General features: G+C 69.9%; 95 protein-coding genes, 1 tRNA gene and 3 pseudogenes (2 of these 99 running past the window's edge). 56 read left to right on the top strand and 43 right to left on the bottom strand.

Annotated features, from left to right (window positions below):
- The 3 genes in view from OG507_RS09980 to OG507_RS09970 are tightly spaced (at most 23 nt apart) and all read left to right on the top strand, a layout consistent with a single transcriptional unit that may run on beyond the window.
- A protein-coding gene (locus tag OG507_RS09980) for a PDR/VanB family oxidoreductase (RefSeq protein ID WP_327366801.1) crosses the window boundary here: on the top strand, window positions 1–934 show its 3' portion. 29 nt of this gene lie to the left of the window's left edge; the window shows 934 of its 963 coding nt (coding positions 30–963); the start codon falls outside the window, past its left edge; it ends in the stop codon at window positions 932–934.
- Window positions 935–957: 23 nt separating this feature from the next.
- Window positions 958–1,179, top strand: coding sequence for a recombinase-like helix-turn-helix domain-containing protein (locus tag OG507_RS09975; RefSeq protein ID WP_327366800.1), 222 nt, complete (start codon window positions 958–960; stop codon window positions 1,177–1,179).
- Between the two features lie 7 nt (window positions 1,180–1,186).
- On the top strand, window positions 1,187–2,254 hold the full coding sequence (locus OG507_RS09970) for an aromatic ring-hydroxylating dioxygenase subunit alpha (protein WP_327366799.1): 1,068 nt from the start codon (window positions 1,187–1,189) through the stop codon (window positions 2,252–2,254).
- A 94-nt stretch (window positions 2,255–2,348) separates the two neighbouring features.
- Here OG507_RS09970 and OG507_RS09965 read toward each other — a convergent pair whose 3' ends face one another.
- Window positions 2,349–2,885 (bottom strand): MarR family winged helix-turn-helix transcriptional regulator, encoded by a 537-nt coding sequence (locus OG507_RS09965; RefSeq protein WP_327366798.1) that lies wholly within the window; start codon window positions 2,883–2,885, stop codon window positions 2,349–2,351.
- A 153-nt stretch (window positions 2,886–3,038) separates the two neighbouring features.
- On the opposite strand from OG507_RS09965, the gene pepN reads away from it, so the two are divergent.
- From pepN to OG507_RS09950, 3 genes are all read left to right on the top strand, one after another.
- Entirely contained in the window at window positions 3,039–5,543 is a 2,505-nt protein-coding gene (gene pepN / locus OG507_RS09960) for an aminopeptidase N (protein ID WP_327366797.1), read from the top strand.
- A 243-nt stretch (window positions 5,544–5,786) separates the two neighbouring features.
- Window positions 5,787–7,184, top strand: a complete 1,398-nt coding sequence (locus OG507_RS09955; RefSeq protein ID WP_327366796.1) for a pyridoxal phosphate-dependent decarboxylase family protein — start codon at window positions 5,787–5,789, stop codon at window positions 7,182–7,184.
- A complete protein-coding gene (locus OG507_RS09950) occupies window positions 7,181–8,599 on the top strand; it encodes a lysine N(6)-hydroxylase/L-ornithine N(5)-oxygenase family protein (protein WP_327366795.1) in 1,419 nt (472 codons plus the stop codon). The genes OG507_RS09955 and OG507_RS09950 overlap by 4 nt, the downstream gene beginning before the upstream one ends.
- A 70-nt stretch (window positions 8,600–8,669) precedes the next feature.
- Here the strand turns inward: OG507_RS09950 and OG507_RS09945 are convergent, their stop codons facing one another.
- Window positions 8,670–10,481, bottom strand: a complete 1,812-nt coding sequence (locus OG507_RS09945; protein ID WP_327366793.1) for a bifunctional metallophosphatase/5'-nucleotidase — start codon at window positions 10,479–10,481, stop codon at window positions 8,670–8,672.
- Window positions 10,482–10,632: 151 nt separating this feature from the next.
- Here OG507_RS09945 and OG507_RS09940 point away from each other — a divergent pair, with 151 nt between their 5' ends.
- Window positions 10,633–11,337 (top strand): SIMPL domain-containing protein, encoded by a 705-nt coding sequence (locus OG507_RS09940; protein WP_327366792.1) that lies wholly within the window; start codon window positions 10,633–10,635, stop codon window positions 11,335–11,337.
- A 125-nt stretch (window positions 11,338–11,462) separates the two neighbouring features.
- Window positions 11,463–12,896: a pyruvate kinase gene (pyk, locus tag OG507_RS09935; protein ID WP_327366791.1), complete on the top strand. Its 1,434-nt coding sequence runs from the start codon at window positions 11,463–11,465 to the stop codon at window positions 12,894–12,896.
- Between the two features lie 8 nt (window positions 12,897–12,904).
- Here the strand turns inward: pyk and OG507_RS09930 are convergent, their stop codons facing one another.
- A complete protein-coding gene (locus OG507_RS09930) occupies window positions 12,905–13,681 on the bottom strand; it encodes a transcriptional regulator (RefSeq protein WP_327366790.1) in 777 nt (258 codons plus the stop codon).
- Between the two features lie 109 nt (window positions 13,682–13,790).
- A tRNA-Leu gene (locus tag OG507_RS09925) sits at window positions 13,791–13,865 on the bottom strand.
- 97 nt (window positions 13,866–13,962) lie between these two features.
- Here OG507_RS09925 and OG507_RS09920 point away from each other — a divergent pair.
- Window positions 13,963–14,625, top strand: coding sequence for an ANTAR domain-containing response regulator (locus OG507_RS09920; protein WP_327366789.1), 663 nt, complete (start codon window positions 13,963–13,965; stop codon window positions 14,623–14,625).
- Between the two features lie 87 nt (window positions 14,626–14,712).
- On the opposite strand, the gene OG507_RS09915 is transcribed toward OG507_RS09920, so the two are convergent.
- From OG507_RS09915 to OG507_RS09885, 7 genes are all read right to left on the bottom strand, one after another.
- Window positions 14,713–15,429 (bottom strand): ABC transporter ATP-binding protein, encoded by a 717-nt coding sequence (locus tag OG507_RS09915; protein ID WP_327366788.1) that lies wholly within the window; start codon window positions 15,427–15,429, stop codon window positions 14,713–14,715.
- The gene (locus OG507_RS09910; protein WP_327371919.1) at window positions 15,426–16,346 is read right to left on the bottom strand and encodes an ABC transporter ATP-binding protein; all 921 of its coding nucleotides are present in this window, start codon (window positions 16,344–16,346) and stop codon (window positions 15,426–15,428) included. The genes OG507_RS09915 and OG507_RS09910 overlap by 4 nt, the downstream gene beginning before the upstream one ends.
- A gap of 5 nt (window positions 16,347–16,351) precedes the next feature.
- Window positions 16,352–18,136, bottom strand: a complete 1,785-nt coding sequence (locus tag OG507_RS09905; protein ID WP_327366787.1) for a branched-chain amino acid ABC transporter permease — start codon at window positions 18,134–18,136, stop codon at window positions 16,352–16,354.
- 5 nt (window positions 18,137–18,141) lie between these two features.
- The gene (locus tag OG507_RS09900; protein ID WP_327366786.1) at window positions 18,142–19,071 is read right to left on the bottom strand and encodes a branched-chain amino acid ABC transporter permease; all 930 of its coding nucleotides are present in this window, start codon (window positions 19,069–19,071) and stop codon (window positions 18,142–18,144) included.
- A 104-nt stretch (window positions 19,072–19,175) separates the two neighbouring features.
- A complete protein-coding gene (locus tag OG507_RS09895) occupies window positions 19,176–20,384 on the bottom strand; it encodes a branched-chain amino acid ABC transporter substrate-binding protein (protein ID WP_327371918.1) in 1,209 nt (402 codons plus the stop codon).
- 655 nt (window positions 20,385–21,039) lie between these two features.
- Complete coding sequence (locus OG507_RS09890) at window positions 21,040–21,510, bottom strand: PaaI family thioesterase (protein ID WP_327366785.1); 471 nt, start codon at window positions 21,508–21,510, stop codon at window positions 21,040–21,042.
- Between the two features lie 101 nt (window positions 21,511–21,611).
- Window positions 21,612–23,918 (bottom strand): FdhF/YdeP family oxidoreductase, encoded by a 2,307-nt coding sequence (locus tag OG507_RS09885; protein ID WP_327366784.1) that lies wholly within the window; start codon window positions 23,916–23,918, stop codon window positions 21,612–21,614.
- A 158-nt stretch (window positions 23,919–24,076) separates the two neighbouring features.
- Between OG507_RS09885 and polA the strand changes: the two genes are divergently transcribed.
- Complete coding sequence (gene polA / locus OG507_RS09880; protein ID WP_327366783.1) at window positions 24,077–26,788, top strand: DNA polymerase I; 2,712 nt, start codon at window positions 24,077–24,079, stop codon at window positions 26,786–26,788.
- Between the two features lie 42 nt (window positions 26,789–26,830).
- Here the strand turns inward: polA and OG507_RS09875 are convergent, their stop codons facing one another.
- Window positions 26,831–27,688: a DUF4184 family protein gene (locus OG507_RS09875; protein WP_327366782.1), complete on the bottom strand. Its 858-nt coding sequence runs from the start codon at window positions 27,686–27,688 to the stop codon at window positions 26,831–26,833.
- A 186-nt stretch (window positions 27,689–27,874) separates the two neighbouring features.
- Between OG507_RS09875 and OG507_RS09870 the strand changes: the two genes are divergently transcribed.
- The 3 genes from OG507_RS09870 (at window position 27,875) to OG507_RS09860 (ending at window position 30,884) form a co-directional block, all read left to right on the top strand.
- Window positions 27,875–29,548: a lytic transglycosylase domain-containing protein gene (locus OG507_RS09870; RefSeq protein ID WP_327366781.1), complete on the top strand. Its 1,674-nt coding sequence runs from the start codon at window positions 27,875–27,877 to the stop codon at window positions 29,546–29,548.
- Window positions 29,549–29,690: 142 nt separating this feature from the next.
- Window positions 29,691–29,828, top strand: coding sequence for an SPW_0924 family protein (locus OG507_RS09865; RefSeq protein ID WP_327366780.1), 138 nt, complete (start codon window positions 29,691–29,693; stop codon window positions 29,826–29,828).
- A gap of 45 nt (window positions 29,829–29,873) precedes the next feature.
- On the top strand, window positions 29,874–30,884 hold the full coding sequence (locus OG507_RS09860) for a DUF3068 domain-containing protein (protein WP_327366778.1): 1,011 nt from the start codon (window positions 29,874–29,876) through the stop codon (window positions 30,882–30,884).
- On the opposite strand, the gene hrpB is transcribed toward OG507_RS09860, so the two are convergent.
- The gene (gene hrpB / locus OG507_RS09855) at window positions 30,871–33,369 is read right to left on the bottom strand and encodes an ATP-dependent helicase HrpB (RefSeq protein WP_327366777.1); all 2,499 of its coding nucleotides are present in this window, start codon (window positions 33,367–33,369) and stop codon (window positions 30,871–30,873) included. The two genes, OG507_RS09860 and hrpB, sit on opposite strands and share 14 nt — an antisense overlap.
- 48 nt (window positions 33,370–33,417) lie before the next feature.
- Entirely contained in the window at window positions 33,418–34,230 is an 813-nt protein-coding gene (locus tag OG507_RS09850; protein WP_327366776.1) for a class I SAM-dependent methyltransferase, read from the bottom strand.
- A gap of 399 nt (window positions 34,231–34,629) precedes the next feature.
- Here OG507_RS09850 and rpsA point away from each other — a divergent pair, with 399 nt between their 5' ends.
- Entirely contained in the window at window positions 34,630–36,144 is a 1,515-nt protein-coding gene (rpsA, locus tag OG507_RS09845; RefSeq protein ID WP_327366775.1) for a 30S ribosomal protein S1, read from the top strand.
- A gap of 95 nt (window positions 36,145–36,239) precedes the next feature.
- Here the strand turns inward: rpsA and OG507_RS09840 are convergent, their stop codons facing one another.
- A complete protein-coding gene (locus OG507_RS09840) occupies window positions 36,240–37,202 on the bottom strand; it encodes a right-handed parallel beta-helix repeat-containing protein (protein ID WP_327366774.1) in 963 nt (320 codons plus the stop codon).
- Window positions 37,203–37,539: 337 nt separating this feature from the next.
- Between OG507_RS09840 and OG507_RS09835 the strand changes: the two genes are divergently transcribed.
- The 4 genes from OG507_RS09835 to OG507_RS09820 all read left to right on the top strand — a co-directional run bounded on the left by OG507_RS09835 (window position 37,540) and on the right by OG507_RS09820 (window position 41,192).
- Window positions 37,540–39,063 (top strand): flavin monoamine oxidase family protein, encoded by a 1,524-nt coding sequence (locus OG507_RS09835; RefSeq protein WP_442811095.1) that lies wholly within the window; start codon window positions 37,540–37,542, stop codon window positions 39,061–39,063.
- A 96-nt stretch (window positions 39,064–39,159) separates the two neighbouring features.
- The gene (locus OG507_RS09830) at window positions 39,160–40,098 is read left to right on the top strand and encodes a PAC2 family protein (RefSeq protein WP_327366772.1); all 939 of its coding nucleotides are present in this window, start codon (window positions 39,160–39,162) and stop codon (window positions 40,096–40,098) included.
- A 54-nt stretch (window positions 40,099–40,152) separates the two neighbouring features.
- The gene (gene coaE, locus OG507_RS09825; protein WP_327366771.1) at window positions 40,153–40,755 is read left to right on the top strand and encodes a dephospho-CoA kinase; all 603 of its coding nucleotides are present in this window, start codon (window positions 40,153–40,155) and stop codon (window positions 40,753–40,755) included.
- Between the two features lie 68 nt (window positions 40,756–40,823).
- Entirely contained in the window at window positions 40,824–41,192 is a 369-nt protein-coding gene (locus OG507_RS09820; protein ID WP_327366770.1) for a tetratricopeptide repeat protein, read from the top strand.
- 45 nt (window positions 41,193–41,237) lie between these two features.
- Here the strand turns inward: OG507_RS09820 and OG507_RS09815 are convergent, their stop codons facing one another.
- Entirely contained in the window at window positions 41,238–41,516 is a 279-nt protein-coding gene (locus tag OG507_RS09815; protein ID WP_327366769.1) for a DUF6343 family protein, read from the bottom strand.
- A 136-nt stretch (window positions 41,517–41,652) separates the two neighbouring features.
- Here OG507_RS09815 and OG507_RS09810 point away from each other — a divergent pair, with 136 nt between their 5' ends.
- Window positions 41,653–42,714, top strand: a complete 1,062-nt coding sequence (locus OG507_RS09810) for an ADP-ribosylglycohydrolase family protein (RefSeq protein ID WP_327371917.1) — start codon at window positions 41,653–41,655, stop codon at window positions 42,712–42,714.
- A gap of 96 nt (window positions 42,715–42,810) precedes the next feature.
- Here OG507_RS09810 and OG507_RS09805 read toward each other — a convergent pair whose 3' ends face one another.
- The gene (locus OG507_RS09805) at window positions 42,811–43,158 is read right to left on the bottom strand and encodes a hypothetical protein (protein WP_327366768.1); all 348 of its coding nucleotides are present in this window, start codon (window positions 43,156–43,158) and stop codon (window positions 42,811–42,813) included.
- A gap of 236 nt (window positions 43,159–43,394) precedes the next feature.
- On the opposite strand from OG507_RS09805, the gene OG507_RS09800 reads away from it, so the two are divergent.
- From OG507_RS09800 to OG507_RS09790, 3 genes are all read left to right on the top strand, one after another.
- Window positions 43,395–44,378, top strand: coding sequence for a slipin family protein (locus tag OG507_RS09800; RefSeq protein ID WP_327366767.1), 984 nt, complete (start codon window positions 43,395–43,397; stop codon window positions 44,376–44,378).
- Between the two features lie 152 nt (window positions 44,379–44,530).
- Window positions 44,531–47,485 carry a DEAD/DEAH box helicase gene (locus tag OG507_RS09795; protein WP_327366766.1) on the top strand — a complete coding sequence of 985 codons (2,955 nt, stop codon included), beginning with the start codon at window positions 44,531–44,533 and terminating at the stop codon, window positions 47,483–47,485.
- A complete protein-coding gene (locus tag OG507_RS09790; RefSeq protein ID WP_327366765.1) occupies window positions 47,482–48,810 on the top strand; it encodes an SWIM zinc finger family protein in 1,329 nt (442 codons plus the stop codon). Before OG507_RS09795 ends, OG507_RS09790 begins: the two co-directional genes overlap by 4 nt.
- A gap of 25 nt (window positions 48,811–48,835) precedes the next feature.
- Here OG507_RS09790 and OG507_RS09785 read toward each other — a convergent pair whose 3' ends face one another.
- Together OG507_RS09785 and OG507_RS09780 are read right to left on the bottom strand one after the other, a co-directional pair.
- Window positions 48,836–49,144, bottom strand: a complete 309-nt coding sequence (locus OG507_RS09785; protein ID WP_327366764.1) for a hypothetical protein — start codon at window positions 49,142–49,144, stop codon at window positions 48,836–48,838.
- An 85-nt stretch (window positions 49,145–49,229) separates the two neighbouring features.
- Entirely contained in the window at window positions 49,230–49,652 is a 423-nt protein-coding gene (locus OG507_RS09780) for a DUF3574 domain-containing protein (RefSeq protein ID WP_327371916.1), read from the bottom strand.
- Window positions 49,653–49,964: 312 nt separating this feature from the next.
- Between OG507_RS09780 and OG507_RS09775 the strand changes: the two genes are divergently transcribed.
- Together OG507_RS09775 and OG507_RS09770 are read left to right on the top strand one after the other, a co-directional pair.
- Window positions 49,965–50,696, top strand: coding sequence for a DUF7873 family protein (locus OG507_RS09775; protein ID WP_327366763.1), 732 nt, complete (start codon window positions 49,965–49,967; stop codon window positions 50,694–50,696).
- 31 nt (window positions 50,697–50,727) lie between these two features.
- A pseudogene (locus OG507_RS09770) lies at window positions 50,728–50,813 on the top strand.
- Between the two features lie 317 nt (window positions 50,814–51,130).
- On the opposite strand, the gene OG507_RS09765 reads toward OG507_RS09770, so the two are convergent.
- Entirely contained in the window at window positions 51,131–51,748 is a 618-nt protein-coding gene (locus tag OG507_RS09765) for a peptidase (RefSeq protein WP_327371915.1), read from the bottom strand.
- Between the two features lie 13 nt (window positions 51,749–51,761).
- Window positions 51,762–52,973, bottom strand: coding sequence for a pyridoxal phosphate-dependent aminotransferase (locus OG507_RS09760; RefSeq protein ID WP_327366761.1), 1,212 nt, complete (start codon window positions 52,971–52,973; stop codon window positions 51,762–51,764).
- An 86-nt stretch (window positions 52,974–53,059) separates the two neighbouring features.
- Between OG507_RS09760 and OG507_RS09755 the strand changes: the two genes are divergently transcribed.
- The 3 genes from OG507_RS09755 (at window position 53,060) to OG507_RS09745 (ending at window position 55,060) form a co-directional block, all read left to right on the top strand.
- The gene (locus tag OG507_RS09755; protein WP_327366760.1) at window positions 53,060–53,728 is read left to right on the top strand and encodes a helix-turn-helix domain-containing protein; all 669 of its coding nucleotides are present in this window, start codon (window positions 53,060–53,062) and stop codon (window positions 53,726–53,728) included.
- A gap of 101 nt (window positions 53,729–53,829) precedes the next feature.
- Window positions 53,830–54,336, top strand: a complete 507-nt coding sequence (locus tag OG507_RS09750) for a cupin domain-containing protein (RefSeq protein ID WP_327366759.1) — start codon at window positions 53,830–53,832, stop codon at window positions 54,334–54,336.
- A gap of 73 nt (window positions 54,337–54,409) precedes the next feature.
- Entirely contained in the window at window positions 54,410–55,060 is a 651-nt protein-coding gene (locus tag OG507_RS09745) for a uridine kinase (protein WP_327366758.1), read from the top strand.
- 40 nt (window positions 55,061–55,100) lie between these two features.
- Here the strand turns inward: OG507_RS09745 and OG507_RS09740 are convergent, their stop codons facing one another.
- Both OG507_RS09740 and OG507_RS09735 read right to left on the bottom strand, forming a co-directional pair.
- Window positions 55,101–56,018: a carbohydrate kinase family protein gene (locus tag OG507_RS09740; RefSeq protein WP_327366757.1), complete on the bottom strand. Its 918-nt coding sequence runs from the start codon at window positions 56,016–56,018 to the stop codon at window positions 55,101–55,103.
- Window positions 56,015–57,025 carry a pseudouridine-5'-phosphate glycosidase gene (locus OG507_RS09735; protein WP_327366756.1) on the bottom strand — a complete coding sequence of 337 codons (1,011 nt, stop codon included), beginning with the start codon at window positions 57,023–57,025 and terminating at the stop codon, window positions 56,015–56,017. The genes OG507_RS09740 and OG507_RS09735 overlap by 4 nt, the downstream gene beginning before the upstream one ends.
- Before the next feature lie 132 nt (window positions 57,026–57,157).
- Between OG507_RS09735 and OG507_RS09730 the strand changes: the two genes are divergently transcribed.
- Entirely contained in the window at window positions 57,158–57,520 is a 363-nt protein-coding gene (locus OG507_RS09730) for a cupin domain-containing protein (RefSeq protein WP_327366755.1), read from the top strand.
- A 31-nt stretch (window positions 57,521–57,551) separates the two neighbouring features.
- Here the strand turns inward: OG507_RS09730 and OG507_RS09725 are convergent, their stop codons facing one another.
- From OG507_RS09725 to OG507_RS09715, 3 genes are all read right to left on the bottom strand, one after another.
- Complete coding sequence (locus OG507_RS09725; protein WP_327366754.1) at window positions 57,552–58,865, bottom strand: MFS transporter; 1,314 nt, start codon at window positions 58,863–58,865, stop codon at window positions 57,552–57,554.
- 82 nt (window positions 58,866–58,947) lie between these two features.
- Window positions 58,948–59,490: a methylated-DNA--[protein]-cysteine S-methyltransferase gene (locus OG507_RS09720; RefSeq protein ID WP_327366753.1), complete on the bottom strand. Its 543-nt coding sequence runs from the start codon at window positions 59,488–59,490 to the stop codon at window positions 58,948–58,950.
- Window positions 59,491–59,524: 34 nt separating this feature from the next.
- Window positions 59,525–60,475, bottom strand: a complete 951-nt coding sequence (locus OG507_RS09715) for a glycerophosphodiester phosphodiesterase (RefSeq protein ID WP_327366752.1) — start codon at window positions 60,473–60,475, stop codon at window positions 59,525–59,527.
- 215 nt (window positions 60,476–60,690) lie between these two features.
- On the opposite strand from OG507_RS09715, the gene OG507_RS09710 reads away from it, so the two are divergent.
- From OG507_RS09710 to OG507_RS09690, 5 genes are all read left to right on the top strand, one after another.
- Complete coding sequence (locus OG507_RS09710; protein ID WP_327366751.1) at window positions 60,691–61,578, top strand: MHYT domain-containing protein; 888 nt, start codon at window positions 60,691–60,693, stop codon at window positions 61,576–61,578.
- Window positions 61,579–61,640: 62 nt separating this feature from the next.
- The gene (uvrB, locus tag OG507_RS09705; RefSeq protein WP_327366750.1) at window positions 61,641–63,761 is read left to right on the top strand and encodes an excinuclease ABC subunit UvrB; all 2,121 of its coding nucleotides are present in this window, start codon (window positions 61,641–61,643) and stop codon (window positions 63,759–63,761) included.
- Between the two features lie 130 nt (window positions 63,762–63,891).
- Window positions 63,892–64,470 carry a TerD family protein gene (locus tag OG507_RS09700; protein ID WP_104789925.1) on the top strand — a complete coding sequence of 193 codons (579 nt, stop codon included), beginning with the start codon at window positions 63,892–63,894 and terminating at the stop codon, window positions 64,468–64,470.
- A gap of 118 nt (window positions 64,471–64,588) precedes the next feature.
- Window positions 64,589–66,541 (top strand): TerD family protein, encoded by a 1,953-nt coding sequence (locus tag OG507_RS09695; protein ID WP_327366749.1) that lies wholly within the window; start codon window positions 64,589–64,591, stop codon window positions 66,539–66,541.
- Window positions 66,542–66,807: 266 nt separating this feature from the next.
- Window positions 66,808–67,818: a TerC family protein gene (locus tag OG507_RS09690; RefSeq protein WP_327366748.1), complete on the top strand. Its 1,011-nt coding sequence runs from the start codon at window positions 66,808–66,810 to the stop codon at window positions 67,816–67,818.
- A 105-nt stretch (window positions 67,819–67,923) separates the two neighbouring features.
- Here OG507_RS09690 and OG507_RS09685 read toward each other — a convergent pair whose 3' ends face one another.
- Together OG507_RS09685 and OG507_RS09680 are read right to left on the bottom strand one after the other, a co-directional pair.
- On the bottom strand, window positions 67,924–68,580 hold the full coding sequence (locus tag OG507_RS09685; protein WP_327366747.1) for an MBL fold metallo-hydrolase: 657 nt from the start codon (window positions 68,578–68,580) through the stop codon (window positions 67,924–67,926).
- Between the two features lie 154 nt (window positions 68,581–68,734).
- Window positions 68,735–69,424 (bottom strand): maleylpyruvate isomerase family mycothiol-dependent enzyme, encoded by a 690-nt coding sequence (locus tag OG507_RS09680; RefSeq protein WP_327366746.1) that lies wholly within the window; start codon window positions 69,422–69,424, stop codon window positions 68,735–68,737.
- 176 nt (window positions 69,425–69,600) lie between these two features.
- Between OG507_RS09680 and uvrA the strand changes: the two genes are divergently transcribed.
- Complete coding sequence (gene uvrA, locus OG507_RS09675; protein ID WP_327366745.1) at window positions 69,601–72,630, top strand: excinuclease ABC subunit UvrA; 3,030 nt, start codon at window positions 69,601–69,603, stop codon at window positions 72,628–72,630.
- A 349-nt stretch (window positions 72,631–72,979) separates the two neighbouring features.
- Window positions 72,980–73,408: a Rieske (2Fe-2S) protein gene (locus tag OG507_RS09670; protein WP_327366744.1), complete on the top strand. Its 429-nt coding sequence runs from the start codon at window positions 72,980–72,982 to the stop codon at window positions 73,406–73,408.
- Window positions 73,409–73,427: 19 nt separating this feature from the next.
- Here the strand turns inward: OG507_RS09670 and OG507_RS09665 are convergent.
- Window positions 73,428–74,034 (bottom strand): annotated as a pseudogene (locus tag OG507_RS09665) (hypothetical protein); the annotation flags it as partial.
- A 33-nt stretch (window positions 74,035–74,067) separates the two neighbouring features.
- On the opposite strand from OG507_RS09665, the pseudogene OG507_RS09660 reads away from it, so the two are divergent.
- Window positions 74,068–74,424: pseudogene (locus OG507_RS09660) on the top strand (papain-like cysteine protease family protein); the annotation flags it as partial.
- A 251-nt stretch (window positions 74,425–74,675) separates the two neighbouring features.
- On the opposite strand, the gene OG507_RS09655 reads toward OG507_RS09660, so the two are convergent.
- Window positions 74,676–74,852 carry a hypothetical protein gene (locus OG507_RS09655; protein WP_327366743.1) on the bottom strand — a complete coding sequence of 59 codons (177 nt, stop codon included), beginning with the start codon at window positions 74,850–74,852 and terminating at the stop codon, window positions 74,676–74,678.
- A 140-nt stretch (window positions 74,853–74,992) separates the two neighbouring features.
- Between OG507_RS09655 and uvrC the strand changes: the two genes are divergently transcribed.
- The 12 genes from uvrC (at window position 74,993) to OG507_RS09595 (ending at window position 88,084) form a co-directional block, all read left to right on the top strand.
- On the top strand, window positions 74,993–77,032 hold the full coding sequence (uvrC, locus tag OG507_RS09650) for an excinuclease ABC subunit UvrC (protein WP_327366742.1): 2,040 nt from the start codon (window positions 74,993–74,995) through the stop codon (window positions 77,030–77,032).
- The gene (gene rapZ / locus OG507_RS09645; protein WP_327366741.1) at window positions 77,029–78,015 is read left to right on the top strand and encodes an RNase adapter RapZ; all 987 of its coding nucleotides are present in this window, start codon (window positions 77,029–77,031) and stop codon (window positions 78,013–78,015) included. The genes uvrC and rapZ overlap by 4 nt, the downstream gene beginning before the upstream one ends.
- Window positions 78,012–79,046 (top strand): gluconeogenesis factor YvcK family protein, encoded by a 1,035-nt coding sequence (locus OG507_RS09640; RefSeq protein ID WP_327366740.1) that lies wholly within the window; start codon window positions 78,012–78,014, stop codon window positions 79,044–79,046. The genes rapZ and OG507_RS09640 overlap by 4 nt, the downstream gene beginning before the upstream one ends.
- Entirely contained in the window at window positions 79,037–80,026 is a 990-nt protein-coding gene (gene whiA, locus OG507_RS09635) for a DNA-binding protein WhiA (protein ID WP_030919772.1), read from the top strand. Before OG507_RS09640 ends, whiA begins: the two co-directional genes overlap by 10 nt.
- A 320-nt stretch (window positions 80,027–80,346) precedes the next feature.
- Window positions 80,347–81,354, top strand: coding sequence for a type I glyceraldehyde-3-phosphate dehydrogenase (gene gap / locus OG507_RS09630; protein WP_327366739.1), 1,008 nt, complete (start codon window positions 80,347–80,349; stop codon window positions 81,352–81,354).
- Window positions 81,355–81,463: 109 nt separating this feature from the next.
- Window positions 81,464–82,675 (top strand): phosphoglycerate kinase, encoded by a 1,212-nt coding sequence (locus tag OG507_RS09625; RefSeq protein WP_327366738.1) that lies wholly within the window; start codon window positions 81,464–81,466, stop codon window positions 82,673–82,675.
- A 6-nt stretch (window positions 82,676–82,681) separates the two neighbouring features.
- A complete protein-coding gene (gene tpiA, locus OG507_RS09620) occupies window positions 82,682–83,458 on the top strand; it encodes a triose-phosphate isomerase (protein ID WP_327366737.1) in 777 nt (258 codons plus the stop codon).
- Between the two features lie 114 nt (window positions 83,459–83,572).
- Complete coding sequence (gene secG, locus OG507_RS09615; protein WP_266736497.1) at window positions 83,573–83,809, top strand: preprotein translocase subunit SecG; 237 nt, start codon at window positions 83,573–83,575, stop codon at window positions 83,807–83,809.
- A gap of 109 nt (window positions 83,810–83,918) precedes the next feature.
- Complete coding sequence (locus OG507_RS09610) at window positions 83,919–84,254, top strand: RNA polymerase-binding protein RbpA (protein ID WP_072483070.1); 336 nt, start codon at window positions 83,919–83,921, stop codon at window positions 84,252–84,254.
- 152 nt (window positions 84,255–84,406) lie between these two features.
- Complete coding sequence (pgi, locus tag OG507_RS09605; RefSeq protein ID WP_327366736.1) at window positions 84,407–86,059, top strand: glucose-6-phosphate isomerase; 1,653 nt, start codon at window positions 84,407–84,409, stop codon at window positions 86,057–86,059.
- A 4-nt stretch (window positions 86,060–86,063) separates the two neighbouring features.
- Window positions 86,064–86,567 carry a PH domain-containing protein gene (locus tag OG507_RS09600; protein WP_327366735.1) on the top strand — a complete coding sequence of 168 codons (504 nt, stop codon included), beginning with the start codon at window positions 86,064–86,066 and terminating at the stop codon, window positions 86,565–86,567.
- Window positions 86,564–88,084, top strand: a complete 1,521-nt coding sequence (locus OG507_RS09595) for a PH domain-containing protein (RefSeq protein ID WP_327366734.1) — start codon at window positions 86,564–86,566, stop codon at window positions 88,082–88,084. The genes OG507_RS09600 and OG507_RS09595 overlap by 4 nt, the downstream gene beginning before the upstream one ends.
- Before the next feature lie 15 nt (window positions 88,085–88,099).
- On the opposite strand, the gene OG507_RS09590 is transcribed toward OG507_RS09595, so the two are convergent.
- From OG507_RS09590 to tkt, 6 genes are all read right to left on the bottom strand, one after another.
- Complete coding sequence (locus tag OG507_RS09590) at window positions 88,100–88,459, bottom strand: VOC family protein (RefSeq protein ID WP_327366733.1); 360 nt, start codon at window positions 88,457–88,459, stop codon at window positions 88,100–88,102.
- Between the two features lie 78 nt (window positions 88,460–88,537).
- On the bottom strand, window positions 88,538–89,320 hold the full coding sequence (gene pgl / locus OG507_RS09585) for a 6-phosphogluconolactonase (protein ID WP_327366732.1): 783 nt from the start codon (window positions 89,318–89,320) through the stop codon (window positions 88,538–88,540).
- Window positions 89,317–90,348, bottom strand: coding sequence for a glucose-6-phosphate dehydrogenase assembly protein OpcA (gene opcA / locus OG507_RS09580; RefSeq protein ID WP_327366731.1), 1,032 nt, complete (start codon window positions 90,346–90,348; stop codon window positions 89,317–89,319). Before opcA ends, pgl begins: the two co-directional genes overlap by 4 nt.
- Window positions 90,345–91,877: a glucose-6-phosphate dehydrogenase gene (gene zwf / locus OG507_RS09575; RefSeq protein WP_327366730.1), complete on the bottom strand. Its 1,533-nt coding sequence runs from the start codon at window positions 91,875–91,877 to the stop codon at window positions 90,345–90,347. The genes opcA and zwf overlap by 4 nt, the downstream gene beginning before the upstream one ends.
- A 5-nt stretch (window positions 91,878–91,882) precedes the next feature.
- Complete coding sequence (gene tal, locus OG507_RS09570) at window positions 91,883–93,001, bottom strand: transaldolase (RefSeq protein ID WP_327366729.1); 1,119 nt, start codon at window positions 92,999–93,001, stop codon at window positions 91,883–91,885.
- Between the two features lie 34 nt (window positions 93,002–93,035).
- Window positions 93,036–95,123, bottom strand: a complete 2,088-nt coding sequence (tkt, locus tag OG507_RS09565) for a transketolase (protein ID WP_327366728.1) — start codon at window positions 95,121–95,123, stop codon at window positions 93,036–93,038.
- 474 nt (window positions 95,124–95,597) lie between these two features.
- Here tkt and OG507_RS09560 point away from each other — a divergent pair, with 474 nt between their 5' ends.
- Entirely contained in the window at window positions 95,598–96,551 is a 954-nt protein-coding gene (locus OG507_RS09560; RefSeq protein WP_327366727.1) for a heme o synthase, read from the top strand.
- A 98-nt stretch (window positions 96,552–96,649) separates the two neighbouring features.
- Complete coding sequence (locus tag OG507_RS09555; protein WP_327366726.1) at window positions 96,650–97,006, top strand: hypothetical protein; 357 nt, start codon at window positions 96,650–96,652, stop codon at window positions 97,004–97,006.
- 92 nt (window positions 97,007–97,098) lie between these two features.
- On the opposite strand, the gene OG507_RS09550 is transcribed toward OG507_RS09555, so the two are convergent.
- The 7 genes from OG507_RS09550 to OG507_RS09520 all read right to left on the bottom strand — a co-directional run bounded on the left by OG507_RS09550 (window position 97,099) and on the right by OG507_RS09520 (window position 107,208).
- Window positions 97,099–98,319 (bottom strand): SGNH/GDSL hydrolase family protein, encoded by a 1,221-nt coding sequence (locus tag OG507_RS09550; protein ID WP_327366725.1) that lies wholly within the window; start codon window positions 98,317–98,319, stop codon window positions 97,099–97,101.
- Window positions 98,316–100,742 carry a glycosyl hydrolase family 95 catalytic domain-containing protein gene (locus OG507_RS09545; protein WP_327366724.1) on the bottom strand — a complete coding sequence of 809 codons (2,427 nt, stop codon included), beginning with the start codon at window positions 100,740–100,742 and terminating at the stop codon, window positions 98,316–98,318. Before OG507_RS09545 ends, OG507_RS09550 begins: the two co-directional genes overlap by 4 nt.
- A gap of 134 nt (window positions 100,743–100,876) precedes the next feature.
- The gene (locus tag OG507_RS09540; RefSeq protein WP_327366723.1) at window positions 100,877–102,712 is read right to left on the bottom strand and encodes an alpha-galactosidase D; all 1,836 of its coding nucleotides are present in this window, start codon (window positions 102,710–102,712) and stop codon (window positions 100,877–100,879) included.
- Window positions 102,713–102,796: 84 nt separating this feature from the next.
- Window positions 102,797–103,720 (bottom strand): carbohydrate ABC transporter permease, encoded by a 924-nt coding sequence (locus tag OG507_RS09535; protein ID WP_327366722.1) that lies wholly within the window; start codon window positions 103,718–103,720, stop codon window positions 102,797–102,799.
- Window positions 103,717–104,691, bottom strand: a complete 975-nt coding sequence (locus OG507_RS09530) for a carbohydrate ABC transporter permease (RefSeq protein WP_327366721.1) — start codon at window positions 104,689–104,691, stop codon at window positions 103,717–103,719. Before OG507_RS09530 ends, OG507_RS09535 begins: the two co-directional genes overlap by 4 nt.
- 21 nt (window positions 104,692–104,712) lie before the next feature.
- The gene (locus OG507_RS09525; protein WP_327366720.1) at window positions 104,713–106,023 is read right to left on the bottom strand and encodes an ABC transporter substrate-binding protein; all 1,311 of its coding nucleotides are present in this window, start codon (window positions 106,021–106,023) and stop codon (window positions 104,713–104,715) included.
- Between the two features lie 9 nt (window positions 106,024–106,032).
- Window positions 106,033–107,208, bottom strand: a complete 1,176-nt coding sequence (locus OG507_RS09520; protein WP_327366719.1) for an ROK family transcriptional regulator — start codon at window positions 107,206–107,208, stop codon at window positions 106,033–106,035.
- Between the two features lie 178 nt (window positions 107,209–107,386).
- Between OG507_RS09520 and OG507_RS09515 the strand changes: the two genes are divergently transcribed.
- From OG507_RS09515 to OG507_RS09490, 6 genes are all read left to right on the top strand, one after another.
- On the top strand, window positions 107,387–109,510 hold the full coding sequence (locus tag OG507_RS09515) for an alpha-galactosidase (RefSeq protein ID WP_327366718.1): 2,124 nt from the start codon (window positions 107,387–107,389) through the stop codon (window positions 109,508–109,510).
- A 155-nt stretch (window positions 109,511–109,665) separates the two neighbouring features.
- Window positions 109,666–111,777 (top strand): glycoside hydrolase family 27 protein, encoded by a 2,112-nt coding sequence (locus OG507_RS09510; RefSeq protein WP_327366717.1) that lies wholly within the window; start codon window positions 109,666–109,668, stop codon window positions 111,775–111,777.
- Window positions 111,778–111,935: 158 nt separating this feature from the next.
- On the top strand, window positions 111,936–113,225 hold the full coding sequence (locus OG507_RS09505; RefSeq protein ID WP_327366716.1) for an ABC transporter substrate-binding protein: 1,290 nt from the start codon (window positions 111,936–111,938) through the stop codon (window positions 113,223–113,225).
- A gap of 1 nt (window position 113,226) precedes the next feature.
- On the top strand, window positions 113,227–114,165 hold the full coding sequence (locus OG507_RS09500) for a carbohydrate ABC transporter permease (protein ID WP_327366715.1): 939 nt from the start codon (window positions 113,227–113,229) through the stop codon (window positions 114,163–114,165).
- Window positions 114,162–115,055 carry a carbohydrate ABC transporter permease gene (locus OG507_RS09495; RefSeq protein WP_327366714.1) on the top strand — a complete coding sequence of 298 codons (894 nt, stop codon included), beginning with the start codon at window positions 114,162–114,164 and terminating at the stop codon, window positions 115,053–115,055. Before OG507_RS09500 ends, OG507_RS09495 begins: the two co-directional genes overlap by 4 nt.
- A protein-coding gene (locus OG507_RS09490; RefSeq protein WP_327366713.1) for an alpha-galactosidase crosses the window boundary here: on the top strand, window positions 115,052–115,343 show its start. It continues 1,823 nt past the right edge of the window; 292 of the gene's 2,115 nt are visible here — the first part of the coding sequence; its start codon is at window positions 115,052–115,054; the stop codon falls past the right edge of the window. The genes OG507_RS09495 and OG507_RS09490 overlap by 4 nt, the downstream gene beginning before the upstream one ends.

Raw genomic sequence — 115,343 nt, 5'->3', positions numbered from 1 at the left:
CCTGCTCGTCCACCGCATGACCTGGGAGGCCGACGGTGTACTCGGCGTCGAACTCACCCACCCGGACGGAGTCCCGCTGCCCGCCTGGCAGCCCGGCGCCCACATCGACGTTCACGTCGGCGGGCACATCCGGCAGTACTCCCTGTGCTCCGACCCGGCCGACACCACCCGCTGGCGCATCGGCGTCCTCAGAGAACCCGCGTCCCGCGGCGGCTCCGCCCACATCCACACCCAGCTGCGGCCCGGCCGGCTCCTCCATGTGCAGGGCCCCCGCAACCACTTCGAGCTGGACGCCGGCCGCGACGCCGAGGCCTACCTCTTCATCGCGGGCGGCATCGGCATCACCCCGCTCCTCGCCATGGCCCGCGAGGCATCCCGCACCCGCACCCCCTGGCGGCTCGTCCACGGCGGCCGCAGCCGTACCTCGATGGCCTTCGGTACGGAACTCACCGCACTGGCCGAACTCCCCGGCGGATCGGTCGAATTCGTACCCCAGGACGAGTGCGGACACATCGACCTCGACGTCCTCCTCGGCGAGCTGCCCGCCGGCACCCAGGTGTACTGCTGCGGCCCCGAACCCCTGCTCGCCGCCGTCGAGGAACGCTGCCCGGCCGCCCGTACGGAACGCTTCGCAGCCCCCGCGACGCCGCAGCGCGACGGCGAGGACACCGCGTTCGACGTCCTCTGCTCCCGCGCCGGGCGCACCGTCGAGGTCGGCCCCGAAAGCTCCGTACTCGACGCACTGGAGGGCGCCGGGATCACTGTGCCCTCCTCCTGCCGCGACGGGATCTGCGGCACCTGCGAGACCAAGGTCCTCGAAGGCACCCCCGACCACCGGGACTTCCTGCTCTCCGAGGGCGAGAAGGCGGCGGGCGCCTCGATGATGCTCTGCGTCTCCCGCTCCCACACCCCGCGACTCGTCCTCGATCTGTGAACCGCCCTCCGAAGGGAGCCGACATGACAACCCCGCAGTACCTCAACCCCCACCAGGCACGCAGCGCCGAGCCGACCCCGTACGAGAAGAAGCTCGCCGCGGTGATCGAGGAGGTCTTCGGCACCGGCACCCACGACCTGCCCGGCCTCGTCGCCGGACTCAACGCCCGCGACCTGCCCGCCCCCGACGGCAGCCGGTGGACCGAGGACACCTTCCGCAGCGAGATGCGACGACTGGGAGCGTGAGACGACCATGACCACCGACACCGCCGTACACACGGGCGAAACGGCCCGCCCCTCCGAAGTCGCCCGCCCCGGCAACCGCACCGCCGACCGGCTCTTCGCCACCGGCATCCGCAACCAGTGGTACGCCGTCTGCCCCGCCGAGGCCGTCCCCGCGGGCGGCATGAAACGGCTCACCCTCCTCGGCGAGGAGTGGCTGCTCTTCCGCCGCGCCGACGGCACCCTGCACATGCTGGAGGACCGCTGCCCGCACCGCGGCGCCCGCCTCTCGCTCGGCAAGCACCTGGGCGACCGCATCGCCTGCTGGTACCACGGCGTCCAGGTCGACGGCACCGGAACGGTCGCCGCCGTCCCCGGACTCCCCGGCTGCAACCTCGAAGGCAAACAGCTCGTCGCCGCCCCCCACGTCATCGAGACCGGCGGTGCGGTCCTCGCCTACTTCGGCGACGACGAACACCCCGAACCGGCCCCCCTCGTCCTGCCCGAACAGCTCACCGACCCCGACGTCGCCACCTTCCTCTGCTACGCCGAGTGGAACGTCAACTGGCGCTACGCCGTGGAGAACCTGCTCGACCCGATGCACGGCTCGTTCCTGCACCGCGACTCGCACAGCATGTCCGAGGGGCAGACCACCGCCCGCTTCCGCATCCGGGAGACCGAGCGAGGCTTCTTCTTCGAGAAGACCGACCAGAGCGGCGTCAACTTCGACTGGGTCGAGCTCTGCCGCACCGGCGTCGACTGGGTCGACCTCACCATCCCGTACCCGCCCACCGCGGGCCCCGGCGGCCCGTTCGGCATCGTGGGCATGGCCACCCCCATCGACGAGGAGCGCTGCGCCGTCTTCTTCTGGCGCTACCGGCGGGTGACGGACTGGCAGCGCGACACCTGGCGCTTCCTGTACCGGACCGTGCTGGAGGACCGGCACTGGGAGGTGCTCGAACAGGACCGCGTCATGCTGGAGGAACTGCGCACCGACGCCGACCAGGCGGAGAACCTGTACCAGCACGACCTGGGCGTGGTCCGCGTACGCCGCATGTACCGCACGGAGGCGGAAGCACAGGCCGACGCGACGGGCTGAACCCGCGACGTCCTCAACGGCCGGACGGGCCCGGTCTTCCGCCCGTCCGGTCTTCCTCCGCCCGGTCTTCCGCCCGTCCGGCAAGCAGCGACGACTACGCGTCGTCCTCCGCCGCCAGCACCGACCGTTCCAGCTTCTCCAGCAGCCGCGCCAGCTGCCGGCACTCCGCGGGAGTCAGCCCCGCCAGCATCCGCCGCTCGTTGTCCAGGTGCTCCGCGAACAGCTCGTCGATCGTCGACAGGCCCTCGTCCGTGAGCCGCGAGTGCACCACCCGGCGGTCCTGAGGATCACGCTCGCGCAGGATCAGCCCGTCCTTCTCCAGACGGTCGATCCGCAGCGTGACCCCCGCCGAACTGATCAATCCGGAATCGGCCAGCTCGCCCGCCGTGCGACGAAACGGCGCCCCCGCCCTGCGCAGTGCCGTCAGCACATCGAACCCGGCCATCGACAGGCCCTTGCGCTCCACCGGCCGGGAGATCGCCGCGCTGTACCGCAGGAACGCCCGGTGCAGCCGGCCGAACACCTCCAGCGGAGCCGGATCCAGATCCGGCCGCTCCCGCCGCCAGTCCTCGACGATCGACGCCACCGCGTCCCGCCGCGTCGCGGAAGCGGAATCCGCCTTCTTCGCCATTCCGGGCACCCCTCCGTGCAGCAACACAATGGGTGAGAATCTTAGCCCTCAAAGGCCCCACCGAACCGTCCCCCCAAAACCCTCCGCAAGCCTGCGATCAGCCCTGGGAGAACCCGACTGCGTGCCGCCCGCGCCGTACGGCAGCATGGGTGCATGTCCGTACTGACGCGCGACGAAGCGCAGACCCGAGCCCAGTTCCTCGACGTACACCGGTACACGATCGACCTCGATCTGACCGGAGGGGAGGAGACCTTCGACTCCCGCACCGTCATCCAGTTCACCGCAGCCGCGGCCGGAGACACGTTCGTCGAACTCAAGCCGGCCGCTCTGCGCTCGATCAGCCTCGACGGACAGCCCCTCGACCCCGCGGACCTCACCGAGAACCGCTTCCCGCTCGCCGCCCTCACCGCCGGCGCACACGAACTGCGCGTCGACGCCGCCATGCGCTACTCCCGCACCGGCGAGGGCATGCACCGCTTCACCGACCCGACCGACGGCGAGACGTACCTCTACACCCAGCTGTTCATGGAGGACGTCCAGCGCGTCTTCGCCGCGTTCGACCAGCCCGACCTCAAGTCGGTCTTCGAGCTCACCGTCACCGCCCCCGAAGGCTGGACCGTCCTCGGCAACGGCATCGCCGAGCACCGGGGCGACGGCCGGTGGACCCTGGCCGCCACCCCGCTCATCTCCACCTACCTCGTCGCCGTCGCCGCGGGCCCCTGGCACTCCGTGACCACCGAGCACGCCGGACTGCCCTTCGGCATCCACTGCCGCCGCTCCCTGGCCCCGTACCTCGACACGGACGCCGACGAGATCCTCGACATCACCCGGGCCTGCTTCGACCGCTTCCACGAGAAGTTCGACGAGCCCTACCCCTTCGACTCCTACGACCAGGCCTTCGTCCCCGAGTTCAACGCGGGCGCCATGGAGAACCCCGGACTCGTCACCTTCCGCGACGAGTTCATCTACCGCTCCGCCGTCACCGACACCGAGCGCCAGACCCGCGGCATGGTGATCGCCCACGAGATGGCCCACATGTGGTTCGGCGACCTCGTCACCCTCGCCTGGTGGGACGACATCTGGCTCAACGAGTCCTTCGCCGAGTACATGGGCTACCAGACCCTCGCCGAGGCCACCCGCTTCACCGACACCTGGGTCGACTTCGGCGTCGCCCGCAAGGGCTGGGGATACGACGCCGACCAGCGCCCTTCCACGCACCCCGTCGCCCCCGACCCGGCCGCCGTCCCCGACACCGCGTCCGCGATGCTCAACTTCGACGGCATCTCCTACGCCAAGGGCGCGTCCGCCCTGCGCCAGCTCGTCGCCTGGCTCGGCGAGAAGGACTTCCTGGCCGGGATCAACACCCACTTCGCCCGCCACAAGTTCGCCAACGCCACCCTCGCCGACTTCATCGACAACCTCGCATCGGCCACCGACCGCGACGTCCACGCCTGGGCCGACGCCTGGCTGCGCACCACCGGAGTCGACACCCTCACCCCCCGGGTCGAGGAATCCGACGGTACGTGGTCCCTCACCGTCGACCACAAGGGCAGCCGCCCCCACCGCATCGCCGTCGGCACCTACGACCACGCCCCGGACGCCCACCTGGGCCCCGACCGACTCGTCCTGCGCGACCGGTTCGAGATCGACGTCCCCCACAACGGCACGGCCGAGGCACTGTCCGGCCGCCGCCCCGCCCTCGTCGTCCTCAACGACGGCGACCTCAGCTACGCCAAGGTCCGCCTCGACGCGAAGTCCTGGGAAACCGTCGTACGCGACCTGTCCGGCATCCCCGACGCACTGACCCGCGCGGTCGTCTGGAACACCGCACGCGACATGGTCCGCGACGGCGAACTCGCCCCCACCACCTACCTCGAAGCGGCCCGCGCACACCTCCCGCACGAGACCGACCTCGCGCTCGCCCAGGGCGTGCTCGCCTTCGCCGACGCCCACGTCGCCGGCCGATACCTCGCCCCCGAGGACCGCCCCGCCGCGCTCGCCACCCTCACCTCCCTGTGCCGCGACCTCATCCGCCGCACCGAGGACGGACGCAACCCCGGCCTGCGCCTCGTCGCCGTACGCCACCTCATCGACGCAGCCACCCAGCCCGACACCATCCAGGACTGGCTCACCAACGGCACCGTCCCCGGCGGACCCGAGCTCGACCCGGAGCTGCGCTGGCGCATCCTCACCCGCCTCGCCGTCCTCGGCGCCACCGACGAGGCAGCGATCGCCGCCGAACTCGAACAGGACCCCAGCGCCACCGGGCAGGAGGGCGCCGCCCGCTGCCGGGCCGCCCTCCCCACCCCCGAGGCCAAGGCCGCCGCCTGGCACGCCCTGTTCAACGACGACAAGCTCTCCAACTACCTCTTCACCGCCACCGCCCAGGGCTTCTGGCAGCCCGAACAGGCCGATCTCGTACGGGAGTACGTGCCCCGCTTCTACCCCGAGGCGACCCGGCTCGCCGCCCGCCGCGGCCCCGCCATCGCCGAGGCCGCCGGCCGATACGCCTTCCCCGCCCACGCCGTCGACGCCGACAGCCTCCACCTCGGCGAACAGGCCCTGAACGACAAGGACCTCATCCCGGCCCTGCGCCGCAAGCTGATCGACCAGATCGACGACCTGCGCCGCGCGCTGGCCGTGCGCGTTGCCCACTGACCCACAACCGCCCACAACTCAATACCGGCACCACCCGTGCCCGGCGCCACTCCCCTCACACGGGGAGACGCCGGGCACACCCCTGTCCGGCGCCACCCCCATACCACCGAAACCCCTGGTAACGGCCACCCTTCCTTCCCGTGTCCCCCTTTCGAGTTCAGATCACCGGGCTCTGCGGCCGCGCCCACGAAAACCCGGACAAGCTGGCATGTCCACCCATGTGCACCCGAAGGGCCCGCCACCATGCCCACCCCGCCCCTCGCCGGATCGACCACGGGCCCCGCCGCCCTGCGCCCCCTCATCGACACCGTCCTCACCGCACTCCAGGACGGCGCCCACCGGCGCGACGGCCCCCTCCCCGCGGGCGGACCCGACGCCGTCACCCCCCGCATGCGCACCGCCACCCACCCCGTCATCCCCGACCACGGCACCGGCCCCCACGACGCCCTGCGCACCCTCGTCACCGCCCTCGCCGAAGGCGCCGCGGACCCCGCGCACCCGCTCTGCGCGGCCCATCTGCACACCCCGCCCCTCGCCCTCGCCGCCGCCGCGGACCTCGCCGCCTGCGCCCTCAACCCCTCCATGGACTCCTGGGACCAGGCCCCCGCGGCCTCCGCCCTCGAAGCCGACATCACCGCCGCACTCGCCACCGAGGTCTACCCCCACCAGCCCTCACCCGACGCACTCGTCACCACCGGCGGAACCGAAGCCAACCAGCTCGCCCTGCTGCTCGCCCGGGAACGCCACGGCCCCGTACAGACCATCTGCGCAGCCAACGCCCACCACAGCATCACCCGCGCGGCCTGGCTCCTCGGCCTCCCCGAACCCGTCGTCATCCCCGCCCCCGCAGGCGTCATGGACCTCGCCGCACTCGACGAAGCCCTCACCGAACTCCACCGCCCCCTGTTCGTCACCGCCACCGCGGGCACCACCGACACCGGGCAGATCGACCCGCTCGCCGACATCGCCGAGCTCTGCGCCACCCACGGCGCCGAACTCCACATCGACGCGGCCTACGGCGGCCCCCTCCTCTTCAGCCCCACCCACCGGGGCAAGGTCCACGGCCTCGACCGCGCCCAGAGCGTCACCCTCGACCTGCACAAACTCGGCTGGCAACCCGCATCCGCAGGCATCCTCGCCGTCCCCGACCGCAGCCACCTCGACGTACTCCACCACCGCGCCTCCTACCTCAACGCCGACGACGACACCGAAGCAGGCCTCCCCGACCTCCTCGGCCGCTCCCTGCGCACCACCCGCCGGCCCGACGCCCTCAAGATCGCCGTCACCCTCAAGGCCCTCGGCCGCACCGGACTCGCCGACCTCGTCGACCGCACCGTCGCCACCGCCCACCACCTCGCCGACCTCATCGTCAAGACCCCCGCCCTCGACCTCTACGACCGCCCCACCATCAGCACCGTCCTCTTCCGCCCCACCGACGCCGACGACCACACCGTCGCCACCATCCGCCGCACCCTCCTCACCCGCGGCCACGCCGTACTCGGCCGCGCCCACGCCGACGACCGCCTCTGGCTCAAAGCCACCCTCCTCAACCCCCACACCACCCCCGAAGACCTGCGCACACTCCTCGACCTCGTCAACCACCTCGCCCACGACCTCGCGGAAGGCAGCACCCCCCGATGACCGACCTGCCCACCCCCGAGACCGACCAGCCACACGACCTCGTCGGCATCGGCATCGGCCCCTTCAACCTCTCCCTCGCCGCCCTCGCCCACGGCACCCCGGGCAGCCCCCGGCCCCTCGCCGCGGCCTTCTACGAACAGCGCCCCGCCTTCCACTGGCACCCCGGCCTCCTCATCGACGGCTCCAGCCTCCAGGTCCCCTTCCTCGCCGACCTCGTCACCCTCGCCGACCCCGCGAGCCCCTGGACCTTCCTCAGCTACCTGCGCAGCCGCGAGCGGCTCTTCCCCTTCTACTTCGCCGAGCGCTTCCACATCCAGCGCGCCGAATACGACGCCTACTGCCGCTGGGTCAGCGACCAGCTCCCCGGCCTCCACTTCAGCCACCAGGTCGACGCGGTGCGCTGGAACAACGAACGAGCCCTCTTCGAAGTCGACTTCACCCAGGTCGACAGCGACGGCGAAGCCGAAGCACTCGGCCGCGCCCACGCCCGCCACATCGCCCTCGGAATCGGCACCGAGCCCTACGTCCCCGAACCCCTCAGGCCACTCGCCGAAGCCGAATCCGTCCCCGTCATCCACTCAGCCGACTACCTCCAGCACCGGGAAAGACTCCTCGACGCCGAACACATCACCGTCATCGGATCGGGACAGTCCGGCGCCGAGATCTTCCTCGACCTCCTGCGCGCCCGCCCCGCTGGCCGCGAGAAGCTCCACTGGCTCGCCCGCACCCAGGCCTTCGCACCCATGGAGTACTCCAAACTCGGTCTGGAACACTTCACCCCCGACTACAGCCGCTACTTCCACGCCCTGCCCGAATCCGTACGCGACGAACTCGTCCCCCACCAGTGGCAGCTCCACAAAGGCATCGACGCCGACACCATCGCCACCATCCACGACGAGCTCTACCGCCGCACCCTCCACGGCGGCTGGCCCGACGCCACCCTCACCCCCGGCGTCTGGGTACGCACCGCCGGACGCGTCGCCAACACCCGCGTCGAACTCCACCTCGAACACACCCAGCAGAACACCCGCTCCCGCCTCACCACCGACGCAGTCGTCCTCGCCACCGGCTACCGCGAACGCTCCCTCGACCGCATCCTCACCGGACTCGACCCCTACATGCGCCGCGACGCCTCCGCGCGCCCCCGCATCGACGACCGCTTCCGCCTCGTCCTCGATCCCACAGTCACCGGCCACGTCTACGTACAGAACGCCGAACGCCACACCCACGGCGTCGGCGCCCCCGACCTCGGACTCGCCGCCTGGCGCAGCGCCACCATCCTCAACGACCTCACCGGCACCAACCCCTACCCCCTCCCCTCACGCACCGCCTTCACCACCTTCGGCCTCACCCCCCAGGCCCATGCCGTCCCCACCCGGAACCCCGACCTCATCCCCCTCGTCCAGGGCAACTGACACCCGCCCCGCACGACAGAAGGCGGCCGCACCTCCACACGGAGAGGACGGCCGCCGACAAAACCACTGCCTAGAACACCGGCGTACCGTCCCGCGTCAGACGCCAGTCCACCGAGGCGAACTGCGTACCGTCCACCGAACCCTTCGCCTGCACCCAGCCGATGATCGTGTTCCGGATCTCCTCCGAGTTCGCCCACAGCTGCTTGGCACCCGGCACGTGCGGGAAATTGCCACCGCCGCTCGCCCGGTAGTTGTTCACCGCCAGCACGAACTGCGCGGCCGGATCGATCGGCTTGCCCTCGAACGACAGATTCACGATCCGCGAACCGTTCGGCTTCGCGATGTCGATGTCGTACGTCAGACCCGACACCGCGTCGTAGTTGTAGTCCGGAGTGTTGTCCGCGTTCGTCAGCTTCGCCGGGTCCACCGGAGCACCGGCCGCCGTCTGCACGTAGTACCGGGCCGAGAACTCCAGATAGTCCTTGATCTGCGCACCGGTCAGCAGCCGCGCCTCAAGGGTGTTCTCGAACGGGTACAGACCCGCCGCGTCCTTGATCGTCACATTCCCGGCCGGGATCTGCGCCGTACGCGAGAAACAGGACGCCTGCGAGAGCACGGGAAGCGCCGCGTACTCGCCGCCCGCCAGCGCCGCCTTCACCGTCTCCGCCTGGACGACATTGATCAGATCGATGATCGGCTCGTCCTTCCAGGCCGCCTCCGCCGTCGTCATCGCCGCCGTCGACGTGCCGATAACCTGGTTGACGTAGGCCACGACCTTCTTGTGCTCGTCCACGAGCAGCCCCGTGATCTTCGGGTCCTCGGCCACGGTGTTGGAGTTCAGCACCCGCGAACCCGCCTTCTCCACCACCCAGCGGCCCTTCTCCCACACCAGGTCGAAGTCGAACAGCGTCAGCCGCTGCCCCCACTTCAACGGCTCGGAGAGCACCACCTGCTTGCCGGTCTGCTTGTTCTCCACGAAGTACTCGGGGATCTCCAGATGCGCGTGCCCGACCAGGATCGCGTCGATACCCGGCACCTGCTCGGCCACCAGACCGGCCGCGTTCTCGACGTACGGGATCTGGTCACCGTACGAGGACGTCCCGCTGTTGCCCGAGTGCGCCGAGACGATCACGACATCCGCACCCATGGAACGCAGCCGCGGCACGAACTTCGCCGCCTGCTCCTCCAGACCCGGGAACACCATCTTCCCGCTGACGTTCGCCTTGTCCCAGATGGCGATGCCCGGGTTGGTCAGCCCCAGGATCGCGACCTTCACATCCCGGCCGTGCGGGGTGCGCATCTTCTTGATGACGTAGGGGGCGAAGGCCGGCCGCAGCGTCTTCGCGTCCAGCGCGTTCGCACCCAGCAGCGGGAAGTCGCACTGCTCCTCGAACTTCCGCAGCACCGGGATGCCGTAGTTGAACTCGTGGTTGCCGAGAGCCGCGGCGTCGTAGCCGATCGCGTTCATCGCCTGCGCCATCGGGTGCACCGGGCCGCGCTTCGCCGTGATCGGGTCGATCTTGGCGTAGTAGTACGACAACTGGGTGCCCTGGATGGTGTCACCCGCGTCGATCATCAGGGTGTTGTGGCGGCCCTTCTCCCGGCGCACCTGGTCCACCAGGGTGGAGATCTTCGCCAGACCGACGTCGTTGTGGGCCTTGTCGTCGAACTCCTTGTCCGTGAAGTAGTCCCAGTTGAAGACGTTCCCGTGCAGATCGGTGGTGCCCATCACGGTGAACGAGTACCGCTTGGGCGGACGCCCGTGGCCGTGCCCATGGCCATGACCGTGTGCGGCGGCAGGCACGGCGGAGCCACCCGCGATCGCCACACCGGCGCCGGCGGCCGCCGACGTGCCCAGGAACGTCCTACGGTTCAGCGGCATTTCGTCTCCCACATCTCAGTTCTCGTACAGCTCAGTTCTCGCAGTACACAACGCGCGTAGATAATGACCCAGGAGCCGCATCCGGCAACACCCCTTGCGGGTTTCGATCTGATGACCACCCGTTGTCGTACCCGGATGCGAGAGTGGGCGCATGACCGACACCCCGCCGCCCTACGGCACCCCCGACCACCCCCGAGTCGCCGTCCGGGGCGAGGCCCGCCTCGAAGTCGACCCCGAGACGGCACAGATCGGCATCACCGTCAGCGCCCGCGGAAAAGACCGCCGCTCCGCTATCGAGGACCTCACCCGACGCAACAACCACGTCCTCGAACTCGCACGGTTCTACGGACAAGCGGTCGAAAAACTCGAAACCGGCGCATTCTCCATCACCCCCGAGCTCACCCAGCACGGCCGCGACGAAAAGATCCGCGCCTACCACGGACGCGTCCATGTCACAGCCGTACTCAACGACTTCACCGCACTGGGCGAATTCACCACCCGTGTCGCCGACCTCGAAATGACACGGGTGAACGGCCCCTGGTGGAGCCTGCGCCCCGACTCACCCGCCCATGCGAACGCCCGTCGTCAGGCCGTACGCGAAGCCGTCCAGCGCGCCCGCGAATACGCCGACGCCCTCGGCGCCCACCTCACCGCCCTGGTCGAACTGGCCGACCTCGGCGCGGAGAACACCGCCCCGGCCATACCCATGCCCGTCGCACCCGGAGGCGTCCGCGGCCGCGCGGCCTACGGCGGGGCGGCGGCCGAACCAGCCCCGGCCCTCGATCTCGAACCACAACGCCAGACGGTCCACGCCCAGGTGAACGCCCGCTTCACCATGTCACCGCCAAAACTATAAAGAGAATGCTCATCCGAGCGCCCCCGCGCACAATTCAACACTTGTCAATAACCCTTCACCCAAAGGTTGTTGGGTCGCCATGCGGCGCCAAATAACTACCCGTAGGTAAGGTCTAGGCTCGAACCATGCGCCGAGCGAAAATCGTTTGTACCCTGGGCCCCGCCACCGACTCGTACGAGCAGATCAAGGCATTGGTCGAGGCGGGAATGGACATCGCCCGCCTCAACCTCAGCCACGGCACCTACGCCGAGCACGAAGAGCGATACCACCGTGTACGCAAGGCTTCCGACGAGAGCGGACGCAGCGTCGGGATCCTCGCCGACCTTCAAGGCCCGAAGATCCGCCTCGGACGCTTCCGCGAAGGCCCCGTACTCCTTGAACGCGGCGACAGCTTCACCATCACCGTCGAGCCGATGGAGGGCGACCGCCACACCTGCGGCACCACCTACGACGGCCTCGCCACCGACGTCACCACCGGCGAACGCATCCTCGTCGACGACGGCCGCGTCACCCTCGAAGTCACCGAGGTGGACGGCCCCCGCGTGCACACCACCGTCATCGAGGGCGGCATGGTCTCCGACCACAAGGGCCTCAACCTCCCCGGCGTCGCCGTCTCCGTCCCCGCGCTCTCCGAGAAGGACATCGAGGACCTCCGCTGGGCCCTGCGCACCGGCGCCGACGTCATCGCCCTCTCCTTCGTACGCAGCGGCCGCGACATCGAGGACGTCCACCGCATCATGGACGAGGAGGGCCGCCGCCTCCCCGTGATCGCCAAGGTGGAGAAGCCCCAGGCCGTCGAGAACATCGACGGCATCGTCGCCGCCTTCGACGGCATCATGGTCGCCCGCGGCGACCTCGGCGTCGAAATGCCCCTGGAACAGGTGCCGATCGTCCAGAAGCGCGCGATCAAGCTGGCCAAGCGCAACGCCAAGCCGGTCATCGTCGCCACCCAGATGCTCGACTCGATGATCGACAACTCCCGCCCCACCCGCGCCGAGGCCTCCGACGTCGCCAACGCGGTCATCGACGGCACGGACGCGGTGATGCTCTCCGGCGAGACCAGCGTGGGCAAGTACCCCGTCGAGACGGTCCGCACGATGTCCCGCATCGTCGAAGCCGCCGAGGAGGACATCCTCGCCAAGGGCCTCCCGCCCCTGACCGACCGCAACAAGCCCCGCACCCAGGGCGGCGCGGTGGCCCGCGCGGCGGCCGAGATGGGCGACTTCCTGGGCGCCAAGTTCCTGGTCGCCTTCACCCAGAGCGGCGACACGGTCAGGCGCCTGTCCCGCTACCGCTCACCCATCCCGCTCCTGGCCTTCACCCCTGACCCGGCCACCCGCTCCCAGCTGAACCTGACCTGGGGCGTCGAGACCTTCCTCGGCCCGCACGTGGAGTCGACGGACGCGATGGTGGCCCAGGTCGACGAGGAACTGCTGAAGATCGGCCGCTGCGAGAGGGGCGACGTCGTGGTCATCACCGCCGGCTCCCCGCCCGGCGTCGCAGGTTCGACGAACCTGGTCCGGGTGCATCACATCGGTGAGGACGACAGTCTCAAGTAGGACGGTCGTCAGTACTTCGGCCCGACGTGGGCGTCCATGAGTGCGACGGACGCCCGTCGGGCGACGGAGATGTTGAACGGATCGCTGCCGCGAGCGAGCGTCGTCCACTGGACTCCGACGGCGGTGAGGGTGTCGCTGAACAGCTTGCGGATGTCGTCCGACTTGTTGGTGAAGAAGTACCGGGGGTACTCGTAGCGCTTTCGTTCGCCGCCGACGAGCTTCGTGGTCCAGTTGATGATCCGGCATCCGTCGGAGTGGATCAGACCACGGATGAATTCCCACGGGTGTGCGTCCACGATCTTCTGTTGCCAGGGCTCCAGGGCGATCCGGCGGTCGTGCTTCTTGCCGGGGCCGTGCTGGGGGAAGAAGCAAGGCCAGTGTTTGCTGTAGCAGGTCACGTTCTGGCAGCCCTGCCGCTGAACCCGGAACACTTTGTTGCCAGGACGCGCGAGCTGCATGGCTTCGGCGCAGGCGTCGATGAGGCCGGGCCAGGCATCGGCGCAGGCAATACGCAGGAAGTACACGCCCCTTCTTGCATAGGTGATGCAGCCGTCACCGAGATAGAGGCCGAGTAAATAGGCGTACGCGGCGGGGTCTTCGGGATCGCTCGGCAGGCCGTCGCATCTTGGGCAGGCTGCAGCGCGGTTCCGGCCGAGGGGTTCTATTCGTGTTTGCCACGAACGGATGGCAGCCCGGGAGATGCCGGTCTGCTTGCTTACGGAGTTCTGGCTGAAGCCTTGGGCGATGAGATCCAGAGCGCGCTTGCGCGTATCAAGGTCGTACACAAGGCCGAGCCTGTCTGGATCTTGATGGCCTTGAGTTGGAATAGATCAGCATTCACACGTTCACGTGAATTACTGATATTCCTACGCGATCTTGGAATTGAAGGAAAAGTGCCCCGAGTCGGACTCGAACCGACACTGTATGGGTTTTGAATCCATTGCCTGCTGCCAATTGGGCTACCGGGGCTCACAGAATCGAAGGTTCCCTTCGACCCCCTGCGCGACCACCATACCGCAGGTGGGTAGGCTCAAGGGAGCTGTACCTGCCCTGAACAAGGAGCCCCGTGACCACGCCCGAGTCGCCCCAGCCCGCCGCCGACGACGACAACAAGTCGCACGTTCCGCCGCTGACGACCCGTGTCGTCATCGCCGAGGACGAGGCGCTCATCCGGCTCGATCTCAAAGAGATGCTGGAGGAAGAGGGCTACGCGGTCGTCGGTGAGGCCGGGGATGGCCAGAAGGCCGTCGAGCTCGCCCGGGAGCACCGGCCGGACCTGGTCATTCTCGATGTGAAGATGCCGGTCCTCGACGGGATCTCCGCCGCGGAGAAGATCGCCGAGGAGTCCATCGCGCCGGTCCTGATGCTCACCGCGTTCTCGCAGCGCGACCTCGTCGAGCGGGCGCGGGACGCCGGGGCGATGGCGTACCTCGTGAAGCCGTTCAGCAAGAGCGATGTGGTGCCGGCCATCGAGATGGCGGTGTCGCGGTTCGCGGAGCTGAAGGCGCTGGAGACCGAGGTCGCGGACCTCGCGCAGCGGCTGGAGACGCGGAAGCTGGTGGACCGCGCGAAGAGCATTCTGCAGACGGATTACGGTCTGTCGGAGCCGGCCGCCTTCCGGTGGATCCAGAAGACGTCGATGGACCGCCGGCTGTCCATGCAGCAGCTGGCCGAGGCGTTGATCGAGGACGCCGAGGAGAAGAAGAAGGCGGCGAAGGACGGCGAGTAGCCGCGTAGGTACTTGCGGGACGTACGCGAGAGGCCCGCACCCCGATCGATCCGGGGTGCGGGCCTCTCGCGTACGTACGGGAGGGGTTCAGTCCTCGCCGAGGTAGGCCTTGCGGACGGACTCGTCGTGCAGGAGGTCCGCGCCGGTGCCGGAGAGGACGATCTTGCCGACCTCCATGACGTGGCCGTGGTCCGCGAGGGAGAGCGCGGCCTGGGCGTTCTGCTCGACGAGCAGGATGGTGGTGCCCTGGGCCTTGAGTTCGACGATGGTCTCCATGATCTTCTGCATCATGATCGGAGAGAGGCCCATGGAGGGCTCGTCGAGCATCAGGAGCTTGGGCTGGGACATGAGGGCCCTGCCCATGGCGAGCATCTGCTGCTCGCCGCCCGAGAGGGTTCCCGCGGCCTGCTTGCGGCGTTCCCCGAGGATGGGGAAGAGGTCGTAGGCGCGCTGGATGTCCTTCTCGATGCCCGCCTTGTCGTTGCGGAGGTAGGCGCCGAGGAGGAGGTTCTCGGTGATCGTCAGCCGGGGGAAGATGTGGCGTCCCTCGGGGGAGTGGGCCAGGCCCAGGGAGACGATCTTGTGGGCGGGGATGTTGGTGAGTGGTTTGCCCTCGAAGAGGATCTGGCCGCCGATGGGCTTGAGGAGGCCGGAGAGGGTGCGCAGGGTGGTGGTCTTGCCCGCGCCGTTGGTGCCGATCAGGGTGACGACCTGACCGGCTTCGACGGTGAAGGAGATGCCCTTGACGGCTTCGATCTTGCCGTAGGCGACGCGGAGGTCTTCGACCTGGAGCAGTGCGGTCATCGGGTGCCCTCCTCTTCGGTGCGGGTGGTGCCGGCGTCGGTGTCGTCGGCCACGGCTTCTGCCTCTGCGGCTTCGGCGTGTGCTTCGGCCTCCGCTGCTTCGACCTCGGCGACTTCTTCGGCGCCGGGGGCGCCTTCGAAGGGGGTGCCGAGGTAGGCGGCGACGACGCGTTCGTCGCTCTGGACGACGTCCGAGGTGCCTTCGACGAGCTTCTCGCCCTGGACGAGTACGGAGACGCGGTCGCAGAGGTTGAAGATGAACCGCATGTCGTGCTCGATGACGAGGACGGCGATGCCCTGGTCCCGGATGGCGAAGATGAGTTCTTCGGTGACGCGGGTTTCCTGCGGGTTCATGCCGGCGGTGGGCTCGTCGAGGAGCAGGAGTCCGGGGTCGCTGGCGAGGGCGCGGGCGATTTCCAGCTTGCGCTGGTCTCCGTAGGGGAGGTTGCGCGCGAGGTGTTCGGCCTTGTCCTGGAGGCCGATGAACTCCAGGAGTTCCATTGCTCGTTCGCGGCTGGCGTTCTCGGCCTTGGTGAAGCCGGGGAGCCGCAGGAGGGCGGACCAGAGGCCTTCCTTGGTCCTGGTGTGGCGTCCGACGAGGACGTTCTCCAGGACGGACATGTTGGCGAAGAGCCGGATGTTCTGGAAGGTGCGGGCGATGCCTGCCTGGGTGACGAGGTGGGGCTTGGGCGGCAGGACGGTGCCCTTGTAGCTGACCTTGCCCTCGGTGGGGACGTACAGGCCGGTGAGGCAGTTGAAGAAGGTGGTCTTTCCGGCGCCGTTGGGGCCGATGAGACCGACGATCTCGCCCGCGTTGACGGTGAGGTCGACGTTGCGTACGGCGGTGAGGCCGCCGAAGCGCATGGTCACGCCGCTCGCGTCCAGGACGGTGGTGGCGGTCTTCGTGGTGGTGGTCATGGTGCTCACGCCCCCGCCTTGGCGATGCCGGCGCCGGTGTCTTCGGACTGCCGTGGTTCCGGTACGTCGATGGGGTCGTTCTCGTGGAATTCGAGCTGCTTCCTGCGGTCGGCGACCAGGCCTTCGGGGCGGAAGCGCATCAGGAGGATGAGCGCGATGCCGAAGAGGAAGAGCTGGTAGTCCTGCATGAACTGCAGCTTGGCCGGGATGAGGTAGAGCAGCGCGGCGCCGACGAAGGGTCCGCTGAGGGTTCCCATGCCGCCGAGGATCACGGCGGCGAGGAGGAACGCGGAGTTCGGGGGCACGGAGCCGGCGAACTGGTACTGCTCGGGCGTCACGGTGTAGTTGACGTGCGCCTGGACGGTACCGGCGAGACCGGCGAGGGTGGCGCCGAGGGCGAAGGCCAGCAGCTTGAGCCGGAAGGCGTTGATGCCCATGGCGGTGGCTGCGGTCTCGTCCTCGCGGATGGCGACCCAGGCGCGGCCGATGCGGGAGTCCCCGGAGCGGCGGAAGACCAGGACGACGACGGCGGTGACGACCAGCATCAGCAGGTAGTAGTTGGCCGGCCTGCTGAGGGTGAAGGGGCCGATGTCGTGGCTGAGTCCGAAGTCGATCCCGAAGAGGTTGAGGTCCGGGATGCTGGGGATGCCCTGGGAGCCGTTGGTGAGGTCGGGTCCGCTGTTGCCGTTGAGGTTGTTGACGGTGACGCGGAAGATCTCACCGAAGCCGAGGGTGACGATGGCGAGGTAGTCGCCGCGCAGTCGCAGGGTCGGGGCGCCGATGAGGACGCCGAAGATCAGTGAGACCGCGGCTCCGGTGAGGACGGCGGCCCAGAAGGGGAAGTGGACGCCGATCGCGGAGAGTGGTGCGCCGGAGACGAGGGCCGCGGTGTAGGCGCCCACGCCGAGGAATGCGACGTACCCGAGGTCGAGGAGGCCGGCGAGGCCGACGACGACGTTCAGGCCGAGTGCCACCGTGGCGAAGATGAGGATGTTCGCGCCGATGAGGGCGTATTCCGCGGTGTCCTGGGTGAAGGGGAAACAGAAGGCAGCGACCAGGGCTGCGGCGAGGGTGACGTTGCGGTGCTTCGTGGTCAGCGCGGTGATGCGGGAGATGAGTCCCGCACGGGTGAGTGCGGTGAAGGCGAAGGCCGCGGTGATGAGGAAGCCGATGAACTGCTCGGAGTCCTCGGTGGGGATGTCGATCCCGTAGGTGAAGACGTACAGCGCGGCGCCGAAGGACGCGGCGATGATGAGGATCTCGCCCCAGGCCGGGAGGGTTTTGGCCCGGGTGGCCGAGGGTGCGGCGAGGCTGTTGCGGAAGCGCTGCCAGGCGCTGGCCCCGGCTTCGCCGTGGGGGAGCGGTTCGTCGCTGGGGAGTCCGAGGGCGGCGAGGGTGGCGACGAGTGCGCCGATGCCGCTGACCCAGGCTCCGGGTTCGAGGTTGACCGCGCCGCCGAGCTCGTAGGAGATCGCGCCCATGGCGTAGCCCGTGGTGCCGAGGGTGCCGAGGGCGAGGAGCCGGACGGGGCTGTTGGTGCCGCCGGGGGTGAGCCAGCGCAGTCCTCGGATGCCGTATCCGCAGAGTGCGAAGACGAGGGTGAGGACGGCGCCGGTGAGGGTGAGGATCTGGAGGCCACCGGGGTAGCCGGTGACGGTGAGGTCGCCGGGGAAGTCGGTGGTCCAGGTCCAGGGGAGGAAGGTACCGGCGAGCGCGATGGCGGCGCCTGCGGCGGTGGCGAGGCGGGCGACCGGTGCGGGCAGCGGGATGAGGGTGTTCTGGGTGGTCATCCGTATCACGCCCGATCCGCGACGCGTTCGCCGAGCAGGCCCTGGGGCCGCAGCAGCAGGACGACGATGAGGAGGACGAAGGCCCATACGTCCTTCCAGGCACCGCCGCCGAAGAGGTCCATGCCGGGGACGTCGCTCATGTAGCCGGTGGCGAGCGATTCGGCGACACCGAGCACGACTCCGCCGAGCATGGCGCCGTAGATGTTGCCGATGCCGCCGAGTACGGCTGCGGTGAAGGCCTTGAGGCCCATGATGAAGCCCATTTTGAAGCCGATCTGGCCGTTCTTGAGCCCGTAGGCGACGGCGGCGACGGCTGCGAACGCGGCACCGATGGCGAAGGCCATCACGATGATGCGGTCGGTGTTGATGCCCATGAGCTTGGCGGTGTCGGGGTCCTGCGAGGTCGCCTGCATGCCGCGGCCGGAGCGGGTCTTGGAGACGAAGAGCCCGAGGGCGAGCATGCAGACGGGTGCGGCGATGAGGACGAAGAGGTCACCGCGTTGGATGCTGGCGCCGAAGATGTCGAACGATTCGCCCTTGAACTGGGGGAAGGGCCGGTCCTTCGTGGCGTTGGGGTACCACTTCCAGATGGCCTGCTGAAGTGCGAGGGAGAGTCCGATCGCGGTGATCAGCGGGGCGAGTCTGGGGGCGGTGCGCAGGGGCCGGTAGGCGAAGCGTTCGGCCGCGACGCTGACGGCGACGGAACATATGACGCCGCCGATGATCATGAGGGGGACGATTGCGAGGAGGTTGGAGCCGGCCGGCATCCAGAGGTACACGGTGAGAGCTCCGAAGCCTCCGATCATGAAGATCTCGCCGTGGGCGAAGTTGATGAGCTGGATGATTCCGTAGACCATCGTGTAACCGATCGCGATGAGACCGTACATCGCGCCGAGGATGAGTCCATTGGCCAGCTGTTGCGGCAGTTCGTTCACCGCAGGGCCTCCGTGGAGTGGTTCGGATATGGCACCGCGCGGGAGCGCTGGTAGCGCTCCCGCGCGGCCTGGTGTCAGTCAGTGTGCGTCCGGGAGGGCACGGGTCAGGGCTTGTACGCCTCGCTGAGCTTGGACGTCCACTTGCCACCGTCGACCTGGTAGGCGGTCATCATGGTGTTGGTGGTGTCGCCGTACGCGTCGAAGGAGACGGGGCCGGTGACGCCGTCGAAGCTGACCTTGCTCATGGCCTCGAGGACCTTGGCGCGGGCGTCGTCGGGGACCTTGCCGTCATTGGCGGCGACGACGGCCTTGACGGCCTCGATGATCGCCCAGGTGGCGTCGTAGGTGCCGCCGCCGTAGGCCTCGTAGGCGTCCTTGTATCCGGCCGTCTTGTAGTCCGCGATGAACTTCTTGGCCGAGTCCAGCTCCTCGACGGGCTTGCCGACGGAGGTGGCGATGTCGCCCTGGGCCTTCTTGTTGAGCTTGATGAAGTCGGCGCTGTACATGCCGTCGCCGCCCATGAGCGGGATCTGGACGCTGTCCTTGAGCTGCTGGCTCAGGGGCGCGCCGGCGGGGTACTCACCGCCGTAGTAGACGGCCTTGGCGCCGGACTTCTTGACCTTGGTGACGACGGCGTTGAAGTCACGGTCGTCGGGGTTGACGTGGTCGGCGCCGACGATCTTGCCGCCGAGCTGGGTGAACGTCGCCTTGAAGGAGGCGGCGAGGCCGGCTCCGTAGGGCTTCTGGTCGTCGATCAGGTAGACGTTCTTGACCTTGGCGTCGTTGAAGAGGTACTTCGCCGCGAAGGCACCCTGGATCTGGTCCGTGGTGGCGGTGCGGAAGTACGTCTTGTACGGGCGCTGCTTGTCGCCGGTCTTCCAGTTGTTGCCCTGGGTCAGCTCCGTGCCGGTGTTGGCGGGGGAGACCTGGGTGAGGCTGGCGTCGTCGAGCGGCTTCTGCATCGACTGGGCGACGCCGGAGTTCAGGGGGCCGACAACGCCGAGGACGCCCTTGTTGTCGATGAACTTGGTGGCGTTCTGCTGGCCGACGGAGGGCTGGGCCTGGTCGTCGAGGGGCTGGAGCTCGAACGTGACCCCGGGGACGGTCTTGTTCTTGTTCGCCGTCTTGATGGCGAGGTCGGCGGAGTTCTTGATGCCGAGACCAAGGGCGGAGAGGTCGCCCGTCAGGGGTGCGTCGAGACCGATCACGACGGTCTGGGTGTCGCCGCTGCTGCTGTTTTTGCTGTCGTCGCGCGACCCGCAGGCGGTGAGAGTCAGCGCTCCTGTTGTGAGCACTGTGGTGAGGATGAGCAAAGAACGGTGTCGCACGAAAGGTCCTTTCCCTGGCGCGGCCTCCTCTGCTGAGGTGCCGTGTCGTTCGCCGGGCCGTACTGGTTGGTACAGGGCCGTGCAGCAGACGCGCCCGGCGGCGCGGTGACTGGCGGTGACTCTAGGCGCAGGTATGGGGGTCCGGGATGGGTCCGCCCCAGGATGTGACTTTCTTGTTATGCCCTTGAGCAAGGTTTGAGGTGGCTGTGCGGACATGTACGGCTATTTGCCGGTCGGCGAAGTGACCGCATGCTGAGAACGTGCAGCTCTGCTAAGGGGCTTGAGCCGATCTTGGTGCTGTCGCGCGACGAGGGGCGCGAGGGCTCGACGAACCGCCCGGTGTCTGCGGGACCGGGTTCGGAGTGCTGCGTGAAGGCGTTCGCATATTGCGTGCTTGTTACGCAGTGTTACATCGGGGTCGATGTGGCGACGCGGTGTTGTGGGCGCCGGATGCGGGCCTGATGTGGCCGGAGTGCTGAGTGGGCCACACAACGGACCGCGCGGTCAAGGGTATTGGCCGGTTCGGTTGTTCAAAAGTGCCCTGGATGCGGGTGGTTGTGGGCGGTAATGACACTGCCCGGCCGGATTGCGGTCCGGCCGGGCAGGGGCGTCGAGGGGGTGTGCGGTGTGTGCCGGTGGGTCAGGCGGCGCCGGTCTGCGGGGCGTCGCGGAGCAGGCAGGTGAGGCGGGCGGTGCAGACCCGCTTGTCCTGTTCGTCGGTGATGACGATCTCGTACGTGGCGGTGGAACGGCCGCGGTGTACGGGGGTGGCGACGCCCGTGACGAGTCCGTTACGTACCCCTCGGTGATGGGTGCAGTTCAGGTCGACACCGACGGCGAGCTTGGTGGCGCCGCCGTGGAGCATGGTGCCGACCGAGCCGAGGGTCTCGGCGAGGACGGCGGAGGCGCCGCCGTGGAGCAGTCCGTAGGGCTGGGTGTTGCCCTCGACGGGCATGGTGCCGACGACGCGGTCCGCGGAGGCTTCGACGATCGTGACGCCCATGCGCTCGCCGAGGTGGCCGGCGGAGAAGAGTGCGGGCAGATCGACGCCGAGTGCGGCGTACTCGTCGATGATCTCCTGGGGGAACTTGGGTGCGGTGTGCTCGCCCATGGGGTCCGGCTCCGATCGTCTGCGGTGGTTCATAGCTTTATTGCTGTGTGCATCGTTCTTATCAGACGACTGAGCGAACGCTTAGTGGGTATCGGTAAGGATCATCGCTGAATGCTCTGTCCCCGGACGTTCCGTCCCTGGATGTTCTCGAAGCGGACGACGACGGACTTGCTGGCGGGGGTGTTGCTGGTGTCTGCGGTGGAGCCGAGGGGGACCAGCACATTGGTCTCCGGGTAATAGGCGGCGGCGCAGCCCCGGGCCGTCGGATAGTGCACGACGCGGAAGCCGGGGGCGCGGCGCTCCACGCCGTCCTTCCATTCGCTGACGAGGTCGGTGTACGCGCCGTCGGCCAGGCCGAGGGTGCGGGCGTCGTCGGGGTTGACCAGGACGACGCGGCGGCCGCCCTTGATGCCCCGGTAGCGGTCGTCGAGGCCGTAGATCGTGGTGTTGTACTGGTCGTGCGAGCGCAGGGTCTGCAACAGCAGCCTGCCTTCGGGGAGTTCGGGATACTCGACGGGCGCGGCGGTGAAGTTGGCCCGGCCGGTCGCGGTGGGGAAGCGGCGCTCGTCGCGCGGGGCGTGCGGGAGGGTGAAGCCGCCGGGGCGTGCGACGCGGGCGTTGAAGTCCTCGAAGCCGGGGACGACGCGCGAGATCCGGTCGCGGATCGTCGCGTAGTCCTTCTCGAAATCCTCCCAGGGGGTGGCCGATCCGGGGCCGAGGACGGCGCGGGCGAGGCGGGCGATGATGGCCGGCTCGGAGAGCAGATGGGGGCTTGCCGGGGTGAGGTTGCCGCGCGAGGCGTGGACCATGCTCATGGAGTCCTCGACGGTGACGAACTGCTTGCCGCCCGCCTGGACGTCCTTGTCGGTACGGCCCAGCGTCGGCAGGATCAGCGCGCGGGTGCCGGTCACGGCGTGCGAGCGGTTGAGCTTGGTGGAGACGTGGACGGTGAGGCGGGCGCGGCGCATCGCGGCCTCGGTGACCTCCGTGTCGGGGGTGGCCGCGACGAAGTTGCCGCCCATGGCGAAGAAGACCTTGGCGTCGCCGTCGCGCAGCGCCTGGATGGAGCGGACCACGTCGTAGCCGTGGTGGCGCGGTGAGGTGATCGAGAATTCCTTGTCGAGCGCGTCGAGGAACGCGGGCGCGGGCCGCTCGAAGATGCCCATGGTGCGGTCGCCCTGGACGTTGGAGTGGCCGCGGACGGGACAGACCCCGGCGCCGGGGCGGCCGATGTTGCCGCGCAGCAGAAGGAAGTTGACGACTTCGCGGATGGTCGGCACGGAGTGCTTGTGCTGGGTGAGGCCCATCGCCCAGCACACGATGGTGCGCTTCGAGGCGAGGACCATCGCGAGGGCCTCTTCGATGGCGCCGCGGTCGAGGCCGGTCGCGGTGAGGGTCTGCTCCCAGTCGGCTTCGCGGGCCGCGGCCGCGAACTCCTCGTAACCATGGGTGTGCTCCCGTACGAAGGTCTCGTCGACGGCGCCCTCGGTCTCAAGGATCATCTTGTTGAGCAGCCGGAAGAGGGCCTGGTCGCCGCCGATACGGATCTGCAGGAAGAGGTCGCCCAGCGCGGCGCCCCTGATCATGCCGAGCGGGGTCTGCGGGTTCTTGAACCGCTCCAGACCGGCCTCGGGCAGCGGATTCACCGAAATGATCTTCGCGCCCGCGGACTTGGCCTTCTCCAGGGCGGAGAGCATCCGGGGATGGTTCGTGCCGGGGTTCTGACCGGCGACGATGATCAGGTCCGCCCGGTGGAGGTCCTCCAGCGAGACGCTGCCCTTGCCGATGCCGATGGTCTCCGTCAGCGCCGAGCCGGAGGACTCGTGGCACATGTTGGAGCAGTCGGGGAGGTTGTTCGTGCCGAACTCGCGGGCGAACAGCTGGAGCAGGAACGCCGCCTCGTTGCTGGTGCGCCCCGAGGTGTAGAAGAGGGCCTCGTCGGGGGAGGAGAGCGCGCCGAGCTCCTCGGCGATGATGCCGAAGGCCCGCTCCCAGGTCACCGCCTCGTACCGCTCGGCGCCCTCGGGGAGGTACATCGGCTGGGTGATCCGCCCCTGCTGGCCCAGCCAGTACCCGCTGCGCGAGGCGAGGTCGGCGACCGGGTGCGCGGCGAAGAAATCGGGGGTGACACGGCGCAGCGTCGCCTCCTCGGCGACGGCCTTGGCGCCGTTCTCGCAGAACTCCGCCGTGTGCCGCTCCTCGCCCTCGGGCCAGGCGCAGCCGGGGCAGTCGAATCCGTCCTTCTGGTTGACCCTGAGCAGAGTCTGCGCGGTGCGCCGCACGCCCATCTGCTGGCGGGCGATGAGCAGGCTGTGCGCGACGGCCGGCAGTCCGGCGGCGGCGTGCTGCGCAGGCTCGACCCGCGGTGCGTCCTGGACCGGGTCACCTGTGGGCGGCTTCGTGGCCATGTCGCGCTCCCCTTTGAGCAACTGCGGACCGTGCGGTGCGCCGGACGCAGTGAATGCGGTACGTGTTCCTCCTTCGATCCTGTCACGGGGCACCGACAGAGCGTCGGGCGAGTGATGTCCGGTCGGGATTGTCAGTGGTCCGTGGCAGGATCGGGGGCGTGGCTGAGACGGCATCGAAGAAGACGGCAGACAACCGACCGCGCCTGCTCCTGATGGACGGGCACTCCCTGGCGTACCGGGCGTTCTTTGCGCTGCCTGCGGAGAATTTCACGACAGGCTCGGGTCAGCCGACGAACGCGGTGTACGGCTTCGCGTCGATGCTGGCGAACACGCTGCGTGACGAGGCGCCGACGCATTTCGCGGTGGCGTTCGACGTCTCCCGCAAGACCTGGCGCTCGGAGGAGTTCCCGGAGTACAAGGCGAACCGCTCGAAGACCCCCGACGAGTTCAGGGGCCAGGTCGAGCTGATCGGCGAGCTGCTCGACGCGATGCACGCCAACCGTTTCGCGGTCGACGGTTTCGAGGCGGACGACGTCATCGCCACGCTGGCCACGCAGGCGGAGGCGGCGGGCTTCGAGGTGCTGATCGTCACCGGCGACCGGGATTCGTTCCAGCTGATCACGGACAACGTCACCGTGCTGTACCCCACCAAGGGCGTCTCGGAGCTGACGCGCTTCACCCCGGCGAAGGTCGAGGAGAAGTACGGGCTCACGCCGCAGCAGTACCCGGATTTCGCGGCGCTGCGCGGTGACCCGTCGGACAACCTTCCGGGCATCCCCGGTGTCGGTGAGAAGACCGCCGCGAAGTGGATCAACCAGTTCGGCTCGTTCGACGAGCTGGTGGAGCGCGCCGAGGAGGTCAAGGGCAAGGCCGGGCAGAATTTCCGGGACCACCTGGACGCGGTGCGGCTCAACCGCAGGCTGACCGAGATGGTCCGTGACGTGGAGCTGCCGAAGACCCCGCAGGACCTGGAGCGCGCGCCGTACGACCGCACCGCGGTGACGGGCGTGCTGGACGTCCTGGAGATCCGTAACCCCAGCCTGCGCGAGCGGCTGCTGGCCGTCGACCCGGGCGCGGCCGAGGACGAGACCCCGGCGCCCGCCGCGGGCATCGAGCTGGACGGTGCGGTGCTGGGCGCGGGCGAGCTGGCGCCCTGGCTCGCCGAGCACGGCGGACAGCCGCTCGGCGTCGCCACCGTCGACACCTGGACGGTGGGCACCGGCACGGTCACCGAGATCGCGCTCGCCGCGGCCGGCGGGGCCGCGGCCTGGTTCGACCCCGCGGAGCTCGACGAGGGCGACGATCAGGCCTTCGCCGCCTGGATCGCCGACGCACGGCGGCCGAAGGTCATGCACAACGCCAAGAGCGCCATGCGGGTCTTCCCCGAGCACGGCTGGCAGGTCGACGGCGTCACGATGGACACCGCGCTGGCCGCCTATCTGGTCAAGCCCGGCCGCCGCTCCTTCGCGCTGGACGCCCTGTCCGTGGAGTACCTCGGCCGGGAGCTGGCCCCCGCGGCGGCGTCCGACGGACAGCTGGCCTTCGGCGCGGACGACCAGGCCGAGGCCGACGCCCTGATGACACAGGCCCGCGCGGTCCTCGACCTGGGTGACGCGTTCACCACCCGGCTCAAGGAGGTCGGCGCGGCCGAGCTGCTGCACGGCATGGAGCTGCCGACGTCCGCTCTGCTGGCCCGTCTGGAGCGGCACGGCATCGCCGCCGACCGGGCCCATCTGGAGGGCATGGAGCAGCAGTTCGCCGGTGCGGTGCAGCAGGCCGTGAAGGAGGCGCACGCCTCGGTGGGCCGCGAGTTCAACCTCGGCTCGCCCAAGCAGCTCCAGGAAGTCCTCTTCGGCGAGCTGGGCCTGCCCAAGACGAAGAAGACGAAGACCGGATACACGACGGACGCCGACGCCCTGGCCTGGCTCGCCGCGCAGACCGAGCACGAGCTGCCGGTCATCATGCTGCGCCACCGTGAGCAGGCGAAGCTGCGGGTCACGGTCGAGGGCCTGATCAAGACGATCGCGGCGGACGGCCGTATCCACACCACGTTCAACCAGACGGTGGCGGCGACGGGCCGGCTCTCCTCCACCGACCCCAACCTGCAGAACATCCCCGTCCGTACGGACGAGGGCCGGGCCATCCGCCGGGGCTTCGTCGTCGGCGAGGGCTTCGAAACGCTGATGACGGCCGACTACAGCCAGATCGAACTGCGCGTGATGGCCCACCTCTCCGAGGACGCGGGCCTGATCGAGGCGTTCACCTCCGGCGAGGACCTGCACACCACGGTCGCCTCACAGGTCTTCGGCGTCGACAAGTCGGCCGTCGACCCGGAGATGCGCCGCAAGATCAAGGCCATGAGCTACGGACTCGCCTACGGGCTCTCCGCGTTCGGCCTCTCCCAGCAGCTGAACATCGAGGCGGGCGAGGCGCGCGGCCTGATGGACACCTACTTCGAGCGGTTCGGCGGAGTGCGTGACTATCTGCACCGCGTGGTGGAGGAGGCCAGGGCAACCGGCTACACGGAGACGGTCTTCGGCCGCCGCCGCTACCTCCCCGACCTCAACAGCGACAACCGCCAGCGCCGTGAGATGGCCGAGCGGATGGCGCTCAACGCCCCGATCCAGGGCACCGCGGCGGACATCGTCAAGGTCGCCATGCTCCAGGTCGACCGGGCGCTGACCGCGGCAGGGCTGAAGTCTCGGATGCTGCTCCAGGTCCATGACGAAATCGTCCTGGAGATCGCCGCGGGCGAGCGGGCCCAGGTGGAGGAGATCCTGCGCCACGAGATGTCCACGGCCGTGCAGTTGCGCGCCCCGCTGGATGTCTCGGTGGGCGTCGGCACGGACTGGGAGTCCGCGGCGCACTGACGCGGCGGCGCGCCGGACGGGCGGGGCGAAGGGTGCGGTTGTTCAGACCCCCGGGCGCATCAGGTCCGTCCGGCGACCGGGGGGCGCGGATACGCGCGGCCGCCGCAGCCGCATCCACACCCCGTACAGCACCAGGCCCACCGCCAGCCCCGCCCCGGCGCCGAAGCAGGCGGTCGGGATGATGTCCAGCGGGGTGTCGATGTGCCCGAAGTACGCATACCAGCGCGCGCACCGGTGTACGACGCCGAGCAGTACGCAGACGCTCAGCAGCGCCCCCGCCGACCACCGCTCCCGACGTCCCAGCACCGGCACGGACGGCGGGACCGGGCGGGCGCCGGTCCGCCGCAGCCCCGAGGCCGTGAACCAGGCGAGCACGGCCAGCGCCACCGCCGAACTCCCGTACTGCACGAGCTGGAACACGGGAAATCCGCCGACGCTCCCGTCGAGCACCGGCAGCAGGCGCACACCCCACCGGTCGTGATGGGTGAAGGCGTCCCAGACGACATGGGTGGCGGCCCCGATGACCGCCGACAGCACGAACCACCCACCGTCCCGCACTCCCCGTGCCTCCCGGCCGGATGCGCGCCGCTGCCCCCGTACGAACGCGTGCACCCGTCCCTGCCAGGCCGTCGGCAGCAGTGCCACCAAGGGTTCGCGCAGCAGCAGCCACAGCGCCACCACGGCCGCGGTGATCAGCACATCGACGGTGAACACGCCCCACACCGAGTGGGTGACCTGCCCGAACTCCATGGCGCCCGGGATCGCGGTGTCCGCGTAGTACGTCATGTCGGGGGCGAACGAACCCGCGACGAGGGCCGAGGCGAGGAGCGGGCCGCGCGCCGTTCCGTCGCGCCGCATCCCCGGCAGCACGGCCGCGGCATGACTGAGTGTGAACGGCATGGCGGCAAGTATGCGCGAGCCGCCGTCGCCCGCCCGACAACTGCCGTACAACTTGCTGTCCGGAACGTGAAAAACAGGTAAGAACCGGTCAATGCGCGGTGTCCTGGCGGCGCAAGTTGCCGTAGGGTCGCCTGAGTCCTGGCGCTGGGGAGCGCGGACAGCCGTCGAAGGGGAGGGGCCAGAGGTATGGCAGCGCAATTCGGTCGCCGGCTTCGCAAGGGGGCGACCACCACCGCTGTGGCCGCCGTAGCCGTGGCGGCGCTCTCCGCCTCGGGGGCCCCTGGCGCAACGCTGCTTCACGACAGCGGAGACGAGCAGTCCGCCGGAACGACACCGCCGCCCGACGACAGCGCGGCCACCGGCAACTCGCCGTACTACACGGACCTGCCTCCGCTGGTCACGCCCAACAAGCCGGGAACGTCCACGAATCTGCCCGTCACAGGCAGCACGGAATCCGGCATACCTGCTTCGGTCCTGGCCGCGTACAAGAAGGCCGAGCAGACCATCGCGGGCAGCGACGCCGCCTGCCGGCTGCCGTGGCAACTGCTCGCCGCGATCGGCAAGGTGGAGTCCGGCCAGGCCCGCGGCGGCCGGGTCGACGCGAACGGCACCACGTTCTCCCCGATCCTCGGCCCGGTCCTCAACGGCCAGGGCTTCGCCATGATCAAGGACACCGACAACGGGGCGTACGACGGGGACTCGACGCACGACCGGGCCGTCGGCCCGATGCAGTTCATCCCGTCCACCTGGGCGACCTGGGGCCAGGACGGCAACGACGACGGCCGCAAGGACCCCAACAACATCTACGACGCGGCGCTCGCCGCGGGACGCTATCTCTGCGCCGGCTCCCGCGATCTGTCCATAGCCGCGGATCTCGACCGGGCGGTCCTGAGCTACAACCACTCGGACGTCTACCTCGGTACGGTCCGCTCCTGGTTCGACTACTACAAGCGCGGCACCCACGAGATCCCCGACGGCACCGGTGTGGTCCCGCCCGACCTCAGCGGCGGTACGAACCCGAGCCCCAGCAGCCCGAGCCCGAGCCCGTCCCCCTCGCCGTCCGCACCCGCCAAGCCCGGGACCGACCCGAAGCCGAGCCCGGAGCCCTCGAAGCCCGGCGACGGCTCGACCAGTCCGACCCCACCCACCCGCCCGCCGTCCCAGGTCCTCGCGGGTGTCGAGAACGCCGGCACCGGCACGCTGACCGCCATGGCGGGCGACGCCTTCACCGAGCCGGTCAAGGTGCGGGCCAAAAACAAGCTCGGCGGCCCGCTCGCAAGGGTGTCCGTGACCTTCACCATCGCCGGTGACACGGACGCCACCTTCGACGGCGGGAAGAACGCGGTCACCCTTCTCACCGGAGCCGACGGCACGGTCACCGCCCCGGTGCTGCGGGCGGGCGAGAAGACCGGGAAGTTCACGGTGCGGGCCTTCGCCACCGGCCGCTCGCTGCCCGCCCTCACCTACACCGCGACCGTCACCGCCCGGCAGGCCGACGCGATCTCCAGGACCGACAGCACGGCGCTGACCGCCGCGCCCGGCGCCGAGTTCGCCGACACCGCCGAGTTCAAGGCCACCTACAAGGACGCGGTCGCCGACGGTGTCGCCGTCACAGCGACCATGATCACCGACGCCGCGGAGCCGTCCGAGAACGACAAGGGTCCGTACTTCAAGGACGCGGACGGCAAGACGGTCCGTACCCTCACGGACCTCAGGACCGACGCCGACGGCATCCTGAAGCTCCCGAAGATCTACGCCGACGACACCGTCGGCACGTACAAGCTGCGCCTCACCACCGAGGGCGGCGCCACGATCGTCATCGAGCTCAAGATCGAGGCCCCCGAGGCCCCCGCCGCCTGACCCCGCCCGTCGCACGTCACGACAGCCCCTCCGCCACCACCCGGCAGAGGGGCTGTCCTACGTGTTCTCATCTCGCCCCCGCATTGCTACGGTGCCCCAACCCTGACGACCCATCAGATCGATGCTCTCCGGGAGGACCGGCATGCGTGCTCTCGTCGCCGCCGCCATCGGGCTGGCCGCAGCCCTCGCGCTCGTCCTCACCATCACCGCCATAGGAGCCCCGCCCGGAGAGACCTCGCCCGAACCCCTGCTGACCACCGTCCCGGGCCCCAAGAACTGACCGAAGGAAGACAAGCCGCAGAAGCTGAGGGAGGGCACCACCACCATGCGCCGCCGAGCCAGCCTCGTACTCCTGGCCTTCGCCGTCTTCTTCGCCGCCATGTCGCCCCTGGTGCGCTGGTACGTCTTCCCGAGGCTGGCGAAGATACCGCCCAGCCAGTACCAGGAGACGGTCCTGGAAGCGAAGCCCGCCACCCTCCTCGACTACAACGACGGCATGAAGGTCAAGCAGGTCCCCAAGGTCACCATCGTGCAGACCCTCAAGGGCAACGTGGAGGAGTCCGAGAAGATCGAGCGCAGCGCGGGCCGCGACGTCGTCGTCTGGGACGGCCTCAGCTATGTCGTCGACCCGAACGGCAAGATGGTCTCCCAGATCCCCGAGCGCTACATCTTCGACGCACACAGCCAGGCCCCCGTCCACGCCACCGGCGAAATGGTCGACGGCGACCCGGTCAGGCGCGAGGGCATCGAGTTCAAGTGGCCCTTCCTCACCCAGAAGCGCGACTACGAGTACTTCGACGCCCAGACCCGTACGAGCTCGCCCATCCACTACAGGGGCACCCGCACCTTCCACGGCATGGACGTCTACTACTTCGAGCAGACCATCCCCTGGACCAAGGTCCCGATGCCGAAGAAGATGCCCATCGAGGGCGTCACCGCGGAACAGGTCGCCAAGACGGGCATGACCCGCTGGTACACCACCAAGCGGATGTTCTGGGTCGACCCGGTCACCGGAGCGCCCGTCAACGGCGAGGAGATCCACAAGGAGGAGCTGCGCAACGCCAAGGCGATGGGCATGTCCCAGGACACCGTCACCGCCTTCGCCGGGCATGTGAAGATGCGCGAGGACTACGTCGACTCGATCGTCGCCCTGGTCAAGTCCCAGCGCACGCCGGTCCTGCTGCTCACCTCGTACCTGCCCTGGGGCTTCGCCGGCCTCGGCGCCGCACTGCTCACCCTCGCCCTGTGGCTGGAGGCCCGCTCCCGGCGCCCGGAGGGCGACCTGCCCGACGGCGCACCGGCACCCGCCCCGGACCCGGAACCTACTCCCGCCTGAGCCGCGCCTTCGTGAACCGGGTCGCCTCCACCGTCGTCGGGTCCTGCGGCCACGGATGCTTCGGATAGCGGCCGCGCAGCTCCGCCCGCACGGCCCGGTAGCCGTCCCGCCAGAACGACGCCAGATCCGCGGTCACCGCCGCGGGACGGCCCGCGGGGGAGAGGAGATGGACCAGCACCGGCACCCCGGCCACCCGCGGCGTCTCCCGCAGACCGAACAGCTCCTGGAGCTTCACCGCGAGCACGGGCTGCGCCCCGCCGTACTCCACCCTGATACGGGAGCCGCTCGGCACCTCGATCCGCTCCGGCGCCAGCTCGTCCAGTCGCACCGCCTCACCGGTCGCCCACGGCAGCAGCCGCCGCAGCGCCTGCCCGGCGTCGATCCGCGCCAGGTCCGAGCGCCGCCGGGCCCGCGACAGCTCGGGCTCCAGCCACTGATCGGTACGGTCCAGCAGCGCCCCGCCCGACACATCCGGCCAGGGCGCCCCCAGCTCCCGGTGCAAAAAGGCGAGCCGCTCCCGCAGCTGCTCGGTCTCACGCGTCCAGCGCAACAGCCCGAGCCCCTCGCGCCGCAGCCCCTCGACCAGCGCCTCGCGCACCAGTGCGGGCGCCGGCTGCTTCAACGGGCGCACCGACAGCTCGACGGCACCCAGCCGCTCCACCCGGCGGGCCACCACATCGCCATCGGCCCAGCGGACCTCCTCGCCCGCGAACCGAAGATGCCCGGCGGCCGTCCGCGCCGTGTCCTCGTCGATGACGGCGGCCAGCCGGACCCGTGCCGACGCCGCGTGCGCGGGCCGGTCCGCGACCGCGACCGCCAGCCACGGCGCACTGGGCAGCCCCGACCCGTCCCGCAACTGCGCGCCCGTCCCCGACGCCATCAGGAACGCCCCCTCGCCCCGCGCCCGAGCCACCCGCTCCGGGAACGCCAGCGCGGCCACCAGACCGACGGCGGCGTCGTCCGGTCCCGAACCCCCGTCCACATCCTTGACCGACGAGGACAGCCGCCGGACCTCCTGCCGCCACCGCGCCGCATACCCGTCCCCGCCCCGCCGGGCGGTACGCAGCGCGGCCGCCAGATCGTCCCCGTACTCCCGCGGCGGCTCCTCGCTCAGCAGCGCCACCACCTCGGCCGCCCGCCGCCCGCCAACCTCGGCGGCGCCGTCCAGCAGGGCCCGCGCCAGACGCGGATGCAGGCCGAGCCGGGACATCCGTACGCCCCGGTCGGTCACCCGCCCGTCCGCGTCCACCGCACCGATGGCGCCCAGCACCTCGCGCGCCGCGCCCATCGCACCCGCGGGCGGCGGATCGAGCAGCGCCAGACGCGACGCGCCCGGATCGCCCCAGCACGCCGCCTGCAACGCGAACGCCGCGAGATCCGCGACCTTGATCTCCGGGGACGGGAACCGCGCGAGCCGCCCGTCCTCCGCCTGCTCCCAGCACCGGTACACCGCCCCCGGCGCCTCACGCCCGGCCCGCCCCGCCCGCTGCCTCCCCGCCGCCTGCGAGGCCCGTACCGTCGTCAGCGCGCTCAGCCCCCGCGCATGGTCGGTACGCGGCTCCCTGGCCAGCCCCGAGTCGACCACGACCCGCACCCCCGGCACCGTCAGGGAAGACTCCGCCACCGAGGTCGCAAGCACCACCCGCCGGCCCTCCGACGAACCCGCCAGCACCGCGTCCTGCACCGCCGCCGGAGCCCGCCCGTGCACCTGGAGCACCTCGGCGCCCACCCCCGCCAGCTGCCCCGCCACCCGCCCGATCTCGCCGACACCCGGCAGGAAACACAGCACATCGCCGTCCCGTTCGGCCAGCGCCCGGCGCACCGTCGAGGCGACATGCGTCAGCAGCGCCGGATCGACCCTCATCCCGTGTGGTGGCCGCACCGGCCCGGCGGGCGGCGCCCAGACCACCTCCACCGGATGCGAAACACCCTGCGCCTCGATCACCGGGGCATCGCCCAGCAGCCGCGCCCAGCCCTCCGCGTCCGTCGTCGCGGACGCCGCGACCAGCCGCAGATCGGGCCGGATCGCCTCCCGCACATCAAGAAGGAACGCGGCGACCGTGTCCGCGTCCAGATGCCGCTCGTGGCACTCGTCGATGATCACCGCATCGACCCCGGCCAGCTCCTGGTCGCGCTGCAGCCGCTGGAGCAGCACCCCGGTGGTCACGACCTCCAACACGGTGTCGCGTCCCACCACCCGCTCCCCGCGGACCGTGAACCCCACGCGCCCGCCGGGCCGCTCCCCGATGAGCCACGCCATCCGCCGCGCCGCCGCCCGCGCAGCGATCCGCCGCGGCTCGGCCACCACCACCCTGCGCACCGGGCCGCCGCCGGTCAGACCGGCCAGGACCAGCGGTACGAGGGTCGTCTTGCCGGTGCCGGGCGGCGCGCACAGCACCGCGACACCGCGTTCGTCGAGCGCCCGCTCCAGGGCGGGCACGGCGGTGCGTACGGGCAACTGCTCCAGGGCATCGGTACGGATCACGCTCCCAGTCTCGTACGACCGGCGCCCGGTCCCGTACGGCGGGAGCGCTCAGTCCCGTACGCAGACGAAGATCGCCGTCCCCGGGATCAGATTCCCGCGCAGCGGGGACCAGCCGCCCCACTCCTGGTGGTTCCAGGCGGGCCATTCCGGTTCGACGAGGTCGACCAGCCGGAATCCGCCGGCCACCACGTCCCGTACCCGGTCGCCCAGCGTCCGGTGGTGCTCGACGTACACGGCGTTGCCCCGCTCGTCCTGCTCGACATAGGGGGTGCGGTCGAAGTACGAGGCCGCCACCGAAAGCCCCTCGGGCCCCGGCTCGTCCGGGAAGGCCCAGCGCACCGGATGCGTCACGGAGAAGACCCAGCGGCCCCCGGGGCGCAGCACCCGGTGCACCTCGCGGAACACCTGCACGGGATCGGCGACGAACGGCACCGCGCCGTAGGCGGAGCACGCCAGGTCGAAGGAGTCGTCCAGGAACGGCAGCGCCCCGGCGTCCGCCTCCACCAGCGGCACCTCGTCGCCGATCCGCAGCGCGTGCTGCAGCTGCCGGTGCGAGAGGTCCAGGGCCACCGGGCGGGCGCCCCGGGCGGCCAGCCAGCGCGAGCACTGCGCGGCGCCCGCACCGATCTCCAGGATGTCCAGGCCCTTCAGCGACCCGGCGGGGCCGAGCAGACCGGCCTCGGCTTCGTCGAGCCCCTCCGGACCCCAGACGAAACGGTCGTCGCCGAGGAAGGCGCCGTGGTCGCTCTGGTACTCGTCGGCGTTCCGGTCCCACCAGCCGCGACTGGCCCGGCTGCTCTCGGTCTCCGACGCGCTGCGGCGCGTCGCTTCGGGTTCGGCCGCGTAGATCTCTTGGCTCATCGTGTCCGTCGTTGTAGTTTGCCTTCACCCCGCGGCGCGCGGTGCGCACCCAGGGGTACCTGTGAGTACGGCTACGTACCCACAGTTTGTCTCCCGGGGCCGATGTGGCCTCGGAGAACACGAATTGTGCCGGATATGGGCCGTTGTGCCCCCGGTGTAGGCCTTCGCGCATTGACCGTGCCCGGCTGCCCCCGTATGCTACAAGTTGCGCTGCGAGCCTGCGCGCCTCAGACCTAGCAGGCCGCGCTCGCGTCTGTATGCATGTCCCCTCGGTTCACGAGGCGCCTCCCGCCCAGCGGGTCGGGTGCTTCCCGGGCTGTCCGGCTTCTGCAGAGGCGATACGGGCTCCCGGCGTAGCAGTACCTACGACTCACTGTCCGTACCGGAGCCCTTTCCCACATGACGAGCAGCACCGAGACCACCGCCACCACCCCGCAGGTAGCGGTCAACGACATCGGTAACGAGGAAGCCTTCCTCGCCGCGATCGACGAGACGATCAAGTACTTCAACGACGGCGACATCGTCGACGGCGTCATCGTGAAGGTCGACCGGGACGAGGTCCTGCTCGACATCGGTTACAAGACCGAAGGCGTCATCCCTTCCCGCGAGCTTTCGATCAAGCACGACGTCGACCCCAATGAGGTCGTCAAGGTCGGCGACGAGATCGAGGCCCTGGTTCTCCAGAAGGAGGACAAGGAAGGCCGCCTCATCCTGTCCAAGAAGCGCGCTCAGTACGAGCGTGCCTGGGGCACGATCGAGAAGATCAAGGAAGAGGACGGGATCGTCACCGGCACCGTCATCGAGGTGGTCAAGGGTGGTCTCATCCTCGACATCGGCCTCCGTGGCTTCCTGCCGGCCTCCCTCGTCGAGATGCGCCGTGTCCGCGACCTCCAGCCCTACGTGGGCAAGGAGCTCGAGGCCAAGATCATCGAGCTGGACAAGAACCGCAACAACGTGGTCCTGTCCCGCCGTGCCTGGCTGGAGCAGACCCAGAGCGAGGTCCGTCAGACCTTCCTCACGACCCTGCAGAAGGGCCAGGTCCGCTCCGGCGTCGTTTCCTCGATCGTCAACTTCGGTGCGTTCGTGGACCTCGGCGGCGTCGACGGTCTCGTGCACGTCTCCGAGCTGTCCTGGAAGCACATCGACCACCCGTCCGAGGTTGTCGAGGTCGGCCAGGAGGTCACCGTCGAGGTTCTCGACGTCGACATGGACCGCGAGCGCGTCTCGCTGTCGCTCAAGGCGACGCAGGAAGACCCGTGGCAGCAGTTCGCCCGTACGCACCAGATCGGGCAGGTCGTTCCCGGTAAGGTCACCAAGCTCGTTCCGTTCGGTGCGTTCGTGCGCGTCGACGAGGGTATCGAGGGTCTGGTCCACATCTCCGAGCTGGCCGAGCGCCACGTGGAGATCCCGGAGCAGGTCGTCCAGGTCAACGACGAGATCTTCGTCAAGGTCATCGACATCGACCTCGAGCGTCGTCGCATCAGCCTCTCGCTGAAGCAGGCCAACGAGTCCTTCGGTGCCGACCCGGCGTCGGTCGAGTTCGACCCGACCCTGTACGGCATGGCCGCGTCCTACGACGACCAGGGCAACTACATCTACCCCGAGGGCTTCGACCCCGAGACCAACGACTGGCTCGAGGGTTACGAGACCCAGCGCGAGGCGTGGGAGACGCAGTACGCCGAGGCGCAGCAGCGCTTCGAGCAGCACCAGGCCCAGGTCATCAAGTCCCGCGAGGCCGACGAGGCCGCTGCTGCCGAGGGCGCTGCCGCCCCGGCCGGTGGCACCCCGGCTGCCTCCGGCGGCACCGGTGGCGGCGGTTCGTACTCCTCGGAGTCCGCGGACAACTCCGGCGCCCTGGCGTCGGACGAGGCCCTGGCTGCCCTGCGCGAGAAGCTGGCGGGCGGCCAGAGCTGAAGCTCTGCCCCTCCGGCCGCTGACCGACTGCGGTAAGTGACGAGTGAGGCCCGTTCCCTCCGGGGAGCGGGCCTCACTCGTATTCTGCGGCGCGGTTACGGCGTGACGGCGATATTGGTGAGGCCCTTGCCGCCGGTCACCGTGTTGCTGCTGTAGACGGTGGTCGGACAGCTCGCGCTGTAGTTGGTGACGTTGAACGCGATCTGCTTGTCTCCCGTGGAGCCGGACAGGTCCGAGGTGTTGTCGCGGAAGACGGTGCCGCAGCCCCAGCCGCTCTGCTGGGTGTGGGTCTCGTAGCCGTTGTTGGTCGTACGGGAGCCCCTGTTGCCCTCGACCAGGACGTCATTGCCCTTCACGTCGACCCAGGAGTCGTCGTAGTTGGCGCCGGTCAGCCCGCTGCCGTCGAAGGTGTTGCCGATGATCCGCGCCCCGGTGGTGCCCTCCTTGATGTCGACGTTCTCGCCGCCGACCCCCGGTCCGATCGTGTTGTTCAGGATCTGGGCCTGGTCGCTCCGGTCGCTGAGATCGCCCGCCGTGCCGACGTAGACGCCCTCGCCCATGCCGCGTCCGTCGTGCCCGGTGTCGTAGATCCGCGAGTTCTTGATGACGCCGTTCGCGCTGGACTTACGGAAGTGCACACCCTCCATGTCCAGGTCGTGCACGGTCACCGAGTCGATGACGACGCCGTTGGCGGTGTCGGCCATGATGCCCTTCTGGCCGCCGGTGATGGTGATGCCCCGGACGGTCCAGTAGGAGGCGCCGTTGAGGTGCAGTCCATAGCCTCCGCCGGCCGTGAGGATCGCCCCGGCGGAGCCGGTGAGGGTGATCCGGGCGGAGGCGACGGCGGGGACGGTCGCCTTGAAGTTGCCGGTGTAGGTGCCGTCGGCGAGGTGGATCGTGTCGCCGGGGGCCACGGCGGTGAGGGCGGCCTTGAGCTGGGCGGCGGTGCTCACCTCGATGACCGCTGCCGCGTCCGCGCTGGTGGCGGAGGCGAGGGCGAGGCCGCCGGTGGCGAGCGCGGTGGCCAGCAGGGCGGGGAGCGGCGTGCGGGTGCGCATGGGGGTTCCTTCCCGTCGAAGAAGTCTGCAAGTTCCGTCATGTGAACGTGGGACGGGTCTCTGAACATGCTGCCCAGTGACGGTAGGGGTGGGGCGTGTTCGCGTCAAGGTCTGGACCATTGTTCGCGACGGCGGCGAACGACGTGAACAGAGGGAAACGTGTGGGATACACGAGTAACTGACGGCGCGTAACAAGCGCTTGCCATGATCCGGGCAACCTCAAGATCCGAAGGGGAGCCGGGACATGACACACACTTCGCACAACTCGCCCGTGGTGCCGGGCGCGAGCCGCCGCACATTTCTGCGCAACGTCGGGATCACGGGTGGCGCGGGCGCGATGTTCGCGACCATGGGGGCGCTCGGTTTCGCCCCCACGGCCCAGGCGGCAAGCCGGGAACCCGCCTTCCACGCGCCCAGCAAGGGCGACTTCACGCTGAAGGGGAAGGCTGCGGCGAAGGTCGTGATCGTCGGCGGCGGAATCGCCGGACTCGCCGCCGCGTACGAGCTGGGCAAGGCGGGCTACGACTGTACGGTCCTGGAGGCGCGAGGCCGTACCGGCGGCCGCAACTTCACCGTACGCGGTGGTGACTCCACCACCGACATCTACGGGAACCACCAGACCGCCCGGTTCAGCGACGGCCAGTACATGAACGCCGGACCTGGCCGGATTCCGCAGTGGATGGTCACCCTCGACTACTGCCGCGAACTCGACGTCCCCATCGAGGTGTTCACCAATGTGAATGCCAACGCCTATATATACAACGAGAAGGCGGGCATGAAGGCCCCGGTGCGCTACCGCACCGCCAAGGCCGACGTGTACGGCTATGTCGCCGAGCTCCTCTCCAAGGCCACCGACAGGGGCGCACTGGACCGTCAGATCACCGTGGAGGACCAGGAGCGGCTCCTGGAGTTCCTCAAGGACTTCGGTGACATCGGTGACACGCTCGACTACACCGGCAGCCCCCGGCGCGGTTACCGCATCGACCCCGCGGCCGCAGGCACCCCCGGCGAGGTGCTCGGCTCCGTACCCTCCGCCTCCGAGGTCTTCGCCAGCGGCGTCGGACGCTACTTCGCCTTCGAGTTCGAGTACGACCAGGCGATGCTGATGTTCCAGCCGGTCGGCGGCATGGACCGGATACCCGCCGCGCTGACCCGGGCGATAGGCGAGCGCAGGATCCGCACCGGTGCGGCAGTCACCGAGATCACCGACACGGCCCACGGCGTCACCGTCACCTACACCCAGTCGGGCCGCACCCGCAGCATCGAGGCGGACTACTGCATCGCCGCGCTGCCGCCCAACATCCTGGCCAAGACCGCCCACAACCTCGGCCCGGCCGTCCAGAGCGCACTGGAGGCCTGCAAGCCGTCCTCGGCCGGCAAGATCGGGCTGGAGTACAAGAGCCGCTGGTGGGAGAGCGACCAGCAGATCTACGGCGGCATCACGGAGACGGACATGGACCTGTCCCACATCTGGTACCCGTCCTACGGCCACCAGGGCAGGCGCGGCACCATCATCGGGTACTACAACACCGGCTCCAACGCCGACGCGTACGCCGCTCTCACCCCGCGCGAGCGGGAGGCGCGGGCCATCGCCCAGGGCGTGAAGATCCACGGCGACAAGTACCGTACGGAACTGGCCACCTCGTTCTCCCACCACTGGCGGCAGACCCCGTACCTGGAGGCCTCCTGGCACTCCCTGTCGGGAGGCCCCGACGCACCGGTCTTCGCACCGCTCAACCAGGCCGCCGGACGCGTCTACTTCGCCGGTGACTACCTGAGCTACGCGGACGCCTGGCAGCACGGCGCGTTCACCTCCGCGCGGAAGGCGGTGACGGCGCTGCACACCCGCGTTCTCGCATAATTTCCGGCATGAAACGCCGGTTGAAGGGGCACGGTCCGGGAATGCCCGTGCCCCGCCGGGCGTTCTTCTCCAAGAACACGAGGAGGAGCGGTAACCGTGCCTGATCCGCAGAGTTTGTACGAATGGGAGCCGAAGGGACTGGCCGTCGTCGACATGGCGCTCGCCCAGGAGTCGGCCGGCCTGGTCATGCTCTACCACTTCGACGGATACATCGACGCGGGTGAGACGGGTGAGCAGATCGTCGACGGCCTGCTCGAAACGCTGCCGCACCAGATCGTCGCCCGCTTCGACCACGACCGGCTCGTCGACTACCGCGCACGGCGCCCGCTGCTCACCTTCCGGCGCGACCGCTGGGCGTCCTACGAGACCCCGACGATCGACGTACGGGTCGTCCAGGACGCCACCGGAGCGCCCTTCCTGCTGCTGTCCGGGCCCGAGCCGGATGTGGAGTGGGAGCGCTTCGCCGCCGCCGTCGAGCAGATCGTCGAGCGCCTCGGCGTCCGCCTCGCGGTGAACTTCCACGGCATTCCGATGGGCGTCCCGCATACCCGCCCCGTCGGCATCACCCCGCACGGCAACCGCACGGACCTCATGCCCGGCCACCGCAGCCCCTTCGACGAGGCGCAGGTGCCCGGCTCCGCCGAGGCCCTGGTGGAGTACCGGCTGATGGAAGCCGGACACGACGTCCTCGGTGTCGCCGCCCATGTGCCGCACTACGTCGCCCGCTCCGCCTACCCGGACGCGGCGCTCACGGCCCTGGAGTCGATCACGGCGGCGACCGGCCTCGTCCTGCCGACCGTCGCCCACACGCTGCGCACGGAGGCCCACCGCACCCAGACGGAGATCGACCGGCAGATCGACCAGGGGGACGAGGAGCTCGTCTCGCTCGTCGAGGGCCTTGAGCACCAGTACGACGCGGTCGCGGGCGCCGAGACCCGCGGCAACCTGGTCGCCGAGCCCGTCGACCTGCCGTCCGCCGACGAGATCGGCCTCGAATTCGAGCGGTTCCTCGCCGAGCGCGAGGGAGACGCCTGACCGGCCGCCCCGCTCCCCCTCGTACTCAGCGGGCCCGGCAGTAGGCTTCGCGGCATGCTGAAAGTGGGCCTGACCGGTGGGATCGGCGCCGGCAAGAGTGAAGTGTCACGGCTGCTCGTCGGATACGGAGCGGTCCTGATCGACGCGGACCGGATCGCCCGGGAGGTCGTCGAGCCGGGAACCCCCGGGCTCGCGGCCGTCGTCGACGCGTTCGGCGACGGCATCCTCACCGCCGAGGGCACCCTGGACCGGCCGAAACTCGGCTCGATCGTCTTCTCCGACGCCGACCGGCTGGCCGCGCTCAACGCCATCGTCCACCCGCTGGTCGGCGCCCGCTCCGCCGAACTGGAGCGGGCCGCGGGCCTCGACTCGGTCGTCGTCCACGACGTCCCCCTCCTCACCGAGAACGGCCTCGCCCCGCTCTACGACCTGGTCGTCGTCGTGGACGCCAGTCCCGAGACCCAGCTCGACCGGCTCGTACGGCTGCGCGGCATGACCGAGTCCGAGGCCCGCGCCCGGATGGCCGCGCAGGCCACCCGGGAGGCGCGGCGTGCCGTCGCCGATGTGATCGTCGACAACGACGGACCGCTGGAGGACCTGGAGCCGCAGGTCCGCAAGGTCTGGGCGGCGCTGACCGAGCGGGCCGCGGCCGGCTGATCACCGCGCCGGAATACCCGGCCCGGGCCGGATGTTGAGAACCCGGTAGCGAAGGGAAGGATGCGATCGTGCCCGAGAGGACCCCGGAAACCAACGTCATCGACTTCCGCGCGGCCGAACACCTGCTGGCGGCCCGCGACCCCCGGGGTGCGGTCAAGCTCCTGGACTCGGTGATCGCGGCCCATCCGGAGAACACGGCCGCCCGGCTGCTGCGGGCGCGTGCCTTCTTCGCCGCCGCCCAACTGCGCCCCGCCGAGCTCGAATTCGAACTCGTCCTGGAGCGCGAGCCGGACAACGCCTTCGCGCACTTCGCGCTCGCCCGCACCTTCCAGCGCTCCGGCCGCACGGACCGGGCGGCCCGCCACTTCCGGCTGGCCGCCGCACTCGACCCGAATCCGGAGTACCTGAAGGCGGCCCGCTTCCGTACGGAGAGCTGACCGCTGCGTGCGGCGGACGTACACCCACCGCCGGGCCCGCTGGTGTCAGTGCCCGTACCGGCCGCGTCCGCCGTGGTCGGGTTCGTACGGGGGGATATTGCGGCCCGGCTGGTAGTGCGGGCCCTGGCGGATGTGGTGGACGATCACCGCGATGTCCACAAGGACCAGCAGAAGCAGCAGACCGCAGGCGGCGGCCCACCCCGGGCGGTCGGTCAGCGTGAAGGCCGCCAGGCCGAATACGGTCCAGGCCAGCCCCCATAGACTCAGGCAGAGCCGCAGCCGCAGAGGACTGCGGGCAGTCGTCGGTTCATTACCGGTACGCATGGCGATCGCCTCTCCTACCAGGATGGACCCGCGACGGCGTTTGTGAGACATGTCGACGTCGGATCGAGGGGATCGTGCGTGAACGGCACATCGTGGGGGGGACCGTACCGGCCGCAGGGCGAGGGTCCGGGGCTGTCTGCTGGGCGGGGCTACAGGCGACGCCCTGGGGAACCCGGTGGAGTTCCTTTCGCTCGCCGGTATCCGCCGCGCACACGGTGAACACGGTGTGCAGGGACTCCTCGCGGACGACGAGGGCGTCGTCGGACGGGTCACGGACGACACGCAGATGACCCTGTTCACGGCCGAAGGCCTGATCAGGGCCCACTCCCGGGCGATGTCGAAGGGCATCGGCGGCGCCGAGACCGGGATCGTGCGGAACGCCTATCTGCGCTGGCTCGACACCCAGAACCACCCCGCTCCGCCGGCCCGCGGCGGTGACAGCCCGGTGCGTACCGGCTGGCTCAGGCAGCAGCCCTGGCTGTATGCGCGCCGGGCGCCAGGCAACGCCTGTCTGACGGGGCTCGCGACCGGCCACGTCCCCGAACCGAAGGACCGGCTCGGTGAGCCCGGGCCCGTCAACACCGGGTCCAAGGGGTGCGGCACGGTGATGCGGTCCGCCCCCTTCGGACTGGTGGGGGAGAACGCCGAGGTGGGCTTCCGGCTCGCCTACTGGTGCGCGCAGATCACCCACGGCCATCCGACCGGTGCGTACGCGGCCGGCGCGTTCGCCGCGATCGTCGCCCATCTCCTGGAGGGCGACTCGATGGCGGGCGCGGTGCTGCGGGCCATGGAGCTGTTGCACCGCCACCCGGGGCACGAGGAGACGACGGCGGCACTGCGCGCCGCCGTCGACCTGGCGGCCGAAGGCGAACCGACCGTCGAGAAGGTGGAGACACTGGGCGCGGGCTGGGTGGCGGAGGAGGCCCTGGCCATCGCCGTGTACGCCGCCTTGGTGCTGCCGGGCGCCCACCAGGTGGCCCAGGCGCTGCTGCTCTCGGTCAACCACTCGGGCGACAGCGACTCCACCGGTGCGATCTGCGGCAATCTGGTCGGGGCGCGCCACGGGGACGTACACCTTCCGCCGTCCTGGCTGGTGGCGACCGAGGGACGAGCGGTGATCACCGAGGTGGCCGACGATCTGTGCGTGGAGTTCGAGCACGCGGTCATGTGGCCGGCCGACCGCTACCCGGAGTACTGACGGAACGACGTACGGCGGTACGGGTCACGGCGGCAGTGCCCGCACGGGCGGGCACTGTGCGCATACGGTGGTGGCCACGGCCCGGTGTGGGGCCGGTCAGTGGATGGTGCTGAAGCTGCGCCACGGCAGCGCGCCGGCCCCGTTGACGTCGCTGAGCGTGGTCGCGAGGTATGTCGTACCCGGACCGGTGCAGTTGGGCGTGCGATACAGGACGATGTCGACCAGGGTGCCGTTTCTGACTGCCTTGGCACCCGCGGGAGCGAGCCGGTGACAGCCCTTCACCGAAGGACTGTTCACCATGATCACGGCGTCCCGCTCGGTCGTGTAGGTGACCGGCCCGACCGCGGAACGGCCGAGGCCGGAGCAGCCTGCGACGGTGAGGGTCAGCAGCGCGGTACCGGCTGCGATGCCGAGACGGCGGCGTCGGTGATCGATCACGGGCATGGGCGGGTCCTCGTCTGTTTCGTCCGGCTCAACTGTCAGCACGTTCTCCGGAGAACGTGCTGACGCTGGTCACCTTGCCCGCTTCCCCGAGGCCCGGCATCCGGTGCGCGGCCGACCGGGCGGCAGCAGTACCCGGCGGATATCGACCGATGTTCATATCGGTTGATACTGGGCATACCGTGGTAATAGCGATTAATTCCCGCTTTTCAGATGTTTCCGGCGTTCAGGGGGTCGTCATGGTCCAGGAGCTCGTCATCGCGATAGTGGGCGCGGCCTCGGTGGGTGGGCTGTACATGGCGGCGGCGGCCAAGGTCGTCAAGCAGTACGAGCGGGGCGTCGTGCTGAGGCTCGGCAGGCTCCGCGACGACGTGCGGGGGCCCGGATTCACCATGGTGGTGCCCGGCATCGAGCGGTTGCGCAAGGTCAATATGCAGATCGTGACGATGCCGGTGCCGGCGCAGGACGGGATCACCCGGGACAACGTGACGGTGCGGGTGGACGCGGTCATCTACTTCAAGGTGGTCGACGCGGCGAGCGCCGTGATCCAGGTCGAGGACTACCGGTTCGCGGTGTCGCAGATGGCACAGACCTCGCTGCGGTCGATCATCGGCAAAAGCGATCTGGACGATCTGCTGTCCAACCGCGAGAAGCTGAACCAGGGCCTTGAGCTGATGATCGACAGCCCGGCGGTCGGGTGGGGCGTGCAGATCGACCGGGTGGAGATCAAGGACGTCTCGCTGCCGGAGACGATGAAGCGCTCCATGGCCCGTCAGGCGGAGGCCGACCGTGAGCGGCGGGCCCGGGTCATCAACGCGGACGCCGAGCTTCAGGCTTCGAAGAAACTCGCCGAGGCGGCGAAGGAGATGTCCTCCCAGCCGGCCGCGCTCCAGCTGCGCCTGCTGCAGACGGTGGTGGCGGTGGCGGCCGAGAAGAACTCCACGCTGGTGCTGCCGTTCCCGGTGGAGCTGCTCCGCTTCCTGGAACGGGCGCAGCAGCCCACGCAGCAGCCGGTGCAGCAACAGATGCTGGAGCCGGAGCAGTCGGCACAGGCGCAGGCACAGGCACAGACACAGCGCCCCGCGCAGCCGCAGCGCCCCGCGCAGGCACGGCCGCCGCAGCCACCGCCGTCCGTGGCGCCCGCTCCTGCTCCCGCTCCCGCTGCTTCCGAGGTGACCGCGTCCGCGCAGTCCTCTCGTTCGAAGCCACTCGCCAGGCACTGAGCCGGGCGGACCGCCCCGTCAGCCGTCCATCAACGCATCTGACCTGCTGGAATGCGGGTGCGTGACCGGTTGTCGGACCCCCCGCCTAGACTCGCAGGAGTCAGAAGGATCGAGACGATCAAGAGGGATCAGGGCGGGAGGGGAGGGGACCGATGACCACGGCACAAGACTGGCTGGACGCGTCCGCCGCCCGCCTTCTGAGCTGTGCCGCTGTCTTTCTGCCCGCATCGCTGCCGAGGGACGGACGGGTCGCCTTCTGGGATCCCGAGGGCGGCCCCCTCCCGGAGCCGCCGGGTGACTCCGCGGAATCCGAGGAGCACGCGGCACCCGCCGCGACCGCCGCGGAGATCGCCGTCGTCCGCCCGCACGGGCAGCAGGACGGCGTCCGTCGGCGTTCGGCACCCGCCGTCCTGCTGCCCGTGGCCGATGCCCTGCCACTGCTGGCCCGCGCCCGGCATCAGCACTCCGCCCATCCCGCCACCCGCTGCTGGGGCGCCGCCGCACTCCAGGCGCTCAACCTCGTGGCGCGCGGCAGACTGCTCCCCGGCCTGACGGGCGACGACCGGGACGCCTGGCGGGCCGGACCGCGCGATGCCGAGGACATCGCCCACCTCCGGGCGATCGCCGCCGCCATGCCGGTCGAGGGGTACGCGGTCCCGCTCCCGGACCGCACACCGCTCCAGGTCCCCGACCCGGAGTGGCTGCTCGGGGCGTTCCTCGATGCGGTCGCCGACACCCTGCCCCGTACACCGGCCGCGGTGTACGCGATGGGGGCGCCCTTCGCGGCCCGTGAGGCCCAGCATCTGCCCGGGGCCCGTGACTGGGCCGTCGAGGTCGCGGCCGGTCTCGACGCGGGCGTACGGGTGTCGCTGCGCCTCGACCTGTCGGCGTACGAACTCTTCGACACGGCAGATATGTACGACGGCCCGGACGACACCGACGACACCGACGACACCGGCGTCTCCGGTGCGGCCACGGAAGCCCGTTCCGGCGCCGCGCGGCATGCCGCCGCTGCCATCACCCAGGTGCACAGCCTGGCCGACCCGACCTATGTCGTCGATGCCGCCGCGCTCTGGAACGGCGGGGCGGGAGAGCCGTTCGGCCCGCGGGCCAGGATCGACGCCGTGCTCGCACTGCGCCGCGCCGCCCGGGTCTGGGCACCGCTTGAGCGGTTGCTGGACCAGCCGGTGCCCGATGTGCTCGCGCTCGAAGAGGACGAGCTGTACGAGCTGCTGAGCGACGCCGGAGCCCGGCTGGCGGCGGCCGGAGTGAGCGTCCACTGGCCCAGGGAGCTCGCCCGCTCCCTCACCGCCTCCGCCGTCGTGCGGCCCGCACCCGGCTCGGCCACCGACGGCACCTCGTTCTTCGACGCCGAGCAGCTCTTCTCCTTCAACTGGCAGCTGTCGCTGGGCGACGAGCGGCTCACCGAGGCGGAGATGGACGTTCTCGCGGAGGCCCACCGGCCGGTGGTGCGGCTGCGGGACCAGTGGGTCGTCGTCGATCCCGCGCTCGTGCGCAAGGCGCGCAAGCGGGAGCTCGGCCTGCTCGATCCGGTCGACGCCCTCGCCGTCGCGCTGACCGGCAGCGCCGAGGTCGACGGCGAACAGGTCGAAGCGGTGCCTGTCGGAGCCCTGGCCGCGCTCCGTACCCGCATCACCGACGACACCACCACCATCGCCCCGCCGCCGGGCCTCGACGCCACGCTCCGCGACTACCAACTGCGCGGCCTCGCCTGGCTGGACCGGATGACCTCCCTCGGCCTCGGCGGCTGCCTCGCCGACGACATGGGCCTGGGCAAGACGATCACCCTGATCGCCCTCCATCTGCACCGCGCCCACTCCGCGCCCACCCTGGTGGTCTGTCCCGCCTCCCTCCTGGGTAACTGGCACCGGGAGATCAACCGCTTCGCTCCCGGAGTCCCCGTGCGCCGCTTCCACGGCGCCGACCGCACGCTCGCCGAGCCCGACGGCGGTTTCGTCCTCACCACGTACGGCACGATGCGTTCGAGCGCGGCGCAACTCGCCGACCACAGCTGGGGACTGGTCGTCGCCGACGAGGCCCAGCACGTGAAGAACCCGCACTCCTCCACGGCGAAGGCGCTACGCACCATCCCGGCCCCCGCGAGAGTCGCCCTCACCGGCACCCCCGTGGAGAACAACCTCTCCGAGCTGTGGGCCCTGCTCGACTGGACCACTCCCGGACTGCTCGGCCCGCTCAAGGCGTTCCGGGCCCGGCACGCCCGGATCGTCGAGAACACCGGGACGGCCGCCGGGCTCGCCAACGACGAAGCGGTCGAACGGCTCTCCCGGCTGGTCCGGCCCTTCCTCCTGCGCCGCAAGAAGTCCGACCCGGGCATCGCCCCCGAGCTGCCGCCCAAGACGGAGACCGATCACCCCGTCTTCCTCACCCGCGAACAGGCAACGCTCTACGAGGCGGCCGTCCGCGAGACGATGGCGTTCATCGAGGCCTCGGAAGGCATCGCCCGCCGCGGTCTGATCATGAAGCTGCTGGCCTCGCTCAAGCAGATCTGCAACCACCCCGCGCAGTACTTGAAGGAGGAGCCGACCCGTCTCGTCGGCCGTTCGGGAAAGCTCGCCCTGCTCGACGAACTCCTCGACACGATCCTCGCCGAGGACGGCTCCGTCCTCATCTTCACCCAGTACGTGACGATGGCCCGGCTCCTCTCCGCCCACCTCGCCTCGCGCGCCATTCCCTCCCAACTCCTGCACGGCGGTACGCCGGTGGCCGAGCGGGAAAGGATGGTGGACCGCTTCCAGTCCGGCGAGGTCCCGGTCTTCCTGCTCTCCCTCAAGGCGGCGGGCACCGGACTGAACCTCACCAGAGCCGCCCATGTCATCCACTACGACCGCTGGTGGAACCCGGCCGTCGAGGAACAGGCCACGGACCGGGCGTACCGCATCGGCCAGACGCAACCCGTGCAGGTCCACCGGCTGATCGCGGAAGGCACGGTCGAGGACCGGATCGCCGAGCTGCTGCGGGCCAAGCAGGTGCTGGCCGACGCGGTCCTCGGCGCCGGTGAGACCGCGCTGACCGAGCTCAGCGACCGCGACCTGGCCGATCTCGTCTCGCTCCGGAGGCCGTCATGAGCTCCCGGCCCCGTTCGTACGCCGCCCGCCCCGAACCGCGCCCCGTCGCCCGCTCACGCCCCGGCCCCGACGATCTGCGCCGCACCTTCGAGGCCGTGCCGCCCCGCACGTCCGACGGCGACGAACCCTTTGCGGACAGCTGGTGGGGCCGGGCCTGGGTGGCCGCCCTGGAGTCCCTGTCGATGGACGAGGGACGACTCTCCCGCGGCCGTGCGTACGCCGACAGCGGGAAGGTCGCAGCGATCACCGTCACGCCCGGACGGGTCGTCGCCTACGTCCACGGCAGCCGCCCCCGCCCCTACCGCGCCGAGCTGCGTCTGCGCTCGCTCACCGACGCCGACTGGGACACCTTCCTCGGAGCGGTCGCCGCCCGCCCCGGCCACCTCGCCGCGCTGCTCGCCAAGGAGATGCCGCACTCGCTGGTCGACACGGCGGCCGGGGCCGGTATCGCACTGCTGCCCGCCGCGGGCGACCTCGACCCCGGCTGCTCCTGCCCCGACCACGGCTGGCCCTGCAAGCATGTGGCCGCCCTCTGCTACCAGATGGCCCGGCTCCTGGACGCCGATCCGTTCGTTCTGCTGCTGCTGCGCGGCCGGGGCGAGCGCGAACTCCTCGAAGAGCTGGGCCGCCGCAACGCCGCGCACTCCGCCCGGGAGCGCCCCACGGCCCCCGCCACCCCTTCCGTACCGGCCCGCGACGCGCTGGCCGACCGCTACCTCCCGCCGCTACCCGCCCCGCTCCCGGTCCTGCCGCGTCCCGGGCAGCCACCCTCGTACCCCGGCCTGCCCGGTGCCCGGGACCCGCTCGCCCTCGACCACCTCGCCACGGACGCGGCGGCCCGCGCGCACACGCTCCTCACCACCGGCCTCGATCCGCTCGCCGGCCTCACTCCCTGGCAGGACGCCGTGCGACTGGCCGCGTCCCGCCCCACCGCCGGACTCACCGCGACCACCCGAGCCCTCTACCGCGAACTGGCGTATGCCACCGGCCGCACCCCCACCGACCTGGCCCGCGCCGTCGCGGCCTGGCGTCAGGGCGGTGCCGAGGGGCTGGCCGTCCTCGAAACGCCCTGGGACCCTCCGGCCGGTCCCTTCGACCGGGCCCGCCCCGCGCTCGCCGCCGCCGACTTCCCCCGCTTCCACCCCTGGCACAACCACCTCACGCACCCCGGCGGCACGCTCCAGCTCCGCTTCGGCCACGACGGCCGTTGGTACGGCTACGAATCCGAGCCGGGCGAGGACGACTGGTGGCCCAGGGCCACCCCCGACACCGACCCGGTGGGCACGCTCATGGAACTCACGCTCATGGAACTCGGCGAAGGCTGACCCCCGACCCCCGCACCTCGGCCGCTCAACTCCGCAGAATGACAAAAATTCCGATCAGCAGCACGAGGACGATCGGCAGCACGATCAGCCGCGCCTTGCGGAACGACTCGTTCTCCTGCTGGGACAGTCCACGGTCGGCGCCGTGTGCCGACGCCAGATGTTCCCCGGCCATGTCGATGATCTTCTCCATGGTCAGGAGCGACGGCGACCAGCCGCAGTGCGCACAGACGAGGAAGTCGCGGTAGGGGTCGTAACGGAAGTCCCGCTCCATATGGACGGTGAACACCTCGCCGTCCGGCGTCATGGCTGTGAAGCTGCGTATCGGCGCACCCATCTGGACCGCTCCCTGTTCCGCGCATGTGCCGGGTAGCGTTACCCGGCCGCGGCACAGTACCCGACCACCGCCACCATCCGCCGCGTCAGAAGTCGGCGGTCGTGCGCTCCTCGACCCGCGCCACCGAGTCCTGGGCGTACTCCTTCTCGTAGGCGTTCCGGATCCGCTCGATCTGGGCGTCGCGCACGCGTGCCTCGGACGCCGGGTAGAGCAGGGTCAGTTCGTAACTGCGCTCCCGCTCGATCACCCCGTGGGAATCCCGCCACTGTCCCCGGCCGTCCTGGATGGTCAGCCCGTTGGGGAAGCGCGGCGTGACCTCCTCGTCGACGAACGCCAGGAATTGTTGATCGGTCACATCCGGTCCGCCGTCGGGACGCTCGGTTCCGAAGTACAGCCGGGTCTCGATATAGGCCTTCCCGCGTACGGCAGCGGCCGGTTGCGAGGCGGAGGAGGCCTCGTCGCCGAGAGTGGCGTACGCGACGGGTGTGCCCACGGCCAGTACGGCCAGGGCGGCGGCGGTCGCGGTGAGTACGGTGTGCTGCTTGGGGCCGCTGAGGCCCTTGACGCTGGTGAAATGGGGGAAGCGAGGCACGGCGGGGACCTTCGTTCGGAGCGTGCACGGGCGGGGTCTGCGGCGCGAATGCGCGCGGCCCACTGTGGCAAGCGGCCCCGGCCGGAGGCCGGCAGGACATGGACGCACCCGCCGGTAACCACCCGTACGGGTCGGCCTACGCGCCCGCCCGAAACCGCGGCGCCCGGTGCGGCCGGCGCCGCGAAAACCCCTGGTTCCGGGCGACTCGGCGCTGCTAGCTTCCTCGATGTGGCGAAACTCAATCAGATCATCGCAGTGGAGAAGGGCGTCAAGTCCAAGGCTCACCAGGACCTGACGGCGGCGCATCACGGCCTCCAGAAGACCGGCCTGCTGGCCGGGATCTCCCGGACGTATCAGCCGAAGGACGAGGAGGGTGAGCAGCTGCCGCCCGAGTCGACCCTGGTGCAGATCAAGGCCGAGGACGTGCTGCGGGAGACCGCGACGACCCTGACCCGGCTCTTCGATGTGACCGCCACGAAGGACTGGGCGAACTGTTCGGCCCGCGCGGACGTGAAGGTCGAAGGTCGTGTGCTCGTGAGCGAGGTGCCGGTGTCGTATCTGCTCTTCCTGGAGAAGCAGTTGACGGACATCAATACCTTTGTCCGCAAGCTTCCGGTGCTCGATGCCTCCGAGGCCTGGTCCCAGGACCCGTCGACGGACTCCTGGAAGACCGAGCCGGTGAGGACCCTTCGTACGAAGAAGGTGCCTCGCAACCATGTGAAGGCGGAGGCCACCGAGAAGCACCCGGCACAGGTCGAGGTGTACTACGAGGACATCCCGATCGGGTACTGGACGACCGTGAAGTTCTCCGGGGCCCTCCCCGCCCGGCGGGTCAATGAACTGCTGGACCGGGTGGAGAAGCTTCAGCAGGCCGTGAAGTTCGCCCGCGAGGAGGCCAACGGCGTGGATGTCACCGACCAGCGGGTGGGTGATGCGGTATTCGGCTACCTCTTCGGGTAGCCGACCATGGATTCCCCGGCCGTCCATTACGGCCGGGGTGCGCGAGGAGCGCAAGCTGAAACTGAAGCTTGTCGTGACGACGCGGTTCCGGTGGAGGTTCGAGTCCTCCCCCCGGCATTCGGTGCGTTCCCGCACTCGGACGGGCCGGGGTGGCCCAACTGGCAGAGGCAGACCGCGATCAATCTCAGACTCTTGCTCCAGACTCAGCATTCGCCACCGATCGCCGAATCAATCGGGCCCGTGCCCATGGGCGTCGAGATGCCGGTTCGACTCCGGCCCGCAGAGCTTCGATCTGCGGTCGTCTAAAGGCAGGACGCGACGACATAAACCTGACACGGACCCTTAAAAGTGTCGGCGTGCCGAATGGGTGGCATCTACAGGGCTCGGGGGCCGGCTACGCCCCCGGGCCCGCTCCCGTTTTCCGGTGCGGCCTGTCACGTACCCGCGGGCAGTGACACCCCGCGTCCCGCGAAGAAGCGCTCGAAGTCGGCGAGGGGAAGATCCGCGGCGCGCGTTCCGGGTGTCGTGCCGGACGGGTTGTGGAAGTGGACGCCGGTGCCGTCGCCGGTGCGGGACGTCAGCAGCACCAGGTGCCCGCCGCGCCCCGGGGCGGGTCGCTGCGGATGGCGGATGCCGTAGTGCACCGAGGCCATGACCGTCCGGCCGCCGTCCAGCAGGCCGAGGATCTCCCGCGACGTGAGCCGGGGGTGGACCGTGGCGTCCAGGCCGTGGACCTCGCGTACGTACTCCGCGAAGGGAGCGTAGATCAGGCCGCGGATCACCCCGCCCGAGTCCTGCGTGTACGCGCCGTACTTGAGCGCCCCGTCGCGCAGCGTGAACAGGGGCGGGGCCCCGGGGCCGAGCGCCATGCGCAGGCAGGTCATACCGCACAGATGACCTGACCAGCGCGCGTACTCGGCCGGTGACTCCGCCCCCGAATCCGCCCAGGCCGGGTCGGTGGCCGGATCGAGTCCGCCCTCCACGATCGGGCCGACGAGCTCGAACGAGGCGAACTGGGTGTGAACGGGAACGCGGCAGGCGGGGCAGGTCACCAAAGGCATCCGATCACTGGCGGTATCCGGTCAGGAAGCGGCCGATGCGGCTGATCGCCGCGTCGAGATCGTCAGCGTACGGGAGCGTCAGGATCCGGAAGTGGTCGGGACGCGGCCAGTTGAAGCCGCTGCCCTGCACGACCTGGATCTTCTCCCGCAGCAGCAGATCCAGGACGAACTTCTCGTCGTCGACGATCCGGTGCACCTTCGGGTCGATGCGCGGGAACGCGTACAGCGCGCCCTTCGGCTTCACGCACGACACCCCCGGGATCTCGTTCAGCTTCTCCCAGGCACGGTTGCGCTGCTCGTACAGCCTGCCGCCGGGCACGACCAGTTCCCGGATCGACTGCCGGCCGCCGAGCGCCGCCTGAATGGCGTACTGCGCGGGCGCGTTGGGGCACAGGCGCATGGAGGCGAGCGTGGTCAGCCCCTCCAGATAGTTACGGGCGTGCTGCTGCGGGCCGGAGATCACCATCCAGCCGGAGCGGAAGCCCGCCACGCGGTACGTCTTCGACAGGCCGCTGAAGGTGAGGCAGAACAGGTCGGGGGCGAGGGACGCCACGCTGTGGTGCTCGGCGTCGTCGTAGAGGATCTGGTCGTAGATCTCGTCGGCGAACACCAGCAGGCCGTGCCTGCGCGCCAGATCGAGGATGCCTTCGAGGACCTCGCGCGGATAGACGGCGCCGGTCGGGTTGTTCGGGTTGATGATCACGACGGCCTTGGTGCGGTCGGTGATCTTCGACGCCATGTCGGCGAGGTCCGGGTTCCAGTCCGAGGCCTCGTCGCAGGTGTAGTGCACGGCCCTGCCGCCCGCGAGCGTCACCACCGCGGTCCACAGCGGATAGTCGGGGGACGGGATGAGCACCTCGTCACCGTCCTCCAGCAGCGCCTGGACGGCCATGGAGATCAGCTCGGACACGCCGTTGCCGAGGAAGATGTCATCGACGCCGACATCCGTCAGCCCCATCGCCTGGTAGCGCTGCGCCACCGCGCGGCGCGCGGACAGGATGCCTCGCGAATCGGTGTAGCCGTGGGCCTGCGGAAGCATCCGGATCATGTCCTGGACGATCTCCTCCGGCGCCTCGAAGCCGAAGAGCGCGGGGTTGCCCGTGTTGAGCCGGAGCACGCTGTGACCCGCCTCCTCCAGGGCGTTGGCGTGCTCGATGACCGGGCCCCGGATCTCGTAACAGACCTCGTCGAGCTTGCTGGACTGCCTGAACTCCATGCGGTGGCCTCCCCGACCCGATTGCGATACTTGGTTTTACCAAGCTCGGGCTTGGAAAGTCCAACAACATGTCTAGACTGCGTCGCATGCCACGTCAGCAACAGTCCGCAACACGCCCGGTCCGCCGCCGGAGTTACGACCAGTTCTGCGCCACCGCGCGCTCCCTCGATTCGGTGGGCGACCGGTGGACCCTGCTGATAGTCCGCGAACTGCTGGCGGGTCCTCGCCGCTACACCGATCTCCACGCCGACCTGCCGGGCGTCAGTACGGACGTCCTCGCCTCCCGGCTCAAGGACATGGAGCAGAGCGGCCTGGTCACCCGCCGCCGTCTCCCGCCGCCCGCCGCGGCCTCGGTGTACGAACTGACGGAGCGCGGCCACGGACTGCTGCCCGTGCTCGCCGCGCTCGCCGAGTGGGGCGCGCCCGCGCTCACCGAGCGGCGGCCCACCGACGCGGTGCGGGCACACTGGTTCGCGCTCCCGCTGCTGCGCGCGCTGGACGGGCTGACCCATGCGGGAGTCGTCGAAGTCCATCTGGACGAGGGCGAGTTCCATGTGCGCGCGGGTGGTACGACAGCCGGTGCGGCTGTGTACGGGGAGGGGCCCGTCGCACGCGCGGATGCCCGTATTGCACTCGACGTCGAGGTCTGTCTGGCGCTCGGGCAGGGTGAGTTGACGCTCGCCGAGGCAGTCGAGGACGGGCGTATCGAGGTGTCGGGCGACGGGCCGCTCGCCGCCGAACTCCGCGGCGAGTGACCCACTGGATCGGGAGGGTTGTGCGCATCGGCTCATGGGTAGCGTGGGGGCATTTGGGATGCCTGGGACGCAACCGGGACGCTGAGGCGGAGGAGTCGCACATGGGATTCGGCGGACAACAGGGGAGCCGGGAGCGGCGGATACGGCAGGGGCGTCTCGCCAAGGCCCTGGTCATAGGCGGCTGCGTGGCCGCGCTCGGCTTCGTGCCGTCGGCGGCCATCGCCACACCCGGCAGCGGTGTCAGCGGCACGGTGGTCGCGACGGGCACATCGGTGGGGAAGCTGAAGGTGAAGACGCCGAACGGCCGCACCGATGTGACCTTCCGGACCATCACCGTCGAGCCGGGCGGCTCCACCGGCTGGCACACCCACAGCGGTCAGCTGATCGCCGTCGTCAAGTCCGGGACGCTGACGCGGACCCTTGACGACTGCTCGGTCGAGGTGACGCCCGCGGGCTCCTCCTTCATCGAGCCGTCCGGGGTCAGGCACCGCCACATCGGACGCAACCTGGGGACCGAGCCCGTCGTGCTCTGGGTGACCTATCTGCTGCCCCGGGGCAGTGCGCTCTCCGACGACGCCGACGCGGTGGACTGCGACGGGAAGAAGTAGCGCGCCGGCGAGGAGGGATCCGGCCGGTGGGACGGCCCGTACGGGGGCGGGCGGCCGGGGCGATGATGGGTGAGTGCGATTTGAAGCGATCACCTGGGAGCGGCTGGCCGAAGCCTTTGCCGCGCATGCCGACGGTCTGACGCCGGGAGACGCCGGCCCCTGGCTGAAGGTCGCTGTCGACGGTGCTCCGGCGGCCCGTACGGGGGAGTTGGCCGGGCGAGTCGCACAGGCCCTGCGGGTCCGGGGGCGGGCGGTGCTCGTCGTGTCCACCGAGGGGTTCCTGCGGCCCGCGAGCCTCCGGTACGAGTACGGAAAGGAGGACCCCGACTCGTACTACGACAGCTGGTTCGACACGGGTGCGCTGTGGCGCGAGGTCTTCGGGCCGCTGGAGGCGGGCGGGAGCGGGCGGGTGCTGCCCGATCTCTGGGACCCGGTGACGGACCGGGCGACTCGGAGCCCGTATCAGGTCCTGCCCGAGGGCGGTGTGCTGGTGGTGCACGGCCCGTTGCTGCTGGGGCACTGGTTCCCGTTCGACCTGAGCCTCCATCTGCGGCTGTCGCCGGGTGCGCTGCGGCGGCGTACCGAGGAGGGCGAGCGCTGGACCCTGCCCGCTTTTTCGCGGTACGAGGAGGAGGCGGCGCCCGGGGACCGCGCGGATGCGGTCGTACGGGCCGACGATCCGCTGCACCCGGCCTGGACCGGGTGGGGCGAGGCGGCGGCCTGATGTTGTGATCGCGGGCCGGGGCTGCGCCCCGGCGTCGTGGTCAGGGGCCGCCGCCCCGGCCCGGTGGGCCGGGGCGGCCTCCCACGGTGGTGACCGCCTCCGCCCCCGATCGGCAGCCCGCCTCGGCGGCCGATGCATCGTCCGCCCCCGACAGGAGCGCCGCGAGAAAGCCGCCGGTGAACGCGTCGCCCGCGCCCGTCGAGTCCACCGCACCCCGCACCTCGACCGCCGGGATGTGCCGGGTGACCGCGCCCGCGACGGCCAGCAGGGCGCCGCCCTCGCCGAGCGTGACGACCACCCGGGGCACCTGAAGGCTCAACTTGGCTGCGGCGTCGGCCGGTTCGGGCAGTCCGGTGAGCAGCCGGGCCTCGTCCGCATTGGGCAGCAGCAGATCCGTGCCCTCCACTGCTGTCAGGAACCGGTCGACGCCCAGCTCGGCGAGGAACCCGGCCGAAGCCGGGTCGACGCTCACCGTGACCTGCCGCCGCCGGGCCTCCCGCAGGGCGAGCAGGGCCGTCTCCCGGCTCGTCGCGGCGAAGAGCAGGTATCCGGAGAGATGGAGATGGGCGATCTTGTCGAGCATCGACGGCGACCAGTCGCCGGGGGAGAGGCGGAGCACGGCGCCGCTGTCGGTGAGGAAGGTGCGCTCGGCGGCGGAATCGACGAGGGCGACGACGGTGGCGGTCGGTACGTCGTCGTCCACGGCCAGCAGGCAACGTACCCCTGCCCGTTGCAGCGCGTCCCGGTGCCAGGCCGCGCTGTCGGCGCCGACCCGGGCCAGCAGCCGTACGTCGCGACAGCCCGAACGCGCCGCCCAGCACGCGACGTTGGCGCCCGCGCCGCCGGGCAGGGTGCGGATCCGGGCCGAGGTGTCCGTGCCGTGGATCAGCGCCGTCCCGTGCCGGGCCATCACATCGGTGACCACGTCGCCGACGACGAGAAGGCCGCCGTCGGTCATCGGCCGGCCGCCGGGTCGCGGCGCTCTGCCGTGTCCTTCGTGCCCCGATGAGCTGCTGTGTTCCGTGCGGCGGCGGCCCACGCGCCGGAGATCCGTGCGGCGAGCGACACGTTGCCGCGTACGGCCGCCAGATTGGCCTCCAGCGAAGCGCCCCCGGTTCCCCGCATCAGCCGGTCCAGCAGAAACGGTGTGACGGCCTGGCCCACGATGCCGCGCTCCCGGGATTCTGCGAGGGCCTCGGTCAGCACACGGTCGTGGAGTGCGGGATCCAGCTGGTCCGCCACGGATACGGGATTGGCGACGATCAGCGCGGAATCCGGACCGCCGAGCGCGTCCTGGGCGCGCATCACCTCCGCGACCTCCTCGGGCGTCCGCACCGTCCAGTCGACCGGCTCGCCCGAGCTGTTCAGATAGAAGCCGGGGAAGCGGTCGGTGCCGTAACCGAGCACTCCGACGCCGAGCGTCTCCAGGCGCTGCAGCGTGGCGGGGACGTCCAGGATCGACTTCACCCCCGCGCACACCACCGTGATGCCGGTCCGCGCGAGGAGCCGGAGGTCCGCGGACTCGTCCTGGGTCCGGGTCCATTCCCGGTGTACGCCGCCGAGGCCGCCGGTCGCGAAGACGCGCAGGCCCGCGTGCGCGGCCAGGAACGCCGTCGCGGACACGGTCGTCGCCCCGCTCGCGCCCGTCGCCAGAGCCGGTGCGAGGTCCCGGTGGCCCAGCTTCCGCATCGCCGGGTCCGCGGCGACCCGCTCCAGCTGGTCCTTGTCCAGTCCGATGTGGGCCCTTCCGTCGAGTACGGCGATCGTGGCGGGCACGGCGCCCGCGGACCGTACGAGCCCTTCGAGTTCCTGAGCCACCCGCAGATTGCGGGGGCGTGGCAGACCATGGGCGATGATCGTCGACTCCAGGGCCACGACGGGGTGGTGCGTGGCGAGGGCCGTCTGTACCTCGGTGGAGAGTGCGGGGGCGTAGGGGTGTGCGCCGGCCGACGTATTCAGTGACATGTCCACATCCCTGTCGCCGGAGTGCCGACCTCAAACGTGCGGCCGGGACACCGGCCGGTTCCCCCACCCCTCCGCATGGTCTCCCGGTCCTGGTGCCGAGTCGCCCCGAAGCGGTCGCTAGGGTGACCGGCCATGACCACACTTGATCAAGCCGCAGCCTCGTTCGCCGTGCACATTCCGGACGCCGAACTGGAGCCGGAACCGCTCGACCCGGCACAGATCGTCTCGGGCGATCCCGTGGTGACCGGCAAGGTGCTCTGGGAGTCGCCCGACGGCAAGCAGGTGCGCGGAATCTGGCAGATCACGCCCGGCGTGGTCACGGACACCGAGGCGAACGAGCTGTTCGTGGTCGTCAGCGGACGCGCGAGCGTGGTGGTCGAGGGCGGGGCGACGCTGGAGATCGGACCGGGTGACGCCTGCGTGCTGCGCGAGGGCGACCGTACGACGTGGACCGTGCACGAGACGCTGCGCAAGGCGTACCACATCAGCCTCTGAAACCTCTGAAGCCTCTGAAGGCTGAGGAACCTCAGGCGTCGGCAGCAGGTGTGGCGGGCCGGGCGAGCGCTCGGCGCAGCGCCAGCGCCGCCATCGGCAGCAGCAGGCATGCTCCGACCACATTCAGCCAGCCGTAGCTCGCCCGGGCGACGATCACCCCGGCGATCGCGCCGCCCGCGCCCGCCGCCGTGTTCATGGTGAGGTCCGACAGACCCTGCACGGCCGCGCGGGCGGGCTGCGCTACGGAGTCGGTGAGCAGCGCCGAACCGGCGACCAGCCCGGCCGACCAGCCGAGCCCGAGCACGAACAGGCCCGCTGCTGTCTGGCCGTGGCTGGGGCCCGCGGTACCGGCCAGCAGCGCGGCGCAGGAGATGAGCCCGACCGCCAGACCGATCACGGCGAGCCGGCCGAACCGATCCGAGAGCCAGCCCATCACCGGGGAGAACGCGTACATCCCGGCGATGTGGCCGCTGATGACCAGTCCGATCAGCTGGAGTCCGGCGCCGTGATGGCCCAGATCGACCGGGGTCATCACCATGATCGAGACCATGGCGGTGTGCGAGACGGCCACCGTCACCAGCGCCAGCCGTGCCATCGGCGACGCCCGCACCGCCGCGATGCCGGCACGCAGCGAACGGCCTGCGGGGGAGTCGTTCTCCTGCGGTGCCAGTGCCCGTGCGGTGAGCAGCGGGTCCGGCCGCAGCAGCACCCCGACCACGATCGCGGCCAGCAGGAAGATCCCGGCCGCGAAGAAGAACGGGCCCGCCTTCTCGGATATCGGGGTGCCGCGGAAGACATGCCCCGCCGGGGCCGCGATGTTGGGCCCGAGTACCGAACCGATCGTCGTGGCCCAGATGACGGTGGAGATCGCCCGGCCGCGCCGGTCGGGCTCGACCAGATCTGCGGCGGCGAACCGGGCCTGCAGATTGGCCGAGGAACCGGCGCCGAAGCCGGCCATGCCGAGCAGCAGCAGCGGGAAGCTGTGCACGACGGTGGCCAGCACCACGAGCCCCGCGCCGAGCGCACCGATCAGATACGCCAGTACCAGACCGGGGCGCCGGCCGCGCGAGGTCATCAGCGCGGCCAGCGGCAGCGAAAGCAGCGCGGTACCCGTCACCGAAGCGGTCGGGGCCAGACCGGACAGCGCCTCGGAGCCGCTCACCTCCGTGGCCAGGACGGGGGCCAGGGCGATGCCGATGGGCACGCCGAGGCCGCCGAGTATCTGGCTGGATATGAGCACCGCGGACGTTCTGCGCCGCAGCCCGGGAAGCTCGGCCGCCGTGACCCGGCCGGCGGGGCGGCCGGACCCGGCGGGGGTGTCAGGTGCATCGAGGGTGTTGGTCACTGGCGCAGTGTGCCAGCCCGCTCGCAGGTACGAAACCGGGTGCGCGGATCGGGACGGAGCGCGGGCCGGGACAGTGCGCCGGTCAGAACAGCGGCTGGGGCAGCACGCCCTCCAGGGCCAGCAGCTGCCGCTTGGTTTCGAGTCCGCCGCCGAACCCGCCGAGTCCGCCGTCGCTCTCCACCACCCGATGGCAGGGCACCACCACCGGCAGCGGATTGGATCCCATGGCCGCCCCGACCGCCTGCGCGGCCCCCGGCTGCCCCACGCGCCCGGCGAGGTCCCCGTATCCGACGACCGCCCCGTACGGCACACCGGACGCCAGCTCGCGGAGCACCTGGCGGTTGAAGCCGGTGGCCAGCGACCAGTCCAGATCGAGCGAGAACTCCCGCAACGAGCCCGCGAAATACGCTGCGAACTGGCGTATCGGCTCGGCGAGCCGCGCGGAGCCGGGACTCTCCACCGGCTCCGCGCCGAGCCGCGTCCGCAATTGCCCGACAGCCTTCTCCCGCACCTCGGGACGGGCATGGAAGACCACGCTCACCAGTCCCGCGTCGGTCGCGGCAAGCAGCAGCGGGCCGATGTCGCTCTCGACGACGGCCCACTCGACAACCCCGTTGCTGTTCATGGGACCACCGTACGGCCAACCACTGACAGAGCTGTCAGCCCGTGGCCTCGCGCACCACATCGGGGGTGTTGGTGATGATCCCGTCGACGCCCAGGCCCGCCACCTTCGCCGCGGTCGACGCGTCGTCGACCGTCCATGTGTTGAGCCGGAGCTTCTTGCCGTGTGGACCCTTCAGCGCGTGCACCGCCTTCACGTAATCGGCGGAGACCGACGTGTACGAGGGGTTGATCTGGTCGGTGAACGCCGCGTACGAGGGCAGGTCGGCCACCGCGGGGGTGCCGAGGAAGCCGGTCGTGACGTCCGGGCGCCGCTGGTGCACCTTCTTGACGCAGTCCGCGCCGAAGCTCTGGATGACGAGCCGGTCCTTGACGTGATCGCTGTCGAGCCACCCCTTCTGGCGCAGCACGCGCAGGGTCTCCTTCTCGATGCCCGGGTAGATCTCCGGGCTCTTGATCTCCAGCAGCAGGTTCTGGTGGTTGCGCTCGATCCGGTCCAGGTACTGCGTGAGGGTGGGCACCCGGGTTCCGGCGAACCGCGGACCGAACCAGCTGCCCGCGTCCAGCCGGGCGATCTCGGCGGCCGTGAAGTCCTTGACCGCCCACGGCGCACGGTCCGGGAAGACCTCTTCGACGTCCGTGGTCCGCTTCAGATCCGTGTCGTGCATGACGACCAGCACACCGTCCTTGGTGAACTGGACGTCGTTCTCCACCCAGTCGAAGCCGAGGGCGTCGGCCCTGTCGACGGCTGCCAGGGTGTTCTCCGGCGCACGGGCCGAAGCGCCCCGGTGCGCGAAGACGACGGGGGCGCCGCGCTTCGCGTCCGCGGTACGGGCGCTCACGGTCCGGATGCCCGCACCCGCACTCGTGTGCCCGGCGGTGGCCGTGCCCCTGCCCGTGGTCCGTGTATCGGCGGTCGACATCAGCAACGCGCCGGTACCCATGAGGGCGGCGGCAGCGACGGCGGCGGTTGCGGTGCGTGCGTACACGTGTACTCCTTGCTCCAGAGTTACGGACGGGCCGAGAGTGACAGCCACCCCGCAACGGGGGGCGGGTGAAGGATGGCCACAACGTGAACGCTGCTGCTGAGACCGGGTCACGGGCCGACTGTCATGTCGATAAAATGCAGCTCTTCTGTTTGTCTGCCGGGCCTGGCGCCTTAAGGTCACCCCCGAACCCGGGCTTCCGCGAAGGGCGTACGAGCATGCAGGGCACGATCGACGGTTTCGGCTACGGAGCGGTGACGCCCGTCGCGGCCTTCCTCATGGCCTGCCTCGGCGCGGCCCTCGGGCTGCGCTGTACGACCCGTTCGCTGCGTACCGAGCGTTCCTTCAAGGCCGGCTGGCTGGCCCTGGGCGCGACCTCCATAGGCTCCGGCATCTGGACGATGCACTTCATCGCGATGATCGGCTTCTCCGTCGAGGGTGTGCCCATCGGCTACGACAAGCCGATCACCTTTGCCAGCCTCGCCGTCGCCATCGGCATGGTCGCGATCGGCATCTTCATCGTCGGATACCGGGGCGCCACCCGCATGGCCATGATCACGGGTGGCACCATCATCGGGCTCGGTGTGGCCACCATGCACTACCTGGGCATGGCCGGAATGCGCCTGGATGGACGGTTCGAATACGACACGGTCACCGTGATCCTCTCCGTCGTCATAGCGGTGGTGGCCGCCACGACCGCGCTCTGGGCGGCCGTCTCCCTGCGCGGCCTCCTGACCGGTCTCGGCGCCGGCGTCGTGATGGGCGTCGCGGTGAGCGGCATGCACTACACGGGCATGGCCGCGCTCAGCGTCCATCTGCACCCCGCCGCCCTCGCCGGCGCCGCTGCGGCCGACGGGCCCGCCGTTCCCCTCCTGCCGCTGCTCATCGGCCCCGGCTGCTTCCTGCTCCTTGCCGCGGTGGTCGTGATGTTCGACCCGCTGATGGTGATGGGCACCCCGCAATGGAACGACCCCACGGCCGTGAACGGGGCCGGAAGGCCCCCCGGAATCCCGGCCCAGCGGCAGGTGCCTCGGTTCGGGACCCATGCCGACCCGGCGTCGTTCCACGCCCGTCCGCGCGACCCCGCGCCGCCCGGAGAATGGTGACCCCGGCCCGGCCGGGCGGCTGACCCGGCCCGGTTGTCAGTGGCGGGTCGTACGGTGGTTGCATGCGGCCCGTTTCGAAGATCGAACGTTCGGTGGCGCCTTTCGAGGTCGTCAGTCCCTACCAGCCCAGCGGCGACCAGCCCGCGGCCATCGCCGAGCTGGAGCGGCGCATCCGTGCGGACGAGAAGGATGTCGTCCTGCTCGGTGCGACCGGCACCGGCAAGTCGGCGACCACCGCCTGGATGATCGAGAAGCTGCAGCGCCCCACCCTCGTGATGGCGCCGAACAAAACACTCGCGGCCCAGCTGGCGAACGAGTTCCGCGAGCTGCTGCCCAACAACGCCGTCGAGTACTTCGTCTCGTACTACGACTACTACCAGCCCGAGGCGTACGTCCCGCAGTCGGACACCTACATCGAGAAGGACTCCTCGATCAACGAGGAGGTCGAGCGGCTGCGCCACTCCGCGACGAATTCGCTGCTCACCCGGCGAGACGTCATCGTGGTCGCCTCCGTCTCCTGCATCTACGGACTCGGTACGCCCCAGGAATACGTGGACCGCATGGTCCAGCTCAAGGTGGGCGACGAGATCGACCGCGACCAGCTGCTGCGCCGCTTCGTCGAGATCCAGTACAGCCGCAACGACCTCGCGTTCACCCGTGGCACCTTCCGGGTCCGCGGCGACACCATCGAGATCTTCCCGGTCTACGAGGAGCTCGCCGTCCGCATCGAGATGTTCGGTGACGAGATCGAGGCGCTCTCCACCCTCCACCCGCTCACCGGCGAGGTCATCAGCGAGGACCAGTCCCTCCACGTCTTCCCCGCCAGCCACTACGTCGCGGGTCCCGAACGCATGGAGAAGGCGGTCAACGGCATCGAGCAGGAGCTGGAACAGCGCCTCGCCGAGCTGGAGAAGCAGGGCAAGATGCTGGAGGCCCAGCGGCTGCGGATGCGCACCACGTACGACATCGAGATGCTCCGGCAGATCGGCACCTGCTCCGGCGTCGAGAACTACTCGATGCACTTCGACGACCGCTCACCCGGCACCGCGCCCAACACCCTCCTCGACTACTTCCCCGAGGACTTCCTCCTCGTCCTCGACGAGTCGCATGTCACCGTGCCGCAGATCGGCGCCATGTACGAGGGCGACGCCTCCCGCAAGCGGACCCTCGTCGACCACGGCTTCCGGCTCCCCTCCGCGCTCGACAACCGCCCGCTGAAGTGGGAGGAGTTCCTGAGCCGGATCAACCAGACCGTCTATCTCTCCGCCACCCCCGGGAAGTACGAGCTCTCCAGGGGCGACGGCTTCGTGGAGCAGATCATCCGCCCCACCGGCCTCGTCGACCCGGAGGTCGTCGTCAAGCCCACCGAGGGCCAGATCGACGACCTGGTCCACGAGATCCGCAAGCGCACCGAGAAGGACGAGCGGGTCCTGGTCACCACCCTCACCAAGAAGATGTCCGAGGACCTCACCGACTACTTCCTGGAGCTCGGGATCCAGGTCCGCTATCTGCACAGCGACGTCGACACCCTGCGCCGCATCGAGCTGCTGCGCGAGCTGCGCTCCGGTGAGTACGACGTACTGGTCGGCATCAACCTCCTGCGCGAGGGCCTCGACCTGCCCGAGGTCTCGCTCGTCGCCATCCTCGACGCGGACAAGCAGGGTTTCCTGCGTTCGGGGACGTCACTGATCCAGACCATCGGGCGCGCCGCCCGTAACGTGTCGGGGCAGGTCCATATGTACGCGGACAAGATCACTCCGGCGATGGCGCAGGCCATCGACGAGACCAACCGCCGCCGCGAGAAGCAGATCGCCTACAACACCGAGCGCGGCCTCGACCCGCAGCCGCTGCGCAAGAAGATCAACGACATCGTCGCGACGATCGCCCGCGAGGAGGTCGACACCGAGGAGCTGCTCGGTACCGGCTACCGCCAGTCGAAGGGCACCAAGGCCCCCGTTCCCACCCTGGGCGCCAAGACGGCCGGTTCCAGGAAGGCCGGGGGCAACGGCGTGGTGGTCACCGACCGGCCCGCCACCGAACTGGCCGGAATCATCGAGGAGATGACCGACCGGATGCGCGCGGCCGCGGCGGACCTGCAGTTCGAGGTCGCGGCCCGACTGCGCGACGAGGTCGGTGAGTTGAAGAAGGAGCTGCGTCAGATGCGGGAGGCGGGCCTGGCCTGACCCGTCGAGCCCGGTGTGTTGCAGGACCGACACAAAAACGCCCCAAGCGGCCGCGTGTTCGGCGTGACTGCGTAGGGTGCTGGGAAACCGCGCACGGACGGTTGCGGGGCAAGGGGAGAGGGGACAGCGCGTGACGGTCAATATGACCAAGGGCCAGGCCATCAGCCTGCAGAAGAGCGACGGGGGGACCCTGACCGCGGTACGGATGGGGCTCGGCTGGCAGGCGGCGCCGCGCCGTGGTCTGTTCGGTTCGCGTACGAGGGAGATCGACCTCGATGCCTCGGCGGTGCTGTTCGCCGACAAGCAGCCGGTCGACGTGGTCTTCTTCCGTCACCTCGTCAGTGACGACGGCTCGGTCAAGCACACCGGGGACAATCTGGTCGGCGGCGCCGGTTCGGGCGGCGACGACGAGGCGATCCTCGTCGATCTGCAGCGGGTGCCGGTCCACATCGACCAGATCGTCTTCACGGTGAACTCCTTCACCGGCCAGACGTTCCAGGAGGTGCAGAACGCCTTCTGCCGCATCGTCGACGAGACCAACGGCCAGGAACTCGCCCGCTACACGCTGGACGGCGGCGGGCAGTACACCGCCCAGATCATGGCGAAGGTGCACCGCGCGGGGAGCGGGTGGCAGATGACCGCCCTCGGCAACCCGGCCAACGGCCGCACCTTCCAGGACCTGATGCCGGCGATCCTGCCGCACCTGTAGGCACGGCCGGACCGGCCGTTCGGCATCGGTACGCGCAGCTCCCGGAGGCATCGGCCGCCGGGAGCTGCACCGCATGGCGCCGCACCACGCAGCAGCAACTCATCGAGGGGACAGGGCAATGACGGCCGAGCTGGTCCGGGGGCAGAACCACACCTTGCCCCAGACCCGTCTGGAGATCCGGGTATCGGCCGGCACGCCCGTCGTGGCCGGTGCCACGCTCGGCGACGAGAACGGCACCGTGCACGGCACCGAGTGGATCGCCCACCCGGGCTCGCCCCAGCTGCCCGGGCTCGAAGTGTCCAGGCAGGCCGCCGCCGACCACCGGCTCGCCGTGGACCTCGATGCCCTGCCCGCTTCGGTGCACCGGGTCACCGTGCTGCTGGCTCTGCCCACGGGCGTCGGCGGCCCGGTCAGGTTCGGTGCGGTCGCCGCACCGTTCGTCGCCGTGACCGGGCTCGAAGGCACCGAGATCGCCACCTGCACCCTCACCGGACTGGACGCCGAGTCCGCGGTCACCGCCCTGGAGCTCTACCGCCGCCAGGGCGCCTGGAAGGTCCGCGCCGTCGGCCAGGGGTACGCGGGGGGCCTCGCCGCCATGCTCGCCGACCAGGGCCTGACGCAGGCGGCCGAGCTGGCGCGTTCCATCCAGGACGCCGTCGCCCGGGCGATGGCCCGCTCGGTCGCACCGCCCCCGCCGCGCACCCCGGACGGGGACCGGGTCGGTCACGGCACGGGCTCCGTACCGTCCTCCGACGGCCGTCGGCCTCCCGCCGCACCGCCGACGGCCGCCCAGCAGCCCGAGCCGCTCACCGAGCCCACCACCCCGCCGCCCACGGCCACGGCGGGCGGCCCCATCAACTACGCGCACCCGCGCCGCCAGGCGTCCGCGCCCCCGCCGCCCCCTCCCACCGCCCCGCCCGCCGAGCCCGGCCGCCCCGCCCAGCCCGTCGCCGGGGACGCGACCGGCTGGTCCATGGAGGAGCGCCTCTACAACCAGATCTGGGGCATGTTCGAGGACCTGGCCCGCACCACCGCCGCGTACCGCAGCGCCGTCGACTTCGCCGAGTCCCGCATGGACCAGGAGCTCGACCGGACCCTGTCCGACCCGCGCAGCCGGATCGGCGGCGCGGGCGACCGGGCCCGCGAACAGGCCCGCGTCAAGCGCGACGAACTGACCGCCCGGGCCCGTGAGGTCCTCGACCGCGACCTCGCCCAGCTCGCCGCCGAGTCCGCCGTCGTGGAACCCGCGCTCCCCGCCGCGTACGCGGGATGGGACAACCCCGTCTGGCACGCCTACCGCGTCCCGATGGAGATCCCCATGGCGCTGCGCATCGGCGACCTCCATCTGCCCGAGAGCCCCGGCCTGCGCATCCCGCTGCTGGTGCGGCTCCCGCTGGAGCGCGGGATCTGGATCGACAGCGGCCGTACGGCGTCCGAGGCCGCGGCCCTGACGGATACCGACCGGCTGCGCCGCCTGGCCATGGAGAACGCCGTCGCGCTCGCGGCCCGGCTGCTGGCCGTGTACCCGGCCGACGAGTTCTCCGTCCATGTCATCGACCCCGCGGGTTCGGCGGCCGGAGCCCTGGCCCCTCTGGTCGGGTCCGGGGCCCTCGCCGGGCCGCCCGCCGCGGGACCCGGGGGAGTGGCCTCGGTCCTCGCCCGGCTCACCCGGCGTGTCGACCTGGTGCAGATGGCGATCCGGGCCGGCGCCGCCGACTCGCTTCCGCCGGACCTGGACACGGGCGAACAGTTGCTGATCGTCAATGACTTCCCGCACGGCTTCGACGACCGGGCCGTCACCCAGCTGCGCTACCTCGCCGACGAGGGGCCCTCGGTCGGCGTCCATCTGCTGATGGTCGCGGACCGCGAGGACGCCGCCCAGTACGGGCCGGTGCTCGACCCGCTGTGGCGCTCGCTGCTGCGAATCACCCCGGTCGCCGACGATCACCTGGCCGATCCCTGGGTCGGCCATGCCTGGACGTACGAGCCGCTGAGGATGCCGCCCGGCAGCCGGGTCCTTGAGCAGGTGCTCGCCGCCGTGGCCGCGGCCCGCCGCCCCGGGCGCTCCTGAGCCCCGAAGGGAGGCGGCAATTCCGTCTCACCGCCCCTGACCTGCTCTCTTGGAAGATCTTTACCCTCCCCTTTACCTTTCCTTGGTGTTCCCTGTACTGTTCTTTGGGCGGAGGGGAGTACTCCCGAACGCGGCGTGCCCGTCAGTACGGACTGTGACCGGTCCCGGGGCGCCGGCCCGTGGTGCGCAGCCCGTGCACCCGGGTGGAGGAGACCTCCGGCAGCGACGACGCTGATCAGTAGCCGTAGCGAACTGCCGGAGGCGCAGTGGACGTTTCATGGGCCCTTTGGGTGCTGACCATTCTTGGTCTGTCGGCCCTTATTGCCATCGACTTCTTCATCGGGCGCAAGCCCCATGACGTGACGACCAAAGAAGCCGGAATCTGGACGGTCATCTGGATCGCGCTGGCCGCGCTCTTCGGGCTCGGCCTGCTGGTCTTCGGAGAGAGTCAGGCCTCGGGCGAGTTCTTCGCGGGCTTCATCACCGAGAAGTCGCTCAGCGTGGACAACCTCTTCGTGTTCGTTCTGATCATGGCGAAGTTCTCGGTCCCCTCCCACCTCCAGCAAAGGGTGCTGCTCGTCGGTGTCCTGATCGCGCTGGTGCTGCGAGCGGTCTTCATCGCCGCGGGTGCCGCGGTCATCGCCAACTTCGCGTGGGTCTTCTACATCTTCGGCGCGTTCCTGATCTACACCGCCTGGAAGCTCATCCAGGAGGCGCGGGGCGACGAGGAAGAGGAGGAGTTCGAGGAGAACCGGCTCCTCAAGACCATCGAACGCCGCTTCGGGGTCGCCGACCGGTACCACGGCACCAAGCTCTTCATCCGCAACAACGGCAAGCGCGTCCTGACGCCGCTGATGGTCGTCATGCTCGCCATCGGCACCACCGATGTGCTGTTCGCCCTGGACTCGATCCCCGCGATCTTCGGCCTGACCCAGGATCCGTACATCGTCTTCACCGCCAACGCCTTCGCCCTGATGGGGCTGCGGCAGCTGTACTTCCTGATCGGTGGCCTGCTGAAGAAGCTGGTCCACCTCAGCTACGGCCTCTCGGTCATCCTCGGCTTCATCGGCGTGAAGCTGGTGCTGCACGCACTGCACGAGTCCGGGGTGCACGTCCCCGAGATCTCCATCCCGGTCTCGCTCGGCGTCATCTGCGGCGTGCTGGTGATCACCACGATCACCAGCCTCATCGCCAACAAGAAGCAGGTGCAGGCCGAGGCCGTCGCGGCGGCGGAGGCGGACAGGCCCGCCGAGAAGGGTTCCAGCATCGACGCCTGACCATGGCGGACGGCCTGTACGAACAGCACCGGCCGGGGCGCGCAACTGTCCGTTGCCCGCCCCGGCCGGTGTTCGTACGGGTGGAGAGTGCGTCCGGGGCCGCCGTCACCAGCCGCGGGCACGCCACTGCGGCAGTTGCGGACGCTCGTCGCCGAGCAGGGTGTCGTGACCGTGGCCCGGATAGACCCAGGTCTCGTCGGGCAACTGGTCGAAGAGCTTGGTCTCCACATCGTGGAGCAGGCTCGCGAAGGCCTCGGCGTCCTTGTGCGTATTGCCGACGCCGCCCGGGAAGAGGCAGTCCCCGGTGAACAGATGCGGGGCGCCGTGCGGATCGTCGTAGATCAGCGCGATCGAGCCGGGGGTGTGGCCGACGAGATGACGGGCGGTCAGGACGACCTGGCCCACCCGGATCGTGTCGTTGTCCTCGACCAGGACATCGGTCGGGACGGGGATGCCCTCGGCGTCGTACCGCCCGGCGTATGTACGCGCGCCGGTGGCCGCCACCACCTCGCCGAGCGCCTGCCAGTGGTCGCCGTGCCGATGGGTGGTGACGACGGACGCGATGCCGTCGTCCCCGATCAGCTGCAGCAGGGTCCCGGCCTCGTTGGCCGCGTCGATCAGGAGCTGCTCGCCGGTGGCCCGGCAACGCAGCAGATAGGCGTTGTTGTTCATCGGGCCGACGGCGACCTTGGAGATCATCAGATCCGTCAACTCATGTACGTCCGCACGCCCGCCGACCTTGACCGCTCCGCTGTACGTCATGCGTCTCAGCCTAATCCGTTCTCAAGGACGCTCCAGGCCGCACCCATGGGGCAGAACGGAGCCGGCCTGCATCCCGGGCGACGACGTCCCGGTCCCACGAGGAGTCTCCAGGGGGGCCGGACCGCAGCGTATGGGCGTTCGGTGAACACCTTCGCTACAGCGGGGGCAGTGCGGGAAGCGGGCCGCCCTCGACGGTCAGGGCCGAGCCGTCGCGGCGCCCGGAGAGCCAGCCGAGCAGCTCAGGCGCCGTGCCGCGGACCGCGACAGGACCGCCTTCCGCGCCGCCGCCCGTGGTCCAGACCCGGCCCTTGTCGTCGGCCACGCCCGTGGACACGACCGCCGGGTGCCGGCCGAACCGCTCCGTGAGGAAGTCGATCTCCCGGGTGACGAACTCGTCCGGGAGATCCTCCAGCTCGTAGCCGACCCCCAGGTCGACATGGTGCAGCTCGACCTCGATGCGGCGGCGGAAGGGGATCCGGGAGGCCGAGTCCGTCACGCCGTTGCGCATGGCGACCGTGCGCGACCAGTCGGCCGGGGCCGAGGCGGCGTCCGTGAAGCGGGCCGCGCTTGCGGCCAGGTCGGCCAGCTGTTCGGCCAGTGGCCGGGTGGCGTCGCGCTCGATGTCGAGGTCGCGGGTTTCGCTGTCTGCGTACATCGGGCGGCCCTGGAGAACATTTACGAGCGCGTCGGCGTTACGAGAAAGGTGCGCAACGACATGGCCGCGGCTCCAGCCCGGCAGTCGCGACGGCTCGGCGAGCGCGGCGTCGTCCAATTTCCCGGTGGCGCTGAGCAGCCGGTCGGTCGCTTCCCGTACGGCGCCCAGGTCGTGCGCATGATCAATCATGAGGCTGAGCCTAGCCTCGCCACTCATTCGGGTGAAGGAGTCTGCGACCGTCCGTAAATCGAATGCGCGTGCTATACGCTCGGAGTCGACAAGCTTCGTACATCGCTGTGGCGCCCCCCATACCCTGGGACAGGGGCTCAGTTCCCCCACTTCTCTCTAGAAAGGTGCGGACCGGCGTGGCCGACCGTCTCATCGTCCGTGGCGCTCGCGAGCACAACCTCAAGAACGTCTCGCTCGACCTCCCCCGCGACTCCCTCATCGTCTTCACCGGGCTTTCCGGGTCGGGCAAGTCGTCGCTCGCGTTCGACACGATTTTCGCCGAGGGACAGCGGCGCTACGTGGAGTCCCTCTCCTCGTACGCCCGCCAGTTCCTCGGCCAGATGGACAAGCCGGACGTCGACTTCATCGAGGGCCTCTCGCCCGCCGTCTCCATCGACCAGAAGTCGACCTCGCGCAATCCGCGCTCGACGGTCGGCACCATCACCGAGGTCTACGACTACCTCCGCCTGCTCTTCGCCCGGATCGGCAAGCCGCACTGCCCCGAGTGCGGCCGGCCCATCTCGCGCCAGTCGCCGCAGGCCGTCGTCGACAAGGTGCTCGGCCTTCCCGAGGGCAGTCGCTTCCAGGTGCTCTCGCCGCTGGTGCGCGAGCGCAAGGGCGAGTTCGTCGACCTCTTCGCCGATCTGCAGACCAAGGGCTACAGCAGGGCCCGGGTCGACGGCGAGACCATCCAGCTCTCCGAGCCACCCAAGCTGAAGAAGCAGGAGAAGCACACCATCGAGGTGGTCATCGACCGGCTCACGGTGAAGGACAGCGCCAAGCGCCGGCTGACCGACTCGGTCGAGACCGCGCTCGGGCTCTCCGGCGGCATGGTCGTGCTCGACTTCGTCGACCTCCCCGAGGACGACCCCGAGCGTGAGCGGATGTACTCCGAGCACCTCTACTGCCCCTACGACGACCTCTCCTTCGAGGAGCTGGAGCCGCGCTCCTTCTCCTTCAACTCGCCCTTCGGCGCCTGCCCCGACTGCACGGGCATCGGTACGCGGATGGAGGTCGACCCGGAGCTGATCGTCCCCGACGAGGAGAAGTCGCTCGACGAGGGCGCGATCCACCCCTGGTCGCACGGCCACACCAAGGAGTACTTCGGCCGGCTGATCGGCGCGCTCGCCGACGCCCTCGGATTCCGTACGGACATCCCGTGGGCCGGGCTGCCGCAGCGCGCCAAGAAGGCCCTGCTCTTCGGCCACAAGATCCAGACCGAGGTCCGCTACCGCAACCGCTACGGGCGCGAGCGCGCCTACACCACCCCCGCCTTCGAGGGCGCGGTGCAGTTCGTCAAGCGGCGGCATTCCGAGGCCGAGAGCGACTCCAGCCGGGAGCGCTTCGAGGGCTATATGCGTGAGGTGCCCTGCCCGACCTGTAAGGGCACCAGGCTCAAGCCGATCGTCCTCGCGGTCACGGTGATGGAGAAGTCCATCGCGGAGGTCGCCGCGATGTCGATCAGCGAGTGCGCCGATTTCCTCGGCCGGATGAAGCTGAACGCCCGCGACAAGAAGATCGCCGAACGGGTGCTGAAGGAGGTCAACGAGCGGCTGAAGTTCCTGGTCGACGTCGGCCTCGACTACCTCTCGCTGAACCGCGCGGCAGGCACCCTGTCCGGCGGCGAGGCCCAGCGCATCCGGCTGGCCACACAGATCGGCTCCGGCCTGGTCGGCGTGCTGTACGTGCTGGACGAGCCGTCCATCGGTCTGCACCAGCGGGACAACCACCGGCTGATCGAGACCCTGGTCCGGCTCCGCGACATGGGCAACACACTCATCGTCGTCGAGCACGACGAGGACACCATCAAGGTCGCCGACTGGGTCGTCGACATCGGCCCCGGCGCCGGTGAGCACGGCGGCAAGGTGGTCCACTCCGGATCGCTCGACGAGCTGCTGAACAACGGCGATTCGATCACCGGCCAGTATCTGACCGGCAAGAAGTCGATCGCGATGCCCGACATCCGGCGCCCCGTCGACCCGTCGCGCAGGCTCACGGTGCACGGCGCCCGGGAGAACAACCTCCAGGACATCGACGTCTCCTTCCCGCTCGGCGTGCTCACGGCCGTCACGGGCGTCTCGGGCTCCGGAAAGTCGACGCTGGTCAACGACATCCTCTACACCCACCTGGCGCGCGAGCTGAACGGCGCCAAGTCGGTCCCCGGCCGCCACACCCGGGTCGACGGGGACGACCAGGTCGACAAGGTGGTGCACGTCGACCAGTCGCCCATCGGCCGTACGCCCCGGTCCAACCCGGCCACGTACACCGGCGTCTTCGACCACGTCCGCAAGCTGTTCGCGGAGACGATGGAGGCGAAGGTGCGCGGCTATCTGCCAGGGCGCTTCTCCTTCAACGTCAAGGGCGGCCGCTGCGAGAACTGCTCCGGTGACGGCACCATCAAGATCGAGATGAACTTCCTGCCCGACGTGTACGTCCCGTGCGAGGTCTGCCACGGAGCGCGCTACAACCGGGAGACCCTGGAGGTCCACTACAAGGGCAAGTCCATCGCCGAGGTGCTGGACATGCCGATCGAGGAGGGCCTGGAGTTCTTCGAGGCCGTCCCGACGATCGCCCGCCACCTTCGTACGCTCCACGAGGTGGGCCTCGGATACGTCAGGCTCGGCCAGTCCGCGCCGACGCTCTCCGGCGGTGAGGCCCAGCGCGTGAAGCTCGCGAGCGAGCTGCAGAAGCGCTCCACCGGCCGCACGGTCTACGTCCTGGACGAGCCGACCACCGGTCTGCACTTCGAGGACATCAGCAAGCTCATCAAGGTGCTCTCCGGGCTGGTCGACAAGGGGAACTCGGTGATTGTCATCGAGCACAACCTCGATGTGATCAAGACCGCGGACTGGGTCATCGACATGGGCCCCGAAGGCGGCAACGGCGGCGGTCTGGTGATCGCCGAGGGCACCCCGGAGCATGTCGCCGGGGTTCCGGCCAGCCACACCGGCAAGTTCCTCCAGGGCATCCTGGACCCGGACCGCGTGAGCGAGGCCTCGGTGCCCGCGGCCCGCAAGCCGGTGCGCAAGGCGGCCGCGAAGAAGGCGGTCGCCGCGAAGTCGGCCCCGGCCCGGAAGACGGCCACGGCCAGGACGAGCGCGGGGCAGGCCGCCAAGCCCGCCAAGACGGCTGCGGCGAAGAAGGTGACCCGCACGCGCAAGGCCTGACGGCCCGCGCCGAAGCGGTGGCCCCGAAATTCGGCGGCCACCGCTTCCGCCGGTACGGCGCGAGCTGCGCCGCCACCGGTGCTGGGTGAGTTCGCGCGTCGCCCCCGCCGGGTGGGGCCCGTGTGTCCCTGTCCATGAGCCCTCGGGGGCGGCTGTCCTGCCGTCCCCGCCCCCTGACCAGGGACGATCGGTGTTGGGTGGCCCGGCCATCGAGTCGCCGGTCTCCGCCGGTATCGTCGGTTCTGTCACCGATGGCTCTGACAGCCGCGGGTACCACCGGTACCTCCGGAGCCTCAGCCGCCCCGGTGACCCTCTGCACTCTGCCCCCCTCTGAACCAGTGGAGACCGCATGTCCGGCCAGCCCGCCGCCCGCCGTACCGTGCTGAAGGGCGCCGCTCTCGTCGGCGTCGCCGGGCTGGGAGTGGCCGCCTGCTCGACCGAATCGAAGCTCGGCCACGCCGAGACCCCGACCCCGACCGCCCCCGTCGCGCTCGGTGCTGCGGACGAGGTTCCGGTCGGCGGATCCAAGCTCTACCGCGACCAGCGGGTCATCGTCACATGCCCGGCCAAGGGCCAGTACAAGGCGTTCAGCGCCCAGTGCACCCACGCGGGCTGCCTGCTGGACAAGGTCGAGGACAACGTGGGCAGGTGCCCCTGCCACGGCAGCCACTTCGACACGACGACCGGCGAGGCGATGCACGGCCCGGCGACCGCGCCACTGCCCGCGGTCCCGGTCAGGGTCGAGGACGGACGGCTCGTCGCGGGCCCCGACGCCTGAGGCCCGGCCGGGGACCGGCTCACTCCCAGTCCCAGTCGATGCCGACCAGGCCGGGCCGTACCCCCTGCTCCACCAGGTGAACGGTCCGGTGCCGGCCGGTCAGCGTGAATCTGTCCGGGCGCCGCGCGGCGCGCCCGCCGAGACCTGGGCGAAGCTCCGGCACCGTACCGGCAGCGCGGCCGCGTCGAAGCCCGGATCACCCCGGTAGACGGCGAGATAGCGGTCGATTCCGTCCCGGTGCGCACGCACTACCTGGTGCGACGCCCGGTGCCGCATCTCCCGGCCGGGCCGATCCGTATCCGCTCGTGATGCCCCACCGTGTGCAGCCCGCCGTCCAGCGGTGACCCCAGCGCGGCGAGCAGGCGCTCCACCGCGCCGGACGCCTCCATCAGGGAACGGTACGAACGCGCCGCCGACCGGTCGGCGTCCACGCGTCCGCTCCCGGCCTCCAGCAGCCGGAGCAGCGAGTTCACCGGCAGTTCCAGCACCTCCTCCAGCGCCTTCACGGCCCGCAGGGACTCCGCGCGCTGCGGGCGCCTGGCTCCCTGCTGCCAGTAACTCAGGCTGGTCACACCGACCTTGACCCCGCGGTGTGCGAGATGGTGCTGCACCCGCTGGAGCGGCAGCTTGGGCAGCGTCCGGACGCGCGCCTGCGATACGCCGCCTTCGGCCGCTCCCAGGGATACGAGTGCCCCAACTCGCAGGCCACGCTCGGCAATGTCCAGGATGGTCTGTATTAGGCCGGTATCAACCCCGGTTCATACGTCACCGGCTGGCTGCGCCACTCCACCGTCCAGACCGAGATCTCCGCGGGACGCCCCGTCGAGAGCCGCATCCAGTGGTGGTCGGGCGGCGGCCACATGCATGTCCTGTACGGATACGACGACGCCAACAGCCTGGTCCACCGGGGCGACCCATGGCCCTCCGGCAACCGCTACAACTGGGCCTCGCACGCCTGGTACGTGAACAACGACGAGTTCTCCTGGACCCACTCGCTCCACCGGATGGGGGCGTGACGGAATGATCTCCAGGACCGCCCGCACCGCAGCCGATCCGGCCGCCCTTACCGCCGTACGCCGGGCGGCCACCGACCCGGCAACGCTCGACACCCTGTCCCGGTTCCTCGCCCACGAAGGCAGGATCGCCAGATCGGCGGCCGCACCGCGCATCGAGGGCACCGCCGTCCCCGTACACACCTTCGATCCGCGCCGGCCCGCTACCGCGCACGGGTGTGGGAGGCCTACGGCGACAAGCTTCCCGGCTCCGCTTACGACCGCTCCGACACCGCATCCGCCACCACCCCCGGGAAGGTGCCGGGGGAGCGCACCGGGCGGCGGCCGGGAACACAGCCTCCGGCACGGCCCTGACCACCGCGTGGGCCGCCGCCGGAGCGGGCGCCCTCGCTCTCGTCGGCGTCACGGTACTGCGCAACCGCCGCCGCCACCGGGGACTCCCCTGACCCTGACCGGCAACGGCACCCGCTGACCCCGTGCTCCGGGGTGCGCTCCCTCCATCCGCGCCCCGGAGCACGGCACCACCGCTGAGCAGACCGCACTGTCACTGCCCGCAAGTAGGGTGGGACACATGGCAGACCCCTCCAGCTACCGCCCCAAGCCGGGACAGATCCCCGACTCCCCGGGGGTCTACAAATTCCGCGACGAACACCGCAGGGTGATCTACGTCGGAAAGGCCAAGAACCTTCGCCAGCGCCTGGCCAACTACTTCCAGGACCTGGCCGCGCTCCACCCGCGTACGCGCACGATGGTCACCACGGCGGCCTCGGTGGAGTGGACCGTCGTGTCCACGGAGGTCGAAGCGCTCCAGCTGGAGTACTCCTGGATCAAGGAGTTCGACCCCCGGTTCAACGTCAAGTACCGCGACGACAAGAGCTATCCGTACCTCGCGGTCACGCTCAACGAGGAATTCCCGCGCGTCCAGGTCATGCGCGGAGCCAAGAAGAAGGGCGTGCGCTACTTCGGTCCGTACGGGCACGCCTGGGCGATCCGCGAGACGGTCGACCTGATGCTCCGGGTCTTCCCGGTGCGTACGTGCTCCGCCGGAGTCTTCAAGAACGCCGCCAGGACCGGCCGCCCGTGCCTCCTCGGCTACATCGGCAAGTGCTCGGCCCCCTGCGTCGGCCGGGTCACCCCCGAGGGACACCGCGAACTGGCGGACGACTTCTGCGACTTCATGGCCGGCCGCACCGGCACGTACATCCGCCGCCTGGAGAAGGACATGATGGCGGCGGCCGAGGAGATGGAGTACGAGCGGGCGGCCCGGCTCCGTGACGACGTGGAGGCCCTCAAGCGGGCCATGGAGAAGAGTGCCGTCGTCCTCGCCGACGCCACCGACGCCGACCTGATCGCGGTCGCCGAGGACGAGCTCGAAGCCGCCGTCCAGATCTTCCATGTGCGCGGCGGACGGGTGCGCGGCCAACGCGGCTGGGTCACCGACAAGGTGGAGAACGTCGACACGTCGGGCCTGGTCGAACACGCCCTGCAGCAGCTGTACGGCGAGGAGACGGGCGATTCCGTCCCCAAGGAGGTCCTCGTCCCGGCCCTCCCCGAGGACCCCGAAGCGGTCTCCCTGTGGCTCGCCGGCCGCCGGGGCTCCCAGGTCAGCCTGCGCATCCCGCAGCGCGGCGACAAGAAGGACCTGATGGCGACGGTCCAGCGCAACGCCCAGCAGGCCCTGGGGCTGCACAAGACCAAGCGCGCCTCGGACCTCACGACCCGCTCCCGCGCCCTGGAGGAGATCGCCGAGGCGCTCGGCCTCGACACGGCCCCGCTGCGCATCGAGTGCTTCGACATCTCCCATCTCCAGGGCGACGACGTGGTCGCCTCCATGGTCGTCTTCGAGGACGGGCTGGCCCGCAAGAGCGAGTACCGCCGCTTCCAGATCAAGGGTTTCGAGGGGCAGGACGACGTCCGGTCGATGCACGAGGTGATCGGCCGCCGTTTCAAGCGGTACCTCCAGGAGAAGGAGCGCACGGGGGAGTGGGAGGAGACCCCGGCCTCGTCCGGCCCCGTCCCCGCCCCGACCGGCCCCGTCCCCGAGACCACCCCCGAGCCGGATGGCGAGCCCCGGGAGGACGACGGTCGGCCCAAGCGGTTCGCCTATCCGCCGCAGCTCGTCGTGGTCGACGGCGGCCAGCCGCAGGTCGCAGCCGCCAAGCGAGCCCTCGACGAGCTGGGGATCGACGACATCGCCGTCTGCGGCCTCGCCAAGCGCCTCGAAGAGGTCTGGCTGCCCGATGACGACGACCCCGTCGTCCTGCCCCGCTCCAGCGAGGGCCTCTACCTCCTCCAGCGCGTCCGTGACGAGGCCCACCGCTTCGCGATCACGTATCAGCGCGCCAAGCGGGCCAAGCGCATCCGGTCCAGCCCCCTGGATGCCGTCGCCGGCCTCGGTGAGACCCGGAAACAGGCGCTGATCAAGCATTTCGGCTCCGTGAAGAAGCTGAAGCAGGCGACAATCGACGAGATCTGCGAGGTTCCGGGGATAGGCCGCAGGACGGCGGAATCGGTGGCTGTCGCCCTGGCCTCGGCCGCCCCGGCCATGCCCGCCGTGAATACGGCGACAGGAGAGATCATTGAAGATGACGACGGGGGCAGCACGACATGACTGAGCACGCACACGAGCACGAAGAAGAACACGAAGAAGTCGAGCACCACAGCACCGACCGAGCAGACGGAGCAGGACACGTGAGTACGGGCACCACGATCGAGACGGGTGACGTGGGCGCGGCCATCCCCGAGCTGGTGATCATCTCGGGGATGTCGGGCGCCGGGCGCAGCACCGCCGCCAAGTGTCTGGAGGACCTCGGCTGGTTCGTCGTCGACAACCTGCCGCCCGCCCTGATCCCCACCATGGTCGAGCTCGGCGCGCGCTCTCAGGGCAATGTGGCCCGGATCGCCGTCGTCGTCGACGTACGGGGCCGCCGCTTCTTCGACAACCTCCGCGAGTCCCTCGCCGACCTGGAGGCCAAGCACGTCACCCGGCGCATCGTCTTCCTGGAGTCCTCCGACGACGCCCTGGTCCGCCGCTTCGAGTCGGTCCGCCGCCCGCACCCCCTCCAGGGCGACGGCCGGATCGTCGACGGCATCGCCGCCGAGCGCGACCTGCTGCGCGAGCTGCGCGGCGACGCCGACCTGGTGATCGACACCTCCAGCCTCAACGTGCACGAACTGCGCGCCAAGATGGACGCCCAGTTCGCCGGTGACGAGGAGCCGGAGCTGCGCGCCACGGTGATGTCGTTCGGCTTCAAGTACGGCCTCCCGGTCGACGCCGACCTGGTGGTCGACTGCCGATTCCTGCCCAACCCGCACTGGGTCCCCGAGCTGCGCCCCTTCACCGGGCTCAACGAAGAGGTCTCCGCCTACGTCTTCGACCAGCCGGGCGCCAAGGAGTTCCTCAACCAGTACACGGAGCTGCTCCAGCTCATCGCCGCGGGGTACCGCCGCGAGGGCAAGCGCTATGTGACGATCGCCGTCGGCTGCACGGGCGGCAAGCACCGCTCGGTCGCCATGTCCGAGAAGCTCGCGGTCAGGCTCGCCACCGAAGGCATCGAGACCGTCATCGTCCACCGGGACATGGGGCGCGAGTGACCAGTCGCAATCTCCGCCTGCGGCGGCTGCGCAGAGCCACCGCCGCGCTGCCGGGCCGCAAGCGCGGCGCGCAGCCCAAGGTCGTCGCTCTCGGCGGCGGCATGGGCCTGTCCGCGTCGCTCGCGGCGCTCCGCCGGATCACCGGCGACCTCACCGCAGTGGTCACCGTCGCCGACGACGGCGGCTCCAGCGGCAGGCTCCGCGACGAGCTGGGCGTCCTGCCGCCCGGCGACCTGCGCAAGGCGCTCGCCGCCCTGTGCGGTGACGACGACTGGGGCCAGACCTGGGCCCAGGTCATCCAGCACCGCTTCCAGTCCAAGGGCGATCTGCACGAGCACGCGGTCGGCAATCTGCTGATCGTCGCCCTGTGGGAGCAGCTCGGCGACCACGTCCAGGCCCTGGACCTGGTCGGCAAGCTCCTCGGGGCGCACGGCCGGGTCCTGCCCATGTCCGCCGTGCCGCTGGAGCTCCAGGCGCTCGTACGGGGACACGACCCGGACCGCCCGGACGACGTGGACACGGTCCGCGGCCAGGCCACCGTGGCGCTCACTCCGGGTGAGGTGCAGTCCGTCCACCTCGTCCCGAACGACCCGCCGGCCGTTCCCGAGGCCGTCGCCGCCGTCCTGGACGCCGACTGGGTGGTGCTCGGCCCGGGGTCCTGGTTCTCCTCCGTGATCCCGCATCTGCTCGTTCCGGAACTGCTCGACGCGCTCGTCGAGACCAGGGCCCGCAAGGTCCTCTCGCTCAACCTCGCACCACAACCCGGCGAAACTGATGGCTTCTCCCCGCAGCGTCATTTGGAGGTTTTGGGACGACACGCCCCTAAACTCGCCATGGACGTGGTGCTGGCCGACGAAGCCGCCGTGCCCGATCGTGAGTCCCTCGCCGACGCCGCCAAGCGGCTCGGTGCCACGGTCGAGCTGGCGCCGGTGGCCTCACCCGACGGCGTTCCGATTCATGATCCGGAGCTGTTGGCCGCCGCGTACGACCGTATTTTTCGGATGCATGGAAGGATCGGCCCATGGCGATGACGCCGGCGGTGAAGGACGAAATCTCTCGGCTTCCCGTGACCCGGACCTGCTGCAGGAAGGCAGAAGTCTCGGCGATTCTTCGGTTCGCAGGTGGGCTGCACCTGGTGAGCGGCCGGATTGTGATCGAGGCGGAGCTGGACACCGCGATGGCGGCGCGCCGGCTGAAGCGGGACATCCTCGAGATCTTCGGCCACAGCTCGGAGCTGATCGTGATGGCTCCCGGCGGGCTGCGGCGCGGCTCGCGCTATGTCGTACGGGTGGTGGCGGGCGGCGATCAGCTGGCCCGCCAGACCGGCCTGGTGGACGGCCGCGGCCGCCCCATCCGCGGGCTGCCCCCGCAGGTGGTCTCGGGGGCCACGTGCGATGCCGAGGCGGCGTGGCGCGGGGCGTTCCTGGCCCATGGCTCGCTCACCGAGCCGGGCCGCTCCTCCTCGCTGGAGGTGACCTGCCCGGGCCCGGAGGCGGCGCTCGCGCTGGTCGGCGCGGCCCGCAGGCTCTCCATCGCGGCGAAGGCCCGCGAGGTGCGCGGGGTGGACCGGGTCGTCGTCCGCGACGGCGACGCGATCGGCGCCCTGCTCACCCGGCTCGGCGCCCATGAGTCGGTGCTGGCCTGGGAGGAGCGGCGGATGCGCCGCGAGGTCCGCGCCACCGCCAACCGGCTCGCCAACTTCGACGACGCCAATCTGCGCCGTTCCGCGCGGGCCGCGGTCGCCGCGGGCGCCCGGGTCGGGCGCGCTCTGGAGATCCTGGGCGAGGAGGTGCCCGAGCACCTCGCGGCGGCCGGACGGCTGCGCATGGAGCACAAGCAGGCGTCCCTGGAGGAGCTGGGTGCGCTCGCCGACCCGCCGCTGACCAAGGACGCGGTCGCCGGCCGGATCCGCCGGCTGCTGGCGATGGCCGACAAGCGGGCCCAGGACCTGGGCATCCCGGGCACGGAATCCACCCTCAGCGAAGAGCTCGCCGACGGCCTGGTGGGCTGACCCGCGAAGGCCACTGAGACGGCCGTGAGGAAGGCCCCGAAGCCGGCCGCGAAGAGCGCCATGAAGAAGGCTGTGAAGTCGGCCAAATTCGGAACGCGCGGCGTTCCCGGCGGTGTTGACGCTCCGTAATCGTCGCTGCGTGTACGGCCGAGTATCCGGAGGCCCGTACTCCTACCGAGGAGTACGGGCCTCCGCGGCTCTTCCGGCCCCGCTCGATGTCACTCGGGGGCCATCGGAGAGGTAGGGTCGGAGGCGGTCGGGGACATCCCATACAACTCGCCGGCGTCGAAACCCGGCGTACCTAACGAGGAGATCGGTTCGTGACGATCCGCGTAGGCATCAACGGCTTTGGCCGCATCGGTCGTAATTACTTCCGCGCGCTGCTGGAGCAGGGTGCGGACATCGAGATCGTGGCTGTCAACGACCTGGGTGACACTGCGACCACGGCGCACCTCCTGAAGTACGACACCATTCTGGGTCGTCTCAAGGCCGAGGTCAGCCACACCGCCGACAGCATCACCGTCGACGGTCACACCATCAAGGTGCTCTCCGAGCGCAACCCGGCCGACATCCCCTGGGGTGAGCTGGGCGTCGACATCGTCATCGAGTCGACCGGCATCTTCACCAAGAAGGCCGACGCCGAGAAGCACATCGCCGGTGGCGCCAAGAAGGTCCTCATCTCGGCTCCGGCCAAGAACGAGGACATCACCATCGTGATGGGCGTCAACGAGGACAAGTACGACGCGGCCAACCACCACGTCATCTCCAACGCCTCCTGCACCACCAACTGTGTCGCGCCGATGGCGAAGGTTCTGGACGAGAACTTCGGCATCGTCAAGGGCCTCATGACGACGGTCCACGCGTACACGAACGACCAGCGCATCCTGGACTTCCCGCACTCCGACCTGCGTCGCGCCCGCGCCGCGGCGGAGAACATCATCCCGACCACGACCGGTGCCGCCAAGGCCACCGCTCTGGTGCTCCCGCAGCTCAAGGGCAAGCTCGACGGCATGGCCATGCGTGTCCCGGTCCCGACCGGCTCGGTCACCGACCTGGTCATCACGCTGGAGCGCGAGGTCACCCGCGACGAGGTCAACGCCGCCTTCCAGAAGGCCGCCGAGGAAGGCCCGCTCAAGGGCAAGCTGGTCTACACCGAAGACCCGATCGTGTCCTCGGACATCGTCTCGGACCCGGCCTCCTGCACCTTCGACTCCCTGCTGACCATGGCAGAGGGCTCGCAGGTCAAGGTCATCGGCTGGTACGACAACGAGTGGGGCTACTCCAACCGCCTCGTCGACCTGACCGTCTTCGTCGGCAGCCAGCTCTGACCGTCGAGTCGGCAGGCACCTCGAAGTGAGCACGGGGCTCGGACAGCGCAACGCGGCGCCGTTCGAGCCTCGTTGCATGCTCTCTCGCCCTCCCAAGGAGTCCAGCAGGATGAAGACGATCGACGAACTTCTCGCCGAAGGGGTCACCGGCAAGCGCGTATTCGTCCGCGCCGACCTCAACGTGCCGCTGAGCGGCACCACCATCACCGACGACGGCCGCATCCGGGCCGTCCAGCCGACCGTGGAGAAGCTCGCCGCGGCCGGTGCGCGGGTCGTTGTCGCCTCGCACCTGGGCCGCCCCAAGGGCGCCCCGGACCCGGCCTTCTCCCTGGCGCCCGCCGCGGCCCGTCTCGGCGAGCTGATCGGCGGCGAGGTGGCCTTCGCGACCGACACGGTCGGCGAGTCCGCCCGCGCCACGGTCGCCGCGCTCACCGACGGCGAGGTCGCCGTCATCGAGAACCTCCGCTTCAACCCCGGTGAGACGTCGAAGGACGACGCCGAGCGCGGCGCGTTCGCCGATCAGCTCGCCGAGCTCGCCGATGTGTACGTGGGTGACGGCTTCGGAGCCGTCCACCGCAAGCACGCCTCGGTCTTCGACCTCCCGGCCCGGCTGCCGCACGCCGCGGGCGACCTGATCGCCACCGAGGTCGGCGTCCTGAAGAAGCTCACCGAGAACGTCGAGCGCCCGTACGCCGTCGTCCTCGGCGGTTCCAAGGTCTCCGACAAGCTCGGTGTCATTGATCACCTGCTGGAGCGCGCCGACCGCATCCTCATCGGCGGCGGCATGGCGTACACCTTCCTCAAGGCCCAGGGCCACGAGGTCGGCAGCTCCCTCCTGCAGGAGGACCAGATCCCGGTGGTGCTGGAGTACCTCAAGCGCGCCGAGGAGAAGGGCGTGGAGTTCGTGCTCCCCGTCGACGTCGTGGTCTCCGAGCAGTTCCCCGACCTCGGGGCCAAGGCACCGACCGAGCACCGCACCGTGCCCGCGGACGCCATCCCGGCCGGTTTCATGGGCCTGGACAACGGCCCCGAGACCAACAAGCTGTACGCCTCGAAGCTCGCCGACGCCGTCACCGTCTTCTGGAACGGCCCGATGGGCGTCTTCGAGCACCCCGACTACGCCGAGGGCACCCGGGCCGTGGCCCAGGCCCTCGTCGACTCCTCGGGCTTCAGCGTGGTCGGCGGTGGCGACTCCGCCGCGGCCGTCCGCATCCTGGGCTTCGACGAGAACGCATTCGGACACATCTCGACCGGTGGCGGCGCCAGCCTCGAATACCTTGAGGGCAAGACGCTTCCCGGCCTCGCCGCACTGGAGGACTGACCTTTCATGACCACCCGTACCCCGCTGATGGCGGGCAACTGGAAGATGAACCTCAACCACCTCGAGGCCATCGCGCACGTCCAGAAGCTCTCCTTCGCCCTGGCCGACAAGGACTACGACGCCGTAGAGGTCGCCGTCCTCGCGCCCTTCACCGACCTGCGCTCCGTGCAGACCCTGGTGGACGGCGACAAGCTGAGGATCAAGTACGGCGCCCAGGACATCTCGGCGCACGACTCCGGCGCGTACACCGGAGAGATCTCCGGCCCGATGCTCGCCAAGCTGAGGTGCACCTATGTCGCCGTCGGCCACAGTGAGCGCCGCCAGTACCACGGCGAGAGCGACGAGGTCTGCAACGCCAAGGTGAAGGCCGCCTTCAAGCACGGCCTGACCCCGATCCTCTGCGTCGGCGAGGAGCTGGAGGTCCGCGAGGCGGGCGACCACGTCACGCACACGCTCACGCAGGTCGACGGCGGTCTCAAGGACATCCCCGCCGAGCAGGCCGAGTCGGTCGTGATCGCGTACGAGCCGGTCTGGGCGATCGGCACCGGCAAGGTCTGCGGCGCCGACGAGGCCCAGGAGGTCTGCGGGGCGATCCGCAGCCGTCTCGCCGAGCTGTACTCGCAGGACCTGGCCGACGCGGTCCGCATCCAGTACGGCGGCTCGGTGAAGTCCGGGAACGTCGCCGAGATCATGTCGAAGCCCGATGTGGACGGCGCACTGGTCGGCGGGGCCGCGCTGGACGCCGACGAGTTCGTCAAGATCGTCCGCTTCCGCGACCAGTGAGTATGCGGTAGCGCGGATCCGTCGTACCCTTGCGGGGGCCGAGGATGGCGTAGCCTCCCGGCCCCCGCTGTTCGCACATGCAGTCCAGAGAATTCCGGAAAGTAGGGACCAGCCGTGATTTTGGCGTTCGAGATCGCCCTGATCGTCTTCAGCCTGCTGCTGATGCTGCTGGTGCTGATGCACAAGGGAAAGGGCGGCGGCCTTTCCGACATGTTCGGTGGCGGGATGCAGTCGTCCGTCGGCGGCTCCTCGGTCGCCGAGCGGAACCTCGACCGGATCACCGTCTTCGTCGGTCTGGCCTGGTTTGCGTGCATTGTGGTGCTTGGTCTGCTGATCAAGCTGGACAACTGACCCGTCGTACGCGATTCCCGGTGAGGGTGTAACTCCTTTCACTGGACGCGCGTTGGGCCTTACGTAGACTGGGGCATCTTCGAGCACCATCACGCAGGGAGTTACGACCGTGGCAAGTGGCAACGCGATCCGGGGAAGCCGGGTCGGAGCGGGGCCGATGGGGGAGGCCGAGCGGGGCGAGTCCGCGCCGCGCCTCCGCATCTCCTTCTGGTGCTCGAACGGGCACGAGACGCAGCCGAGCTTCGCCAGTGACGCGCAGGTACCGGAGACTTGGGACTGCCCGCGCTGTGGTTTCCCGGCCGGCCAGGACCGGGACAGCCCGCCGGACCCGCCGCGCACCGAACCGTACAAGACGCACCTCGCGTACGTACGCGAGCGGCGCAGTGACGCGGACGGCGAGGCCATCCTCGCCGAGGCCCTGGCAAAACTCCGGGGCGAGATCTAGAAGTTCACCGGCCGGACACCCATGGGGGTGTCCGGCCGGACCGCTTATGTCGTGCCGCAGCTCACCATTGCCTCGTCAACCCCTCTGATCAATTAAGTTGGAAGAGCAGCGGGGCATCTGCAGGCACGAGAAGAAGTGAGCTGAGATCCGGGATGAACACACCAAGCCGAACCAGGCTCAACCAGACGCCCGAGTGGACCGCTCTGGGCAAGCACCGCGAGCAGTTCGGGACGACGCATCTGCGGCAGCTCTTCGCGGACGACCCGGAGCGCGGCACCGGATACACCCTCCGGGTCGGCGATCTGTACGTCGACTACTCCAAGCACCTGGTCACCGACGAGACGCTCCGGCTGCTGCGCGAGCTCGCCGCGGCCACCGGCGTGGCCGAACTGCGGGACGCGATGTTCCGCGGCGAGAAGATCAACACCACCGAGGACCGCGCCGTCCTGCACACCGCGCTGCGCGCCCCGCGCGATGCGGTGATCGAGGTCGACGGCGAGAACGTGGTGCCCGCCGTGCACGCCGTGCTCGACAAGATGGCGGCCTTCTCCGACCGCGTCAGGTCGGGGGAGTGGACCGGTCACACCGGCAAGCGCATCAAGAACATCGTCAACATCGGCATCGGCGGCTCCGACCTCGGCCCCGCCATGGCGTACGAGGTGCTGCGCTCCTTCACGGACCGCTCGCTCACCGTCCGCTTCGTGTCGAACGTCGACGGCGCCGACCTCCACGAGGCCGTGCGCGATCTCGACCCGGCCGAGACGCTCTTCGTCATCGCGTCGAAGACCTTCACCACGATCGAGACCATCACCAACGCCACCTCCGCCCGCAACTGGCTGCTGACCGGTCTGGGCGCCGGCCAGGACGCGGTCGCCAAGCACTTCGTGGCGCTGTCCACGAATGCCGAGAAGGTCGCGGACTTCGGCATCGACACCGCGAACATGTTCGAGTTCTGGGACTGGGTCGGCGGCCGCTACTCCTACGACTCCGCCATCGGCCTCTCGCTGATGATCGCCATCGGACCGGACCGCTTCCGCGAGATGCTCGACGGCTTCCACCTCGTCGACGAACACTTCCGAACCGCCCCCGCCGAGGACAACGTCCCGCTGCTGCTGGGCCTGTTGGGCGTCTGGTACGGCGCGTTCTTCGACGCGCAGTCGCATGCCGTGCTGCCCTACAGCCACTATCTGTCGAAGTTCACCGCGTATTTGCAGCAGCTGGACATGGAGTCCAACGGCAAGTCCGTGGACCGGGACGGCAATCCGGTCGACTGGCAGACCGGACCGGTCGTCTGGGGCACCCCCGGCACCAACGGGCAGCACGCCTACTACCAGCTGATCCACCAGGGCACCAAGGTCATCCCGGCAGACTTCATCGGCTTCGCCGAGCCGGTCGCCGACCTGCTGCCCGGGCTCGTCGCCCAGCACGATCTGCTGATGGCCAACTTCTTCGCCCAGACCCAGGCGCTGGCCTTCGGCAAGACGCCGGACGAGGTCCGCGCCGAGGGCGTCGCCGAGGAGCTGGTGCCGCACAAGACCTTCAAGGGCAACCACCCGACGACCACGATCCTGGCCGACCGGCTGACCCCGTCCGTCCTCGGCCAGCTGATCGCGCTGTACGAGCACAAGGTCTTCGTCCAGGGCGCCGTCTGGAACATTGACTCCTTCGACCAGTGGGGCGTCGAGCTCGGCAAGGTCCTCGCCAAGAAGATCGAGCCGGTGCTGACCGAAGGCAGGGGCGGCGAGCAGCTGGACAGCTCGACGGCCGCGCTCGTCCAGGCCTACCGCACCCGCAGGGGGCGCTGAGCCGATGACCACGGGGGAGCGGACGGTGCGGCTGAGGCCGCCGAACAACACGCTGGATCCGAGGGCCGTCGGCTGGTGGCGGGCCCAGTGGCTGCTGCTGACCGCGGCCCCGGTGGCCGTACTGGCCGTGCTGGGCGCGCTCATCGAGCCCGCCCGGTTCTGGCTGCTGCTGCCCGCCGCGGTCCTCGCGGTCCTCGGCATCGGCTGCGCCGTCCTCTTCCCCCTCTGGTGGTTTCGCACCCATCGCTGGGAGGTCACCGACGAAGCGGTGTACGTGAGAACCGGCGTACTGAGGCAGGAGTGGCGGATCGCCCCGATGTCCCGCATCCAGACCGTGGACACCGTGCGCGGCCCGCTCGAACAGCTCTACCGGCTCGCCACGGTCACCGTGACCACCGCATCGTCCAAGGGCGCGGTACGGATCGAGGGACTGGGCCACGAACTGGCGGCCGAGCTGGCCGAGCGGCTGACCCGGATCACCCAGGACACTCCCGGGGACGCCACATGAGTTCCGGGGCGGCCGCCGCTGCCGACTGGCGCAGGCTGGACCGGCGTACGGTCCTCGTCAGCGCGCTGGTCACGGCCGGGGTGGCGGCCGGTGCGGCCGTGCCCACCACGCTCGGCCTCTCCGGGCGGATCGGGCTCGGCCCCGCGGTCGCCTGGGTGCTGGCCGGTGCGGCCATGCTGATCGGCTGCACCGCGGCCGGCGACTACGTACGGTGGCGCCGCACCCGCTACCGCATAGGCGCCGAACGGGTCGAGGTCCACACCGGACTGCTGCTGGTCAAGAAGCGCTCCCTGGCCCGCGAGCGCATCCGCAGCGTCGACCTCACCGCCCATCTGCTGCAACGGGTCCTCGGTCTGGTCACCGTACGGATCGGCACCGGCGAGCACTCCGGCAACGAATCCACCCTGGAGCTGGACCCGGTCCTCCGGTGCGAGGGTGAACGACTCCGCCGCGAACTGCTGGAACGCACGGCCACCGGCGCCCCGGGCACCCATCGCGAGGGCCGGCTCGCCACCCTCGACCCGCGCTGGATCCGCTACGCACCCGTCTCGTTCGTCGCCCCCGCGCTCGGCGGTGCGGCAGCCGGTGCGGTGATGCAGGTCAGCGACTGGTTCGGGGCCCAGGGGCAGGTGATCGACTGGGTCGGCGACCGGTTCCGGGACACCTCACTGCTCGCCATGATCGTGATACTCGCCGCCGCAGCGGCGGCCGCCGGTGTCGTCGGCGCGCTCGGCCTGTGGGTCGAGATGTGGTGGGGCTACCGGCTGGAGCGCGAACCCGGCGGCACCCTGCGCATCCGGCGCGGCCTGCTGACCTCCCGGTCCGTCTCCATCGAGGAGCGGCGGCTGCGCGGCGTCGACCTCGTCGAACCGCTCGGCATCCGGCTGTTCGGCGCCGCCCGGGTCGACGCGATCACCACCGGACTCGCCAAGGACGACGAGGAGCAGCACGGCGACCACAACACCCTGCTGCCCGCCGCGCCCAGATCCTTCGCCGGCATGGTGGCCGCCGACGTCCTGCGCGAGACCACGTCCCCGACCGGCGCCCCGCTGACCGCGCACCCCCTCGCGGCCCGCGGCCGCCGGATGCGCCGGGCGCTGTGGGCCGTCACCGTGCCCGTGTGCGTCCTGGCCCTTCTGGGCGCGCTGCTGACCCCCGTCCTGCTCTGGATCGCGCTCGGCTGCGCCGTCGTCGGGCTGCCCCTCGGGGTGCTCCTCGCCCGGGACGCGTACCGCGGTCTGGGCCATGCGGTGACCGGCGACTACCTGGTGGTCAGGTCCGGCACGGTCCGGCGCTCGACGGCCGCGCTGGAACGGGCCGGAGTCATCGGCTGGACGGTCCGGCAGACGTACCTCCAGCGGCGGTCGGGGGTGCTGAACCTTACCGCTACGACGGCCGCCGGAGCGGGCGCGTACACGGCGTACGACGCGGAGGTGAGCGAGGGCCTCGGCTTCGCCGCCGAGGCCGTCCCCGGTCTGCTGGAGCCCTTCCTGGAGCGCACCCCGCCCGCGGGGTGACCGGCGGTCGGTCGGTCAGCCGTGCGTCGTGTCGATGACGCAGAAGCGGTTGCCCTCGGTGTCCGCGAGCACCACGAAATCCGGGTCGTCCGGGTACAGATCCCAGTCGACCCGCACCGCCCCGAGCGCCACGAGCCGGTCCACCTCGGCGTCCTGCTCCTCGGTGTACAGGTCGAGATGGACCCGGGGGACCTCCTGCACCGGCGTACCGCTCCTGCCCAGGGACAGCCCGACGCCGGAGCCGTCGGCCGGTACCAGCACCACCCAGTCGTCCTCTGCGGGCTCGCGCTCCACATATCCGAGCGCCGCCTTCCAGAAGGCCGACGCGCGCCGTACGTCCGACGCGCCCATCACCACGGTTCCGATACGCACCATGGGCCGAGCCTTTCATGCCACAGGCCCGGCCGCCACGAAGGGCGAACCGGGCCTGCGTACAACGGCACTGACGACCGCTCAGGGAGAGGCCGGCGGATACAGCGCGCGCGGCAGCCGCGAGGCCGCCGCCGCGTCCAGCAGCCACAGGGTGCGGCCGCGTCCGTACGCACCGGCCGCCGGGGCCTGGATCTCCCCGGCACCCGAGAGCGCGATCTCCGCGGCCTCCGCCTTGTCCTCGCCCGCGGCGAGCAGCCACACCTCGCGCGCCGCCCGGATGGCGGGCAGGGTGAGCGAGACGCGGGTGGGCGGCGGCTTGGGAGCACCGTGCACACCGACGACGGTGCGCTCGGTCTCCCGTACCGCGGGCAGCTCCGGGAAGAGCGACGCGACATGCGTGTCCGGGCCGACGCCCAGCATCAGCACATCGAACGTCGGCACCGGACCGTGGTCCTCCGGACCGGCCGCGGCGGCCAGTTCGGCGGCGTACGCGGCCGCCGCCGCGTCGGCGTCCTTGCCCCAGGGGCCGTCCGACGCGGGCATCGCGTGCACCCGGGACGGGGTCAGCGGCACCGAGTCCAGCAGGGCCTCGCGGGCCTGCGTGACATTGCGCTCCGGATCACCCTCGGGCAGGAACCGCTCGTCGCCCCACCACAGGTCCAGACGCGACCAGTCGATCGCGTCCCTGGCGGGCGCCTCGGCGAGGGCGGCCAGCAGGCCGTTGCCGTTGCGCCCGCCGGTGAGGACCACCGAGGCGTAGCCGCGCGCGGCCTGGGCGTCCACGATCCTCGTGATCAGCCGGGCCGCGGCGGCCTGTGCCATCAGCTCCTTGTCGCGGTGGACGACGAGCTGAGGGGCACTCACTTCGCCGCCGCCTTCCTGGCCGCGGTCTTCTTCGCGGCGGCGGGGGCGGCAGATGCGGTGGCGGGCTCGGCGGGGGTGGACCCGGCAGGCTTCGGCCGGTCCGGTCCGCCGAGCTTCTCCACGCCGAACTTCACCGTTGCCTCGTAGGTGTTGTCCGGGTCCAGGCGCCGCAGCTCCTCGGCGAGCAGCTCGGCGGTGTCCCGCCGCTTGAGCGCCACAGCGCGGTCGGGCTGGCCCTGCATCGAGAGAGTGGCCAGCGAACCGTCGGGACGGTCCAGGACGATGACGCCGTTCTTGGTCTCCATATGCACGGCCGTCAGACCGGGGCCGCCGGACAGGGTGCGCTCCACCGGAACCTTCAGCCGGTCCGCGAGCCACATGGCGAGCAGCTCACAGCTCGGGTTCTCCGACTCGCCCTCGACCGTCGCCGAGACGACCTCGACATGCTGCTGGTCGAGCGCGGCCGCCAGCATCGAGCGCCACGGCGTGATGCGGGTCCAGGCCAGATCGGTGTCGCCGGGGGTGTACGACCGGGCGCGCACCGCGAGTTCGGCACCCGGGTTCTCCGCCGAGTACGCATCGGTGATCCGGCGCTGGGCCAGCGCGCCCAGCGGGTCCTTCGCCGGATCGTCGGGGGCGCCCTCGGGCCACCAGACCACGACCGGGGCGTCCGGCAGCAGCAGCGGCAGGACCACCGACTGGGCGTGGTGGGCCAGCTCGCCGTGGAGACGCAGGACGACGGTCTCGCCGGTGCCCGCGTCGGAACCGACCCGCACCTCGGCGTCGAGCCGGGCGTCCCGGCGGCTGCGCGGCGAGCGGCTGACCCGCTTGATCACCGCGATGATCCGCGAGGGGTGCTCGCGCGAGGCGTCACCGGCCGACTTGAGGGCGTCGTAGGCGTTCTCCTCGTCGGTGACGATGACGAGGGTGAGCACCATGCCGATGGCCGGGGTGCCGATGGCGCGGCGGGCCGAGACCAACGCCTGGTTGATCTTGCTGGAAGTGGTTTCCGTGAGATCGATCTTCATGGCCGACGCCAGCTCCGTCCGTCTCGTGCAAGCATCTCGTCCGCCTCGGCCGGGCCCCAGGTGCCCGCCGGGTACTGCGCGGGCTTGCCGTGCCTGTCCCAGTACTCCTCGATCGGGTCGAGGATGTTCCAGGAGAGTTCGACCTCCTGGTGCCGCGGGAAGAGGTTGGCGTCGCCGAGCAGCACATCGAGGATGAGCCGCTCGTACGCCTCCGGGCTGGACTCGGTGAAGGACTCGCCGTAGGCGAAGTCCATCGTGACGTCCCGGACCTCCATCGAGGTGCCCGGCACCTTGGAGCCGAACCGCACGGTGACGCCCTCGTCCGGCTGGACCCGGATGACCAGGGCGTTGCCGCCCAGCTCCTCGGTCGCACCGGATTCGAAGGGCAGATACGGGGCGCGCTTGAAGACGACCGCGATCTCCGTGACCCGTCGGCCGAGCCGCTTTCCGGTACGGAGGTAGAACGGCACGCCCGCCCAGCGGCGGTTGTTGATCGTCAGCTTGATCGCGGCGTAGGTGTCGGTCTTCGACTTGGGGTCGATGCCGTCCTCTTCGAGGTAGCCGGGGACCTCCTCGCCGCCCTGCCACGCGTGCGCGTACTGGGCGCGGACCGTGTGCTTGCCCAGGTCCTCCGGCAGCTCCACCGCCGTGAGCACCTTGAGCTTCTCGGCGACCAGGGCCTTCGGGTGGAAGGAGCCGGGCTCCTCCATCGCGGTGAGCGCCAGCAGCTGGAGCAGGTGGTTCTGGATGACGTCACGGGCGGCGCCGATGCCGTCGTAGTAGCCGGCCCGGCCGCCGATGCCGATGTCCTCGGCCATCGTGATCTGGACGTGGTCGACGTACGACCTGTTCCAGATCGGCTCGAACATCGTGTTGGCGAACCGCAGCGCCAGGATGTTCTGGACCGTCTCCTTGCCCAGGTAGTGGTCGATCCGGAAGACCTCGTTGGGCGGGAACACATCGTGCACGAGCTGGTTGAGCTCCTGCGCGCTGGCCAGGTCGTGGCCGAAGGGCTTCTCGATGACGGCGCGCCGCCAGGAGCCCTCCTTCTGTTCCGCGAGACCGTGCTTCTTGAGCTGCTGGACGACCTTGGGGAAGAACTTCGGCGGCACGGACAGGTAGAAGGCGAAGTTGCCGCCCGTGCCCTGTGCCTTGTCGAGCTCCTGGATCGTGGCCTTCAGCGTCTCGAAGGCGTCGTCGTCGTCGAAGTTGCCCTGGACGAAGCGCATCCCCTGGATGAGCTGCTGCCAGACCTCTTCGCGGAACGGGGTGCGGGCGTGCTGCTTGACGGCGTCGTGGACCTCCTGTGCGAAGTCCTCGTCGTGCCACTCGCGGCGCGCGAAACCGATGAGGGAGAAGCCCGGCGGCAACAGGCCGCGATTGGCCAGGTCGTAGACGGCGGGCATCAGCTTTTTACGGGACAAATCGCCCGTGACGCCAAAGATCACCAGGCCCGACGGCCCCGCGATGCGCGGGAGCCGTCGGTCCTGGGCGTCACGAAGCGGGTTGGCTCCGGGAACACCAGACAAGGTGGTCAGCCCTCCGAAGGGGCGAGGCGCTTGAGTTCCGCCTCGGTCGAGTTGAGCAGGTCGATCCACGACGCCTCGAACTTCTCGACGCCCTCGTCCTCAAGGAGCTGGACGACGTCGTCGTAGGAGATCCCGAGCTTCCCGACGGCGTCGAGCTCGGCACGGGCCTGCTCGTAGGTGCCGGCGATGGTGTTGCCCGTGATCTGTCCGTGGTCCGCCGTGGCGTCCAGGGTGGCCTCCGGCATGGTGTTCACCGTGCCGGGAGCGACCAGGTCGTCGACGTACAGGGTGTCCTTGTACGCGGGGTCCTTCACACCGGTCGAGGCCCACAGCGGACGCTGCTTGTTGGCCTGCGCCTTGTCCAGCGCGGCCCAGCGCTCCGAGGAGAAGACTTCCTCGAACGCCTCGTACGCCAGCCGGGCGTTGGCGAGCGCCGCCTTGCCCTTGAGCGCCTTGGCCTCGTCGGTGCCGATCGCGTCGAGCCGCTTGTCGATCTCGGAGTCGACGCGGGAGACGAAGAACGAGGCCACCGAGTGGATCTTGGAGATGTCCAGGCCCGCGGCCTTCGCCTTCTCCAGGCCCGCCAGGTAGGCGTCCATGACCTCGCGGTAGCGCTCCAGCGAGAAGATCAGCGTGACGTTGACGCTGATGCCCTTGCCGATGACCGCGGTGATCGCCGGGAGACCGGCCTTCGTCGCCGGGATCTTGATGAGCGTGTTGGGCCGGTCCACCAGCCAGGCCAGCTGCTTGGCCTCGGCGACGGTGGCGTCGGTGTGGTGGGCCAGGCGCGGGTCGACCTCGATGGAGACCCGGCCGTCCTGGCCGTCCGTGGCGTCGAAGACGGGACGCAGGATGTCCGCGGCGTCCCGTACATCGGCCGTCGTGATCATGCGGATGGCCTCGTCGACGGTGACCTTGCGGGTGGCGAGGTCGGTGAGCTGCTGCTCGTAACCGTCGCCGTGCGAGATCGCCTTCTGGAAGATCGACGGGTTGGTGGTGACGCCCACGACGTGCTGCTGGTCGATCAGCTCGGCGAGGTTGCCCGAGGTGATCCGCTTGCGCGACAGGTCATCGAGCCAGATCGCCACGCCCTCGTCGGAGAGGCGCTTGAGTGCGTCTGTCATGAGAATTGCATCTCCTACTAGTCGTATAACGGCGTCAGCGTGCGGCGGCGGCGAGAGATTCCCGCGCGGCGGCGGCGACGTGCTCGCCCGTGAAACCGAACTCGCGGAAGAGGACCTTGGCGTCGGCCGAGGCACCGAAGTGCTCCAGCGAGACGATCCGGCCGGCGTCACCGACGTACCGGTGCCAGGTCAGACCGATGCCGGCCTCGACCGCGACCCGGGCCTTCACGGACGGCGGCAGAACGCTGTCCTTGTAAGCCTGGTCCTGCTCCTCGAACCACTCGACCGACGGCATCGACACCACACGGGTCGGGATGCCGGCCGCCTGCAGCTCCTCGCGCGCCTCGACGGCGAGGTGCACCTCGGAGCCCGTACCGATCAGGAGTACCTGGGCGTTGCCGCCCTCGGCCTCGAAGAGCACGTAGCCGCCCTTGGCCGCGTCCTCGTTCGCCTCGTACGTCGGCACGCCCTGGCGGGTCAGCGCCAGACCGTGCGGGGCGCCCTTGCCGAACACCTTGGTGTAGCGGCGCAGGATCTCGCGCCAGGCGATGGCGGTCTCGTTGGCGTCGGCCGGGCGGACGATGTTCAGGCCCGGAATGGCGCGCAGCGAGGCCAGGTGCTCCACCGGCTGGTGGGTCGGGCCGTCCTCGCCGAGACCGATCGAGTCGTGCGTCCACACGTACGTCACCGGCAGGTGCATCAGTGCGGACAGGCGCACGGCGTTGCGCATGTAGTCGGAGAACACCAGGAAGGTGCCGCCGTAGACGCGGGTGTTGCCGTGCAGTGCGATGCCGTTCATGGCCGCGGCCATGGCGTGCTCGCGGATACCGAAGTGGATCGTGCGGCCGTACGGGTCCGCCTCGGGCAGCGGGTTGCCCGCGGGGAGGAACGACGACGTCTTGTCGATCGTGGTGTTGTTCGAGCCCGCGAGGTCGGCGGAGCCGCCCCACAGCTCGGGGATGATCGCGCCGAGCTGCTGGAGCACCTTGCCGGAGGCGGCGCGCGTGGCGACGCTCTTGCCCGGCTCGAAGACCGGAAGCTTGTCCTCCCAGCCCGTGGGCAGCTCGCCCGCGGAGATCCGGTCGAACTCGGCGGCGCGCTCCGGGTTGGCGGTGCGCCAGGCGGCGAGGGACTTCTCCCACTCGGCCTTGGCCTCGCGGCCGCGGTCCAGTGCCTCACGGGTGTGGGAGATCACCTCGTCGGAGACCTCGAAGGACTTCTCCGGGTCGAAGCCGAGGACCTTCTTCGTCGCGGCGACCTCTTCGGCGCCGAGCGCCGAGCCGTGCGAGGCCTCGGTGTTCTGGGCGTGCGGGGCGGGCCAGGCGATGATCGAGCGGGCCGCGATGAACGACGGACGCTCGGTCTCGGCCTTGGCGGCCTGCAGCGCCCGGTACAGGCCCGCCGGGTCCAGGTCGCCGCTGGGCAGCTGGTCGACGCGCTGGACGTGCCAGCCGTACGCCTCGTACCGCTTCAGGGTGTCCTCGGAGACCGCGGTCTCCGTGTCGCCCTCGATGGAGATGTGGTTGTCGTCCCACAGCAGGACCAGGTTGCCGAGCTTCTGGTGCCCGGCCAGCGAGGACGCCTCCGCGGAGATGCCCTCCTGGAGGCAGCCGTCGCCGGCGACGACCCAGACCATGTGGTCGAACGGGGAGGTGCCGGGGGCCGCCTCCGGGTCGAACAGGCCGCGCTCGTAGCGGGCGGCCATCGCCATGCCCACCGCGTTGGCGACACCCTGGCCCAGCGGGCCCGTGGTCGTCTCGACGCCGGTGGTGTGGCCGTACTCCGGGTGCCCGGGGGTCTTGGAACCCCAGGTACGGAAAGCCTTGAGGTCATCGAGCTCCAGGCCGTACCCGGCCAGGTAGAGCTGGATGTAGAGGGTCAGGCTGCTGTGACCCGCCGAGAGCACGAACCGGTCGCGACCGGTCCACTCCGCGTCGGCGGGGTCGTGCCGCATCACCTTCTGGAAGAGGGTGTACGCGGCGGGAGCCAGGCTCATCGCCGTGCCCGGGTGGCCGTTTCCGACCTTCTGTACGGCGTCGGCGGCAAGGACGCGGACAGTGTCCACGGCCCGCTGGTCCAATTCGGTCCACTGGAGGTCTGTGGTGGTCGGCTTGGTGCTCACCCTGAGTCAGGGCTCCTCTCCACTGTTGTAAACCGGTGACTGTGACCGCACCGGGCGTTGTCGAGCCTACCCCCGTCGGAACATGCATTTTCCGGCTGCTTTCCAGGGTGCAGGCGGCCCGCTGAGTTCGCCTCCCGTATGAGCGCAACGGCTCACCGATGCGCTACTCCGATGAGCGTGAACCCCTACTTCTGGGCCCTCCGATGAGCGTGTCCTCTTACTTATGTGCCGCTGTGTCACTCCGATGAGCGAGGCTCTTTTCTTGTGCGCCGCCACCCCACTCCCATGAGCGAGGTCCGCCACCGATGCGCGACCGGGCCACTCCTATGAGCACGGGCGCCTGCTAGTGAGCCACTTCAACACGACCCCACCCCCGCGAAGGGGGGCCTGTCCCCAACGTCTACAGTGGTCTGGTTCGCGCAAGTCTTTACCGGGCCTTCACGCCCGGAGCTTGCTGGGATTTCTCTGTCAGGGGTGTGCGTGACGGCCGTCGAGTCCCGACCCGCAGGGGTCGCCTTGACTCCCAGCCCAGGGGGCCATCGCCCGTTCGGGGTCCGTGTCAAGGCATTCGTGGCACTGACCAAGCCCCGGATCATCGAGCTGTTGCTGATCACCACTGTTCCGGTGATGTTCCTCGCCGCTCAGGGTGTACCCGATCTGTGGCTCGTTCTCACCACCACCGTCGGCGGATATCTCTCCGCGGGTGGTGCCAATGCGCTGAACATGTACATCGACCGCGACATCGACGCGCTGATGGATCGGACGTCGCAGCGTCCGCTGGTCACGGGAATGGTGAGCCCGCGCGAGTGCCTGGCCTTCGGCATCGCCCTCGCGGTGATCTCGACGGTCTGGTTCGGACTGCTGGTCAACTGGCTGTCGGCGGCGCTGTCGCTCGGTGCGCTGCTCTTCTACGTCGTGGTCTACACGATGCTGCTGAAGCGCCGGACCTCGCAGAACATCGTCTGGGGAGGCATCGCGGGCTGCATGCCGGTCCTCATCGGCTGGTCCGCCGTGACCGACTCGATGTCCTGGGCCGCCGTCATCCTCTTCGCCGTCATCTTCTTCTGGACGCCGCCGCACTACTGGCCGCTGTCGATGAAGGTGAAGGACGACTACGCCCGCGTCGGCGTCCCGATGCTTCCGGTCATCGCCTCCAATCGGGTGGTGGCCCGCCAGATCGTCCTCTACAGCTGGGTGATGGTGGCCGTCTCCCTGCTGCTCACTCCCCTCGGCTACACCGGGTGGTTCTACACCGCGGTGGCGCTGCTGACCGGCGGGTTCTGGCTCTGGGAGGCACACGGCCTGCAGGCCCGGGCGAAGGCCGGGGTGTCCGGGGCCAAGCTCAAGGAGATGCGGCTGTTCCACTGGTCGATCACCTATGTCTCGCTGCTCTTCGTCGCCGTGGCGGTCGACCCCTTCCTGAGGTAGTCCCGCTGCAACGACTCCTGCCGACGGGCGGGGCACGTGGCCCATGCCACGCGCCCCGCCCGTCGCCAGTTCAGCTACCCATCGGTAGCATCCTGACCATGGCAGAGACGGCACAGACCCAGGTGGAGAGCGGCAAGCAGGCGGCCCGCGCTGAGCGCAGGGCGGCGAAGCTCGCCAAGCAGATCGGCGCCTTCTCCAAGGCGCACGGCGGCGCGGAGGGACAGCTCGCCTACATCGGGCAGATGGGCGCCCGCATCGTTCTCGTGGGTGAGGACGGCGGCTGGGGCGATCTGGTCGCCCCGTCGTACGCGGTCGCCGAGAGCGCCACGCGGAAGGCCGGGATCACTATGCACGAGTCCTTCGACGGGGAATTCGCCGCGAAGGTCCGCACCGGTCCGTACGAATGGACCCGGATGGCCGGTATCCAGATCGGCGGCCCGTCCAACAAGAACTGAGCCCGGGCGGCGGGTGGAACGGACCGAGGCCGGCCGGACAGCTGTCCGGCCGGCCTCGATGCTGTCGTGCCGCCCCCCGGCCCCGTACCGGCTCACCCGCCGGTGCGGTGGCACTCCAGATCACCGAGCCGGACCGAGTCCGCCAGTGCCTGCATCCCCTTGTCGTTCGGGTGCAGATGATCACCCCCGTCGAACGTCGGCAGGATCCGCTCCGGGTCGTACGGACTGCGCAGCACCTTGTCGAAGTCGGCCACCGCGTCCGCCGCACCACTGGTCCGGATCCAGTCGTTGACCTCGGTGCGTACCGCCTCGCCCGCCGGATCCCACTCCGACCAGCCCTTGAACGGCAGGACCGTGGCGGCGACCACGCACTTGCCCGCCGCGTGCGCCCGGTCGATGATCCCCCGATAGCCCTCCGTCAGCGAGGCCGCCGTGACACCGCTGTGCGCCTTGATGTCGTTGACGCCCTCGAACAGGAAGACGGTCTCCACCCCGGGCAGCGACAGCACATCGCGGTCCAGACGCGTGAGCGCGCTCGGCCCGCCGCCGTCCGCCAGGACCTGGTTCCCGGATATCCCCGCGTTGGCCACGCCCTGGACCGTGGAGCCGGGCTCCTGGCGCAGCCGGCGTGCCAGGAAGTCGGGCCAGCGCAGGTTCTTGTCGGTGGTGGACTGCCAGCCGTCCGTGATGGAGTCCCCCAGCGTGACCACGGCGCCGGTGCCGGGGCCGGTGTCCACGCCGACCGCGTCGAGGTAGAACCACGACCCGGTCTGTTCCGTGTACGCGCCGTCCCGTTCCTCGGCCGCGTGGTCCCCGGTGGTCGCGTACGACGTCTGGAGGGCCATCCCGTGCCCGGTGGCGGCACCGCCCGACGTCCGTACGTACAGACTGACCGCCAGATCGCTGCCGGCCTCGGTCCTTCCGGGCAGCGGATCGCTGTAGCGGATCTCACCCGGCGCCAGGGTCACGGACGCCGCCCCGGCGAAGCGCAGCTTCCTGTTGGAGCCCGCGACCAGCCGGGCACCGCTCCTGCGCAGCCCGGCGTATGCGCTGCCGATGACCAGTGGCCGGTCGCCGAACGCGTTGGACACCCGGATGCGCACTCCGCTGCCGCCCACGCTCGTGCGGACGACCAGACGGTAACTGCGGTCGGACGGGGCCTCGCCCAGCCGGTGCGCACTGGCCGCCCAGCTGACCACCGACCGGTCGGGCACGGGAGCGGCCGCGGCGGCGGAGGAGGCGTGGGCGGGGGCGAGTGCTGTGGCGGCGAGGGCCACGACCGCGATCAGGGCGCGGTGCGCCGCGCGGCTCATCGGAAGTTCCGCAGCGTGACGGATTCCCCGGAGCGGAGGTCGACATCGTGCGAGATGCCGCCCGCCGTCACCTTGGTCCTGCGCCCGCCGGCACTGTGGACGGTGGCCTCGCGGACCCTGCCGTCGCGCCAGCTCAGGTCGACGACGAAACCGCCGCGCGCCCCGATACCGGTGACCGAGCCGGAGCGCGCCCAGGCGGAGGGCAGCGCGGGGAGCAGTTCGATGTGTCCGGGGCGCGAGTAGAGCAGCATCTCGATCATGGCGGCGGGAGTGCCGAAGTTGGACTCGATCTGGAAGATCCCGCGGCCCTTCCCGGTCTCGTAGATGTCGAACAGATTCATCGCGCTGCCGTTGCTGCCGTCGACGGACGGCCGCAGATTGGTGACCACCAGCTGATACGCGTTCTCCGCGTGCTTCAGTCGTGCCCAGCACAGGGACCGCCAGGCGTTCGCCCAGCCGAAGTTCTCCATCCCCCGTGCGGTGAGGAGTTCGGTCGCGCCCTTCACCAGCGCCGCGGGCGAGGCGTCGGGGCGGATTCGGTCACCGGGGAACAGGCCCACCAGCGGCGAGAGATGGCGGTGGGTGGTCTCGCCGAGGTTGTCGGGGGACATCCATTCCTGGAGCCAGCCGGTCCTCGGGCTGACCTCGGGCATGTACAGCCGATCCTGGAGCCCGGCGATCGCCTTGCTGTACGCGGCGTTCCTGCCGAGCAGTGCACTGGCCTCGCGGTAGTGCGCGAAGAGGTCCCGTACCACCTCCTGCGCGTAGGTGATGCCCTTCGCGTCCTGCGGGCCGTGCTCCGGCGACCAGTCCTTGTCGGCTACGAGGACCTCACGTTCCCTGCCGGTCTCCGCGTCGGTGACCGTCATGGTCAGCAGCCGGGTCTCCCAGAACTCGCAGGCGCCCTGGAGGAGCGGGTAGATCTTCGCGAGATGCTGCCGGTCCTGGGTGTACTCGTAGTGCTCCCACAGGGTGTTGCACAGCCAGGCGTTGCCCGGCGGGTGCCACCACCAGCCCAGGCCGCCGTAGATGTTCGTGGAGTACGCCACGGTCCAGCCGGCGATCTTGCCCGAGGAGTTGCGGAACCGGTTGCGCGGATCGTTGAACAGGCTCTGGGTGAGTTCCGTCCAGACCGGGAGCTGGGAGAGGCAGTAGTCGGTGAACGCGTCGAAGTTGCGGGAGAGCGCGGTGCGGTCGGCCATCCAGTAGTTCATCTGGATGTTGATGTCGGTGTGGTAATCGCCCATCCAGTCCGGGTCGTTGCCGTCCAGCCACGGGCCCTGGAGGGCGACAGGAAGGCTGCCCCGGGAGCTGCTGATCATCAGATAGCGGCCGAACTGGAGATAGAGCGCCTCGAACTCCGGGTCGGGCTCGTCCTGTTGGGTGCGCGCCTTCAGCCGTTCCCAGGTGTCGAGCGCCCGCTGCTCGGCCGTGGAAGGGCCCAGCGAGATCTGCATGCCGTCGAACTGGTCGCGGTAGTCGGCCACATGGGTGTGCAGCAGTGTGGTGGGTGAATGGCGTACGGCGTCGCGCACCTTGGTCCTGGCGAGCGCGGCCGGGTCGAGGTCCGGGTCCCGGTAGCCGGCCCGCGGGTCGGGGGCGTAGTTCGTACCACCGCTGATCACGACCGTCAGATCCGCGCACCGGGTGAAGACGATCTTCGAGTCCTGGACGGTGACCGATCCGCTCGTGCTGCGCGCGGTGACCGCGGCGCCGTAACGGAGCCCGTTGGCGAACTCGGCGCCGAAGGAAAGGCTGTCGTGCGCGCCGTCCGCCGAAGTCGTCTCCTCGTGCGTGCCGTCGAGCGAGACGGTGCCGGTGTAGTGACCGCCGCCGCGCTGTGAGAACTGCACGACGATCACGTCGTCCGGCTGACTCGCGAAGACGCGGCGCTCGAAGGACACACCCGAGCGGATGTAGCTGGAGGTGACCAGGCCCTGGGCGAGATCGAGCTCGCGGCGGTAGCTGTTGACCGTGCCGAGGTCGTGCTCCGGGATGTCGACCGTCACATGCGCCAGCTGGGTGAGGCTGCCGAAATCGGCCCGCCCGTACGGGAATTGCCCGTCCTGCTCCAGTACGTCGTTGATCCCGCCGGTCCACGTGGTGGCGTCGGAGACGAAGAGCAGTTCGTGCGAGGGGTCGCTGCCGACGAGCGCGCCGAGCCGGCCGTTGCCGACCGGCAGCGCCCGCTCCAGCATCGTCTTCTCGCCGGCCGGTGCGCGGTACCACATCCGTGTGGTCGAGCCCTGGCCCTCGGCGAGCATCGGGGAGGTGGTGGGGCGCTTCGGCGGGGCGGAGGCGGCGAAGGCGGGAAGGCCGCCGAGGGCGGTGAGCGATCCGACGGCGGCGGCGAGCGAGAGCACGCGACGGCGGCTGGTGCTGGTGCTGGACTGCGCAGGGGTGTGCGGATGCTGGTCGTTCACGGGACTACTCCATTCCTGCGGACACGGTGGAGGGCGTGGTACGGCATCGGGGAGCCCGGGCAGGAGCGCGGGCAGGGCACGGCACGGGGGCGCGCCGATCAGGACGCGCCCCCGGCTGCGGTCGTGCGACGGGGCTACAGGAGCGGAACGTCGATCCTGTCGATGTCGGGCGAGTAGCCCGTACCACTGTCGAAGGTGACGGTGTTGCTGCCCGCCTTCAGCGTGACCGGCACGCTGATCGTGTCGGCCGCACCCCAGCCACCGGTGGACGGGAAGGCCGTCGCGACGGGTGCCTTGCCGTTCGCCGAGACGCCGATCGACCGCGGATCCCCCGACGTGTAGGCGACGTTGATCAGGTAGCGGCCGGCCCGCTTGACGACGACGTCCGTGAACTGGAGCGTGGCGCCCAGGTACAGGTTGCCGACCTTCTTCGTGCCCGAGCACTCGGCGCAGTCGGCGACGGACGCGGAACCGGTCAGGACGTTGTCCGGGGACTCCGCCTCGTACGCCGTCGTCTTCAGCGCGGGGCCCTGCGGGGTGACGGTGAACAGACGCGAGCCGTGGGCCGGCAGGGCCTGGGTGATGCCGTCCTTGTACCGGCCGAGGTTCTCGCTGTTCCACACGTCGCGTACGGACGCCTGGCCCGTGAAGCCGAGGGCCGACCAGTCGGCGGTCACCGGCGAGGGGGAGTCCCCCTGGTTGAACAGGGCGACGGTGTAGCTGCCGTCGGGGTTCAGGGACGCCCAGACCTGCTCGTCGCCGACCGGGGTGACGGGCTTGGCGGGCCTCCCCGGCTGCTGGTTGATCTTCAGTACGTCGCGGTTGGTCATCAGCGACAGGCCGTAGTCGTCGATCCGGGTGAGGTCGTCCCCGCTGAACAGCGGCGACTTGGCGATCGCCCACAGCGTCATGTAGCTCTGCCGCTCGGCCTTGGTCAGGCCGCTCATCGCGGCACTGCCGACATTGATCGAGTCGAGGTCGTTCCAGCCGCCGGGGCCGGCGTACCGCGTCCACCCGGGAGTGTCACGCCACCGGTCCTCGACGGAGTTCTCCCACGACACCAGCGTGTTGCAGTAGCACTCGACATCCGTGTCCACGCGCCATCCGTTGGACGTGGCCTTCCAGTCCTTGGCGTAGTTGATGTCGAGCGACCAGGAGATCTCCAGGTGGATGGGCCGTCCGGTGCTCCTGATGGCCTTCTGCCAGGCCGCGACGTCCGCGCGGTTGTCGTAGTTGTCGCCGCTCTTGAAGGATCCGGGACCCACGCCGTCGAGCTTGAGGAAGTCGTAGCCCCAGTCGGCGATGAGCTGCGCCTGTGAGTCGATGTACTTCTGGGCGCACGGCTTCGAGAAGTCGATCTTGTACGAGCTGTCCCAGCCGTTGGTCGTCCGCAGGTCGCTGTAGACGATGTCGCCGGTGGTGCAGTCGTCGGTGTTCCAGATCGGCAGCTTGCCCTCGCCGTAGCCCTCCTTCTCCAGGCCGACGGGCAGATAGATGCCGGCCTTGAGCCCCTTGCCATGAATGCGGTCGGCGACCGCCTTCATCCCGCTCGGGAAGCGCTCCTTGTCGGCCTGCTGGCGTCCGTACCCGTCGAACTCCGGCGTCCAGTCCCAGCCGCGCCACCAGCCGGCGTCGATGTTGATGTACTCGTAGCCGTACTTCTTGAGCTTGGAGGCCAGGGCGTCGGTCTGCTTGTTGACGTTGGCTTCGGTGAGATAGCTGTAGTTGCCGTCGGGATTGACTCCCGGGTACGAGGTGGTCTGGAGGCTCCAGCTGCTCCAGCCCATGTACGGCTTCTGGGCCAGGCCGTCCTCACCGGGGCCGGCTGCGTCGGCCACGGTCGTGGTGACGGCGGGGGCCCCGGACGGGGCGGCCTGCGCTGTCGGTACGGCGATGGCCAGGCCGGCTGTGACGGCGAGCACCAGCGCGGAGCGCAGGGATCTTGCGGCGGGGCGGGTGGGTGACCGCATGGGAGATGACCTCTTTGCTTTCTCGGCGAAAGGGAAGGGGATTCGGCGATGGTGCGGTGTTCCGGGTGCGGGCCGGGCCGTTCGCTACTTGCCCGAGCCGATGGTCAGACCGCTGATGAACTGGCGCTGGAGCGCGAAGTACACGAGCAGCGTGGGGATCGCGGTCATCAGTGCGCCGGCCGCGATGAGATTGGGATTGGTGAAGTACTGGCCCTGGAGATTGGCGAGCGCGGAGGTGATCGGGCGCTTGTCGCCGGTCTCGATCAGGGCGAGCGACCAGAAGAAGTCGTTGTAGATCCAGATCGATTCGAGAGTGGCGAGCGCCGCGAACGCGGGACGGCACAGCGGCAGCGCGATCTGGAAGAACTGGCGCCACACGGGGGCGCCGTCGACCAGCGCCGCCTCCGTGATCTCCTTCGGGATCGTCCGCATGTAATTGCTGAGGACGAAGGTGCAGAAGCCGCACTGGTAGGCGATGTGGATGACGATGATGCCCCACACCGAGTTGTAGAGCAGGAACGAGTCGCTCATCCAGCCGGGCAGTGGGATCAGCAGATAGAGCCGGTACAGCGGAGTGATCAGCACCTGGGCGGGGAGCAGGTTGCCCGCGGTGAAGAGCATCAGCAGGACGACGTTGAAGCGGAAGTCGAACCGGGAGACGAAGAAGGCCACCGCGGCGGAGAAGAGCAGCGTGCCGAGCACCGCCGGAACGGTGATCAGGACGGAGTTCCAGAAGAAGTGCGGCATCCCCGACTGGTTCCAGGCGTCGCCGAAGTTCTCGAAGCCGAGGCTGTGCGGCAGGGAGAGATAGCCGTGTCTGCTGGTGTCCGAGTAGGGCCGCAGCGAGGTGTACACCGCCCACAGCAGCGGGACGAGCCACAGGAAGGCGATCGAGCCGAGCAGGACATGCCGTCCGGTCTGCCGCCTCGGGCGCGCAGGGCCCGCGTCCGGGAGCGGTGCGCGGCGGGTGCGCGGGCCGGCGGCCGGTGGTGTGACGGTCGCGGTCACTGGTCCTCCTTGCGGAAGGTCTGGGCAAGGAAGGTCCCGATGGCGACCAGCGAGACGAGGAGCAGGACGACCGCGAGCGCGGAGCCGTAACCGATGTGGCTGGACTCGCCGATGATGTTGTCGGTGATCAGGAGCGACAGCAGCTCCATGCCGGGCTTGCTGCCGACGCCGCCGCCGAGCACATAGACGATGTCGAAGGCCCGCAGCGACTCCATGACGGTGACGACCAGGATGATGATGTTGACCGGCTTGAGTGCCGGGAAGACCACCTTCAGGAAGGTCTGGCGCCCGTTGGCGCCGTCCAGTGAGGCGGCTTCCTTGAGCGCGGGGTCGAAGCCCTTCAGACCGGCCAGGTAGAGGATCATGATGTAGCCGGTGTGCCGCCAGGCCGAGGCGATGAGCACGGCCCACAGATTGAGGTCCGGATCGCCCAGCCAGTCGATGTGATGGCCGGGTGCCACCCCGTTCAGGACACCGTTGAGCAGTCCGTTGTCGGGGTTGTAGATGATCTCCCAGATGAAGCCGACCACGGCCAGCGAGAGCACCATGGGCAGGAAGACCGCGGTCTGGTAGAAGCGGGTGAACCTGATCTTCCGGTCGAGGTGGTACGCGAGGAAGATGCCGAACGGGGTGGGCAGCAGCGCCGTGAACAGCAGCCAGACGACGTTGTGCTGCACCGCGGGCCAGAAGGGCGGGTAATTGGTGAAGATCTCCCGGTAGTTGTCCAGGCCGACCCACTGGATGTCACCGGGTTCGATGCCGTCCCAGGTGGTGAAGGACAGCCCGATGGAGGCCAGGGCCGGCAGCCAGACGAACACCAGCAGCGCGAGCAGCGGAACGCCGACGATGACGGTGAGGAAGAGACGGTCGCCGCGGCCGAGCCGCAGCGGCCGGGGGCGGGACCGCGCCGGGCGAACCGGCGCGGGAGCCCGGGGAGGGCCGGCGTCGGGCGCCGGGCGTACGGAGGACATGGCGAACCTTCCCGGTCCTGATCAGGCCGTGAAGAAGCGCGAGCGCTGGGACTCGATCTTCTTCAGCAGGGCCGAGCCGTCGTCGGGGTGGCCCAGCCACTGCGCCAGACCGGGCAGGACGACGGTGGAGATGAAGCCCGGGTCGCTGTCGCGGTCGCCGAACTGGGTGATGTGCTTCGCCGAGGCGATGAGCTCCGCGGACTTCTTCTGCAGCGGGTTGTACCCGCTGGTGTCCGCCTTCGAGTGGACGGCCACATTGCTCGGGTCGACCCCCATGTAGAGGTTCTCCGCCTGGGCGCTGCCCAGGAATTCGAGCAGCTTGGCCGCGCCCTCGGGGTTCTTGGGCCTGCGGCTGAGCATGAATCCGTCGGTGGGCGCCTCGACCGTGTCCTGGCCGAACGACGGGTCGATCTCCGGGAAGGCGAAGAAGTCGATGTCCGCACGCAGCTTCTCGTCGGTGATCTGCTGTCCCAGGAACAGCCCGATGACCGCCATGCCGGACTTCTTGTCGAGCAGCGACTGCGCGGCGTCCTGCCAGGAACGGCCGCCCGCGCCCTGCTGGTAGTACGGGCTGAGCTCGCGCCAGAGGTCCAGGGTGCGCGAGGCTCTGCGGTCGGTCCAGGAGACCTCGCCGCGCATCAGCGACATGTGGAACTCGTAGCCGTTGGCCCGCAGGTTGAGGTAGTCGAAGGCGCCGAGGATCGACCAGCTGTCGCCCCCGCCGTATCCGGAGGCGATCGGCGAGAGGCCGTCCTTCCTCATCTGCTTGGCCAGCGCGGTGAATTCGCCCCAGGTGCGGGGCGGTGCGTACCCGCGCTCCTTGAACACGCTCTTGCGGTAGAAGACGGCCCACGGGTAGTTGTACAGGGGGACGAAGTAGTACTTGCCGTCCTCGCCCCTGGAGAGCTGCTTCGCGGCGTCGCTGAAGCCGGAGCCTATGGAGTCCCAGACGTCGTCGATCGGGTGGGCGAGCTTCTTCTTGGCGAAGTACTGCATGCGGTAACCGGCGAACCAGGTGAAGACATCGTCCGGTGTGCCCTGGAGGTAGCTGGAGATGCTCTTCTGGAACGTGTCATGGTCGACGGTGTTCGTCTTCACCTTCAGACCGCTGTCCTTGGTGAACGCGCCGGTCAGCTCCGCGTAGGCGGACTTGGGGGTGGCGTCCGCCCCGTTGGATCCGAAGGTCACCGTCTTCGGGTCGGACGAAGGGCCGCCGCCGCAGGCCGTCAACAGGGGTGCGGCCAGTGCCGCCGCACCGATTCCGAGCGTGCCGCGCACCACTGAACGGCGGCTGTGACCGGTGACGGGCGTGATGCGGCTCTGCATCGTCATTACTGCTCCTCATACGTGTTCTGTACCGATGAAGGACTGGATCGCGGTGGCCGCGGCCCCGCGCGCCCATACCTCGAAGGGGAGCGGGCGGGTCATCACGTCGCACTGGGCGGCGGTGCCGAAGGCGGCCGCGGCGAAGGTGTCGCGGATCTGCTCGGCGAACAGGTCGTACGCCGCCAGGCCCTCGCCCGAGATGATCACCCGCTGGGGTCCCAGGACATTGACGACGGCCCCGATGGCGCGGCCGATCGCCTCCCCGGCCCTGGCGTACACCTCACGGGCCCCGGGGTCGCCCCGGTGCGCGAGCCGCAGCGCCTCGGCGGAGTCGGTGACCGGCAGCCCGGTCACCTCCGCCACCCGGCGGATGATCGCGGCGTCACCCGCGATGGCTTCCACGCACCCGGTGTTGCCGCAGTGGCACGGCGGTCCCTGCGGGTCGATGGACAGATGCCCGATCTCGCCGGCCACCCCGTGCGCACCGGAGACCACCCTGCCGTGCACCACGAGCCCGCAGCCGATGCCCGCGCCGACGGTCACCAGCGCGAAGTCCGGCACCCCCACGCCGGCCCCGAACCACTGCTCGGCCACCGTCAGTGCCCGGACGTCGTTGTCGACCGTGACCGGCAGGCCCGTCACGGCCTGTGCCAGCTCGGCGAGCGGAACATCGCGCCAGTCCAGGAACGGTGAGTAGCGGACCACTCCGGCCGCGCGGTCCACATCTCCGGACACCGCGAGACCCATGCCGCTCACCCGCACCCCGAACCCGTCGGCCTCCAGGAGGAGTTCCTGCACGAGCGCGCCGGTCGAGGCGAGCACGGAGGCGGGATCACGGGTGGTGATCCGGACATGCCGGGCGACCCGGATGCGGCAGCACAGGTCGGTGAGCACCGCGATGATCTCGTCCCCGGTGACCTTGACCCCGATGAACAGTGCGCGGCCGCCGTCCACCCGTACGAGGTTGGCGGGCCGTCCGAGCGACGGCGGCGCCTCCTCGTCCACTCCCTCGACGAGATAGCCCGCCGCCATCAGCGGCCGTACGGCCTTGGTGACCGCGGCCGGTGACAGACCGGTCCGACGACCGATCTCGGCCCGGGTGAGCGGGCCGTGGGAGAGCGTGGTGGTGAAGACGAGGGAAGCGGCCGGAGTCGGGACCGGGACTGCCTCCGTACCGGGGGACGAGCGCATGGCCGAAACGTAGAGGGTGTTCTTTTCTGCTGTCAATAAAAGAAACAGGCTCTTTCGAAATCTCAACTCTCCACGGCGGAAGCATGCAAATCTCATACAGGGACGGGGGATTGACAGCTGATCAAAGGAAGAGTTGGCTGCCCACTGCCTTCGTGGCGCAACCTGAACGTGAGGATCAATGCCTGTGATCGCCTTCGCCCCCGACGCCGGGGTCTGGCTGCTCTCCACCCCGCGCACCTCGTACGCGCTGCGGATCGACGCGACGGGAGCGCCCTGCCACCTGGGGTGGGGACCCGCGCTGACCCTGGAGGAGGCCGGGGAACTCGTGACTCCGCCAGGGCCGCCGGCCAGCAGCTTCGAGGGACGGCCGTCCGTCGGCGAGGAACTGCCCGTCGACGGCGGACCGCGCTACGGACCTCCCTCGCTGCAGGTGCGCTTCGCCGACGGCACCCGTGCCTTCGAATGGCAGGCCACCGGCCACCGGGTGCACGAGCCGGCACCGGGCTCGACCGAACTGGTCCTGGAGTTCCGCGACCGGGTGCACCCCCTGCGGGTGGCACTCCACTACCGGGTCCACGACGACAGCGACGTCATCGAGCGCTGGACCGTGCTGCGCAACGACGGCGTGGCCCCCGTCGCTCTCCAGCGCGCCGACTCCGCCGCCTGGGCCCTGCCGCTCCGGGACGGCTACCGGCTGAGCCATGTCACCGGCCAGTGGTCGGCCGAGACCCGGCTGCGCCGCGACCCGCTGCCGTTCGGCGAGACGGTCCTCACCAGCAGACGGGGCATCACCAGCCACCACGCGAACCCCTGGGTGATGCTCGACGCGGGCGACGCGAGCGAGAACCACGGCCAGGTGTGGAGCGCGGCCCTGGCCTGGAGCGGCAGCTGGCGCATCACCGTGCAGCGCACCCCCGACGGCCGGGCGGGCTTCACTGGAGGTGCCGGTCACGAGGGCCCGGCCCTCCCGCTCGGACCCGGCGAGGAACACACCACCCCGGTGCACGCCGGCCTCTACAGCGAGGGCGGCTTCGGTGCGGCGAGCCGGGCCTGGCACGCGTACACCCTCGCCCATGTACTGCCGCACCCCCGGGAGATCCGGCCGGTCCTCTACAACTCCTGGGAGGCGACCGGCTTCGACGTGGACGAAGCGGGCCAGCGGGCGCTGGCCGCCCGGGCGGCGGCGCTCGGCGTGGAGCTCTACGTCATGGACGACGGATGGTTCGGGGCGCGCCGCAGCGCGGAGGCCGGACTCGGTGACTGGTCACCGGCCCCGGACCGCTTCCCCGGAGGGCTGACGCCTCTGGTCGAGGAGGTGCACCGGCTCGGCATGCGCTTCGGCCTGTGGGTGGAGCCGGAGATGGTCAGCCCGGACAGCGATCTCTACCGCACGCACCCGGACTGGGTGCTCCACTTCCCCCACCGCACCCGTACCGAGCTGCGCAGCCAGCTGGTGCTCAACCTCGCCCGCCGCGACGTCGCCGACTGGGCGTACGGCTGGCTGACCCGGCTCGTCGGCGACCACGGCATCGACTTCCTGAAGTGGGACATGAACCGCGCCTTCAGCGAAGCCGGCTGGCCGGACCGGGCGGAGGGGGCCGACGCGGTGTGGACGGCGTACGTCCAGCACCTCTACGGGATCATCGACCGGCTCCGCGCGGAGCACCCCGGGCTCCGGATCGAGACGTGCAGCGGCGGGGGCGGCCGGGTGGACCTGGGCATGCTCGCGCGCACCGACCAGGCCTGGCCCTCGGACAACACCGACGCCGCCGACCGCATCGACATCCAGCACGGATACGGCCAGCTCTATCCGGCGCGGACCATGGCCGCCTGGGTGACCGATGTGCCGAACCAGTTCACCGGCCGCTCGGTGCCGCTGCGCTTCCGCTTCCATGTGGCGATGGCCGGGGTACTGGGCATCGGCGGCGACCTGTCGCGGTGGTCCGAGGACGAACTCGCCGAGGGCGCCGCCCTGTTGGCCGAGTACAAGCGGATCCGCCACCTCGTCCAGCACGGCGGACTCCACCGGCTGCGCGCACCCGACGACGAGGGCGCGGCGGCCGTGCAGTACACCGCGGCCGACCGCGGCGAGGCCCTGCTGCTCGTTTGGCGGCGGACCTCCCGGCCGGGCGACCCCGCCCCGCTGCTGCGCCCGGCCGGACTGGATCCCGCCGCCCGCTACCGCGACGCCCGCACCGGCGCGGTCCACTCCGCAACTGTGCTGCGGGAGTACGGGATCCGGCCCGAACTGCCCCGTGGGGACTGGGCGAGCGCAGCGGTGCATCTGGTCCGGATGCCCTGAGGGAGACCAAGTTTCACTTAATTAGTAATAAATATTGACGGGAGTCGGGTGAGGCGCCACAGTCCTGTCCGTGGCGCCGCCCCCTGATCTCCGGAGGCCGGGCGCCGGACATCCCCAACTCCTGGGAGAACCAGTTGATTTCGCAAGGTGCAAGGATGGCGCCTGCCCGGCGCGCCGCGGCCGCTCTGGGCGCGGCCGTACTGCTCGCCGTGTCGGCACCGGCCGCACACGCCGACCAGCGGACCGTCCAGGGCGCACCGCCGTACTACGACAGCGGCCTCGCGCCGACCCCGTACATGGGGTGGAACACCTACTACGGTCTGGGCGCCCCGACCGAGGTCCAGGTCAAGGGAGTTGCCGACTACCTGGTCAGCAGCGGCCTCAAGAGCAGCGGTTACGACATCGTCTGGCTGGACGGTGGATGGCAGGCCGACGACCCGCGGGACGGGCAGGGCCGGCTGGTCGCGCACCCGGACCGCTTCCCCTCCGGCATCCCCGCCCTGGTGGACTATCTGCACCAGCGCGGACTGCGCGCCGGCATCTACACCGACGCCGGGACCTACGACGGCGGAAAGACGTGCGGCCTCGGCAGCCGCGGCCACTACCGGGAGGACGCCGAGCAGTTCGCCGGCTGGAAGGTCGACGCGATCAAGGTCGACTTCCTCTGCGGGATCACCGAGAAGGCCGATCCGGGGCCCGCGTTCAAGGAGTTCAGCGATGCCGTCGCCAAGTCCGGCCGGCGCATGCTGCTCAATCTCTGCAACCCGCTGACCGACGACTGGGGCCTGCCGCACACACCGGCGCAGGACGCCCACAACGCCTATGTGTACGGTCCGAGGACCGCTGACTCCTGGCGTACCGGCACCGACATCGCCTGGGGCACCCCGACCCCCGGTCAGTGGCCCAACATCCTGCGCAACATGGACGCCAATGCCTGGCACCCGGAGGCGCAGGGGCCGGGCCGCTACAACGACCCCGACTACCTGATCCCGATGCGCAAGCTGGCTGACGGCTCGTACGAGCTGACCGCCGAGGAGTCCACCACCCAGCTGGTGATGTGGGCCGAGATGGGCTCCCCGCTGGTCATCGGCTCGGACCCGCGCACCCTGCCCCGGCAGATGATCGACACCCTGCGCAACCCGGAGATCATCGCGGTCGACCAGGACCCCCTGGCGATCCAGGGCGTGCGCGTCGCGACCGACGCCACCGGTGATGTCTACAGCAAGGTGCTGAAGGGCTCCGGCAAGCGGGCGGTGGTGCTCCTCAACCGCTCCGACCGGGCGGCCGAGCGCACCGTGAGCTTCGCCGACGCCGGACTGGGCGGCCCGGTCGGGGTGCGGGACCTGCGGGCCAGGAAGGGCCGCGGCACGTACACCGGTTCGTACACCGTGGAGGTGCCCGCGCACGGCACCGCCTTCCTCGCGCTGAGCGGCCGGGACGAGGCCCCGGGCACCTCGCTGGGCACCAGGTCCGAGGCGACCCCCGCACTGGTGCGGGACGGCGACCGGCTGAGTGTGTTCACCCGGGGTGCGGACGGTTCGCTGCGGCAGCGCAGCGGACGCGACGGGCGCTGGAGCGCGGGGGACACCGGTCTCGGCGGGCCGACGCACGGCAGGATCGTCGGGGCGCCCGCGGCGTACTCGGCCGGGCCCGGCCGGATCGACGTCTTCGCCCGGGGCACCGATGACGCGGCCTACCGGATCTCCTACGCCGACGGCCGCTGGGGCCGGTGGCAGAAGCTCGGCGGAACGCTCGCCGACGCACCGTCCGCCGCGTACGACAGCTCGGGTCACTGGACCCTCTTCGCCCGGGGCACGGACGGGCTGATCCACACCCGCGGGGCGGCGACCGGCTGGACCGCGTTCCAGGGCCCGGAGGGGTCGGCGCTGTACGGGCGGCCCTCGGCCGTCACCGACGCGGCCGGGCGTACGCATCTGGCCGTTCGCACCGACGACGACTCGGTGCGCACCCGGGTGCAGGAGGCGTCCGGCACATGGTCGGACTGGACCTCGCTGGGCGGCACCGTGAGCGGCAGTCCCACGCTCGTCGCCACCGGGGACCAGGTGCGGCTCTATGCCCGCGCCGGTGACTACACCCTGTGGCAGCGCACCTATGCCACCGCCACCGGCTGGGGCGGCTGGTCCCGGCAGAACGCCTTCGTCAGCGGGGCCTTCGACGGGGAACTGGCGGCCGTGGCAGGGCCCGACGGCGGAGTGCTGACGGCCTTCCGCGGTGTCGCCGGGCTCGTCCGCCAGGGCGCGATCTGAGCGGGGACGAGGCCTGACGCAGGCCCGGTCCGAGCAAGAAAAAATAAATTAGTAATTAATCTTGACGGTGGCCCACCGCCCCGTCAGTCTGTATCAGCCGAACGAGGGCCCGGCCGTCAGGGGGCCGGGCCCCGTTCCGTGGGCGCACAGGGAGACCCATGAACACCACAGCACAGAGTCGCCGCACCTTCCTCGCCGGTGCCGCGGCCGTCGGCGCCACCGCGTTGACCAGCGGCTGCGTGGCCTCGTCGTCGAGCGGCGGAAAGGGGAGCTCGGGCGGAGCGGTCACCCTGCAGTCCAACCTCTCCTCACCGCAGGCCAAGTCGGCGATGCAGGAGGTCATCGATGCCTTCAACAAGCGGGGCGGAGCACGCGGCTCGCTCAACACCGTCGCCTCGGAGACCTTCCGTACACAGCTGCCGACCTACCTCACCTCGGCCAACCCGCCGGACCTCTACACCTGGTACCCGGGATCCGTGGCGGAGTCGTACGCCAAGAAGAACCTGCTGCTCGACGTCAGCGACATCTGGGAGAAGCCCGAGCTGGCCGGCTACTCGGACGCGCTGAAGAAGCTGTGCACCGACTCCGCGGGCAAGAAGGTCTTCGTCCCGACCACCTACTACTGGTGGGGCGTCTTCTACCGCAAGTCCAACTTCGCCAAGTGGGGCGTCAAGGAGCCCAGCACCTGGGACGAGTTCCTCGACCTGTGCGACAAGCTCAAGAGCAAGGGCGTCGCCCCGATCGGCCTCGGCGCCGGCGGCAACACCCCCTGGGTGGCCTCCTCCTGGTTCGACTACCTCAACATCCGCATCAACGGGGCCGCATACCACCGCGACCTGCTGGCCGGAAAGCACCGCTTCGACGACCCCGAGGTCCGCAAGGTCTTCGACCGGTGGAGCGAGGCGCTGCCCTACTTCGACCCCAACGGGACCGCGCTGCCCTTCCAGGACGCGACCACCGCACTGCTCCAGGGCCGCACCGGAATGATGCTCATCGGCACCTTCTTCGCCGACGCCGCCCCCAAGGACCAGCTCGGCGACATCGACTTCTTCCGGTTCCCCGTCATCGACCCGAAGGTACCGCTCGCCGAAGAGGCCCCGACCGACGGCTACTTCGCCAGCGCCCGGACCGGCCGCAAGGACGAGACCAAGGAACTGCTGCGCTACCTCGCCACCGCCGAGGCCCAGGAAATCTACCTCAAGGGCTCCTCCGGCACCTCGCTGCCCACCCACCCGGACGCGAAGGACAGCGGAACCCCGCTGGTCATCAAGGGCCGCAAGCTGATCGAGAGCGCCGCGGACGTCACCCAGTTCTTCAACCGCGACTCCAGCGACGCCCTCGCCCCCACCGCCGACACCGCACTCACCCGCTTCCTGGCCAAGCCCAAGGAGATCGGTTCGATCCTCACCACCTGGCAGCGGGACGCGCAGAAGATCTGGAGCCAGTGACATGGCGGTACTCACCGCACCACGGAAGGAGACGCGGGAGCACACCGCGGGCCGGCCCCCGGCCCGCAAGCGGGCGACCCGGGTCCCGCCCGTCGTCCTGGCATTCGTCCTGGTGCCGCTGCTCGCCGAGGCGTTCTGGGTGTTCTGGCCGGCGCTCCAGGGCTTCTACCTCTCGTTCACCAAGTGGGACGGGGTCTCCGCCCCGGAGTTCGTCGGACTGGCCAACTTCCGTGAGATGTTCGGCGACGCCGTCTTTCGGACCGCCGCCCTGGACACCGTCATCTGGCTGCTGCTCTTCGGGGGCCTCTCGGCGGCCCTCGGCCTCGGCGCGGCGCTCCTGCTCCAGCAGGAGCGCCGGGGCGTCGGCTTCTACCGGGCCGCGCTCTTCCTGCCCGTGGTGTTCTCGCTCGTCGCCACCGCGCTGGTGTGGCAGGCGATGTACCAGCCGGACGGGCTGATCAACAAGACCCTCGAAGCGGTCGGGCTCTCCGGCCTCACCCACGCCTGGCTCGCCGACCAGGACACCGCCCTGTACGCCGTGATCGTGCCCGCGCTGTGGCGCCAGATCGGCTATGTGATGGTGCTGTACCTGGCCGGACTCAAGGGCATCGACCCGGTGCTCTACGAGGCGGCGAAGATGGACGGCGCCACCCGCCTGCAGCAGTTCCGCCACATCACCCTGCCGCAGCTCAGCAGCGTCAACGCCGTCGTCCTGTCGGTGATCGTCATCGACTCGCTGCGCTCCTTCGACGTCGTGTGGGCGCTCACCCGCGGCGGCCCGTACCACTCCTCCGAACTCCTCAGCACCTACATGTACTCCACCGCCTTCCAGTCGCTGCGACTGGGCTACGGCTCCGCCCTCGCGGTCGTGATCTTCGTACTCGCCTTCGGCGTGATCGCGTCCTACCTCGTCCGCGCCTTCCGGGAGGCCGACGCATGACCGCCACCCACACCCCGGCCCCGCGCACGGACCCGCAGGACACCGCCCCGGCCGTGCCGCGCGAACGACGCCGGATCTGGGGCACCGCCGGATTCCACATCGGCGCCGGACTGCTCTCCGCGCTGTGGCTGCTGCCCATCGCACTGGTCCTGGTCACCAGCGTCCGGTCCTTCGACGACGTCGCCGCCCACGGAGTCGGCAGCCTGCCGCACTCCTTCACCCTGGACGGCTTCCGCCAGGCCTGGGTCGACGGCGGACAGCAGCGCGCCCTGATCAACAGCCTCCTGGTCACCGTACCGACGGTGCTCCTGTCGCTGCTGCTCGCCTCGACGGCAGCCTTCGCGCTCAGCCGCTACGACGTACCGCTGCGCCGCACCCTCCTGCTGCTGATGCTCGGCGGGAACCTGCTGCCCCCGCAGATCCTGCTGGTCCCCGTCTCCAGACTCAGCGAACTGCTGGGCCTGTACGACTCGCTGTACGCCCTCATCGGCGTCCAGGTCGGCTTCGGCATCGGCTTCTACGTCTTCGTGCTGCACGGCTTCATGCGGTCCATCCCGCCGGAGATCCAGCAGGCCGCGGTCATCGACGGCGCCGGACCCTGGCAGATCTACACCCGGATCATCCTGCCGCTCGCCAAACCGGCCATGGCCGCGCTCAGCGCCCTGTCGTTCACCTGGATCTTCAACGATCTGCTGTGGGCCATCACCGTGCTGCGCACCGACAGCCAGATGCCCATCACCGCCTCGCTCATCGGACTCCAGGGCCAGTACGTCTCCATGTGGAACGTCATCGCGGCCGGCTCCGTCATCGCCGCGGCCCCGACCGTCGTCGTATTCCTCAAATTCCAGCGCCACTTCGTGGCCGGACTCAATCTGGGAGCAGTGAAGTGAGCCCGCACGACCGGTGGCTGTTGCGCACCGAGAACACCACCTACGCGGTACGGATAGCGGGCGGGGGCCGCTGGGCCGAACTCGTCGCCTGGGGCCCGCACGGCGTCGAGACGGGCGAGTCCCCCTTCGACCGGCCGCACCGCACCCACTTCATCACCCCCGCCGACGCCGCCCCCGCCGAGTACCTCCCGTACGGTCTGCGCCCCTTCACCGGCGCCGAACTCGTCGCCCGGCGCCCGGGGCAGGAACGCGGCACCTGGTGGACCTTCGACTCCGCCACCCGGGACG

The organism is Streptomyces sp. NBC_01217, assembly GCF_035994185.1.
In the GTDB taxonomy this organism is placed as follows: domain Bacteria; phylum Actinomycetota; class Actinomycetes; order Streptomycetales; family Streptomycetaceae; genus Streptomyces.
This window is presented reverse-complemented; position numbering and strand designations above follow the sequence as displayed.

What these genes read in the sequence shown, in the direction of transcription:
- OG507_RS09670 (WP_327366744.1), top strand. Translation starts at nt 72,980, where the DNA reads ATGTCCGGCCAGCCCGCCGCCCGCCGTACCGTGCTGAAGGGCGCCGCT.
- OG507_RS09520 (WP_327366719.1), bottom strand. Translation starts at nt 107,208, where the DNA reads ATGCGCTCGTCCCCCGGTACGGAGGCAGTCCCGGTCCCGACTCCGGCC.
- OG507_RS09865 (WP_327366780.1), top strand. Translation starts at nt 29,691, where the DNA reads ATGCGTGCTCTCGTCGCCGCCGCCATCGGGCTGGCCGCAGCCCTCGCG.
- OG507_RS09860 (WP_327366778.1), top strand. Translation starts at nt 29,874, where the DNA reads ATGCGCCGCCGAGCCAGCCTCGTACTCCTGGCCTTCGCCGTCTTCTTC.
- OG507_RS09795 (WP_327366766.1), top strand. Translation starts at nt 44,531, where the DNA reads ATGACCACGGCACAAGACTGGCTGGACGCGTCCGCCGCCCGCCTTCTG.
- OG507_RS09790 (WP_327366765.1), top strand. Translation starts at nt 47,482, where the DNA reads ATGAGCTCCCGGCCCCGTTCGTACGCCGCCCGCCCCGAACCGCGCCCC.
- OG507_RS09735 (WP_327366756.1), bottom strand. Translation starts at nt 57,025, where the DNA reads ATGTCACTGAATACGTCGGCCGGCGCACACCCCTACGCCCCCGCACTC.
- OG507_RS09870 (WP_327366781.1), top strand. Translation starts at nt 27,875, where the DNA reads ATGGCAGCGCAATTCGGTCGCCGGCTTCGCAAGGGGGCGACCACCACC.
- OG507_RS09510 (WP_327366717.1), top strand. Translation starts at nt 109,666, where the DNA reads ATGGCGCCTGCCCGGCGCGCCGCGGCCGCTCTGGGCGCGGCCGTACTG.
- OG507_RS09750 (WP_327366759.1), top strand. Translation starts at nt 53,830, where the DNA reads ATGGGATTCGGCGGACAACAGGGGAGCCGGGAGCGGCGGATACGGCAG.
- pyk (WP_327366791.1), top strand. Translation starts at nt 11,463, where the DNA reads ATGCGCCGAGCGAAAATCGTTTGTACCCTGGGCCCCGCCACCGACTCG.
- OG507_RS09590 (WP_327366733.1), bottom strand. Translation starts at nt 88,459, where the DNA reads ATGGTGCGTATCGGAACCGTGGTGATGGGCGCGTCGGACGTACGGCGC.
- OG507_RS09950 (WP_327366795.1), top strand. Translation starts at nt 7,181, where the DNA reads ATGACCGACCTGCCCACCCCCGAGACCGACCAGCCACACGACCTCGTC.
- OG507_RS09600 (WP_327366735.1), top strand. Translation starts at nt 86,064, where the DNA reads ATGACCACGGGGGAGCGGACGGTGCGGCTGAGGCCGCCGAACAACACG.
- tal (WP_327366729.1), bottom strand. Translation starts at nt 93,001, where the DNA reads ATGACAGACGCACTCAAGCGCCTCTCCGACGAGGGCGTGGCGATCTGG.
- OG507_RS09595 (WP_327366734.1), top strand. Translation starts at nt 86,564, where the DNA reads ATGAGTTCCGGGGCGGCCGCCGCTGCCGACTGGCGCAGGCTGGACCGG.
- OG507_RS09720 (WP_327366753.1), bottom strand. Translation starts at nt 59,490, where the DNA reads ATGAACAGCAACGGGGTTGTCGAGTGGGCCGTCGTCGAGAGCGACATC.
- OG507_RS09955 (WP_327366796.1), top strand. Translation starts at nt 5,787, where the DNA reads ATGCCCACCCCGCCCCTCGCCGGATCGACCACGGGCCCCGCCGCCCTG.
- OG507_RS09515 (WP_327366718.1), top strand. Translation starts at nt 107,387, where the DNA reads ATGCCTGTGATCGCCTTCGCCCCCGACGCCGGGGTCTGGCTGCTCTCC.
- OG507_RS09885 (WP_327366784.1), bottom strand. Translation starts at nt 23,918, where the DNA reads ATGGCCACGAAGCCGCCCACAGGTGACCCGGTCCAGGACGCACCGCGG.
- OG507_RS09940 (WP_327366792.1), top strand. Translation starts at nt 10,633, where the DNA reads ATGACCGACACCCCGCCGCCCTACGGCACCCCCGACCACCCCCGAGTC.
- OG507_RS09710 (WP_327366751.1), top strand. Translation starts at nt 60,691, where the DNA reads ATGCAGGGCACGATCGACGGTTTCGGCTACGGAGCGGTGACGCCCGTC.
- OG507_RS09785 (WP_327366764.1), bottom strand. Translation starts at nt 49,144, where the DNA reads ATGGGTGCGCCGATACGCAGCTTCACAGCCATGACGCCGGACGGCGAG.
- OG507_RS09875 (WP_327366782.1), bottom strand. Translation starts at nt 27,688, where the DNA reads ATGCCGTTCACACTCAGTCATGCCGCGGCCGTGCTGCCGGGGATGCGG.
- OG507_RS09760 (WP_327366761.1), bottom strand. Translation starts at nt 52,973, where the DNA reads ATGGAGTTCAGGCAGTCCAGCAAGCTCGACGAGGTCTGTTACGAGATC.
- pepN (WP_327366797.1), top strand. Translation starts at nt 3,039, where the DNA reads ATGTCCGTACTGACGCGCGACGAAGCGCAGACCCGAGCCCAGTTCCTC.
- rapZ (WP_327366741.1), top strand. Translation starts at nt 77,029, where the DNA reads ATGACTGAGCACGCACACGAGCACGAAGAAGAACACGAAGAAGTCGAG.
- coaE (WP_327366771.1), top strand. Translation starts at nt 40,153, where the DNA reads ATGCTGAAAGTGGGCCTGACCGGTGGGATCGGCGCCGGCAAGAGTGAA.
- OG507_RS09890 (WP_327366785.1), bottom strand. Translation starts at nt 21,510, where the DNA reads ATGGGCGAGCACACCGCACCCAAGTTCCCCCAGGAGATCATCGACGAG.
- OG507_RS09505 (WP_327366716.1), top strand. Translation starts at nt 111,936, where the DNA reads ATGAACACCACAGCACAGAGTCGCCGCACCTTCCTCGCCGGTGCCGCG.
- OG507_RS09530 (WP_327366721.1), bottom strand. Translation starts at nt 104,691, where the DNA reads ATGTCCTCCGTACGCCCGGCGCCCGACGCCGGCCCTCCCCGGGCTCCC.
- pgi (WP_327366736.1), top strand. Translation starts at nt 84,407, where the DNA reads ATGAACACACCAAGCCGAACCAGGCTCAACCAGACGCCCGAGTGGACC.
- uvrB (WP_327366750.1), top strand. Translation starts at nt 61,641, where the DNA reads ATGCGGCCCGTTTCGAAGATCGAACGTTCGGTGGCGCCTTTCGAGGTC.
- OG507_RS09905 (WP_327366787.1), bottom strand. Translation starts at nt 18,136, where the DNA reads ATGACCACCCAGAACACCCTCATCCCGCTGCCCGCACCGGTCGCCCGC.
- OG507_RS09970 (WP_327366799.1), top strand. Translation starts at nt 1,187, where the DNA reads ATGACCACCGACACCGCCGTACACACGGGCGAAACGGCCCGCCCCTCC.
- OG507_RS09755 (WP_327366760.1), top strand. Translation starts at nt 53,060, where the DNA reads ATGCCACGTCAGCAACAGTCCGCAACACGCCCGGTCCGCCGCCGGAGT.
- rpsA (WP_327366775.1), top strand. Translation starts at nt 34,630, where the DNA reads ATGACGAGCAGCACCGAGACCACCGCCACCACCCCGCAGGTAGCGGTC.
- OG507_RS09625 (WP_327366738.1), top strand. Translation starts at nt 81,464, where the DNA reads ATGAAGACGATCGACGAACTTCTCGCCGAAGGGGTCACCGGCAAGCGC.
- OG507_RS09540 (WP_327366723.1), bottom strand. Translation starts at nt 102,712, where the DNA reads ATGCGGTCACCCACCCGCCCCGCCGCAAGATCCCTGCGCTCCGCGCTG.
- OG507_RS09840 (WP_327366774.1), bottom strand. Translation starts at nt 37,202, where the DNA reads ATGCGCACCCGCACGCCGCTCCCCGCCCTGCTGGCCACCGCGCTCGCC.
- OG507_RS09500 (WP_327366715.1), top strand. Translation starts at nt 113,227, where the DNA reads ATGGCGGTACTCACCGCACCACGGAAGGAGACGCGGGAGCACACCGCG.
- OG507_RS09730 (WP_327366755.1), top strand. Translation starts at nt 57,158, where the DNA reads ATGACCACACTTGATCAAGCCGCAGCCTCGTTCGCCGTGCACATTCCG.
- OG507_RS09550 (WP_327366725.1), bottom strand. Translation starts at nt 98,319, where the DNA reads ATGAGCCGCGCGGCGCACCGCGCCCTGATCGCGGTCGTGGCCCTCGCC.
- OG507_RS09685 (WP_327366747.1), bottom strand. Translation starts at nt 68,580, where the DNA reads ATGACGTACAGCGGAGCGGTCAAGGTCGGCGGGCGTGCGGACGTACAT.
- OG507_RS09805 (WP_327366768.1), bottom strand. Translation starts at nt 43,158, where the DNA reads ATGCCCGTGATCGATCACCGACGCCGCCGTCTCGGCATCGCAGCCGGT.
- OG507_RS09680 (WP_327366746.1), bottom strand. Translation starts at nt 69,424, where the DNA reads ATGATTGATCATGCGCACGACCTGGGCGCCGTACGGGAAGCGACCGAC.
- whiA (WP_030919772.1), top strand. Translation starts at nt 79,037, where the DNA reads ATGGCGATGACGCCGGCGGTGAAGGACGAAATCTCTCGGCTTCCCGTG.
- OG507_RS09815 (WP_327366769.1), bottom strand. Translation starts at nt 41,516, where the DNA reads ATGCGTACCGGTAATGAACCGACGACTGCCCGCAGTCCTCTGCGGCTG.
- OG507_RS09945 (WP_327366793.1), bottom strand. Translation starts at nt 10,481, where the DNA reads ATGCCGCTGAACCGTAGGACGTTCCTGGGCACGTCGGCGGCCGCCGGC.
- OG507_RS09525 (WP_327366720.1), bottom strand. Translation starts at nt 106,023, where the DNA reads ATGACGATGCAGAGCCGCATCACGCCCGTCACCGGTCACAGCCGCCGT.
- OG507_RS09850 (WP_327366776.1), bottom strand. Translation starts at nt 34,230, where the DNA reads ATGAGCCAAGAGATCTACGCGGCCGAACCCGAAGCGACGCGCCGCAGC.
- OG507_RS09835 (WP_442811095.1), top strand. Translation starts at nt 37,540, where the DNA reads ATGTTCGCGACCATGGGGGCGCTCGGTTTCGCCCCCACGGCCCAGGCG.
- OG507_RS09555 (WP_327366726.1), top strand. Translation starts at nt 96,650, where the DNA reads ATGGCAGAGACGGCACAGACCCAGGTGGAGAGCGGCAAGCAGGCGGCC.
- OG507_RS09915 (WP_327366788.1), bottom strand. Translation starts at nt 15,429, where the DNA reads ATGACCGCACTGCTCCAGGTCGAAGACCTCCGCGTCGCCTACGGCAAG.
- OG507_RS09495 (WP_327366714.1), top strand. Translation starts at nt 114,162, where the DNA reads ATGACCGCCACCCACACCCCGGCCCCGCGCACGGACCCGCAGGACACC.
- OG507_RS09740 (WP_327366757.1), bottom strand. Translation starts at nt 56,018, where the DNA reads ATGACCGACGGCGGCCTTCTCGTCGTCGGCGACGTGGTCACCGATGTG.
- opcA (WP_327366731.1), bottom strand. Translation starts at nt 90,348, where the DNA reads ATGAAGATCGATCTCACGGAAACCACTTCCAGCAAGATCAACCAGGCG.
- OG507_RS09975 (WP_327366800.1), top strand. Translation starts at nt 958, where the DNA reads ATGACAACCCCGCAGTACCTCAACCCCCACCAGGCACGCAGCGCCGAG.
- OG507_RS09800 (WP_327366767.1), top strand. Translation starts at nt 43,395, where the DNA reads ATGGTCCAGGAGCTCGTCATCGCGATAGTGGGCGCGGCCTCGGTGGGT.
- tpiA (WP_327366737.1), top strand. Translation starts at nt 82,682, where the DNA reads ATGACCACCCGTACCCCGCTGATGGCGGGCAACTGGAAGATGAACCTC.
- OG507_RS09910 (WP_327371919.1), bottom strand. Translation starts at nt 16,346, where the DNA reads ATGACCACCACCACGAAGACCGCCACCACCGTCCTGGACGCGAGCGGC.
- uvrC (WP_327366742.1), top strand. Translation starts at nt 74,993, where the DNA reads ATGGCAGACCCCTCCAGCTACCGCCCCAAGCCGGGACAGATCCCCGAC.
- OG507_RS09695 (WP_327366749.1), top strand. Translation starts at nt 64,589, where the DNA reads ATGACGGCCGAGCTGGTCCGGGGGCAGAACCACACCTTGCCCCAGACC.
- OG507_RS09965 (WP_327366798.1), bottom strand. Translation starts at nt 2,885, where the DNA reads ATGGCGAAGAAGGCGGATTCCGCTTCCGCGACGCGGCGGGACGCGGTG.